The organism is Nostoc sp. (assembly GCF_036919495.1).
Taxonomy (GTDB): Bacteria; Cyanobacteriota; Cyanobacteriia; order Cyanobacteriales; family Nostocaceae; genus Nostoc.
On sequence record NZ_JBALBZ010000170.1, the window covers coordinates 1 to 115,343 of the forward strand.

Consider the following 115,343-nt stretch of genomic DNA (forward strand, 5'->3'; position numbering starts at 1 on the left):
AATCAAATCATTGAGCCATTTATGCTTAGAAAAAGATTGGTGTCCGCAGTCATGTCCGACTACAAACAAAGCCCAAAACATCGTTCCTTGCATTAGCCAAAAAATCGGGAAGAAAAGCCAAGAATCCAGGTAATGAGCAACTGCATAAAGCAGACCGATAATCAGGATGTCACGAAAAAAGTAAAAAATTGATTTTGTCACATTGGGCTGAAAGCATTCAGCAGGAATTGCAGCTTTTAAATCCCCAAGTGTGAAAGGTAATTTAGTCGTATCCTCAGACGTTTCACTGCTAAGAGGATTGTTAAAACTGATGGTATTTGATGGCACTGGATTCTTTTGTTAGATATAAATCGGAACTTTATTTGAGACAAAATTATCTCATCTCTAGAATGCCCACGAAACTAGCGATCGCTAACACACAAGAGGATAATTTCTGGCAATTTGCCTAACAATTTTAGTCAGTAAAAAACTGCCAGATTTTATTTAAACACAGCATGATAAACGCTCTCATTGGTTTAAGAGCGTGAGTGCGATCGCAGCGCTATTTATCGCTCTGTGTAATGTTCGTTGAAAGTCTTATAGCCAACATCAGTTGTATATAGTTGACATTGGTCTGTAATTTGCTTCATTAAAGGCCAAGAAAATTGACACTCATCATGCAGATAAGGTTGCCAATTTTCTTTGATACTTCTGTAAGCTAGCCGCAAATTATAAGAAGGAATCGCAGTGGAAATATGATGAGGGACATGAACATTGATATCATGGCACAGAATTTCTACCCAGCGCGGATAATCGCAATGAATAGTGCCAGCTAGCTGTGCTAAAGCTTCGTTCCACTTGTTCGCTGTCGCAAAAGGAACATCTGCGGCAGTGTGGTGAACAATAGTAAAAGTACTCATCCAGAAATGGTAAATCATCCAGGGCACTAGCCAAAACTTGACAAATCCCCAGATACCAGTTGTAGCAATGAGAAGTGGGAAAGCGATCGCTGCAAACACAACTACTACAGCCACAGAAAGCTTGATGCTCGATTGGTCTTTAGTTTTGAAGTTCCGCCAATCAAAATGCACCACAGCCCAATGTCCAACGGAACCTACCCACCAGAGGCGTTTACGCATGAACAACTCAAAAGCAGACTGCCGGGTTTTATCCCAATTTTCAAACACTTCTGGTCTGATTGGATGCCAAGCGTTATCTTCATCCAGCTTGTTGGTATGAGTATGGTGATAATTATGCTTAATGCGCCAACTGTGAAAGGGGTAAATCAACGGCATCATGAAGAAGTGCCCCACCAAATCATTTACCCAACGACGTTTGGCAAATGACCTGTGACCACAATCATGGCCAATTACAAAAAAACCTGTTAAAGCAGTGCCTGTAAAAATCCAAGCTAGGGGCAAGAGAAACCAAGGAGTGATAATCAGGCTGTAATAGCCCAAGGCAACCGCCAAGACACTGAGCAGTACTTGTATCCAAGCTTTGCGACTGTTCTGCTGAAAACATTCTCGTGGCAGGGTTTTGACAATATCTTTGAGCCTAAAGTCGGAATTACTAGGCTCGTCACTTAGTTTCTGGCTATTAATTATTGATGTAGTCATGGACACCTGAAAAACAACAAACTCCTCCACCAAGTCACTAAAAAAGTGACTGGCCGCAAAAATTCTTAATATTAGCGCTTCGGATTATAGCAATCTAACCGACACAAGCGCACCAGTAAATAGCTTTTTGAAAAATCAGGAGTTATTTTTGAAAAATGAGGAGTTAGAAGTGATGAGTTATGAGTTAAAAACGTTACGTATCATAACTCCAAACTCCAAACTCCTAACTCCTAACTAACTTTTGTTGGGGCCAACTTCACATTAGTAGCAAGACCAACTGCTTGCAACAATTGAACAGTCATCCAGGTTAAATCGATTTCCCACCATTCCAGCCCATGACGAGCCGAGTATTGAAAAGCATGATGGTTATTATGCCAGCCTTCACCGAAAACTAGTACGGCTACCCACCAGCAATTAGTCGATCTATCACCAGAATCATAGCTCTGATAGCCAAATTTATGAGTAGCGCTGTTCACTAACCAAGTGCAGTGGTAAACCCAGACAATGCGAACAAAAATTCCCCAAATAACAAAAGGCCAGCCACCCAGAAGCAGAAGCAATACGCCTAGAGCAACCTGGATCAAAATGAAATATTTTTCTAAAAACTGATAAACTGGGTCTTCGGCAATGTCTTTGGTGAAACGAGGAACATCAGCGTGAGCGGGACAATAATGAATCAGCCAATCCATGTGGCTCCACCAGAAGCCTTTATTAGAGTCATGGGGATCAGCGTCAGTATCAGAGTTTAGATGATGAATGCGATGTGTCCCGATCCACTCAATTGGGCCTCCTTGACATGAGAGTGTCCCAAAGAAAACCAAGAGATACTCTAGCCACTTGGGAGTTTGAAAACTGCGGTGGGTGACAAGGCGATGAAATCCTAGAGTAACGCCTAAGCCGCCAGTCACCCAATACAGCAAGAAACCCACGCCAACTGCCGTCCAGCTAAAGTTACCAGGAACAAAGGCAAATAAAGCGCCGATGTGCAGTGCAATGAAGAACAGGGTATTAACCCAGTTAATTTGAGGTTTAGTTGAGGTAGCAATTGTCATGCAGTAACCTGAATTTGAATTTTCTAGCCTAGTCTGCGCGATCTTAAAATCCGCATATCTATAAATTTAATTTTTTTTGAACGAGGAACTGATGAACAGCTTAGAACAGCTGCGGCAAGCAGAACAGGCACTATTAGAAATTTTTTCTGGAATTGACGCTCAGGTCAAGCATAATCTAAAACGAGTGCTGGATGCTTTTCGTAATAACCGTGTGGGCGCCCACCACTTTGCTAGTGTAAGTGGCTATGGTCACGATGATTTAGGACGAGAAACTTTAGATAAAGTTTTTGCTGAAGTTATGGGCGCTGAAGCTGCGGCCGTGCGGGTGCAGTTCGTTTCAGGAACTCATGCGATCGCTTGTGCTTTGTTTGGTGTTCTCCGTCCTGGAGATGAAATGTTAGCAGTGGTCGGTTCTCCCTACGATACACTTGAAGAAGTCATTGGTTTACGGGGTCAAGGACAAGGCTCCCTTATCGAGTTTGGCATAAATTACCGCCAATTGGAGCTAACCCCAGAAGGAACTATAGATTGGCAAGCTTTAACTACTAGTGTGGCTGAAAACACTCGTTTAGTGTTAATTCAGCGTTCTTGTGGCTATTCTTGGCGTCCTAGCTTATCAATTGCCGATATTGAAAAAATCATCCATTTGGTAAAACAGCAAAACCCGAATACCGTTTGCTTTGTAGATAACTGCTACGGTGAATTTATTGAAACCAGGGAACCTACAGCCGTAGGTGCTGATTTAATGGCGGGGTCATTGATTAAAAATCCTGGTGGTACCATTGTCAGTGCTGGCGGTTATGTTGCTGGTCGCGCCGACTTAGTAGAAGCATCTGCTTGTCGCCTCACTGCTCCCGGTATCGGTAGTTATGGCGGCGCTACTTTTGACCAAAATCGCCTGCTGTTCCAAGGCTTATTTCTGGCTCCGCAAATGGTAGGAGAGGCGATGAAAGGGACATACTTAACTGGTTATGTATTTGATAAACTCGGTTATCCAGTTAATCCCGCACCTCTGGCTCCCCGTGGAGATGTAATTCAGGCAATCAAACTCGGTTCTGCCGAAAAGCTAATTGCTTTCTGTAAAGCGATACAACAGCATTCTCCTATAGGTTCCTACTTAGACCCTGTTCCAGATGAAATGCCGGGGTATGAGAGCAAAGTAGTCATGGCTGGGGGGACATTTATTGAAGGGAGTACCTTGGAATTATCGGCAGATGGGCCTTTGCGTGAACCGTATGTGGTTTATTGCCAGGGGGGCACTCATTGGACTCATGTAGCGATCGCATTAGAGGCTGCAATTAATGCAATAGGAAATGCTGGTGCAAAGTTATAGCATATATTCCGCAGGGCATGAGGTTTGTTGAAAAATTAGTGAAAGGCGATGCCTACGGCTGGCTACGCCTACGCATTTGTTGCTTCGGCGAACGCATTGTTCTTAATGTATCAAACTACCAAATGAGTGCTAGGTAGCTGATGCGTGTTCATCTGCCAAAATTCCCCCAACCCTCCTCTGGAAGGAGAATTGGGAGAATCAAGTGTTATTAGGACAGATGTGAATGCAACTCTATGCCAATGATTAATCACCGATACCTGTTATACGGTCAATCAAAGAGGGTGCGCTCGAACCGTCGCCTTGTGCCAGTGGCATTTTTGAGGTACCATGCAGTCGTGGATCGGGCACAGGAGGTTGCGGTTCTGGGCCTAGTGGTTGGGGATTTTCTACATACTCAAATTCGCCTTTGCCATCCATTGAGGGGCCTTTTGCCCAACGACCTTCAGAACTTTCTGTACCTTCTGAGTGATTCCAGAACTGATAAGCAAACTCGCGTTTCTCCAATTCCAACGGGAAGGAACTGGGAACTGGAGTGGTTTCAAATCCAGAGCTTTCTAAATCCTCAATGGTTGCTAGCCACAAGTTTTGATGCATGGTATCACGAGCGATCATAAAGCTCAAGGTATCTTTCACCCCTGGATCGTCTGTCATCTCATACAATCGCACTGCTTGCAAACGTCCTTGACTTTCGGCGTGGAGATTAGACCGGAAATCTGCCAACAGGTTACCACTGGAGACAATAAAGCGACCGTTCCAAGGATAGCCGACGCTATCAGATGGTGTTGCACCCAAACCAGACACAATGGCGTGTTGGGGATTCATCGCCGCCGCCATAATTACATCCCGTGGGTTACTACCACCCATCACAGCACCTACTACCGCATCTTTTACACTTTCTTCTTGCATTTTGAGCGGCGCTTTATCTAGAAGATGAGCAATCATCGTTGCCAGCATCTCAATGTGACCGATTTCTTCAGTACCAACATCTAGCAGCATATCTCGGTACTTGGCAGGGCCTCGACAGTTCCAGCCCTGAAACAGATACTGCATCATCACAGTCATTTCACCAAATGTACCCCAAATTAATTAAAAATTATTATTCTTAATTTTTAACTTTTAATTTTTAATTAAAAAAAGGTCAAAGTAAATAGGGGAACAACACTCTTGTTCCCCTACGAACGCTTTATATTTCATGCACTTGAGAGTAGCTATAAGTTTTTAGCGATACCTTCTCTACGAGAGGCTACGCCAACGGTGAGCTTTCCTGCGGAACGCTGCGCGAACGCTAACGCAAAACTTCAGATAGCTGCAAATCAGTTTTCGTCTCGCCCGTGAACTTGAGCGGGTGGACTGGTTGCCTCAACAGCAGTAAATGCTTCTAGGATTTTATAAGTGTGGCTGGCTCCTTTTGGTACTACCCAAGAACTCCCAGGCTCTAGTAAAATCGTTTGCCCTTCAATATGTAATTCTGCACGACCATTGATTACATAACCAACAGTTTCATATTCCCGTGCTGTTGGCTCTTTAGGTTCGTTCGGTTCCTCATTCTCCCATAGGCGCATGGAAATGCTTTTGCCAGATGCAAGATATTTTTGACCAAGTTCACCTTTAGGCGAATGGCTAGAGTCTACTTTGATAACGGTTTTATCAGACATATTTTTTGCCTCTTTATACTTTTAACTTTGGGCATTGGGCATGGTTATTTTCCTTGTTTGCATTCCCCATTCCCTACTAAGGTTTGAGTACAACTTTGATGCAGTTATCTTTCTTGTGCTTAAAAATTTCGTAGCCGTGGGGCGCTTGTTCTAGAGGTAAAGTATGGGTGATGATAAAAGTTGGATCGATTTCACCGTTTTGAATCCGCTCTAACAAAGGTCGTAAATACTTATGGACATGGGTTTGTCCCATTTTGAAGGTTAATCCCTTGTTCATGGCAGCACCCATCGGGATTTTATCTAAAAAGCCACCGTACACACCCGCAAGTGATACGTGACCACCTTTAGCAGCAGATACTATTACTTGCCGTAATGCCGTGGGACGGTCTGTTTCAAGACGTACTGCTTGCTTTACTTGGTCGTAGAACGCCATAAAGTCTGTGCCGTGTGCCTCCATTCCTACTGCATCTATGCAAGCATCAGGGCCACGACCGCCAGTCATTTCTTTGAGTGCTTCGCCTATATTCACTTCTTCGTAGTTAAGAACTTCTGCTTTGCCGTATTCTTTAGCCATTTGCAGCCGTTCGGGAATGCGGTCAAAGGCAATTACCCGTTCCGCGCCGAGCATATATGCGCTTCTGATGGCGAATTGTCCAACTGGGCCACAACCCCAAACAGCAACAATATCACCGGGTTTGATGTTGCAGTTCTCGGCTGCCATGTAGCCAGTAGGGAAAATATCTGTTAAAAATAGCACTTGCTCATCCGTTAAACCATCAGGGATTTTGAACAAGCCGACATCGGCAAAGGGTACTCTTGCATACTCTGCTTGACCACCAGCGTAACCGCCGAATAAATGAGAGTAGCCAAATAAACCTGCTGGCGAATGGCCCATTTGCTTTTCTACTAACCAAGCATTGGGGTTAGAGTTATCGCACAATGACCATAAATCCCGATTGCAGAAAAAGCAGCTACCGCAAGATATAGTGAAGGGAACAACGACGCGATCGCCTACTTTGACATTTTTAACTGCACTTCCTAGTTCTACGACTTCCCCCATGAATTCATGACCAAGGATATCGCCCTTTTGCATGGTGGGAATGTAGCCGTCATAAATATGCAAATCAGAACCACAAATTGCGGTAGATGTAATTTTAACAATGGCATCGCGTGGGTTAATAATTTTGGGGTCGGGAACTGTATCTACCCGCACGTCGTTTGCTCCATGCCAGCAAACTGCTTTCATAATTATTTATTCCTTGGTTATGATTTATGACTTGTTTATATCAATAGGACTTAAGCACGAGTTACGGAATAAAAAACCGCAGAGGCGCAGAGAACACAGAGAAATCAATAAAGTTTGAGAGATCTTTTGCGTAAGTCCTAATCAAGATAAATACTCGATTTAGCCTGATTTTGAGACGCGAGAAATATCGCGTCTCAGTAAATACTCAAATCTGGTTAAACAATGTATGAGTCAAAAATCTAGACTCAAAAGTTGCTACGAGTCTAGACTCTATCTCTGAGTTGCTTGCTAGGAGGAGTTCGGTAATAACCTTCTTTAGTTTCAGTCAATGGCTGAACTGTTTCTTCGACTTGATTTTTTGTAGACTTCAGAAACTCTTTTGTAGCTCGAGGAGTCTCTTCATCCAAGTTTAGTTTTTCGCGGATAGTATCAGCAGCTTCTTTTAATGGATTTTGGGTTTTTGTTGTTTGGCTATCGTTTTTGATTTCACCTTGCCCGTCTGGGATTCCTTTATAATAAGTACCCTCTGGAGTTACAACATCAGCTTGTGCTACATCAACGTAGGTAAAAGCTTGACCCAGTAAAAACATAAATCCTACCAGGAAAACTACAACGATTTGGGAAATACGAATATTTCGCAGCCATGAAGTTACTCGATTCATAAAAATCCTCAATTCTATTATGTAAGGTGTACAAATCCAAACCTTAAATGACTATTTGCCATTTAGGGTTTAAGAACAACTTTGATGCAGTTATCCTTTTTTTGTTGAAAGATATGGTAGGCGTGGGGTGCTTGCTCTAGTGGCAATTGATGGGTGACAACGAAGGATGGATCAAGTTTTCCATCCAAAATCATCTGCAATAACAAATGCATATATTTTTGTCCATGCATTTGTCCCATTCTGAAGGTTAGACCCTTATTAAAGGCTGCACCAAATGGCATTTTGTCTACAAAACCACCATAAACACCCATGATTGAAAGAGTCCCGCCTTTACGACAGGCAACCATCATTTCCCGCAGAACGTGGGGACGGTCGGTTTCCAATCTGAGCTTTTGTTTGGTCTGGTCGTAGAAGTCTTCTAAACCAACGCCGTGTGCTTCTAAACCAACGGCATCGATGCAAGCATCGGGGCCACGTCCACCAGTCATCTCTTTCAACGCTTCGCCAGCATTAACTTCTTCGTAGTTAATCACTTCTGCTTTGGCAAACTTTTTCGCCATTTCCAGGCGTTCGGGAAAGCGATCTATAGCGATCACTTTTTCGGCTCCCATCATGTAGGCGCTAATCATGGCAAATTGTCCAACAGCACCGCAACCCCAAACGGCTACGGTATCACCCGGTTGAATATCGCATAATTCTGCGCCCATATAACCAGTGGGAATAGCATCGGAGATGAATAGCAACATCTCATCCGGCAAGTCTGGCGGAACTTTGACGACACCCACATCAGCAAAGGGTACACGGATATATTCTGCTTGTGCGCCTGCATAACCACCTAACATGTGGGAGTAGCCATAAATGGCTGAGGTGATATTGCCAAACAATTTTTCTTGAATCCAACCGTTGGGATTGGAGTTATCGCACAAGGACCACATATCACCTTGGCAATAATGGCAATTACCACAGCCAATTGTGGAAGGAACAACTACGCGATCGCCTATTTTTAAATTGTTGACTCCCTTACCAACTTCCACAACTTCCCCCATGAATTCGTGACCAATAATGTCACCCTGTTGCACTGTGGGAATATAGCCGCCATATATATGTAGATCGGAGCCACAAATAGCCGTGGAAGTAATTTTAATAATCGCATCACGCGGATTGAGAATCGTCGGATCTGGTACCGACTGTACCCGCACATCATTAGCACCGTTCCAGCAGACTGCTTTCATATTTATTAATCATTGGGCAAGTGGGCATTGGGCATTGAGCATTGTGCATATAACTAACTGCGTCCAGAGGGTTGACCTTCGGTTGTGGCAATTTCGCCTGCTTCCATTAGCATCTTAAAGCGGCGCAATTCATCACCAATTTGCTGTTCTGGTTCTTCACCAAAAAGTTTAGCTACGGTAGCTGCCAATGCTCCACCAGGGGGGTTATACTCCAAAACAACCTTAACTTCCGTGCCGCGATCGCCTGGTGCTTTTTTGAAGCGAACAAAACCAGAATTATCAACATCTGCACCTTCTACAGAAGCCCAAGAAATAAATTCATTTTCTCGGTCTTCAAGAATATCTGCATCCCATTCCACGCTGTTACCCAAAGGTGCATTGGCAATCCAATGAGAACGTTTTTCGTTATGCACTTTGACAGATTTGAGATGCTTCATAAATGTAGGCAGATTCTCAAAGTTGTGCCAAAAGCGATACAGTTCATCTGCTGGTTTATTGATCGTTACTGTTTTTTCAACTTTGATAGGTTGGTTTATCCCTATTGCTTCTTGCGCTTGCTGGATTGTGCTTTGCTTTGTTGCACCTTGATAGAGCAAACCACCACCAGCCAAAGCCGTCAGCGCTCCCCGCAATGAACCTTGCCTTAAACCCATCAGTACCATCGCACCGCCACCGATGAGAGATGCCCAACGCTCTACTTCACTAGCTTCAGTCTGATTGTTACTTGGTTTATCACCTGATGTTGAAGTCACTTTTTTATATCTCCATCACAGTAAATTTACCAGAGAGGCGCAAATACCCTTTTCTTTCTATCTCTGTGTTATTTGCACCTCTGCGGTAGCCGTCTACGTTCGTTCAATAAAACCTTACATTGAAACAGCAGCCCCTGTAGTCGGCTTAGGAGGCTGAATCTGACCGCCTATCCGCGCCCGATACAGTTCTACTAATCGCTGTTCGTATTTCAATAAATTGTGGTAAATTTCTTTGAAAATAGCAGTTGCTACTGGGTCAGTGAACATTGCAGACAAATTGCCAATATCGCCGATACCAGTTTGCACATCACCTAAAGCAGAACGTAACTGATATATGTCATCACTTCCTGTTAAGGCAGTTTTCACCTTGGCATACTGATTAGCAATATTTGCACCTAAAGAAGGTTTTTCGGCCAATAACTGAAGATAGTTTTCCAGTTTTTGAATGTGGCCCTGTTTATTAGCAATTATTTCTTGAAAGACTGAGTTTACTTTGCTATCTGATTCCTTTTGCAAGTAGTTTTCAAATGCTTCTAGCGAATAACGTTCACCAGCAAGGGCATTATTTAAACCTTTGGCGATCTCACCTTTTGTTGAGCCACCCCAAGCATCAGCCAGTTTCCACCATTCTGCACTTGTGTCTTTTTCATTTGGTAATGCAGCATCTTTGCCACCATAACCCAAACGGCTCAAAATAGCTGTGGTAAAAATTGGCAAGTCTCCAGGTTCACGAGATGTAATCAGATTTCCGTCAACTACCACTGGCTCATCTAGATATTTTGCGCCAGCGTTAATCATGTCCTTGGCAATAGCGATAAAACCAGTGGCTTGTTTACCTTTGAGCAAGTCGCCTTCAATCAAAACTTGTGGGCCGTGACAAACAGCAGCAACTAATTTTCCTTGTTGTATGGCTTCTTGGACAAAACGTACTGTGTTGGTGTTCCGCCGCATTCTGTCGGGAGCCATCCCACCGGGAATGATCACCGCGTCAAATTCGGCTGCGATCGCTTCTGTGGTAGTACCATCAGCTTGGATGCTAAGTTTGCCGCGTTTACCCTTATATTTTTCATTCATTCGGGAACCAAGGACTACTACCTCCATTCCCGCTTGTTTTAGTCCATTATAAGGGACTGTAAATTCTGCATCCTCTACTGCATGTTCAATGAGAATGGCAACTTTTTTCTTCCCGGAATAATTGTTATGGTCAGTCATTGATTATATTACCTGTTTATTTCTAGTATTTAACTAGGTACAATATTTATCGATTAGAACAGTTAAAAAACCAGGATTATTCCTGATAAATTTTATTTGAATTGCCTACTATGCATAAACTTCACTTGTTGGTTAAGCACCAAAAATTTCTTCGTAAAGGTTAAAGGGCTAAACTTAAATTTTATTTTTGCTCAATAAAAAATAGTTATGAGTGAGAACCTGGCTACTGAATAATTTCGGTTTTATAGCTCTTAACTTATAACTAAAAACTTCAACTACAAGTTGCTTGACCATGAATTCATACTTACAATGGTATGGCGCGATCGCTAGTTTAGCTTCGTTCCAAGGGGATAGATTATTTTATTACTAAAGCTATACATCTCTAGTTAGACAAGTTAGAGGCAGAAAAACGTTATTGTAATAATGCACAAAAAGGCTAGTATCATGGCAGAAAAAAATCATAAAGACGAAATTGAAACCAATGATTTGCCACAGGAAATTACCGAATCCTACGGTACTGGTGTGAAAGAGTTGCCGGGATACAATATTGGTGGGCGCTCAATGCGAGCAGAAAGACAGGAGTACACAGAAACTAGTCCTGAACTCACTGGTGGCGATGTTGATGCTTATTGGCAAGATGCAGATGCAGTTGGGGATGAAGCTGTTGGTGGTAGTACTTCTACTCCCGATCAAAATGTAACTGAGGAACTAGAAGCAGCCGTAGGGCTAGAAATGGATGATTCTGAGTTTCTGCATACTAACGATATTTTAGAGGAACGTGATGATTCTCGTTGGGAGTTAGATCCGAAATCCTCTGAAGATTATCAAGAGCGGCGAGAATAAGTTAAATAAAAATAAAAGTTCTATTCCTACTGGATGCAGCCGTTAATAAATAATATGGCTGAATTGGGCAGTGCTTAAAAAACACTGTCACAATAAAATTAACATCTATCTATAGAAATAGCCCCTGATAATATATCACTCAATTTGGTAGCATCCCCATTACTAACTCCTTTACTTTGGCAAAGGCTACTATTCTTTTGTATTTTGATTTTTGGGTTTTTATCTAGCTGTAATACTTCTAATGCAGGACTACAGTTTGCCCAATTTATGTTTTGTTTATAATTGTTCTTCTTTATGATTCCAATACATCTGTCTTCAGTAGGGTAAAACGCTAATTGTAAATTTGATAACCTTGCTAATGAAATTAATTAATTGCAATTGGAGTTAATAATGACATTTACACAAACTGGCGATCCAACTATTCGTGAACATGTTCAAGCTTGGCAACAGTTGGGTGTGGATCAACAACTGGCTTTGTTTTGGTTCATTTACAAAGAAATGGGTGGCTCAATTACGCCAGCTGCTCCAGGAGCTAGCACTGTTTCCCCAGAAATCGCTGAAGGTTTGTTTAATCAAGTTAAGGAATTATCTCACGAACAACAATTACAAGTTCAGCGTGACTTGATTAATAAAGTAGATACCCAAATTTCTCGTGAATATGGTTCTTTGGGTGATACCACTAAGCTACTATTTTGGTATCGATTATCTCAAGGTATGGATGATGGTACTATCATTACTGTGCCTTCTGACTATGAACTTCCCTCAGAATCTCAACAGTTGTTTGGCAGAATTCAAGGATTAGAGTTTGAGCAACAAATTACTCTTTTCCGTGATTATGTTTCGCCAATGGGCGCTGAAGCAAAACCAGGTGCTGAAATTTAGCACTTTTGAAGTTTTGAGACTGCTTGAGGCTACTTTTTTAGAGGATGTTTGAAAATGGCAAGGGTATTATATAGCCCTTTTGTTAAAGATTGCCCTGCGAGTCGCTTAATATCAAGTTAAATTTTGATGACTGGCGTTTTCATTTTTTTGATAAATGAACACAGAGTAAAAACTAAAATTCTTACTCTGTGTTCATCGTTCATCTATGTCTTTAGTCGAGTTGTACCCTACATTCGTAAGTAACACCCTTTGTTTTGTACTCAATATATTAAAAATAATTATAGCTTCATTAATCTCTCTTTTGGTTGATTAAAATACGCTTGCTTTATATTATAAGTATCTATTTATGTAGTGTTTTATTTAAAGTTAAATTGATATTTTTTTAGTTATTTAAGTAGTTAATTAATTTGAGGTGTTTATGACTTCTACGAACGTCAATTTTTTAGAACAAAGTGTATCAAAATTTCAAAGTTTAGATACAGACGATCGCCTGAGTGTGCTAGCGTTACTTTATACTGAAATTTCTGATGAAATTCCAGCGATCGCTCTCAATGATGTGTGCAACGAAAAAACTGGGAATTTACTTGCACAATTTCAAAACCTGCCACAGCAGGAACAGGTTTTTGCTTTGCGCCAGCTGCTAAACCAAGATGAAGTAGGAGAAACAGCAATTCCTACTCAAGAGTATACTTCAATGAGCGTTGATGATAAATTGGCTTTTTGGTATCACCTCGCCCAAAATTTGGGAACCACAATTATCGGCCTACCAAATGACTATATACCTTCTGAAAAAGCTACAGAAGTAATAGATTTACTTCATACACCCAACATTGAGGATTTAGTAACTTTCTTCAAGCAGGTGTTGTAACAGTTTTGAGTTAAAAATAAAGGTGGGGCTATGCCTTACCTTTATCTTTAAATTAATTATTTTAAGTTAATGATTATGGTATTTTCTCCTAAACATTGGGTTAAGGGAATTTATCAATATACTACGCTTGAATGGTGAAGTCTGAACCTATCAAAGTCGGCGCACCAGTCAGAGTTGCAAATAGACCACCGCTACCAAAATCAGCCGTGCTGCCATTTTGGTTGTAGAACAACTGTCCACTCACAGCGTCATACACAATTTTCGCTGTGCTGGTCGCTGCTGAAGAAGTAATTTTAAAATCACTGGCATTACTAAAACCTGTTCCCGTAGCAGAAGTAATAGCACTAAACGTAGTCTTATCCAGGATAATTTTGTCACATTGGGAGCGTTTAAAATCAGCGATCGCATCTACACCAACAGCAGCACTAGCAAAAGCAGCAAGCGCTGGTCTTGTTCCAGAAGCTTTCAGATTAGGGACTTCCAACAAATAAATTATCCAATCTTGTAGGGTGGACATCTTGTCCGCCCTTGACTATGGGCGGGCGAGACGCCCACCCCACAAGAAGTAGTTGAATATTTTTTGATTTGGAGTTCCCTTAAGCCTTATCAAGCTAGATTTTTAGCACTTGTGTGTACACCTTAGCCCTGACCAAGGGGAGGGTTGGGGAGGTAGGGCAAAGGCATATAAATTACTCTTAACCTTTTTGAATCACTGCTTGATAGCGACCTAGCGCAATTAAAGGAAAGTATTGTTGATAGAGATGATACTTGAGATAAAAATGACAAGGGAAGCCAGTACCTGTAAAGTCCGCCTCAAACCAAGTACCATCAGCCTTTTGAGTTGCCAGCAAATAGCCAATTCCCCGCTCGATCGCACCAAGAGCTAATTTACCAGTTGCTTCACCTGCTGCCAAGAGGCCAATTAAAGCCCAAGCAGTTTGAGATGCAGTACTATTTCCTTTTCCTTTAAGACTGGGTTCGTCGTAGCTGCGGCAAGTCTCACCCCAACCACCATCTGAATTTTGACATCCAACTAACCAAGCTGCTCCTCTTTCTATACTGAGTTTATGCTTTTGAGGAGCAATTAACGCTAAGGCTGACAAAACGCCACTGGTGCCGTAGATATAATTTACACCCCAACGACCAAACCAACAGCCTTCGGTTTCTTGTTCGCGTAGAAGATAAGTAAGCGATCGCTCTAAATTATCACTATCAATTGACAAATCACAAGCACCTAGCATTTCTACGACTCTAGCCGTAACATCTGCGGTGTTTGGATCGATCATCGCTTTCAAGTCGCCATAAGGAATGGAGTTAAGCCAATCTTGATCGTTATCCAAATCAAAAGCAGCCCACCCGCCTGGTTTACATTGCATAGATGCAATCCAGTTTAACGCCCGTGCGATCGCAGCCTGCTTAATTTCTTCATTGGGGAGTTTCGCCAAATGTAAAGCCATCACTACCACCGCCGAATCATCTACATCGGGATAAAAGCGATTGTCAAACTCAAATGCCCAAGCCCCTGGTTTTCCCTGACGATTTTTTACAGCCCAATCTCCGTAATCTAAAATTTGTTTTTGCAACAACCATTCGCCAGCTTGCACCACGGCGGGATGATCTGGTGCAAAGCCAGATTCTACTAAGGCACGCATCGCCCAAGCTGTATCCCAGACGGGTGAAACACAGGGTTGAACTCGGTAGCTATTCTCTGTTTCAATGGCAAAGTTATCAATTGCTTGCAAACCTCGTTCCACAATAGGATCGCTTCGGTCATAATTCAAACATCGCAAAGCCAGCATTGAATTCAACATCGCTGGAATAATGCCGCCCCAATCGCCTGTAGCTTCTTGGCGCTCTAAAATCCATTTTTCGGCAGCTTTGATGCCTTCTTCACGAAAAGGTACTAAATTTAGGCTTTCTGCCAACTTGAATCCTTGATCGAGGGTGAGGAATAAATCCGTCCAATCGCCAGTTTGGGGTAATTCCCACTGGACTCGATCGATACCTTCAGCGTATAGCTCATCTAGGTTGATAGTTGGATCGGTGATAAAAACAGGTTTGCGATCGCACACAATCAGCAACGGCACAGTACTAGAACGTGCCCAACTAGACATTTCGTAGATATTAACTGGAAAAGCTTTTGGCAACAGCATTATCCAAGGCGGTAGCGAGGGAATACCGCGCCAGTTGTAGCAGCCAATCAAGGCTAGGTGCAACTTGGTAAAAATCCGAGTTTTGCTGATCCCACCCCGTTGCAGAATAAACTTTCGCGCCCGAACCATTGCCGGATCGTTTGCTGGTACACCTAGCAGCCTCAGCGCCATGTAAGCTTCAACCGAAGTGCTAAGTTCTCCGCCATCACCGTAGTAAAGTTCCCAACCGCCATGCTGGCGTTGCTCTTGACGCAAGTATGTTTCAACTTTGTGTAAAGGTCTGCCTTGGTCTGTTCCCCAAATCTTATGCAGGAGGACGGTTTCAGCAGTTATGGTGACATTGGATTCTAATTCTGCCCACCAGTAACCTGCCGGATTTTGAATCGAAAGCAGATATTGTTGACTGGCTGCGATCGCTGTTGCGACTTGATTGACTTTTACCCTGTCTTGTGTTTGCATCAAATACTATTTAACCTCAACACCAACACTAGTTATGAACACGGCTATATTAGGATGAAAAAATTTTTCTTTATTTAGTAGACATAGTATTCTGTCTGAGTCACTGAGAATTTGCAATAGGTCATGGATATAATTGTATTAGGATTGATGCTCTTATCCTTGACAATTTGGTTAGGATTACTGTGTTTTTGGGGACAGTTTTGGCAAACAGACCAGCAATTAGAGGTAGAGACGTATACAACTTCTCTACAATCGTTACCTGTGGTTTGTGCCGTGGTTCCAGCCCGTAACGAAGCCCAATTGCTACCAACCACACTGCGATCGCTCCTACTCCAAGACTATCCTGGTTCTTTCAACGTGTTTTTAGTAGACGATCGCAGCACAGACCAAACAGCAAATTTTGCCGAAGGGGTTGCACACGCTGTAGCTAAACCTCAGCAATTGCATATTATCTCAGGTGAATCACTGCCGAATGGTTGGTCGGGCAAACTTTGGGCAGTTGAGCAAGGTATAAAGAGCGCTAGTAAATTTGCACCTGACTATTTTTTTCTGACTGACGCAGATATCGAACACGATCCTGGTAATCTCCGCCGACTCGTTGCTAAAGCTGTGCAGGAAGATTTAGACCTGGTTTCGGTAATGGTGCGACTCAGGTGTGAGAGCTTTTGGGAAAAACTTTTGATTCCAGCTTTCGTCTTTTTCTTCCAAAAACTCTATCCTTTTCGCTGGGTAAATAATCCCAACAATCCCACCGCCGCCGCCGCTGGGGGATCTATTCTGATCGCCCGTGAAGCTTTAGAGCGAATCGGTGGTATTCAAGTGATTCGCCAAGCTTTAATCGACGATTGTGCCCTGGCTCAATCGGTCAAAAGTATTGGGATAAAAGACTGGGAGAGTGGGAGACACACTAATTCTTCCTTCCCCTCTACTCCCTCATCCTCCCCCACAGGGCGCATCTGGCTAGGATTGAGTAGCTTGACTCGGAGTCTGCGTCCCTATGACTCGTTGGCGACGATTTGGGATATGGTTGCTCGTACTGCTTATACCCAACTGAATTATTCTCCATTACTATTATTGGGAACTTTGGTAGGAATGCCTCTGATTTATCTAGTGCCACCTGTGTGTGTAATTCTAGGTGCAGTTTGGAGTAATTGGGCGATCGCACTTACAGGTTTATTAGGATGGCTGTTAATGACCTTGGCTTACTACCCGACAATCCGCTTTTATAAATGTTCTCCCTGGTTCGCCTTTAGTTTACCTGCGATCGCTTTTCTTTATACCCTGATGACTCTAGACTCAGCACTCCGTCACTGGCAAGGACGTGGCGGCGCTTGGAAAGGAAGAGTTTATCCCAACCCAGATAATTTATAGTTAGAATAAAATTGAATTTCAAAATCGCTAGTGCTAATCTAAAATTAAAGATTAAGCCTAAAGTGGTTGATTAAAAGAGTTATGACAACCGCAACAGCAACAATTAACCCTGTTACTGTCCCCAAAAAACTGCCTTTTCTGGAGTCAATTTGTTGGCAGACTGCCGATGTCTATCGGTTCACTTCAGAACAAATGCTGAGTCGCTACGAACGTGGTTGGCAATATCGCAAGCTATTTAATAATCTTGAAGGTGAAGAACTCAATTTTCTTCAGGAACTCGCCAGACGCTATAAATCCTGGTTGCAAGTTTATTTATGACCTTCAGGTTTGAACACCATGATAAAATTCTCACAGTTCTTGAATGCTTAGATTCTGAAATACTTAGGAAGGGTTCTGCTTACTTCGGTGGCGGAACCCTCCTTGCATTTGAGTTTAAAGAATATCGCTGGAGTAAGGATATTGATTTTATTGCTTCTGTTGGTACAGAAGGCTACAAATACCTGCGGACAGTGGTATTTGAGGATGGACATGAAGCATTATTTAGTGATTTAAGCAAAATCCAAGTTGGACGTAGCACAACTGACCAATATGGAATTCGGATGATTGTTTTTGTGGATAATATTCCGATTAAAACGGAAATTATTGCCGAAACTCGTTTTCAACTAGACCCGCCAAGATATTTAAACTGGTCACCAGTTCCCTGCTTAAGCTTCAATGACTGTTTTACCTCTAAGCTGCTGTCAAATTCTGACCGTTACGCAGATGACAGCGTTGAGGCAAGAGATTTAATCGATCTAGCAATTCTCAGGCTGCAATCTCCAATCCCTCAAGCATCAATTGAGAAGGCTGAAAAAGCTTATGAGGTTATGCGCCCTTTGAAAAGAGCGATCGAACTTTTTCAGGGAAGACCAGATTACAGGGAGAAATGCTTTCTGGGTCTGCAAGTTGATCAAGCTCAGATACCCAAAATCATCGACGGTATTAATTTACTCTCTACAGATTTAGGGTTATCTCATACTCTAAGGACTTTTCGAGAACAACATGATATCTTTGCTGATTTAGAAATGCAGAAAGAAACACGAGAAGATTCTTAAACAAGTAGCGATCGCCCAATGCCCTAGATCCTTGAAGCTGTTTGTTTAGTACTCGCAGGGCTAACAGGCAATGGTTGAGCCGCTTTCAATATCGCATCCAGCAACCCTGGAAACAGCACCTCTAAATCTTCACGCCGCAGGATGTTAATGTGCTGTGTCCCTTCTTTACGTGTAAAAACTATCCCAGACTCCCGCAAAATCTTAAAATGATTAGACATAGTAGACTTAGCGATCGCAAAATCAAAACTGGCACAGCATTGTTCCCCCTCAGTGGCCAACCGCCGTACAATCTCTAACCGCACTGGATCGCCCAATGCATATAGCACTCCCGGTAAAGAAATATTTTTTCTATCTGGATGATAAAGAAATCTCATAGTTGCATTATCTCATCAAGTGGCATATATTTTTATTATTCGATATTATCGAATTATAGAATTAATTAGGAAGGCAATTTTATGTCATCCATTACAAATGTCACAGAAGCCACATTCAAGCAAGAAGTCTTGGAAAGTGAAATTCCGGTATTAGTGGACTTTTGGGCGCCGTGGTGCGGCCCTTGCCGGATGGTGGGCCCAGTCGTCGATGAAGTTGCTGCTGAATACGAAGGACAGGTGAAATTTGTGAAGCTGAACACAGATCAAAATCCTACTGTCGCCAGCCATTATGGAATTCGCAGCATTCCTACACTGATGGTTTTTAAGGGGGGTCGGCAGGTCGATACTGTCGTAGGGGCAGTTCCAAAAACCACCTTGAATAAGACCTTAGCACAGCATCTTTAATCTAGTACTCGACCAACCCAAAATTGCTGGGTGAGGGTGGGGAGTGGGGAGAGACGCGATTCATCGCGTCTGTACAAAGTGGGGAGTGGGAGATAGGGAGCAGGGGGAAAATTATTCTGCTCTGCACGCTTCCTGCTGCCCCTCTGCGTCTTCCCAATGCCCCATTCCCAATTTCTGAATTCTGTTTCAACTAACGGGGAAAGAGCGAAATGGACTTGAAATTGCATGGTAAATCCGCCTTTGTGAGTGGTTCAACCGCAGGTATTGGTTTAGCGATCGCTCTTGGGTTAGCTCAAGAGGGTGCATCAGTAATTGTCAACGGTCGGTCTGAAGAACGAGTAGCCGAAGCGATCGCTAAAATTAAGCATTCTACACCTGAGGCGAAAGTTTCTGGTGTGGTTGCTGACACAGGTACTGCATCAGGGGTAGAGAAACTCTTTCAAGAGGTTCCTCACGTTGATATCCTGATAAACAATTTAGGTATTTACGAGCCAAAAACCTTCTTTGATATTACTGATAAAGACTGGTTAAACATCTTTGAGGTTAACGTCCTGAGTGGAGTCCGTTTGAGTCGGCAATATCTGCAAAAGCAGCTAGAGCAAAACTGGGGGCGGATAATTTTTATCTCCAGCGAATCTGCCATTCAAATTCCAGTGGAAATGATTCACTACGGTACAACTAAGACAGCACAGCTAGCCATTGCACGAGGTCTAGCAGAAATGACTGTCGGGACTGGAGTCACAGTAAACTCCGTTCTTCCTGGCCCAACCCGCTCAGAAGGAGTTGAAGAGTTTATCAACAACCTGGCGCAGGAACGCGGTATTGATCGCGCCCAAGTCGAGGCTGAGTTTTTTCAAAATGTGCGTCCAAGTTCCTTAATCAAACGCTTTGCAACTAATGAAGAAGTAGCAGCGATCGTAGTTTACCTTTCTAGCCCCGTAGCTTCAGCAACTAATGGTGCAGCTTTGCGGGTAGATGGTGGCGTTATTCGGTCAATTGTTTAATTAATACGCTTTCGCTTTGCGTGGGGGTGGGGAGAGACGCGATTCATCGCGTCTGTACAAAGTGGGAAGTGGGAGATGAGGGAGATGAGGAGAATAACCAATGACCAATGACTAATGACTAAAATAATTTGGAGATAAAACCAATGACTAGTGATATCAACTTATTCTCTCCTTACCAATTAGGGAATCTGGAACTACCTAATCGGATAGTAATGGCACCCTTAACTCGAAACAGGGCAAGTGAGAGAAATGTACCACACCAACTGAATGCTACCTACTACGCCCAACGTGCTTCGGCCGGATTGATTATTTCTGAAGCAACACAGGTAACTCCTGAAGGACAGGGCTATCCTGCTACACCAGGAATTCATTCACCAGAACAGGTGGAGGGCTGGAAGTTAGTAACCGATGCCGTACATCAGGAGGGAGGAAGAATTTTTATGCAACTATGGCATGTAGGGAGGATTTCTCACCCTGACTTACAACCAAATGGAGCTTTACCTGTGGCACCTTCTGCCATTGCTCCTAAAGGTGAGGCCGCAACTTATCAGGGGCCCAAACCCTTTGTTACTCCCCGTGCTTTAGAAACTTCGGAAATACCGCAGATAGTCGAACAGTATCGTCAGGGAGCAGCAAATGCCCTGGCTGCTGGGTTTGATGGGGTAGAAATTCACTCAGCTAATGGTTATTTAATAGATCAATTTCTGCGCGATCGCACCAATCAACGTACAGATAAATATGGGGGTTCCATTGAAAATCGTACCAGATTCCTGTTGGAGGTGACAGAGGCAGTAACTAGTGTGTGGGATTCTAACCGGGTAGGGGTACGTTTCTCTCCTAGTGGGACTTTTAACGATATAGGTGACTCCAATCCCCTAGAGACATTCGGTTATGCGGCTCAAGCGTTGAACCAGTTTAATTTGGCATATCTGCATATTTATGAGGCAACAGAAGCAGATATTAGACATGGCGGAATAATTGTACCCACTAGTCATATACGCGATCGCTTTACAGGTACACTCATCGTCAATGGTGGCTATACTCGTGAAAAAGGCGATGCTATACTGGCAAACAAAGCAGCAGATTTAGTTGCCTTTGGCACATTATTTATATCAAACCCAGATTTACCCCGACGCTTGGCTTTAAATGCACCACTAAATGAAGCAAATCAAGCAACCTTTTATGGTGGCGGTGAAGAAGGATATACAGATTATCCATTTTGGTCAGCTGCTAATGAGCTGGTAGCTAAGGGGTAATTCGTAATTCGTAATTATGACTAGATGCGATTATTGCCGCTACTCATTTGGTGTTAGCAGCAGAAAGTTTGGGATTATCCACTTGTTTTATGAACAGTTGGATTGAGGATCAGGTAAAACAAGTGATTGGTGCTGGGGATAATCCAGATTTAGCGATCGCTGTTTTAGTTCCTGTTGGCTATGCCGCAGAACCACGCTTAAATCCCGGTCGTTTGCCATTCTCCTCCAACATCTCTGTGGATAGAATCGGTAATCCTTATGCAGGGTAGCTTTCCCTAAATTGAGAATCGAGCATTGGGCATGGAGAATAGGGGATGAGTCTTTAATACTCGCCAATGAGTCTTTAATACTCGCCAATGAGTCTTTTATACTCGCCAACGAGTCTTTTATACTCGTGAATGAATTTTTGAACCTGCTCCCCCTGCCCCCCCACTCTCCACTACCCACTCCCCACTCCCCACCCACTACTCATGTCCTTACCCTCCTTCCTAGCACGTCGTTCGTTCCACTATGCCTGGATCGTAGCTGGTTTAACATTCCTAGCCTTGCTCGTTGCAGCCGGAATTCGTTCTGCTCCTGGAGTTTTTATAGTGCCTCTCGAACAGGAGTTCGGCTGGAGTAGAGCAACTATATCTTTAGCAATCTCCATTAATTTAGTACTTTACGGGTTGATTGGCCCTTTTGCCGCCACAGTTATGGAGCGGATCGGCATTCGCCGAATGATGGTATTCTCACTTGCTGTCATTGCTCTCGGTGTCGGTTTAACCACTTTGATGTCAACTTCCTGGCAGCTAGTCTTGCTGTGGGGTGTAGTTGTCGGTTCTGGTAGCGGAGTTATCGCCCTGGTTTTGGGTGCTATTGTTGTCAATCGCTGGTTTTTTGAAAAGCGGGGTCTAGTTCTGGGCATCTTAACTGCCAGTACAGCTACGGGGCAACTGGTATTTCTGCCCATGCTGGCCTCAGTAGCCGATCGCTTTGGATGGCGAACTGCTGCTCTAGCTCTGACTGGTGCAGCACTTCTAATTATTCCAGCGATCGCAGCCTTTATGCGCGATCGGCCGGCGGATGTCGGTTTGCGACCCTTTGGCGACAACAGCGAAACTGTGGAAGTATCACAGCCTAGAGCAAATTCCATCGCCTCTACCCTTAACGCTCTTTGGCTGGGAATGCGTAAGCGCGACTTCTGGTTGCTATTTGGTAGCTTTTTTATCTGTGGTGCTAGCACAAATGGGTTAATTGGAACTCATCTGATTCCCGCTTGTATTGACCACGGTATCCCTGAAGTCAAGGCTGCTGGTCTTTTGGCAATCATGGGACTATTCGATTTTTTTGGAACTACTATGTCCGGTTGGCTATCTGACCGATGGAACAATCGCTACTTATTGTGTTGGTACTACGGACTACGGGGTTTGTCTTTGATTTTCTTACCCTTCAGTTTTAACTTTTCCTTCTATGGACTTTCCATTTTCGCCGTCTTCTATGGACTTGATTGGATTGCCACTGTACCACCGACAGTCCGTCTTGTTGCCAACGTCTTCGGTAAAGAAAATGTCGGCGTGATGTTCGGTTGGATTGTCGCAGGACACCAGATTGGTGCAGCCACAGCAGCATTCGGAGCCGGTGTATTGAGAACTTCGACGGGTAGTTATTTACAAGCGTTTATTTTATCAGGAGTTCTCTGTCTAATTGCCGCAGTTGGTGTACTGCAAATTGGTCAAACTCCCACTAAGGGCAATTCACAGCAATCTTCAGTCACGCTCAATCCTTAATTTATAAATAGATTAATCGAGTGACACTTTAAAGAGAGGTGTTGTAATGAACTCAATGCTTGATATGGTAATAATTCCAGAAGGATTTTTTCTTATGGGCGCTGATCCTGAAGTTGAGATTAATGCTGAGTATGAAGAACAGCCTCAAAGGGAAGTATGGCTATCAACTTATGCAATTCAACGAACCCCCGTCACAGTAGGTCAGTGGCAGGAATTTTTGAGGAATACTGGTTATGACTGGTCGTATGATAATGAAACTTCGAGCGCATCTGCCCGTGATTTTTACTCGTCATTGCCTAACCTAGCAGCTGAGTTTTCCCCAGGAGAGATGTACCCAATAGTTTTTGTTTCTTGGTTTGATGCCTGCCAGTTCACTCAATGGCTGAAAGAAACTTTAGGTGGTGCGTATGCCTTACCTACAGAGGCGCAATGGGAAAAGGCGTGTCGAGGACAAAATGGACAGTTGTATCCTTGGGGAAATCAAGAGGTGGATTGGCTTGAAGAAATAGCTTTATTATACCCAGATCGTAATATTACTAATACTAAAGGCTCATATCCTAAGACTAATCAACCTGTTGGATGTTGCCTTGAAAAACAAAGCCCCTATGGGTGTTTGGATATGTGGCAAAATGTATCAGAATGGTGCAGTGACTGGTACGATACCACAGGCCAATACTACCATGACCCGAATACAAATTGGGTTAATCCACATGGGGTTACAGTTGAAGAATTCAAAAAACATCGCCAGACATTAGGTTTAAGCCTAAGCGATGTTAATATGTATTCTAAAGTATATCGGGGAGGGCATCTGTTAAGTTCTGGCTGGCCAAGATGTACATACCGAGGTCATCAATCTCCACGCTCCTGCGGTTCGGATATAGGTTTTAGAGTTGTGCTTAATTACCAATAGGCTAACTAATTTTTTGGGAATCTTCTAACCCTCTCTATTATATTAATAATAATCAATGTATTAAATATTTCTCTAGCTATTCTGCTTCCTCTGTCCGTCTTGAGACCGCAGCCCCCATTAGGCATTTTCAGTCTCCGACTGGGAACGAGATATTTGATAAAGTGTCAAAAAAATTAATTGCAGAGGATGAGTAAAAATGAAAAACGAACACGAACGCGAACAATTAATTAAAGATATCAACGTACTGCTAAATCAAGCTTATGACAGTACTTTGGACGAGATTCACGCTCTACTAAAGCGTATAGATGATGAAGAGGAGGAAGAGGATATAAAAGCTATTAGAGAAGCTAGGGAAGATAGACGCATCAATGGTACTGTGTCTTGGAACGAATATAAAGGATATGAGAAATAAACTGCGTGATGTATGAAATTGAATTTAATAAGGGTGCAATAAAACAACTAAATAAACTTCCAAATAATATTAAAAATCGCATAGATTCAAAAATTTTAAATTTATCTACAAAAGCTCGTCCCAACGGGGTTAAAAATTAAAAGATGAGGAAAATACTTATCGGATTCGAGTAGGCGAGTACCGAGTGATTTATGAAATATATGACGATGTTTTGTTAATAAGTGTAGTTAAAGTAGGGCATCGCAGTAAGGTTTATGAAGATGAAAGTTGACATCCAATCAAAACTAAGAACTATTATCAACTGTTAATCCTAACAAGGAGAATTAAATTTATGACAACAACAGCTTTAATTGTCGGTGCAGGTAGCGGACTGAGTGCTTCTTTAGCTCGCTTATTTGCCAAAGAAGGATTCACCGTAGCTTTAGCGGCTCGCCAAATTGAAAAACTCACTCAATTGAGCAGTGAAATTGGCGCAGTTAGTTTCGCTGCTGATGCTTCAAACCCAGATGAAGTAGAACAGTTATTTATTGATATTGATAATAAAATTGGTTCCCCGAATCTTGTAGTTTACAATCCCAGTTACCGGGTGCGGGGGCCTCTTGTTGACCTAGACCTTGGTGAGGTGGCAAAAACCCTAGAGATAACTGCTTATGGTGGCTTTCTTGTAGCCCAAGCTGCTACCAAAAGGTTTTTGCAACTTGGCGGCGGTGCTATATTTTTTACTGGAGCCTCAGCCAGTGTTAAGGGTTATCCTCTGTCTGCTCCCTTTGCAATGGGGAAATTTGCACTGCGCGGTTTCGCTCAGAGTATTGCTAGAGAATTAGCACCAAAGAATATCCATGTGGCGCATTTCGTGATTGATGGTGTAATCCGTTCAGCAGTTCGGCAAGATCCGGTAGATAATCCTGATAGTACTCTTGACCCAGATGCGATCGCTCAAACTTATCTCAGTATTTTACGCCAACCCCGCAGTGCTTGGACTTATGAAGTAGAACTACGTCCGTGGGTAGAGAACTTTTAGCCAAGACAATTGTTACAAGAATAGTTTTGCAGGTATGAATATTGATTTTGGTGCAACTGCTACTGATTATGCAAAACACCGCGCTGGCTTTCCCAGTTCATTATTTAACAAACTGTCTGAATATGGTATAGGTTTACCAGGGCAAAATATTGTTGACCTTGGTACGGGAACAGGAACACTAGCGCGGGGCTTTGCTGATAGGGGTGCTTATGTAATTGGCATAGATCCATCAGTATCACTTTTAGAACAAGCGAGACTGTTAAGCGAATCTATCGAACTCAAAGTAGATTATCGAGTCGCAACTGCCGAGAATACCGAGTTAGCAGACGCAAGCGCGGATGTGGTGACAGCCGGACAGTGTTGGCATTGGTTTGATCGTCCGCGTGCTGTCCAAGAAATTACTCGGATATTGAGAAACAATGGCTCGCTCGCGATCGCTCATTTTGATTGGATACCCTTAAAAGGTAATGTCGTTGAAGCAACAGAACAACTGATTAAGGCTCATAATCCAGCGTGGAATTTGGATGGCGGTAATGGAATGTATCCTTTGTGGTTACAAGACATTGGTGAAGGAGGATTCCGAGAAATCCGCACATTTTCTTACGATGTCTTTGTGTCTTATACACACGAAGCTTGGCGAGGACGAATTCGTGCTAGTGCAGGCGTGGGAGCCAGTATGACAGCAGAAAAGGTAGAAGTATTTGACCAAGAATTGGCAACATTACTCGAAGCAAAATATCCCACACCAATTCTTCAGGTTCACCATAGAGTTTGGGCTGCGATCGCCAAATCACCTGCAAAAATGAAGGTTTCCAATAACGGACAAGACAAAATATTAAGCCAAGACTAATTAAGGCGATTGTTCGCAGAGGGATTTCTCACCCCACGCGATCGCGCCACCCACAGACGTGCGAAAACGAAAACTGAACAGCAACAGCAATGTAAAGCTAAATTATTTCGTCGTGCGATCGCTTCTTTTTAAGTTGAACTCACAAAATCATATTGCTCCAATGTCTTGTTTGCAAGCCACAGCAGCTACGCTAGCGATGGCTTATTTGCAGTAGATAGACGAATACTGAAATTGTTAAAGCTAATCGTGCTTGATAGATTTGATTCTAGCGATCGCTGGTAGTAACATTTTTGGCAGCCAAAAAAAATAACAATATAGTTGTTTTGCCTGACTATAAAGTGAGAATAACTTTCTTTCACTCAATAAAGTATATGGTCGAACTGCTTTGAGAATTTCTGCAAATTTATCTTCCGTCGCAGTTTGAACTGAACCACTTACAAAATAACCTTGTAAATGTGGAGGTAGGGCCCAGTTAATTTTAGGATCTGGCTGATGTATTACAGGCTCAACATTTCCTCGCCATGCAACTCCCATAATTTGCATAGTTTGATAGACCATTGTGTTCCATCCTTTCTCTTTTAAGTAGTCCAAGCCTTGGCCTACGTCGGGAGAAGCCAAATCATGAAATAAAATTAAAGCATCTGCTTCTGCAAGTTGTTCGCAAATAATTGTATCATTGAGCGGAGCTGGTGCTTCGTGATTACCATCTATAAATATCAATGACCATTTACGTTGAAATTTATTTGCTATTTCTTCTACTTTCTCAGGGCTACATCCTGGTATTAGATTTACAGATTCCTTAACGCCTGCCGACTTTAGTGACTCTGTGACGCTTTCATTAAATAATTGTTCAGATAGCATTGGATCAATGACATCTAGCTCTACTCCTCCTAGAGCCAAATGACAGGCTGACCAACCCATCCAGCAACCTATTTCTAAAGCTTTTTTCCCTTTAAATTTTAATGCTGTATTGTATAAAATATGAGCTTCATCTCTGCTGACAAATCCGACATTATGCTTTCGCTTATCCACGTACCAGTTATGAGTAATATCCCGCCGCAAGTAAAGCCAAAAAGAATCATATCTATTTCCTAAAATTATATTGGGAAAATAGGAATCTGGCTGGATAGTGGAAAATCCTGGCGAAACATAATCTCCTTTTGGCAATAAGTTTCCTTCAATCAGCTTTACTGTTTTTTGACTCATAAGTTACTCTCTAAGTATTTGAAATTCTAGGTTTTGGGTTTACAGTTTAACTTCACCAACTTCTCGAAAAAGCCCAGCACAATAGTCCAGCATGGGGCTGTAGCTCCATTCCTAACAGCGATTTTCCATCTTACCTCTAGGACAATAATTTTCGGTATAAAGTGCTAAAATGCCTACTATATATACATTTTCGCAGTCCTCTCCTTTTTGTTAGACTTTGTGAAAAATGCGAAAGAGGTGTCCGCACCATTGACTTAAAAAACGAGCGCACAATTTGAGGAAAATAACCATGATTGATCTTTATTATTGGACAACCCCAAACGGTCATAAAATTACGATTTTCTTAGAAGAAGTCGGTTTGCAATATAGCATAATTCCTGTGAATATTGGGGCTGGGGATCAATTTAAACCCGAATTTCTAAATATTTCTCCTAACAATCGCATACCGGCGATCGTTGATCGCGAACCAGCAGATGGAGGTGCGCCGATTTCGGTATTTGAGTCTGGTGCAATCTTGCTATATTTGGCAGAAAAAACCGGGCAATTAATTCCCCAAGATTTACGTAATCGCACTCAAGTTTTAGAATGGTTGTTCTGGCAAATGGCAGGACTGGGGCCAATGGCGGGACAAAATCATCACTTTAGCGCATACGCTCCCGAAAAAATAGACTATGCCATTAACCGCTATGTGAATGAGACAGGACGCTTATATGGAGTGCTGAATAAGCAACTAGCAGATAGAGAATTTGTGGCTGGTGATTATTCTATCGCCGATATTGCTGCCTATCCCTGGATTGTGCCCTATGAACGCCAAAGTCAGAATCTAGAAGATTTTCCTAATCTCAAGCGGTGGTTTGAGGCAATAAAAGCCCGTCCAGCAACAATTCGCGCTTATGAGAAAGCAGAAGCATTCAAAACTCAAGCGATTGATCCTGATAAGTCACGAGATTTGTTATTTAACCAGTCGGCGAAGACTATTCAACCTTGAGCTTAATGAAATTGTCTTGTCACTGTGACGATCGCTATGTTAGCTCTAAACCCAGATCATCAATCGCAACTATGAGCAAAGATTTCTCACAGGGATGGCTGCTGCTGGGATCATCCCCATCACCCTAGCTTATATTGGTGACAACTTTCCTTATGAAAAACGCCAAGCTGCGATCGGCAAGTATCTAAGTGCCCTGATGCTAGGTCAAATCCTGGGTGGTAGTTTGGGCGGTATTTTTGGGGAATATATCAGCTGGCGTGACATCTTTCTCCTATTTGGTATCGTATCTCTTGGTATTGCTGGACTTTTATGGCGAGGGACGCGCCATCTGGGTAATGCTCAAGGTCGCCAAGAGCAAAGAGGTAGGATAACATTTCGACCTTATTACCAACTATTAACCCAACCGATCGCCCGGACTGTGATTATAGGAGTGTTTGTAGAAGGGTTTTGCGTCTTTGGCGCATTTGCTTACATCGGCGCATTTCTGCGCGATCGCTATAGTCTTAGTTATGTGGCGATCGGATTTATGCTCAGTGGTTTCGGATTGGGTGGACTGATTTACAGTCGCTCAGTTAAATGGTTTGTAAGACGACTGGGTGAAATTGGTTTAATGGGGATGGGAGGGGGCTTGATGTCTATCAGCTTCTTAGCGATCGCATTATTCCAGAACTGGATGCTATTTATCCCCTTGAGTATTTTAATGGGATTGGGCTTTTATATGATGCACAGCACCCTCCAAACCCAAGCCACTGAGCTTTCCCCAGAAGCACGAGGCACAGCCGTTTCGCTGTTCGCCTTCAGCTTGTTTGTTGGCCAGGGAATCGGCGCAGGATTATTCGGTAGGATTGTGGATAGCTTCGGCTACATTTATTGCTTTATTGTCGTTGGTGTAGCGATCGCTCTGCTCTCTGTTTGGCTAGTCAATCAGAAGCAAGTCGTACCTAACTAAAACTTTTATAGATCAATCTTTGGCGCTAGTAATCAAATTTCGTTACTTCCTTTTTGATTACTGATGAGCTTTAGTATCACTTTGAAACGCCCTTGGAAAAACGTCAGCGCATTATCTTACTAGACACAGACAGAGCAAAAGACGTTTTGGTTATTAGGAAATAAAACCTATAATTTTTTTAAATTTGCATAAATAGCTAAAAATCACCAGATAAGACTATTGAGCCTAGACCAAGAGATTTTGTAAAACTTAAAAAGGAGAATCATCATGAATTCATTGAAGATGTTCATCAATCCAGCAAAGATTTTTGCATTTGCCCTATCATTTCTTATATTCTGTTTTTCTACATCAGCAATCGCAGCACCAAGCACGCTTGCTACCTTAATTATTACGGAAAAAGCTCAAATTACTGGAGGAAACTTCAGTATCGATACAACAACACCAATTTCTTTACCAGCTACAACAGTTATTCGCTCTGCTAAACTTTTTTTACCGACTGGTGAAACTGGAACAATTAATAAGATTAAAATTACTGGCCCAAATGGACTTGAATTTGGTTGCCAAGATATTAAGGTAAAGGACGGTGTTGATTTAATTAAAGCTTGTGGTGGCCCTGCTGTTTTAGAAGCAGGAGGAGTAATTACTTATGTAGCTGAAGGAAGTGGTTTTGCACCAAAACGTAACACCAAACTAACAGTTGTTTTATCGGATGATTTTTAGACACCACTTTCAACCGTAATTAAAGCGACAAATTTAGTGAATAAGTCGAGCTAGCTTTTATTCCAAGCACAAATTAGCTGAATCAGCTTCAGCCCTCAAGATTTGTGCTTGGAATATATGATTAAATAATTCATAATTCATAATTCATAATTCATAATTCATAATTCATAATTCATAATTCATAAATTTTAGAACCTGTACAGCAGCCCCTATTAAATTTTGAGTGAGTGTGGTCTTAAAGGGCGTGGATAGTTCAGCAGATTATACACTCTTGAAATTATAAATTAATAATTATGAATGAATTATGTTGACGCTATGTAAATACATTACTTATGTCAATAATTTATCCTGTAACACATTTCAGTCTTATCTTGATAGAATGGGTACTAATCGGCTGGGCAATTCGTATGTGGCAGCAATCAACTAGCCTAGCAATGATTGTGTTACCTATAGTACTAGTTAGCATTAGCTATGACAATATCATTCTTTCAATAGGAAGTCTGATTGGTGAAGGAGAGCTTTTGAAAACTCTCTCTATGCTGCGCTTTCTATTACATTATTTAGTTGTACCGCTATTTATTGTGATTGGTGTTGAACTCGCTCACCGCGCCGGAGCTAATTGGGCTAATACAGTAGTGCGAGTTTTATCTTGGGTAATCGCATTGGGACTTACAGCAATAGATATTATCACTCGCTATACAGGGCTGCAACTAGTTCCAATAGAGTTCGCAGGAATCCTACGCTATCATGTTGCCAACTTGAGCGGCCCACCAATTATCACGATTGTAGTTAATCTGTTTGTCCTACTAATTGGCATCGGTATTTGGTTTAGGCTGAAATGGCCGTGGTTATTTGTAGGAACCTTGATTTCCCTTATTGGTAATGCTATGCCCTCCTATGCAGTAGGTACGCTTGCTGGAAGCTGCTCTGAATTGGTAATGGCAATAAGTTTGTTGTTAACTGAGGAGCGCACACAATTTTTTCTTGTTACTCAAGGAGAGACAACTTTTTTATCTAGTGACTAAAAACAGATCCGATAACCCACGACTTGAGTGGAATAAATACGTTCATACTCCAAAATGTAAAAAATGTAATTCTGCTAATTAAATCATTACATACCGTTGTCATGAACTTTTTGGTGTTAACTAGGCAGGAAAAACCCAAACTATGTAAAAATAAATAGGGAAAATGCATCTACCAAGGTAACTTAAAATATGGACGCTCATTTAAGGAGATTTTTGGCTGCTGGGCAAGACCGAAGTTGGTTAAACTTTAAAAGCTCACACTTGTTTCAGAAAAGCAAAGACCAAGCAAAACTAATTAAGTTGGAATTAGCTGCTGTTAGAGAAGAAACTGATTTAAAGTCTTTAGACGAATCAGATTTTGTGCATGAAGCAAACCTGGTCATACCTAACAAAGGATTGTTTGACCTTTACCAATCCTGTTAGAATGCATCGATGTCAAAAAAGCAACATCTCATAAACAAAAAACCCGGTTGGTCTTTGGATGAGCGAGATCCAAAGTTCATAGAATCTCTGATGCCTCTGTTGGGCTTTTTCTATCACTACTATTTCCGAGTTCAAACTAGTGGCTGGGATAATATTCTACCCCAAGAAAAAGTCCTATTTGTCGGTTCGCATAATGGGGGACTCTCGGCTCCCGATATGACAATGATGATGTACGACTGGTTCCGACGATTTGGTGTAGAGCAACCTGTTTATGGTTTGATGCATCCCAAGGTTTGGCAGGTTAGCCCGCCACTAGCGCAACTGGTTGCTAAGGCTGGAGCAATCATGGCTCATCCGAAAATGGCTTACACTGCCTTGCGCTCTGGAGCAAGTGTGCTAGTTTATCCAGGTGGAGCCGAAGATATTTTCCGACCGCATTATTTACGTAACAAAATCTACTTTGCGGGGCGACAAGGATTTATCAAGTTAGCGTTGCGGGAAAATGTGCCGATTGTCCCTGTGATTTCCTGGGGCGCTCACGATACGCTGATTGTACTGGCTGACTGCTATAAAATTGTGCAGCAACTCCACGAATGGGGAATGCCTTGGCTGTTGGGGATTGATCCGGAAGTTTTTCCGATCTATCTTGGACTACCTTGGGGATTAGCAATTGGCCCGTTACCCAACATTCCATTGCCTGTGTCTATATACACGCGGGTTTGTCCACCAATTGTATTTCAACGTTACGGTACTGAAGCAGCCAGCGATCGCTACTATGTCAATCAATGTTATGAATTAGTTGTTAGTCAGATGCAGCAAGAGTTAGATCGCTTAGTGAAGCTAGTTGCTAGTTGCTAAGTCCTAAAGCTATTGAGTAGAATTGGCATGTCCAACTTCTAACCAGTTTGATTCCAGACGAGTAAGGACAGCAGGAAAATTATCTTGCCAATGGTAACATGTGCAAAAAATATTGACTGCATTTTTCAATTAATTGGATTACACCACTCCCCATTATTTTAAAAGTGATCCATAAAGCAATATCTTCGCCAAAATATAGAGATATGTAGTATATTGATTGAAAAATTACCGCTTTTGGGAGAAAATTTTTTGGTTAACTGACTGTTAGTTGGCGCTTAATAACAGGTTGAATTTTTTACACACCAGATATTTCAATCGGCATAGCGATTCTGTAGGGAAAGAGCAAAATATACCCCAACTATTTGCAACTATCATTTACCTCTTACTCAAGATAGCTGAAAATGATTTTGCATAATACCAAAATCCTTGTAGAAACTTAACAGTGCTACGTCTCTACATCCAGATTCATATTTCAATTCAGCAACGCCAAAATTCAGAATTGACACGGTTTTTCAAACTTCATTCCCACTTATGCAAGGATCTTGGCTTAATGCCAATCCCTGTTAAAGTAATTGAAGATGTTCAGTTTTACTAGTATAACTTTCTAGTACTATTGACTTAAACCACATCTACCTTGAAAACCGTAGTTTATTGGAATTAGGAAAAAGCTCAAAACTCAAACCAGGACTGAAAACATCTAGAATTCCAACAAAATAGACGAGGTTTAGACGCATTTAATTGTATAGAATTAAATGGCAAAAGAAACCTCTATTTTAATGAGACAAGTAAAAACTTTATTGAGTCAATTTTGAATGATTATGCTAAATATTAATAATTATAGCAATCAGAAAAAAAACCAAATATTGTTAGTTTTTGCGATAATATTCTCATTAATATTGTGTGTTGAATTAGCAATTAGGGCTTATTCTTTTAACCTTGAGGCTTTAGCTAATTCACCAGGTCAATATTTACCTGATTTTTCTAAAACTATTGACAAAATAAGAGTAGGTATAGAATACCGTTGTTTAATTATTATATATATTGTATGGTTAATAATAAACAAAAACAAAAAAAGAGATATAAGTTTTAGAAAAATACTAAAAAATAGTTCATTTTTTTTGTTAATTGCCTTCATAAGTTATCCAGTAACCACTGATATTAATCTATACGTGCATTATGGTTTGATGGATTTAAATGGAATTGATCCTTTTATTAATGCTGCAAGCACATTTACCTCAAAGTTGTCTCCATTCCTGGTTTGGAAACAGACTTCGACTTATGGGCCTATATCTCAACTATTTTTTATGTTTTCCGCTATTTTTGTTGCAATTACTCCAACTTTGGGAATTTATGTATTTAAATTAATATGTCTTTCATTCCATATATTAAATAGTTCCTTAATATGGCAGCATTTAAAAACATCTCCTCATAAAGTTAATGTAACAATTGCATATTTAGTTAACCCATTTTTGCTGTATGAGCAGGTTACAAATGCACATGTTGATGTATTAATCTCTACAGTTTTAATTATTTTAATAATCTGCCTCAAAAACCATAATTATATAGCTGCAATTGTGACAGCTTGGATTGGTTTTTTAATTAAAACATTACCAATTATTTGGTTACCTCTAATCTTTGTTTATTTGATTAAGCAACAACGTTGGAAAATTATATTTAGTGCTGTTTGCATCTCTTTAGGTATAGTTTTTGCTACTTCTATTATAGATTTACCTACAGTCGATGCTTGGAAAAGCCTTTTAAATCCTGGAGTTAAAGAAAAAGTAGGCGATTCATTATATGCTTTGGTAAAGAGTTTACTAAGTTTGAAAATCCTAAACTTTTCTCTAAGTTTCCAACATACTTTATACTCAATAATTAAACCTATAATATTTTCTATATTTGTAGTTTCTTATTTGATTATTCTGGTAAAACCATATTGGAAAAAGAAATATTCTGAAAATAATCTTAGTATAAATATAGGATGGGTTACTTTAATATTATTTATGTTTGCTGCTCCTTGGTATTGCTCTTGGTATTCTTCTGTGCTGCTGGGAGTCGTAGCTTTAAACATACATTCAAAAAGATTTGCAATTACTAGCATTGGATTCTGCATTATAAGTGCAATTGCTTAAACGGTAGTTTTTCACTCTCCCCCTTAAAACAAGAGTTTGCAGTGTTAAGTAAAAGTAGGGATTAATATGTATGCTAATGTAAAAATCAATCAAACTGCAATGCGAGAGTCATTAGTTATGAATTAGAAGTTTTAAATCTTTAATTCCCGACTCCTAAGTTTTTTGCTAGCCGCCGCTGACTGGTGGAATCAGTACGACTTCATCCCCGTCTTGTAGTAGAGTATCTGGTTCGACAAATATTAGATTAATTCCAAAGCGGGTGACTTCACGCCATTGGGAGAGTTCGGGGTGTTCAGCTATGAGGCGATCGCATACTGTTTTTACTGGTATACTTTTGGGAAATTCCAGCACCAGTTCCGAAACCTTAAAGGCTTCTTGATAAGCAGCGAACAATTTGACGGTAATAGTGATTGCAGATTTAGACATACAACATGCTTTGGCAGTACCAGCAAGTAGTTTAATACTTGACAAGCACCCTGAACTCTTGGGCTTAATTATACATTACTAAGTACATGATTTCATAAGTTCATAACAAAAAAATGTTTCTTAATCCAACATTTCTGGTAACCAAAGGTTTATCTGACTTTTATTGTAGTGGTGTTTCTATCCCAGAATGGTACATGAACCTTTAAAAGCGTTTTTTGATACAGTTTATAGCGGTGTGCAGTTCAGTGAGATACATAAACTTTGCTGAAATGATTTGACAGCAAGGACTTTGGTGTTCTCATAGAATCGATAACCGCTATATCATCTTATAATATGAGTAATTCCTCTTAATCTAATCTTCTGGGTCAATACCTAAAGTATTGAGTAGTTCAGGAGAGAGCTATCACTACACAGGTATTATGGAATTACTATATCAAAAGGCACTTTTATTTTGAAATTGGTATAATAAATGCTTAGTCTAAAGATTTTAATTATTGTACCCTTTACTAATTTGTAAAAAAGCCAAAAATTTATTTATTTGATATCAAATTATTACTACTTTATCTATTTTTATAAGCTCTTTTTGCATTTTCACATCAAAACTGCAAAGATGCACAATTGCATCTTTGCGCGAAAAGATACTAAATTAAGCTATTTACTCACGTTATCAAACATATTCCAATGCTCTAACGTTAAATAATATGATTTTCATGAAACACTAGGATCTTCAGCAGTTTTGATCTCTTTTAAAATTCGCTCTACTTGGTTAACTTTTTCACCTCTATTCTGTTCTTTGAAGATTTTTAAAGCTTTTTCTAAAGAAGATAGCGCCTCATCTTTTTTATTTGTTTGCCACAATGCCAGTGCAAAATTAGTCAGCCCCTCGCCATAATTAGGATTAATTTCTAAAGCTTTTTTATATTGAGTAATGGCTTCTTCCCAGCGACTTTCGCTAGCGTAAACCATACCCATCGCATTGTAAGCTAGAGCGTATTTTGGCTGGAGGCGAATCGCTTCTTGATAAGAACTAATTGCTTCTTCTGGTTTCTTTTGCCGAAAAAGCACATTTCCTAGTTGAAAGTGTCCGAAGGCATCGTCTGGAAATTGTTTAACGAATTTGCGTAAATTTTCCTCTGCACCTGTCAACTCTCCCTGATTAAATAAAGCATTGGCTTGTTGCAGCATCTGCGATCGCTGTGATGGCCCTCCTGTGTCTGAAAACTGCGCTAGTTTTTGTGGTTGTCTCTCAACCGACTGTCCAGGGGAATGCAAAAAAACTTTTGCAGGAACCGCTAACGCTAATGGTGATAAACCAATTCCAGTGATAATACTCAGCGTCATGCCACTAAAAGATTGAACAAATGCTGATTTCAGTTTGCGCTTCACCTTCATCGCCCTGAATGCCTTAATAATGTTCTAATATTTATGATAAATGAGGTGCGTTATCGCGTAATGCATCAGAAGACAGACAGTAAAGGGGCACATATATGCACCCCTACTAACCTCATTTAGAATTACTTACGCCCCTTCCCGTAATTTATCCAAGACGCTTCTATCTTCCAATGTGGAAGTATCCCCAGATATTTCTTGTCCGGCGGCTAAATTTCGCAGCAAGCGCCGCATAATCTTACCCGATCGCGTTTTGGGCAAAGCGTCTGTAAAGCGAATTTCTCCGGGACGTGCGATCGCACCTATTTCTTTGACAACATGCAGTTTGAGTTCTTTACTCAGTTCTTCACTTGCTTGATAAGTGCCTTCTAAAGTCACAAAAGCCACTACTTCTTCACCCTTCAGTTCATCTGGCTTACCCACTACCGCCGCTTCTGCAACTGCTGGGTGCGAAACTAAGGCTGATTCTACTTCCATTGTACCGAGTCGGTGTCCTGATACATTCAGTACGTCATCCACGCGACCCATTACCCAAAAGTAACCGTCTTCATCTTGTCTTGCGCCATCACCAGCAAAGTAAGTATAGTTACCATCCTTGGGTGGAATGTGTTCCCAGTAGGTGCGGCGGAAGCGTTCTGGATCGCCGTAGACTGTCCGCATCATTCCTGGCCAAGGATGACGCACAGCTAGATAACCGCCTTCGCTATTTGGTACGGTGTTTCCTTCCAAATCTACGACATCTGCAATTATTCCTGGGAAGGGAAGAGTTGCGGAACCTGGTTTAGTGGGAATCGCCCCTGGTAGCGGTGTAATCATGATACCGCCTGTTTCCGTTTGCCACCAAGTATCCACAATTGGACAGCGATCGCCACCAATTACTTTGTGATACCACATCCAAGCTTCTGGATTAATCGGTTCGCCCACGGTTCCCAACAAACGCAATGAAGATAAGTTTCGCGCATTGGGATGTTGTTCGCCCATCTTAATAAATGCCCGAATTGCCGTAGGTGCAGTATAAAAAACATTAACACCGTATTTTTCAATTACATCCCAAAAACAGCCAGGATTAGAAGCGCGAGGCGCTCCTTCATACATCACTGTAGTTGCACCGTTGGAAAGAGGGCCGTAAACAATGTAGCTGTGTCCCGTAATCCAACCTACATCGGCAGTACACCAATATACATCAGTGTCTTGGAGATCAAAAATCCACTTGGTGGTGATGTGGGTATACAAATTATAACCAGCAGTTGTATGCACAACGCCCTTCGGTTTGCCCGTGCTGCCGGAGGTGTAGAGGACAAATAGCATATCTTCGCTGTCCATTGGTTCGGCGGGACAATCTGCTGATACTCCTTTTTGCAAATCATGCCACCAATGATCGCGTCCCCCCAACTGCATATAAGTTTCTTGTCCGGTGCGCTTGACAACGAGGACATTTTCTACACTGGGAACAGCACCATCAGCTAAGGCTTTATCTACCTGTTCTTTAAGAGGAACGATCGCATCTTTGCGCCAACCACCATCAGCCGTGATTACCAGTTTAGCTTTAACATCGATTAAGCGATCGCGCAAAGCTTCGGCACTAAAACCACCAAATACTACGCTGTGGGGTGCGCCAATTCTCGCACAGGCTAACATTGCGATCGCAGCTTCGGGAATCATCGGCATATATATACCAATGCGATCGCCTTTTTGTACACCTAGTTGCTTCAACACATTGGCGAACTGGCAAACTTCCCGATGCAGTTGGGCGTATGTGAGGGTACGCGAATCCCCTGGTTCTCCTTCCCAAATCAATGCTGCTTTATTTTTGCGCCAGGTAGTGAGATGTCTGTCAAGGCAGTTGTAAGAAATATTCATCTTACCGCCAACGAACCATTTAGCAAAAGGCGGTTGCCAATCTAATACTGTATCCCATTTTTGGAACCATTCTAATTCTGTTCCAGCTAAATCTGCCCAAAATTGCTGCGGATCGGCTTTGGCTTTGTCGTAGAGACGCTGATAGTCTTCTAAACTTTTGATATGGGCATTTTGCGAGAATTCTGAGGCAGGATGAAATAGACGATTCTCTTGTAGGATTGATTCTATAGTTGGTTGAGACATGGTTAGTTATGAGTGCGATCGCTATTAATACTAAAAACTATTCTTAGCCCAGTTGTGCTAGACATTGTTTAGATTTTCGTTAAGCTAGGTAGAAATTGCCAAGTTATTTAGTTTACATTGATTTTCATCTAGCAAAAGCAAGCGATCAAGAAATGTAAAAACGTTTTACAACCTATCTACTGGGAATGTTGCAAAATGTAAGTAGTCTTGACAAGCAAAGCCTGAAACTATGCCCCTCACCGTCGAAGCCAGCAGCCTATCTCTCAACGATGTTCATCGCTTTCTCAAATTAGAAAAGCTTTAAAATGGTTCATTCACAGACTTCTTAACTCTAGAACCACTCTCTGAGTTTGAATAGCACGATTTATTACGAATCAGAAACGACTTTGATAGTTACTTAAGCGATCGTAAAATTTCTGAAGGTTTGGTTAAATTTTTAACGATCGCACCCTTGATGCGGTTAGCTGGGTTTTACGATGTGCCGATTCGGTTGACAATGGAAGATAGCATTGCGATCGCAGTTGAAGATGAAGACAAAAGAATTACTGGGCGGATGGATATTTTAGCAATTAATAATTCTCAAAGTAATATTGCACCCCCTTTTTGGGTTGTGGTGATTGAAACGAAAAATAGTGCGGTTGAAGTGGGTGAGGGTTTGCCTAAATTACTTACTTATGCTTTTAAAAGTTTAGATCAACAACCATCAGTTTTGGGTTTGGCAACTAACGGACTGCGTTATCAATTTGTTTATTTAAGAAGTGATGTGCAGCCAAATTATCAGTTAATGCCATTATTAAATCTGAATGAATCTCCAGGTGCAATAGAGTTATTACAAGTTTTCAAAGCCATCTGCAAGTTACCGAATTTTCAGTAAAATGAACCTAAATCTGCAAAGCGATCGCTGATGTCTGAACCGGCTACTGTAGAAATCATCTCTGATAATATTTCAGAAGACGAAATTATTTTTCCTCCTGGTGATATACTTAGTGACGAACCACCCTTAGAAAGCGATCTACACCGCGACCAAATTGATTTGCTGATTCGCATCCTCAAATTATGGTGGCGAGATAGGCAAGATTTTTATGCTTCTGGCAATTTGACGATTTACTACAGTCCTAACCAGAAAAAATCAGAATATTTTCGTAGTCCAGACTTTTTTGTAGTTTTGGGAACCCAGAAAAAAGACCGTAAGAGTTGGGTAGTTTGGCAAGAAGACGGCAAATATCCCAATGTGATTGTGGAAAATTTGTCAAGTTCAACAGCAGCAGTTGATAAAGGTTTAAAAAAACAAGTTTACCAAGATACCTTCCGTACACCAGATTATTTTTGGTTTGATCCTGTAACAATGGAACTTCAAGGGTTTCATCTAGTTGATGGGAAGTATCAATAAATCCAAGTAATCACTGATGGCCGTTTGTGGAGTCAGCAGTTAGAACTTTATTTGGGAGTTTATGAAGGTAAATTAAGATTCTTCACTACTGAAAATCAATTGATACTATCATCAGAAGAATTGGCTAACCAAGAACGTTTACGTGCCGAACAGGCAAAAGAACGTGCCGAACAAGCAGAGCAAGAAATTGCTCGATTTACGTACACAGGGCATCCACCTAGAGAATATTTGATGACATCAGGAAATTAATTAAAGACATTTTCAAGTTAAAATCTAGTTATCAGCGTGTAAAAAAAGCGTAATCTTCTGAAAGTAGGGCATCGTTTGCAAGCACAAGAAATTAAGGATCAGCTAAAGTCCCTTATCGAGCAAGCCTCGTCGATAGATCATAATTTAGCGAGAAGATTACATGAAATCAATCGTTGGATAAAAGACATCAAACCAGGTTCCCTGACTGCAAAACCCTTTGTCACGGCCTTTTTACTAGAGGTAATTACGGATTCGACAATTTGGCTGATAATCAAATCCTTACCTTCAGAAGAAGAACAAAAGGCAAAGTTCGAGCTGATGACGCCGATTGAAAGATATTGGTATGGTTATTTATTTCCCAGATGGTTTAATGCAAGTGACTCCAAGTTTTATATTTGGAAGCAAAAATTGATGGCAGGCGAATTTAATCAGGTAGATGATGATATCATTAAATCAATAGCCCAAGATATTGTTCAGCGAGAAGGTAGTTTTTGGCAGCGTTATATAGCCGACCTTTCAATGGCAACAGATTTAATTGTTAGTCGTAACAATAAACCACTGTGCATTCAAATTACCAGTGTTAGTGAAGAACTTAATCATCAAAAGTACGAAGCTTGGCAAAATACATTGCGATCGTGGGAAATCGAGAGGGGGCTGTTCTTAAGTTACAATCCCAAGGATGCTAATTTTGTCAACCAGTTAGTCAACGTGGCCCTGTATAACAGTGATTACCTTTCTGGTGGCAAATATTTAAAATTTTCGTGAATTTTCAGGAATTTGATATTTCAGATTTGTGTCTAGCCTATATACTTACGTGCTAATTAGAGCTTTTATGGCTAATAAAAGAGAAACTCACTGCAACAATCAAGTAGATACATTTGCTGAAGCTTTAGCAACAGCGCGACAAATGCAGCAGAACTGGTTAACTTACGGTGTTGATTTTGTCAATATTTACGTTGAAGATGTGGAGGGAGACTGGCTAGAAACGTGGGGACATGACGAGATTTTAGGTAATTTTCAATTAGATAGTATTAAGGAATTTTTGGTAAGTAATGATAGTGTAGCTGTTAGGGTAAGACAGCATTTAGGAGAGCGATCGCTGTTTGATTTTGCAGTAAACTTAGATGAATCTTGGAGAATTACTGAAACCAATGACAGGTTATCTGCTGTAAAAAATCTGTTAGCTGGTGAAGGAAATAGTTTTTATACAGATGACATCAGGTTATTGGATTTAGTAAATAGTCTGGTGGAAAAGTTGGCAGAGATTTTGTGAAATTTGGAATTGCGTAGTGGTAGAGGAAATTGCAATTAGGGGCTTTAAATTTAAAAAATCTCCAATTTTTAGGGTACGTTATTCACGCACCGTCTATCAAAGGGGAATTATGTGAGACTTCCTGGGCTAATACGCCCTAATTTTAATGCAATACAGTTCAGTTAAGCATTTCTTTTTTCTCTCTGTGTCCTCTGCATCTTCTCTACGAGACGCTATGCGTTGGTGGAAGCCTCTCGCAGAGAAAGCGGTTCAATTAAAAAATGAATTTTGATTTCTAAATAATAGCTTCACCAATTTTTTTCAAGCTTAAAGCTTCGATACAAAATAGTAATATCAAAAATATCTGTATGAAAAAGAGCAGGTTGAAAGTGATTTTCCTTACCTAATAAAAAATCAAATATATCTGCTTCTGTGTCACAAGTATCGTCGGGGAAAAGCAAATTCCATTTAATTTCTCGACAATCGTAAAAAACAAAACGATAAGGCAAACGCTCATCAGGATTATATACACAATCAATCAATACTTCCTGACTCCGCAAAACGAATTGCACGTTTGTAATCAAAGAAGTAAAATCTCTTAAGCCGAGTAAAGCGAAGTCATCCATAATGTAACTATTTAAAAGCTGATTAAGAGGTCTGCTTATAGGTTGAGAAATTTTGATTATTTTAAAATAATAAGCCGCTTGAAGGGCGATATAAAATCAATACTGCGTAGGTTTTGCCTAAAAAATCACTTCGGTGTAGGTTGGGTTGAGGAAGGAAACCCAACAAAGCCATGCAAATGTTGGGTTTCACTCCGTTCAACCCAACCTACAAATTTTCTATGAGGTCTTAGCACTTGGAGGGCGATACAAAATATATTTTTGTTTTCATATCCTATATTCTAGATGCGAACTGACAGCAGCCCATTGCGATCGCACTCACTAGATGTTAAAACTTTTGGTGTATTGACTTATACGCAAGTTACCCCACTAACACGACGATCGCATACATTCAACCGTCTTCAAAATGCACCACAACCACGTTAAGCTGAATTAGAGTGGCAATTTATTGCGGTTTTTAACACGCAAATCTCTGTTCTTGTCAAATTTTAATTTTTTCTGCTTGAGAAACCCGGAATGCTAGACCAAATTTTTAATTACCTCGACTTTCATTTCAGCGTTGAAGCCCCTATAGTTCTGTTGATCCTGGTGCTTTTAGAGGCGCTGTTATCTGCCGACAATGCCATCGCCCTGGCTGCGATCGCAAAAGGGTTGGAAGACAAGGAACTTGAGCGTAGAGCTTTGAACTTTGGTTTAGTCGTTGCTTATGTGCTGCGAATCAGCCTGATTCTCACTGCCACTTGGGTACAACAATTCTGGCAATTTGAATTATTGGGCGCTGCTTATCTGCTGTGGTTGGTATTCCAACACTTTACCTCTCAACAAAGTGAAGACGATCACCATCACGGGCCGCGTTTTAATTCATTGTTGCAAGCAATACCCGTGATTGCATTTACAGATTTGGCATTTTCTTTGGATAGCGTGACAACTGCGATCGCAGTTTCTCAAGAAAAATGGCTAGTGCTGACCGGTGCAACAATCGGTATTATTACACTGCGATTCATGGCGGGATTGTTTATCCGTTGGCTAGACGAATATGAAAACCTAGAAGACGCAGGCTATGTAACTGTAGCGTTGGTAGGCTTGCGCTTGTTGTTGAAAGTGGTGAACGATAGTTTAGTTCCACCAGAATGGATCATGATTGCTGCCATTTTCCTGATTTTAGGCTGGGGATTTTCCAAGCGTGTTGGTACTGAATTACCCCAAGTAGAACCAGAAAAGAGCGAAGTCTCTAAATAAGTGAGGGGGATGAGGGAGATGAGGAAGAATAATTGTTCACTTACTCCCCACTCCCCACTCCCCACTTCCTAATTTTTTACTCGTGCAACCAAGGCGTTAAGTGTGGTTGCCAATTAACTAATTCTTCATCCTTAAACCATAGGGCTATTTCCCGTTTCGCGGTTTCTTGAGCATCAGAACCGTGGATTAAGTTGCGACCAATATTCAGGCCAAAATCGCCCCGAATCGTTCCTGGCTCTGATGTTAAGGGGTTCGTCGCCCCAATAATCTTTCTGGCAGATGCAACAACACCATCACCTTCCCATACCATCGCCACCACTGGACTAGAAGTGATAAATTCGACTAGACCAGCAAAAAAGGGACGTTCTCGGTGAACATCATAGTGTTGTTCAGCCAATTCCCGACTGACTTTCAGGAACTTTAAACCAACTAGGGTAAAACCTTTAGTTTCAAAGCGACGGATAATTTCTCCTACTAACCCCCGTTGTACTCCATCTGGCTTAATTGCTAAGAATGTACGTTCCATTGCGATCTCCCAAAGCTTAATAAAGTTTTTATTTTGTCATTTGTCCTTTGTCATTAGTCATTTGTCCAAGGGTAAGGGTTTTGCACTCTTGACTAATAACCAATAACCAATGACTCTTGACCAATCAGAGTTTATCTCAGAAATTATCTTTGGGTGCATATACGTTCCTAAATGAATGCGTTAAATTGTTAAATTGTGGGCGAAAAACAGAGGTTAGGAAGAAATGGGTGCTGATTCGACTGCTACATCTGACGAGGTGGTACAACAACCGTCCAATGGACACAAAGAAGTGAAAAACCATAAGCAAAAAAAGCTGTTACCACCTAGTCCTACCACAGGAGATTTACCTCGCTCCTGGAAAATTGAGGATAGTGAAGCCTTATACCGCATTGAAGGTTGGGGACAACCTTATTTTTCCATTAGCGCTGCTGGTCATGTTACCGTCGCACCTAAAGGCGATCGCGGGGGATCTCTTGACTTGTTTGAATTGGTCAACGCCATGAAGCAGCGCAACTTGGGACTTCCCATGTTGATTCGCTTTTCCGATATTTTGGAAGACCGGATTGAGCGGTTAAACGCTTGTTTTGCTAAAGCGATCGCCCGCTATAATTATCCTGGTGTCTATCGTGGCGTGTTTCCCGTCAAATGCAATCAAGAACGGCATTTGATTGAGGATTTAGTAAAATTTGGCAAACCTCATCAATTTGGTTTAGAAGCCGGTTCCAAGCCAGAATTAATGATTGCTCTGGCTGTTTTGGATACACCAGGAGCATTGTTAGTTTGCAACGGCTATAAAGACCGAGAATATATCGAAACGGCGATGTTAGCCCAAAGACTAGGGCAAACACCAATCATCGTCTTAGAACAGATTGAAGAGGTTGATTTGGTGATTGATGCCAATCGCCAGTTAGGTATTAAACCGATATTAGGTGTTCGTGCTAAACTCAGTACCCAAGGCATGGGACGTTGGGGAGCCTCCAGTGGCGATCGCGCTAAATTTGGTTTGACAATGCCTGAAGTAATCGAGGCTGTTGACAAGTTACGCGAAGCTAACCTGCTTGATTCTTTGCAGTTGATGCACTTCCACATCGGCTCACAAATCTCAGCCATTAATGTGATTAAAGATGCCATCCAAGAAGCCAGCCGCATTTATGTGGAATTGTCGATGCTGGGGGCAGATATGAAATACCTTGATGTTGGTGGTGGCTTGGGTGTAGATTACGATGGCTCCCAAACCAACTTCTATGCATCGAAAAATTACAACATGCAGAACTATGCTAACGACATCGTGGCAGAGTTAAAAGATACCTGTGCAGAGCGGCAGATTGCCGTACCAACACTGATTAGTGAAAGTGGGCGAGCGATCGCATCCCATCAGTCGGTGCTGATTTTCGATGTTCTCAGTACTAGTGATGTCCCTCTCGATTCACCAGAACCTCCACAAGAGGGAGAATCCCCAATAATTAATTATCTTTGGGAAAGCTACCAATCGATTAACCAAGAGAATTACCAAGAGTTGTACCACGACGCTGCACAATTCAAAGAAGAAGCCATCAGCCGCTTTAACTTAGGAATTTTACGCCTCAGAGAACGAGCCAAAGCCGAACGCCTCTACTGGGCTTGTTGTCAGAAAATTCTTAATATCACTAGACAGCAAGAATACGTACCCGATGAACTGGAAGACCTAGAGAAAATCATGGCTTCCATCTATTACGTTAATATGTCAGTGTTTCAATCAGCACCAGATTGCTGGGCGATCGACCAACTATTCCCAATCATGCCAATCCACCGCCTGGATGAAGAACCAACACGGCGGGGAATTTTGGCAGACCTCACCTGCGATAGTGATGGTAAAATCGACCGCTTTATAGACCTGCGCGATGTCAAATCGGTTTTAGAGTTGCATACCTACAAGCCCGGAGAACCATATTATTTGGGAATGTTCTTGAATGGAGCTTACCAGGAAATCATGGGCAATTTGCACAACTTATTTGGGGATACTAACGCCGTTCACATCCAATTGACGCCCAAAGGCTACCAGATTGAACACATTGTCAAAGGTGACACCATGAGCGAAGTGGTAAGCTATGTCCAGTATGACTCCGAAGATATGGTGGAAAACATTCGCCAGCGTTGCGAAAAAGCATTAGAAGAAAAGCGCATCACTCTAGCAGAATCTCAGCGACTGCTACAAACCTACGAACAGAGTCTCAGAAGATATACGTATCTAAATAGTTAGGATTGGGGATTGGGGATTAATTGGAGATTGGTTATTCCCCCTGCCCCCCGCCCCCTGCTCCATTCCCTAACTTGCGTTTGTCCCCAACAATTCCTCTATCGCTTGTAGCTCAAGAGGCGTATGTGATGGCGGAGTCTGACGGGCATCGGTAATCAGCCAGTCTAAAGCAGCTGCTTGAACATCTATTGCAGCGCCAGTTTTATCCACACAATAACGTCCAAACACCAGCTTATCGACTAAACGGATTCCTGGTCCCAGGCGCGACCATTCAAAAATCACGCTGTTTTCTACTGTTGCGCCACTACATATCCAACAATTAGGGCCAATCATCGCTGGGCCGACAATTTTAGCTCCGTCTTCTATTCTCGTCATCCCGCCAATGTAAACTGGGCCAGTGATATCCACTTTGTCCCAATTTATGGCTACATTTAAACCAGTGTAGATGCCAGGAGCGACTTCATGACCAGGAATTTGCACATTCTTGATTTCACCTAGCAGTACACCGCGAATCGCCCGCCAATAATCTGGTACTTTACCAATATCTACCCATTCAAAGTCCATAGGGATGGCGTAGAAGGGGGCTTCGATTTCTACCAATTTGGGAAATAATTGGCCACCAATATCATATTCGACACCAGAGGGGATATAGTTAAACACCTCTGGTTCAAAGATGTAAATACCTGTGTTGATGTTGGTGCTGAGGGCTTCTTCTGTTGAAGGTTTTTCTTGGAAAGCTTTAACACGCCCCTCTTCGTCAGTCACCACCACACCGTAGCTAGAAACTTCTTCTTTAGGGACAGATTTCGTAATAATAGTAGCGATCGAGCCTTTAGCTCTATGCCATTTAACCGCCGCAGTTAAATCTAAATCAATTAAAGCATCACCGCACAACACTACAAAGGTATCATCAAAAAAGGGCGAGAAGTCTTGGATGCGGCGCATCCCTCCAGCTGAACCAATTGCTTCGCCTTCCAGTTTCCCATTGTCATCAATTTTTCCTTCAAAGGAATAGGCAATTTGCACCCCAAACCGTTGACCATCACGAAAATAGTTTTCTATTTCCTCTGCCAAATGACTAACATTGACCATAATTTGGTCAAATCCATGTAGGCGTAACAGTTCCAGCAAGAACTCCATCACTGGCTTTTGCAGGATGGGAATCATTGGTTTAGGAATTGTATAGGTAATCGGACGCACGCGAGTACCCTTGCCAGCCGCGAGAATCATCGCTTTCATAAAAATTTATTCCTCAACCACAAGCCAGTTTACTTTCATCGAGTGATACTTAATCATCAGTTTTTATTTCTGCTCTAAGCTATCCCTTAAACAGGGATAACAGGAATTTAGTGGTTATTACAACCATAGGTATACTTAGATGACAAGCGATCGCTTATCTTTTCAATTTACTCGGATTTTGGGACTGAATCAAAAATCTGTAAATTATCTGTAAAGCTATTTATCGTTTTCTTAGTTCATCGACTCCTCAAAAGGTTTGCCAGTCTTAGCTGAATCTATAAGTAGCCGAACTTTAATCTCATGGTAGAACTCCTCTTGAAATAGCTCTACTTTCGATTGAGCCGAGAGTAGTAGTAGCGCCCAGAAAACGCTAACTAGGTTACTATGTTTAGAATCATGTCCAGACCCATTTTGGTTGAGATGCTTTGTCTGAGTCCACAACTCTACAAGTTGTTCTAGATTCAACCAATTTTGTTCTAAATTTAGCTCCCTTGCCCACACATTCAACACCTGCTCCAGTTCCCTAGCTACTTCCGTCAGATTTTCCTGGTGAGCTAACTCCAGCGCCTCCCGCATACTTTGGACGCTAGGCAGCCGTCTGGGACGGATAGGTTTGCTGACTTTTTCTACCAGTTTTAGCTGGTTCGCCATAATCTGCAATTGCTTAATTAACTCTTGCAGAGTCACCCGGCGCTTTGGTGGCGGCATTGCCGATGCACGACGACGCAATTGCCGTTCTAATGGTAGACGATGACCCTGATGTGATATCCCGTCTTCATCTTCCAATAGGGAATCATCTACTACACCATCCGTAATATCTCCTACTGTTGACAATTGCATCAAGGTATTAGCTTTGAATAATACCAGCAGTGATGCTGACAAAAATGCCTGTCCAGATTGAGACAAGTCCGATTCATAACCTCTTCCTATTGCCTCCGGTGCCATCAGTTCTAAGTAACGGTCAATCACCTCAATCACTTGGACATCCCAAGGGTCAATTTCTCCCTGTTCAGCTTGGTAAATCAGGAGTGTGATTGTTTCTAATAGCTCGGAAGCTTCCATTAACGGGTTCTAAGTTAATTAATGAGAGGAATTGTCTGTTGGCAGTATTCCCAGAAATTTGTAATCAATCACCATTGTGAATTGTGAGATCAGATTGTGCAACTTTGGGCATAGGGAAGAGGCAGAGGGGCAGGGGGAAGGGTGCAGAGGAGAGGAATTTTCCCCCTGCTCCCTGCTCCCTCTTAATCAGGAGGTGGGTTATGAGGAATAGTGACAGTTGTTGACACAAAGTTACTTGGCTTACCACTCTTAATCGCATCGAAAGTGCCTTTAATAGTACCAGCAATGGGAACAGCAACAAGTGTCCCCAACAAGCCAGCAATCTCAAATCCCATTAAAATAGCTACAAAAATCCAGATGGGATTCAGCCCAATAAAATTGCCGAGTAACCTGGGAGCTAACAAGTTATCTTTAAGCTGCTGCATGAGAATTGCGGCTATGGCAACTTGAACTGCCAACCACCAATTTTGCAGCAGTACTAAAATCGTCACTAGACCAATGCCGAGAGATGCCCCGATAAAGGGAATGAGTTCCGAGATTCCGATTAATATGGCAAACAACAGGGCAAAGGGCAGCTTCATCACTAAGAAAATTGGCGTCAGGGTTAGCACCATGAACAGTCCTAGCAATAACTGGCTGAGGAAAAAGTTCTGAAAATTTAGGCGCAAGGATGTGGTAAGAGGATCTGCAATATTAGAAGGCAAAAGATTGACCAGACCATACCAGACGCGATCGCCATATAAAAGCATATAAAATGCAAGCACGATTACTAACACTACGTCAAGTAATCCTGAGAGCAGTGTTCCAGCAAATCCCACTGCACCAGAAGCTAGTTGTTGTACCAGATTCTGAATGTTGGCATTGATTTGACTGCTCACAACCCTCAAATCAATTGGCAAACGTCGTTGTTTCGCCAGCATCTCAAACTGCTTTAAGTTTTCTTGACTGGCGCCTAACCAATCAGGGATATTATTTAACAGTTGGATTGTTTGGTCAATGATCAACGGCACTAGAGTTACGCCCAAAATCACCAACAGAGTTAATGTTGCGAGTAAAACTATGATCACCGCCTGAGTGCGCGTGATCCGGGCATGTTCAAAGAACTTAACCGGGTAATTTAGTAGAAAAGCCAGAATCGCTGCAATGATCAAGACAGTAATGGGATGCTGAAAATAGCGAAAAAGCACAGACAGCAGCCAGACATTGAGAGCGATAATCGGGCCGCTTAGACCATAAATTAACAGGCGTCGAAGGGAGGTCGAACGGTGCATTTTATGCAACCTATTTTAGATATTCTTTAAGAGAATTTGTAAAATTCTTGATGGTGCTGATCATCATCATCATAGATATTTTTAACAAAGATATGTATAAGCGTATCTGATAACGAGGAAGTAAATCAAAATGGACAAAACCGTAGCTGACCTTCGCAAAGACTACACCTTGGAAGGTTTGAGCGAACTTGAAGTTGACCTCAATCCGTTTATCCAATTTAAAAAATGGTTCGATCAGGCACTAGTAGCGCAACTCCCAGAACCCAATGCCATGACCATTGCTACCGCGACACCAGACGGTAAACCCTCAGCCAGAATGGTGTTACTCAAGGATTTTGATGAACGGGGCTTTGCCTTCTTTACCAACTACAACAGTCATAAAGGACAAGAACTGGCAGAAAATCCTCAAGGAGCTTTAGTGTTCTGGTGGGCAGAACTGGAACGTCAAGTGCGGATTTCGGGGTATGTGGAGAAAGTTTCCGAAACTGAGTCTGACCAGTATTTTCATAGTCGCCCTGCCAACAGTCGTCTGGGTGCGTGGATATCTAATCAAAGTGAGGTGATAGAAAGCCGAGAAGTCCTGGAGCGACGTTTGCAGGAGTTTAAGAGCAAATATGAAAATGAGGAGATTCCCCGACCGCCTCATTGGGGAGGCTTACGAGTGATCCCCACAGAAATTGAGTTTTGGCAAGGCCGCCCCAGTCGTCTGCACGATCGCTTGCTCTATAGCCGTTTAGATAATCACACTTGGAAAATTGAGCGGTTGTCACCGTGAAGGGAGGCAGGGGAGAAATTAATTCAAAATTCAAAATTTAACGAAATCGGGCAGACACCAAGGATTAGTCGATGCTTACGACGATAGCGACCAACAACTAGAGCCTTTTTGTTCATACCCCAGAAAACATTGTAGATGTACAGTAATTGACCTTCCGAAAAAGAATGCGTCGATTTTTGGACGTTGGCAGCAACTAGAGGAATATTGTCCTTGGTCGGGTTAATGTCGAGTAATGTACTACCACAGAAGTAGCCAAGCAGAATCTCATTGATCTTCTTGATATGTTGTTCCTGCATAGAAGGCGTATTTTTACAAAAAGCTGGGGAAAGTGTAAAAAAGCCGATGCATTCTCCATCGGCTTAACTGACAATATTATATTGAACAGATGAATAGTCTTCTGTTCCTGGATAGCTGCTGCTTTGGGAGTGAACTGTATTCTGGGATCTGGCATGAAATTGTATCTCAAGTACAATCCTCCCCAGACAAACAAGATAATCAACAACGCACCAATACCAAGGGGATTGGGAAGCCAGAAAACAGCTTCTATGTGGTTTAGCTCACCAGGCTGGAGTTTCCACACTAGTTGATTGCCATATACTCTTTTTTTTGTCTTCCAAACAAACAATAGTTACGAATAAACTGTGGTAAGCTTATTGATAATTTTTTTCATTACTTTCTCAGCATCTACCAATCGCCAGCGATGACAATTATCCTAACGCCGGAACAGGAAAGAGAGCTTTGGGCAGAAGCTAGACAAAATAGCCAGCAAAACTTGTCAGAGCCATTTGAATCCTATTGTCAAATACCCAAGCAACTGGGCAAAGGATATACACGAAGCATAGAAGTCTATCCCCAAGTGTGGCTGGGGATTGGTAACTACGAATACTACGATGACATACTGGAACCAGGCTGTGAATGCGTTCACCCTTTGCAATTTGCTGTTCGTCTTTCAGGAAAAATTATAGATGAATTTGGAGGGCAATTAGGAGAAGGATACACACTCATTTCCGGTGGCGGCATTCAACGAAATATGACTTATTTGAATTCTCAAGCGCATGTGGGTATTGGCTTCAGTATGCCTCCTGAGTTGTTGGCAACCTTTTTTCCTACAGGGGACGGAGAAATTCCACCGCAACTACATTTTTTGGCAAAGGGTAACGAATCGCAGACATTGCTCTACCCAAAAACTACAACAGCAATACAGAGAGTGACACAGCAAATAGTCAACTGTCCCTTCCACGGGATGACGAAGCGTTTGTATTTACAGGCGAAGGTGCTAGAGTTAATGGCATTGCAACTTGCCCCCTTCTTAGCTGACCAAGGTAGACCACAACTACAACCGCGATTTAGAGCCGGAACTGTGGAGCGGATATATCAAGCAAGAGAAATTTTACTCTCCCGTCTAGAAAATCCACCAACATTATTAGAATTAGCACAACAGGTGGGAGTAAGCGATCGCACCCTTCAACGTGGTTTTCAGCAACTCTTTGATAACACCGTATTTGGCTACTTGACAGACAAACGCATGGAGCAAGCAAAACGCTGGCTCAGAGAAGGAAATCGTTCAGTGCTAGAAGTAGCAATTATGACTGGTTACTCCAATCCCACCCACTTTAGTGTTGCTTTTAAACGTAAGTTTGGTATCTCTCCCAGTCAGTGTCGGTTGGGAGAAAAGTCTGTTTGGCGATGATTAGTTCTGTATTGGGGTAGACGCGACTCATCAAATTCCTCTAATCTCAATTTTGAATTTATTCAGAAATCTTCTCAATAAAGAGGGTTTTAGTTAGTGGAGTATGGGGAATTATTGTGAGGATTCAAGGGTTGTCGTCTAATATTTGGCTGGGGTTGGTGATGAGTTTTCTGCCATTGTTGATGGCGCAATCTGTACAGGCAGAAGTGAAACAGAATGAGACACCAGCAATTACAAAAATTCCTCAACTGAGCGAAGTTAAACTTCCAGCCACTAATATTAATAAGTTATTTTCTCAATCGTCAACTCCTGCATCAGGAGTTGTGCAAGTGACGGCAGTGAAGGCAAATCCCACCGCCAAAGGTGTGGAGGTGATTCTACAAACCACAAAAGGGGAACAATTACAAATTACGAATCGCAGTGCTGGTAATAGTTTTATCGCTGATATTCCTAATGCCCAGCTGCGTTTACCCAATGGTGATGGGTTTACATTCCGTTCTGAAAAACCACTTGCGGGAATTACTGAAATAACAGTAACCAATTTTGATGCTAACACCATCCGAGTAACAGCGATCGGTGAGGCAAGCTCACCAACAGTGGAGTTATTTGACAGTGATGAAGGTTTGATTTTCGGGTTGACAACTGCTGCATCTACTGCACAGAAGCTATCCCAAACACAACCAACACCTCAAGTAGAGCAGCCAACAAACCAAACTCAGCCACAGCAACCACCGGCTTCTAGTGATGAGCCAATTGAACTGGTGGTGACAGGAGAACAAGATGGATACAGTGTACCAGATGCTTCAACTGCGACCAAAACTGATACACCCTTGCGCGACATCCCGCAATCAATTCAAGTTGTACCGCAACAGGTACTCCGCGACCAACAAGTTACCCGCTTGAACGATGCTTTAAGAAATGTTCCCGGTGTGATTACAACACTTGGAACACCTGGCAATAGCGAAGCAAGTTCATTTACCATTCGGGGCTTTGAGAGTGGGACTATACTCAGAAATGGTCTGGCAGATCCTGTGGGTGGACGCTCACTGGAACTCTCCAATATAGAGCGAGTGGAAGTCCTCAAGGGCCCGGCTTCAGCTCTGTTTGGTAATGGTAGTCCTGGTGGCACAGTCAACTTGATTACCAAGCAACCCCTCGCCACTCCTTACTATGCGGTTGAAGCAACGGTTGGAAGTTACAGCTATTATCGGGGCGCTGTGGATCTATCTGGGCCTTTAAATGATGACAAAACAGGGCTGTATCGACTGAATGTGTCCTATAAAGATGCAGGCAGTTTTATCGATTTTGCTCATGATAAAAATCTACTCATTGCCCCAGTTTTTAGTTTTGCAATTGGTGAGCGAACAAAGTTAACTCTGGAAGGAGAGTATATAAGTGCAGACACCAATCGATTGTGGCTACCAGCCGTCGGCACTGTACTACCGAACCCAAATGGGAAAATACCACGCAATCTGAACATTAGTGGACCTGACAGGAATGACAATTATGTTCATGAAGACATTGGTAGAATTTCTATAATCTGACTCGCTCCAATGTCTTGACTGAAGACCCAAATAATCCAGATTTTTCGATTCAAACAGGTGAGCAGCGCAGCCGTGGTATCGAATTCAACATTGGGGGTGAAATCTTACCCGGTTTGAATGTGATTGCAGGTTATGCTTACACGGATGCCACAATCACCAAAGACAATACTTACACACCAGGTAATCTCCTCAACAATGTCCCAAAAAATAGTTTCAATTTGTGGACTAAGTATGAAATTCAATCTGGTAGTCTCAAAGGACTCGGCTTTGGTTTGGGATTATTCTATGTGGGCGATCGCCAAGCAGATTTAGAGAATTCCTTTGAACTGCCAAGCTATTTCCGTACTGATGCTGCCATTTTTTATAAACAAGGACAGCTCCGCGCACAGGTCAATTTCAGAAATTTGTTTGATGTAGATTATTTTGAGTCTGCTCGTAACATTTTGCGTGTTTATCCTGGCGAGCCGTTCACGGTGCAGGGCACGATTTCGTGGGAGTTGTGATCGCAATTTCGGGGCATTTACGTCATGTTTACGATCAAGCAATTTAAATTACGCCCAATAGTATTTAGCTTACACCGCTATATTGGTTTAGCTATAGGCCTGCTATTAGTTATAGCTGGCTTAACAGGTAGCCTGTTGGTATTTGCGGATGAGATCGACCACTTCTTATTGGCTCGCCAAATCGGACATGTCATCCCTCAAGGACAACAAGTTTCCATTGAGTCAGTGCTGAATACCGTTAAGACAGCTTACAGCAACCACCCAGAACTCAAAGTTGAGCGGATCTATACACTACCAGAACCAGATGTTCCTTACCGAATCTGGCTCCTTTCTTCTGAAGGTGAACGAACAGAAATCAACGTTAATCCCTACACAGGTGCAATCATGGGTAGCCGTGTGTTGGAGAATACCCTGAAGTCACTCACACTGAAATTACACTATGAACTCTTCGCGGGCGATGTTGGAATTCAAATAATGGGGGTAGTGGCGCTGTTACTATTCATCCTTTGCATTACAGGAATTATTCTCTGGCCTGGATGGAAAAGGCTGATTTCTGGCTTCAAAATTAAATGGAATGCACATCCACGACGAGTCAACTTTGACATCCATAAAGTCTCAGGGATTATATTAGCTGTTTTTTTGGGATTAATTAGCTTCACCGGCTTCTGTTGGAATTTTTATGATTTCACACAATCTATAATTTATGCACTTACCTCTACTCCCAATCCATCTAACCTTGTTTCGCAAAACATTACTGGCAAATCGCCGCTTAATGTAACACAACTGTTGCAAAAAGCAGATGCGGCATTACCAGATGAAGTTACAACTTACGTTTTGCTACCAACAAAACCAGAAGATGCGATCGCAGTGGGCAAAAAACTACCCCAGGAAAGCTGGAAGTTCGGCTACAGCCAGATTTATCTAGATCAGTATACAGGTGAGATTTTGCGACTGAAGAATGGGTTAAAAGCACCTCTAGGTGAGAAAATTTGGGATTCCTTTGGAGCACTGCATTATGGCACTTTTGGCGGATTACCAACACGTATTCTCTATGTGTTTGTCGGACTTGCACCGCTCATTCTATTTATCACCGGTTTTGTGATGTGGCGGTATCGTTATCGAACAGAATTTAGGAGTTAGGAGTCAGAATACCCTTCTTGTCTTGTATTCTGACCGGAAAAGCGGATAGCGCCGGCGGCAAGCAACTCTACGAGCGTCTTGATTCTGACGCCTCGGCGGAGCAATCCCAAGCTTTGCTCCTGAATTCTGACTTCTGAATTCTTCTTCAACAATGACAATATTAAACAGATGAATTAGCGCTTCCGGATTGAGTCCGATAGAGACTTAACCCCCAACCCCTTCCCTTGTAGGCTATGCATTACCCGGATCTTTCTTAACATTTGCGAGAGCGATGTCTGACGACAAGCCCTTCCGGTTCGGGGGGTCGCAATCGACGGGAACCGCCAAGACTGCGACCCCCTCACCGTTTGCGTCTACACTCACCAAATCCCGAAGCCTGAAAGCTACGTTATCTATCCTCAATAAAGTTGAGTTTTTATCGAGAACACTAAGAGCTAATTTGTCAAGCCAAGAAGAAAATTAAATCCTTGTGACCCTTATAGAGCAATGGTTTCAAGAGTGTTAAGTCAGAGTGTATTGCATACAAAATCCGCGATCGCTATAGTCTACTGTTCCTGGATCGCTGCTGCTTTGGGAGAAAACTGAATTCTGGGATCTGGCATGAAATTGTATCTCAAGTACAATCCTCCCCAGACAAACAGGATAATTAACAACCCGCCAATACCAAGGGGACTGGGAAGCCAGAAAACAGCCTCTATGTGGTTTAACTCACCAGGCTGGAGTTTCCACACTAATCGATTGCCATTTTTTTCTGGCTCTATCGCAGTTTCAGTTAGTTGAATATTTTTGGCTCCCCAAGGAGTCTTCAAGCTAAATTCCAAGTCGAGAATTGAACCAGCATTAGCCAAGACGTTACCTTTGCTGGCAATTAAGGATAGCGATCGCAAATCCAAATCATAAATTAATCGATTTCGGACTAAAAGTAAAAAATTGTTCTGCTCCAAGAGGACATTTGATTCAATTTTCGGCAGTTCTGAGTCAGATTGGCTTCCCACTGAGTCAGAGGGTTGATTTGCACGGGAGTTAAAAAATTCGTTAAACTTCTCTTGTAATTCCCTACCACTACTAAAAGGAATGGTGACAATGATTTCTTCTTGGGAAACTCGCTGTGTTTTCCCGTCTAGTTGACGGGCGCGGCGCTCTATGCTGTTTAACCATTCGTACACAGAATCGCCACTAAAACTAGTTAGTCGCTCTCCCAACTTAATATGCTGTACTAGTTCCCCACTATTTGAGTTGTCAAAATTAAGCCCTACATCGTACTTAACACAGCCAGTCAGTAGCAAAGATGTTAACAGCACTAGCCAGAGAATAGGATTTCGCATGGGAAAGAGGCGGTTCATTCGATTTCGACCATTGAGTGTCAATAAAAAACTAAATGGTCTGATTAACCACAAGAAAATCTGTCTGAAAATGGAAGAATTCATAACTATAAGTCTCTCCAAAAGTCAAACTTTTTAACCAATCTTGACTTTTACCTCAACACAAGGCAATCTAGTGTTAAAGGTTTCCACCCTAGTTTCTATAATTTTGGGAAAGTTCGCAACAGACTGGTAAAGTTTATCCAATTACTACAAATTTGCAAAAGGTAGTATAATCTTTAAGGAATAATTCATTAAACGTGAAAAACTATTTTTCATAACATTACATCAATCACTTAACTAATAATATTTTACTTTGTTGTTTTTAGATTAAAAAATTTGGATAAGAACTAACGCTATGTGCAAAAATTTAGTTCTACCGCAAGAGCATCGAACTGTAATGGTTGCAAACCAAACAAACGATTACAGACACAATAAATGTACGTTCATTATAGGTTATTTCAGGGGTAGACTCTATAATGCAATCACGTAAAGATTCATCAAATTTACGACAAAAAGCTGTTAAAGGAGTGTTGTGGTCTGCTCTAGACAATTGGGGACGTCAAGTTATTGCACTTGGTGTTTTCTTCATCCTGGCACGCTTGCTAGGGCCAGAAACTTTTGGTCTAGTTGCTTTATCCACCATATTTTTGAATTTTTTGCAGATTTTTCTTGACCAAGGTTTTTCACAAGCAATTGTGCAACGTCAAGATATAGAAAAAGAACATTTAGATACTGCCTTTTGGACTAATTTAGGAGTCAGTGGACTGGTAGCAATATTAAGTATTGCTTGTGCTGGATTGATTGGTGATTTATTCAAAGAGCCACAGATTACGCCAATAATCCGCTATTTATCTCTAGGCTTTATAATCAGTGGTTTTAGTACTGTTCAAGAAGCAGTATTTCAACGAAAAATGGCTTTCAAATCCCTTGCTATACGCTCATTAGTAGCAGTAATTCTTGGCGGAATAGTCGGTTTAACTATGGCGTTTATGGGATTTGGAGTCTGGAGCCTTGTCGGTCAGCAATTAACCAATAGCTTTGCACAAGTTTTAGTACTTTGGTGGGTAAGTGACTGGCGTCCAGGATTCAGATTTTCGCCAAAACACTTCAAAGAACTATTTGCCTTTGGAGTGAATATAATGGGGATGAATTTATTTAACTTTTTAAACCGCCGTTCTGACGATTTTTTAATTGGCTATTTCCTGGGTTCTACTGCATTAGGGTATTACAGTGTTGCCTATCGTTTGCTGCTAAATTTAACGCAATTACTAACTGTCATTATTTCAAAAGTTTCTCTTTCTACCTTTTCCAGATTACAAGAAGAACCTGAAAGATTACGCAATGCACTTTATCAAGGAATTCAACTTACAAGTTTAATTACTTTTCCGGGGTTTATGGCCACGGTAATATTAGCACCTGAAATAGTATTGGTTATATTTGGAGAAAAATGGTCACCAAGTATTCCAGTAATGCAAGTTTTGAATCTTATGGGTATTATTTATGCTTATTTTTATTTCAATGCCCCTGTGATAATGGCTGTAGGAAAACCTTTTTGGAAATTGGCTTTAGATTTTGTACAAGCCGTCTGTAATGTTATTGTCTTCGCTATATCAGTTAAATGGGGAATTGTTGCTGTTGCAGCAGCTTACGTTCTCAGAAGTTATTTGATGGCACCCCTTGATATTTGGGTAGTTTGGAAGTTGATTCGCATTGATGTAGGAACTTATCTGCGCCAAGGTTTGATCCCTTTAGCAGGAACAATAATTATGCTGATTGCTATTTTTATTGTTAAATATTTTTTGAGTACATTAATCAGTTCTTTTGCGTTACTAGTTCTTTGTATATTTGTAGGTATCATAGTATACGTCTTGTCAATTTTCGTGATTGCGCCAAAATTATTTTGGCAAGTAGTAAATATTGCCCGTTAAGGCAGCAAATATAGGATTTATAAACTCCAAATAAGCTAACAGTGAACCCAAAACTGCCGCCGAAATTTTATTAGACACAGGACTAGCCCTTTCAAGGTGGCCAACGAAGATACGTTGTTTCAGTGCTACCATCTTGAATCATCCGCTCAGATTTTCGGCTTTTTGAAGGTTGAAATAACCAATTATCGGTCTAAATTTCAGCACCTTGAAAGGGCTAGACACAGGACTTACTCACTTTACAAATTGACCATCATGTGAATAGTAGCTTATTAAGCTAAAAGTCTTGCCCTGCCTCATCCCCAAGGAGAGCTAAGAATGCGATCAACAAGGCTCTACCTCCCGTTAAATCTAGGAGCTAGAGCTTCCGTTTTTTGATTTATAACCAGTCGCAAAGTTTACATCCTCTTGACACAAGATTGACAAATTATTTATGTAAACTTTAAACGACTTATAAAATGAAAAATCAAAAATGGAAAAGATAAAATCGATTTTTCTACCTAAAGCATTTGTTGAGGGTAATCCTTACATAACACAGCTAAGTGAGAATTTAGAAAAAGTAGGTATTAAATTAGCATTCCCAAGCCTTTCATCTTCAACAACCTTCTTTTTACCCTTAGTAATTTTACAGGAAAAGGCAGATTTCGTACATTTCCATTGGTTAGATACATTCTTCGCATACCCAAATCAATTTAATAATATACTCAAATTATTAATAGTTGTATTTCAACTAATTTTACTAAAGTTGTTTGGAATAAAAATTATTTGGACGGTACATAATCTTAAAAATCATGAAAACATAAACTTAACTTTCGATCGGATTTATAGCATTATCGTAGCTGAATTATCTAACGCTATCATTACTCATTGCCAAGTGGCAAAAGAAGAGGTTATACAGGAGTTTTATATTAGGAATAAAGATAAAGTATTTGTTGTTCCACATGGTAATTACATAGACTTTTACGAGAATAAGATTGAAAAAGTAACAACCAGAGAAAAATTAGGTTTAAAAGATTCTAATCTTGTTTTTCTCTTCCTTGGTTCGATTCGTCCCTATAAAGGAGTATTTGAACTTATAGATACGTTCAATCAAATACATAGTGAGAAAATCCAACTAGTCATTGCTGGCAGAGTTCACAACGATAGTCAAGAAATAACAGATATGCTTAAGCAGAAGATTGCTAATGATCAAAGAATCAAGTTTTTTCCAGGCTTCGTTCCAAATGATGAAGTTCAACTTTACATGAATGCTTGTGATGCAGTTATCTTTCCATACCGAGATATTTTGACATCGGGTGCAGTACTTTTAGCAATGTCCTTTGGTAGAGCCTGTATAGCCCCACGCAAAGGTTGCATTGGAGAAGTGCTTGACGAAGCAGGCGCATTTTTATATCAGATAGATGATGAAAATGGCTTAATGAATGCTATGAATTCTGCTGTAAAAAAGCACGATGAGCTATTTATGATGGGAGAACATAACCTCCAGCTAGCTAAAGAATATAATTGGAAAAACATTGCTGAAATGACAGCAGATGTATATTATCATTGCTGATAAAAATTAAATAATTTAGGTATATAATTATCCTCCAATTAGGCAAGAGAAAAGTAGAGTTAATGTCTTAGTGCCGCTCTGAAAGCGGTCAAAGGCAGTAATTGCTGAAGACGCCGCGCAAGCAATAGTTTCAAAGAGGGAAAAAGAAGTATTATCCAAATGGTTATTTTCGTTCGCTTGAATAATTCCATATTCATCTGAAATTACTGCTCATAGTAGGTAACCCTTTTCTGTCACTTCCCGGCAGGGCGATCGCTATAAACCTTATGAGGCAATCAATACAAGCTATACTATTAGAAAAAATGAGTCTTGTATTTGTTATTAGAAAAGAATCGCGCGATCCCTGCGGCGGCCGGAGCCATCGCTTGCTATACAAAAGCTCTAGAATTCAGAAATGGCAAATGTTTTCGGAGAGTGACAGAAGAGGGGTAACTAATCCAATGTGAGTTGTTATCAGCTTGGGTTTCCTGAAACACTCAACCAAACCAAGTACGAGATGGTTAAACCGATAGCAATTAGCGCCACCCAAATAAAGCGATTATCTCTGGTATTGACCTGACTGAGATCAACGAATTCTGGCTCCGTAGGTTTAGGCTTCTGCTGCACAGAAGATTTAGTAGACTTAGCAGCAATAGAAATTTTGAGTTCATTATCGGCTAGTGCGCCCAAGTCTGGGATTTCGGTCATCCACTCGCTAGGTCTTTTCAGCTTTGGTGCTTTTAAGATGTAAAGCATCCGTCGCGCTTGTTTGCCAATTTCAAAATGGGCATGGCGTTTAAGTCTTTCGCAAAGAGCGATCGCATCATCGGTGCGTCCAGCTGCTTCATAAGCTGTCACCAGATAGATTTCCACTTCCCCCCCAAGGCGAGAATTACGAGCTAACAGGGCGCTGGCCTTTTCTAAATTTTCTACGGCTTCGCGGTATTGCCCATTTTCAAAGGCAACTTTCCCAGCCTGGTAGCGGGTTTTAGCAATTTCTAAACTTTCTACACTCACGGTTTATACAAAAATCACCACTATTTTAATTTTGCCAATACCAGCAATCTTTTTGGAATTTTTTCAAAAGCTGGCAACCTGAAAGTAAATAAACTTCTAAAATTTTAACTAAATAGCTATGATTATTTGCTGATTAAAAATTCTGGTATCAAATGCAAGTGAGCAAAAATATGTTGAAAATCAAGCATTCGCAACTAAATTGGCTCTTAGCAGGCATGACTATAGGAGTGATGGGTGTAAGCATTGCTCCAGCTTCCGCCCAGCGTGTAATCGTAATTGATGGTGGTTATGGAGCGAGGCGTAGATGCGAAGCAGCTTGTCGTCAGACATCGCCTTCTGTTGGTTCTTTTATTTATGGTAGTCCGATTCCCACACCTATGCCTGTAGACCCAACAACAGGATTAATACCACAACGCACTCATTACTACAATTATTCCTATCCCCAGATCAGGCAGAACGTGAGAAATTCTATCCTGATTAATCCAACTTTGATTAATCCGGCAATTCGAGACTCAACCATAGTTAATCCAGTGATTATAGATAACTCATGGCATCGTAGATCATTTAGCGGTGAGCGATCGCGTGTTTTCGTTTATCCCCGGTAAGGGACTTCCAACAAATAAATTACCCAATCTTGTTAGGTGGGCTAAAAAGCCCGCCTTTAGTTACTGGGCGCTCGTATCGCCCACCCCACAAAAAGTAGTTAAGTATTTTTTTATTTGCAAGTCTCTAAAGAGAGATGAGGAAGAACTTTTTACTCCTCACTCTTAACTCCTGTACAGACGCGATTAATCGCGTCTATACTCTTAACTCCTAACTCTTACTACGTAAACTGCGAACCCAGAATCATCGTCCCAATCCCAACATCAGTAAAGATTTCTAGTAACAGAGCGTGGGGAATGCGACCATCGATAATGTGTGCTGCACGGACTCCTTGAGCAAGCGATCGCACACAACAACTGACTTTGGGAATCATCCCACCGCTAACTATACCATTGGCAATCAGTTCGCGGGCTTCACGAATATCTACTTTTGGAATCAAACTAGATGGATCTTTGTAATCTTTGAAAATTCCACTGGTGTCGGTCAGTAAAATTAACTTTTCTGCTCCTAGTGCAGCAGCGATTTCTCCAGCTACAGTATCGGCGTTAATATTATAAGCTTGTCCTGTCTCGTCTGCGGCAACGCTGGACACTACCGGAATATAGCCATTGCTAGCGAGAGTTTCTAAAATCTTGATATTTACATTGCTGACTTCTCCCACAAAACCGATGTCTTCTTGACCTTGGGGACGGGCTGTAAATAGATTACCGTCTTTACCACAAAGTCCTACAGCCAATCCACCAGCTTGGTTAATTAGCGCGACAATTTCTTTGTTCACTCGACCAACTAAAACCATTTCCACCACATCCATTGTGGCAGCATCAGTAACTCGCAGACCATTTTTAAATTGTGGTTCAATGCCTAGCTTATCTAACCAACTGTTAATTTCTGGGCCACCGCCGTGTACTACAATTGGACGCAAGCCGACGCAAGACAAGAATACAATGTCGCGGATAACTTTGTCTTTGAGTGTGCTATCTTTCATCGCTGCACCACCATATTTGACAACAACAGTGCGACCTGCGAATTGTTGAATATAAGGTAGTGCTTCGCTTAGTACACGTACACGAGTGGCTTCAGTTTGCCTGATGTATTCAGAATCGTTAACCGTCATGAGGAGCCTAACAGAGAGAGTTAAAACCTATGCAGTCAGTGTAGAAGACTTTGTAACTCGTCACAATCTCTGATGCCAAACTTGAGTATGTTTGTACTATAATGACTCTAATAATTTTCTCGACTTGCCAATGTCAATTAACTGATAGCCTCTGGTTTTGAAATCTTTATTAGTAAAAGCTTTTAGAATATTAACCAAGCAGGCTGGCGAAAAAGGCGATCGCTTATCAAAATGACCCAGATGTATCTAAGCATAAAATGGACTTAGTACAGCATTTCATTTATTCGTAGCGAATTAAATTTGGCAATACCCTGGAATGGCAACGCATCGACTAACAATTGCAACGCATTAGCTAACAATGCCAATGCGTCCCCTTGCATTAAAAACGCTACGATTTTACGCAAAGCTATACTTAGCAATGCAAATTTGTTTCTATCCCCAGGCTGAAATTACTGAAACAGGGATTCGCATATACAGATCGAGGAAATAGGTAAGTGGAATTAAAGATCGCCATAATAGATGCAGAGGTGCGAAGATTTTGGCGAGGATTGACCGAATGCTATGCAGTTGACATTGAAGAAAAATCCAAAAAAAAGGAGCCTGACTTAGGCTCCTTAATGAAAACAACTGGTAATAAAATTGTGACTACTTAACAGTCACCTTACCGCCAGCTTCTTCGATGCGCTTCTTAGCATCTTCAGCAGCATCCTTAGCAATACCTTCTTTAACAGCCTTGGGAGCAGCTTCTACCAAGTCTTTCGCTTCTTTCAGACCCAAACCGGTCAATTCCCGGACAATCTTCAGCACGGCAATCTTCTTATCAGCTGGTACTGATTCGAGAATCACTTCAAACTCGGTTTGCTCAACAGCTTCCTCAGCCGGAGCAGCAGCAGCACCAGGGCCTGCATACGCTACGCCAACAGGTGCAGCAGCACTCACGCCAAAAGCTTCTTCAATTTGCTTGACTAACTCAGAAGCTTCCAGCAAAGAAAGGGTTTTCAGTAGTTCTAAAATATTATCGGTTGCAGCAGACATTGATATAACTCCTGTAATTTTGATTATTTATTTGTCATGGGTCATTGGTCTTTAACTATAGACTTTTGACTTTTGACTGATGAACCACAAAGTCTATTCAGCAGCAGTTTCAGTGCTGCTATCAACTTCACTAGCGGTTTCGGCACTGCTATCTTGGACAGCAGCAGTTTCAGTGCTACCACCACTTTGCTCTTGGTCGGCCACAGCCTGCAAAGCACGAGCCAGTGAACCAGGAACTTCGTTGATACCCACAGCAATCTTGGTAGCCAAGGCGTTGATAGCCCTAGCAATTTGGGCGATGAGTTGTTCCTTAGATGGCAAGTCTCCTAATACCTTGACATCAGGTTCTTTGAGTAGGCGACCTTCCAGTACACCACCACGAAGTTCTGTCTTCTTACTGACTTTTTGGAATTCTTGGTATGCCTTAATTGCCGATGAAAAATCTTCTTTTACCAGCAAAAAGGCGGAAGAACCATTGAGCAATTCCGATAAAGGCTGCCATTTTTCATCATCTTTAATAGCAATGCCCATTAGAGTGTTCTTCGTTACCTTACAAACAGTGCCACTAGGACGCAGCCGCCGCCGTAAGTCTGTGATTTCAGAAACTGTTAGCCCCTGATAGTCAATTACCAGTGCCAGAGTTGACTGACTCAAAGTTTCTTTGAGGTCAGCTACTATCTCTTTTTTATTTTCTAGTGTTCTACCCATTCCAATCTCACCTCCTTAAAATAATCGGGGAAGTGCCCTATTTGTACGTTTCTTCTAAACCTGAACCCAAACAACAAACCCCAGCTAATCTAGCCGGGGTCGAGTATTAAGACTCTTGACGCCATAGTTATCACACCTTTAAGGGTGGTAATTCTGACTATTAGAGTTTTAACCTCGGCAGGATATTTAAGCTATTAGCACCTGCTGTCTCCGGCTTTGCCTATTTAACTTTGTCATTTGTCATTAGTCCTTGGTTCTTTGTCATTTGCCTTTACAAATGACTAATAACTAAGGACTAATGACTAAAAATTAACCAGCTTCGCTCAGTTTTAAATCTCGTAGGGCGGTGACATCAATTTTAATTGATGGCCCCATTGTGGCTGACACATAAAATGTGCGCCAATAACGACCTTTAGCCCCTGAAGGACGGTTACGGTCAATCGTCTCTTGTAATGCCTTCAGGTTGACTAACAAATCTTCAGGCGAGAATGTTGTCTTACCAAACATAACATGGACAATGCCAGTTCGATCAGCTCGGAATTCTAATTTACCAGCTTTGAATTCTGCGATCGCACTTCCTAAATCAAATGTTACGGTTCCACCTTTGGGTGATGGCATCAAACCACGCGGCCCAAGCAATTTACCCAGCTTTGCCACTTGTGGCATCACATCGGGTGTGGCAATCAGCTTGTCAAAATCCATTCTACCTTTCTGGATTTCGTCAATCAGTTCTTCTGAACCGACTATATCAGCACCAGCGTTGCTTGCTTCGTTGACCTTTTCGCCTCTGGCTATCACCGCCACCCGGACGATTTGTCCTGTACCTTTGGGCAGTGCTACCGTTGTCCGCAACTGTTGGTCTGTATACTTAGGGTCAATTCCCAACCGGATATGCGCTTCCGCAGCTTCGGTAAATTTAGCTGTTGCTGTATCTTTGAGAAGGGCTAAAGCCTCTAAAGGCTGATAGTCCTTATCTTCTACTTTTGCTTGCAGTCCTTGCAAACGACGCGATATTTTTGGCATTTTGTTCTCCTGGGGTAATTCCGAAGCCTCGCCTCTCCCCCGATAATTTGTTATTTGTCCTTTGTCATTTACCAATGACTAATCCGTGATTGTTACACCCATATTTTTAGCCGTTCCTGCTACAATCTTCATTGCCGCGTCTATGTCGTTGGCATTAAGATCGGGGAGTTTCGTTTGGGCTATTTCTTGCAATTGGGCTTTGCTAATTGACCCAACCTTCTTTTTGTTAGGTTCATTAGAGCCTTTTTCAACTTTCGCCGCCTTCCGAATTAGCACTGATGCTGGTGGCGTTTTGAGGACAAATGTAAAACTCCGGTCTTCAAAAACCGAGATTTCTACAGGTATCACCATTCCAGCTTGGTCTGCTGTTTTGGCGTTGTACTCTTTGCAGAACATCATGATGTTAACGCCATGTTGACCCAAGGCGGGCCCTACTGGCGGTGCTGGGTTGGCTTTTCCAGCATTCAGGGCCAGTTTAATGACCGCCACTACTTTCTTCGCCATTTGTATTTAACTCTGTTTCTCTACCTGATTAAATTCCAATTCTACTGGTGTATCCCTCCCGAAAATTGAGAGCAAGGCTTTAAGTTTACTCCGTTCTGGAGAAACTTCAATTACCTCGCCTTCAAAATCTTTAAATGGGCCAGAAAGCACCATTATCTTATCACCAGTAGCCATGTCAATTTTGAGAACCGGCTCTTGTTCGCTGGTTTGTTTGAATATACGTTCGACTTCTGAAGAACTTAGTGGTATTGGGTTCACATGACCGCGACCCTTACTGCTACCACGTTTTTGTTCTGCACCGACAAAGTTAATTACATGAGAGGTGTTTCGTACCACCTGCCAGGTATCATCATCCATCATCATCCGCACCAGCACATAGCCAGGGAAAACTTTTTCTTCTGTATGCTGGCGACTGCCATCTTTGCGGATTTTCACCGCCGGCGTTTGCGGAATTTCTACCTGAACAATTTTGTCGGCTACATCAAAAGTTTGAATGCGTTGCTCTAAGTTAGTCTTTACACGCTTTTCACAGCCTGAGGCTACTTGCACTGCATACCAGCGTGCTTCTTTTGACGCTGCTTCTGCTGTTTCTCCTGTTTCCTCCGACTGGAACGTGGAGTTGCGAGGTTCATCTGTTGCAAAAGTCATCAGAACACCTGTTGTGCTGCCCAACGAAACAATCCATCGACCAAGTATATCAAAGATGCGGAGAGTGCAACCATTAACAACACAGCGGCGGATTCGCTCACTATCTGTTTCCGACTGGGCCAAACTACTTTTTCAAGTTCTTCTTTGGTTCCCTGTATGAAGTTGTTAAAGCTAAACCCATTTGTGGTTTCTGGCAATTCTGCTTCACTTTTTTTGGCCACGACCCTTAATTCTCCCGTTTGTCATTCAATTTTGGTCATCCGGGTTTGCAGTTTCGACTCTATTTTACTTACTGAAAGCAAAACAACTACAAATACAATAAGTTTACCCGAAATTATTATCGCTAACTGCCAATATAGCAGTTGCGTAATTATTTCGGGCTTTGTTTTTTGCTCTTGAGCGCGCCCTGGAGGACTTGAACCCCCGACATCAGGTTTTGGAGACCTGCGTTCTACCAACTGAACTAAGAGCGCACAAGCTGTTTTTGATTCAGTTATTGCGCTGAACTAAGTTTCAGTTTAACGCAACACGCGACATTCATCATACCTTAATTTCGTCGAGAAGACAAGTTAGCGGCAGATGCCGCTTAAGATTTCTCTCATACTATTGAAGGACGAATCACAAAGGGCGGTCAAACCGTTGCTTGATCCGGGTTGCCTTACCTACGCGATCGCGGAGATAATACAGTTTAGCACGGCGTACCTTACCACGACGTAATACTTTGATGCTGTCAATCCGGGGAGAATGCAACAGAAACACCCGCTCAACGCCCACACCTTGAAAAACCTTACGGACTGTAATGGTTTCGTTGATGCCACCGTTGCGCTTGGCAATCACTACTCCCTCGTAGGGTTGTACACGGTACTTTTCGCCTTCCTTGATTTTCACTCCTACTTTTACGGTGTCGCCCACATAAATGTCGGGCAGATTCGATTTTATCTGTTCCGCTTCAATGGAGCGGATAATCTCTTGAGCGTTCATAGTCTTTGGTGTCTGCTTAAAAAAATCTCACGATCATCAATGATAAATCGATAATCCTATTTCAGTCTACTTATTAGGATTGATAATTTTACTGATACAACAGCCTAAAGTTCAAAGCTATATTGCAGAATGCCGTAACACAGGGGTGAAATTTATGAAATTTAGCGTCGTCATCAGTACCTATAATCGCTTAAATTTGCTACAAAGAGCAATTGAATCGGCTCGTAACCAAACAATCGAGTGTGAGGTGGTTGTTGCCGATGACTGTTCTTCTGACGATACCCAAACCTATATTAAAAGTTTAGGGGACAAGGTTGTTTACCATCGTAACGAAGTGAACCAGGGCCATGCAGCAACGGTAAATGCTGGAGTTGCCAAAGCTAGCGGCGACTGGATTAAGTTTTTAGATGATGATGACTATTTAGCAGCTAATTGCATAGAAGAGATGGCTAAGGCGATCGCACTTCGTCCCGATGCTGTAATCTGCTCTTGTGTGGCGGCTCAGGTGGATGGTAATCAAGTTGAACTCAGTCGCACCCCACAAGTAGGCCCTGGTTTAGCTTTTTATATCCCACAAGCCGATATTCACTACGGTATGCTCTTAGAGCTTGTACCTTTTGGCACACCTGTACAAGTAGCTTGCCGACGTGATGCTTTTTTGCAAACTGGTGGTTGGGACTCCACACTCGATGCTAATTGTGATGATATCGATTCCTGGATTCGGATTGCCCAGTTTGGCGATGCTATTTTCCTTAATCAGTGTCTTGCTTACCGCACTGTTTGGCCAGGTGCGTATAATCAAAAGTTTTCTTTGCCTCGACGGTTAGCTACAAATATTTTGATGAAGGAAAAAATTTACGCCTTGGTGGATGAGCAACATCGCTCAAAAATTCCTCATTTTCAGGATATAAAAAATTACTTGAAACTCCATTGGATTTTAGTAGCACTGAAGCAAAAAAATATCAAGAGTTTTCTTTCAATGATAGATGCATCTATAATTTCTCCTCAGTCTTGGAAGTTTTTGCTAACTGCTGCCTCATCACGCCGCTCTCAGGGAAACAATTCTCAAGTTCGTAAACTTGTGTTAATTGAGTCCTAATCTTTTAAGCGTTGCCGATGGTTTTTGCTGTCAAAACTTAGCATTTACAAAAGTGAATCAATAGATGATTTTGTAAATTTGTGACTAATTGAGAGTTGAAATTGAAACGTTGTCAAAGCTGAAAAGTTTTTGGGTAGGGTGTGAGATGATCGCTTCATGGGGAAGATAAAAAACGGAACAGCGTTCTTCAATCACTGTTCCGTTTTTTAAGCTCGCTATTCACCGAAGCAAAGCTGATTGCTCTTGACAGCTATCGCAACGATGGTTTTATAAAAACCGCTTCAATTCTTCTGTTAGCGTTTGGTCATCTTTCCACATAGAAACCTTTCCGTCCCCATAGATTTTAGCGATGAAGGGGGCGGGATGCTTGTGAACAAATCTTTGCATCGGTCCGATCGCTTTTAAAAAAATTTCTACCATGTCTTCCCCTGTGATATTTTGGGAAGCAAACACAAGCAACTTGACTTGAGCGCTTGCAACAGCAATTCTTTCTAAACAGTTATTAATAATTCTGCTATCTTTGGTCAGAACAACCCAGTCTCTTTTGCCAACTTCTGGCAACCAAGCTACATCTTGAGCATTATGGTCAAAGTGGTCATGATGAACTTCAATAGTAAGTCCTGCACCCTTAAGTGCCGATATAATGACTTTGGAACATAAGCATCGATCTATAAAAAAAGTGATGGACTGGGGTTGTCTCATGCAGCAACGAACTTCTCGCAACGAATAGCTTCTTCAATTGCGAGGCGATCGCAGTCGTAATCATCGGCAAGATAGTCAATTGAGTCACCTGCTTGATAGCGTTCTGCTAACACGCGGGTAGCAATCCCTGTCCCAGCAATAACAAGGCGACCGAAAGCGATTCGGGAGTCCATGACAACGAATCGAGGATTGTCTTCCTCGTGAGAGCGAGTAAAGGGATAAAGTTTAATTGCAAGCCCAGTGTCATCAGGTTCAATCCGTTCAAGATGGGCATTCAAAGCGTCTTTCATTTCCGTTTGCCCGCGTTTAGAGGCATTAACGAGAGAGCCATATCGCTCAATGAAGAGGTCAACGCCATCAGTACGAAAGCGCTCACCTGCTAAGGGGCGGGATAATTGAAACTCCTCCTCAATGAAATCAAGGGCGTCTCGTACCTTGTCCAAGTCAATTTCGTGGTGTTTGCGAATCGCTCTTAGAACATGAACTTCAATTAGGTTAGTAAATGAGAGAAGTTTTGGCTTGAGATCGCGAATTGGAATCAGGGGTTTGAAGAAGTTGGAACCCTTTGTGATTTTATAGTGCCGCCCAACTGTCCAAGAGCGAATTGTGCCTGCTGGAATGTGTAAGTAACGAGCGGCATCACTAATGGAGTAGGTCGGAATGTCTCTAGGGTCAATTCCTCCGTAAAGCTCGGTCATAAGCGTGCCTGCCAGAGATGTCTATTTTTATTATCTCAAATACTAATATATATTGAAGCAGGTAAAGCTTTAGCTTTGTGAAAAATTCTTCAATAAGTGGAGCGATCACTTTGCTTGGAAGGCTCGACTTGATTGGATAGCTAGCTATCCAATTGTAAAACAAGCCGATCGCGCTTCGATTGCTTCTGTAACAGAAATAATCAAACATCCGCTTTCGTCTAATTGCGGAAGACAGCGAGTATCTATTGTCATAGAATGAAAATGTAGGGTGTCAACACCCGGTAAGTAAAATTCTAAATACAGTTTGTAAAAGTCAGAAAGTTATTTAACTCTGTTGTTGTCCAGGAATAGCAGTAAATTGGGAGAGTGTAGCGGTGTCCACTGCGATCGTGATTTTTACTCATGAGTTTGAGCAGATTCGGCAAAGAAATGTCGCTTCATGTATGTGGTTAACGAGGCAAAGCGCGTTGTTTATCTGTTGTGGATATACACCCACGAGGAATTTCGCACAAGACCGTCTGACGACGATTTAAGAAGAGAATTTGTAGGCATTCAACAAGAGCCAGAGCAGGAAAAAGTCTAACTTCCTGAAAATTCTTCATAACCCCACCCCCGCAACCTGAGAATCATTCATTAATTTCGCCGCATCATCTTGGCAGAACTAGCCCTTTCAAGATGGGATGCTCCCGTTGCTGCTTTTGTTAAGACATCAGAATTTTGGAGTTTTACCCAGATTTATCGAGCCGTTACTGAATAAGTCTTTAAGCTAAGTAACTGGTTATAAGCGCTATTAGTGAGTAGCAAGTGGTTAATTTTACGCTCTACTGACTACTTTTAAGTTGTCGGTAAATGCCTCAGTAATTGTGTTAATTAACACTCGTTAATTGTCTTAAATTTTTATACATCTCTCAAAAATTATGCGAATCATCCATATTTTGAACCACGTTCAAGAAATAGGTAACGGGATTGTGAATGTGGCTGTGGATCTGGCTTGTTTACAGGCTAAATCTGGTCATGAGGTAGCGGTTATTTCGGCTGGTGGTGAATATGAGAAATTACTAAATATATTTGGTGTCAAACACTACCAACTAGACCAAACCAGGAAACCGATAAGTATTATTAAAGCAGCTGGGCGTTACCTGGCGATCGCAGCAGAATTTCAGCCGGATATTGTTCACGCCCACATGATGACGGGAGTTATCCTAGCCCGCATTTTTAAAGGTCATAAATATGCTTTAGTTTCCACAGTCCACAATGAATTTCAGCGTTCTAGTTTGTTGATGGGTTTAGCTGACAGGGTAATTGCCGTTAGTAAGGCTGTACGAGATTCTATGGCACAGCGCGGTATTTCCGAAAACAAGTTGCGGGTAGTATGCAATGGAACTTTGGGCAGCCCCCGCACGCGACAAATACAAGATTATCAACCTTTACCATTACAACGTCCAGCGATCGCAACTGTAGCCGGGATGTATCAACGCAAGGGAATCGCTGAGTTAATTGCTGCCTTTGAACAAATTGCCTCAGATTTTCCCCAAGCGCATCTTTATTTGGTAGGAAATGGCCCTGATAAACAGCTATTTGAGGCACAGGCAGAAGCAACTTCTGTAAAAGAACGCATTCATTTTGAAGGCTTCCAGGCGGAACCTCAACGCTATTTGATATCTTGTGACATATTTGTGCTAGCTTCCCACCGCGATCCTTGCCCATTGGTACTTTCGGAAGCTAGGGAAGCGGGAACTGCGATCGTTGGCACTCAAGTAGACGGGATTCCTGAAGCTTTGGACAATGGGGAAGCAGGACTTTTGGTGCCAGCAAAAAATAGTAATGCTTTGGCTGGAGTTTTAGTGCAATTACTGAGTAATGCTGATATGTTGCACGAATGGAAACACCGGGCAAATCACAACCTAGAGCGGCTGAGTGTTGCCCGCGTCCATCAGGAAACACTAGCGGTGTATCGTGAATTAATTACACAGTCAGAGCGTTAAGAGTGTAGCGATCGCTTTACTTTTAAAGCTACACCTAAAGCGCCAAATACTAGTACACCCAAAACATTAGTTGATTCAGGAACAGCAGTGTAATAACTAGCCACTCTGATTGGCCCATCTTTATCCAGTTGCTCTGCTGGCACTGGTGGAATGATTCCAGCACCTGGCGATACATTGGGGTTGGTAGCGAATGGATTGTAAAACAGGGTTCCCTTTGGGATTACGCCACCACTAAAAGTGATGATGTTATCTTTTATAGTAATGTCTGAAAAAATATCCTTTAGATCGGGGTTATTAGAGTAACCAATTTTCCCATCTCCATTAACATCTCCCCACTGCACCTGCTCATTATTAAATGCAGGAGTAGAATCTGGATTACTATAGGCAAGCGTTTTTAAATCAAAGACCAAGCTTTTTATATCGTATCCAGTATCATTTAGAAAGTTATTAGCTACATCTGAGACACCAAATTCTATTACTTGCCCTGGCTGATATTCTGGCCCAAGAGTTCTTGGCTTTTTCGTTTCGAGTATGTCTTCATTTTGAGTTGTCACAATAGGTTCTACCAAAATGAAGGCTCTCGCTGGTGTCAAAGACAATAAACTAATTCCTGCTGCTCCTAGAACAGATAAGGCTATTTTGGTTGCTATTGTAGTCATATTTCTGTCCTCTTTATATTGATTGAGAGAATACTATACCGCGTGGGTTAAATCAAACAGCAAAAGCTCACTTTTGAACCGCTATCTAACTGCTAGATAAATAGCGGTTAATGTATACCTACTCAGTGAGTTTATATTTACTCATAGGTTGATTTATAAAACAATTCTTGTAATGCTTTATCAAAATAACTAGTAATTTTACCTAATCTTTATAAAAAATCTAATTTATAACTTATGCGTTGACAGATTAGACAATATGTGAATTTGAAAAAAGCTGAGTTTAACGCGATCTACCAACAAGTTTTTTCGTTGGCAAATCACGTTAATTTAAATTCCAGCGTAGAACGTGTTAAAAAATTTAATCTCTATCAGGGATTCAAATCAATTTTTTCGTAAATCCACGCAACCAAATTAATACTGGCTTTGCCCAATTCCCACCTAGCAAATCGTGTAGCAGAATATAAAAACAGGGGATGATAAACAATGTCAGCATTGTTGCGATCGCCATCCCAAAGAAAACTACAATCCCTAAAGGCTGCAAAAACTCAGAACCTTCGCCAATCCCCAATGCCAAAGGAAACAGTCCCAAGATAGTGGTGACTGTGGTCATGATAATTGGGCGCAAGCGTTGAGGAGCAGCTTTCACGATCGCAATTTGGCGACTACAACCAACTTCATCCCGAATTTGGTTTGCCAGTTCTACCATTAGAATCCCTGCGTTTACCACAATTCCCACCAGCAAGACGACACCAACAATTACAGTTGCGCCAATTGCAGTTTGGGTAATGTAAAGTCCAAAAATTCCCCCAGCTAACGCCAGTGGTACGGTGAACATAATTACCAATGGATCAATCAGGGAATTGTATTGCACCGCCATGACTACAAAGATTAAGAACGTTGCCAACGCTCCCAAAGTTTTTAAAGCATCCTGAAGTTGCTGATTAGTTTCTTGGGCAGAACTAGGCACAATCGAAACGCCATCAGGTAAGTCTACATCTTGGAGTACCTCGTTGACTTCTGCGATCGCTTCACCAAGACTAGCTCCCTCGGTGAGATTACCTGCCACAATAAAAGCTTGGCGCTGATTAATCCGTTGCACCTCACCAGGAGGTTGACCTTCTTGAATATTCGCAACATCTGAAAGCCGGATTATTTGATTACTTTCTGTAAATAGCGGTAATTGTTCTAGCTGGGAAGGACGCGCAATTGCTTCCTTATTTAGCTGCACCCGCACATCAACTAAACGATTACCGCGTTGAATTTGCGTGGGAACTGAACCTTCAATTGCTGTTTGAACTGTTGCACCAATTTCTTGAGCGCTCAACCCTAAAGCTGAAACCCGTTCCCAGTCGGGGCGAATTTGTATTTCTGGTTGTCGGGGGTCGGCATCTGGTCGGAATGTCGCTAATTTTGCCCTTTCTTGCAATGCTTGCAGCACTTGTGCGCCTGCTTGCGTTAAGTTTTCTTCATTCTCACCTTGCAGAATCACGTCAACGTCTGACCCTTGCACTGGAGAATTACTCAAGATTAAACCCCGCACCTGACCAGGATTGAGGCGTAGCAGAATTCCTGCTAAGTTGAGTTTGTTAAATTCCTGAGTTACTTTTTTGACGAAAGCTTCGATATCTGTGCCTGGTTTTAGATTGATAGTGCTGCTGGCACGTAAAGGATTCTCTGTAGTATTGCTACCAAACAAAGAACCACCCACAGTTGTGAAAGCAGACTGGGTTTCTGGTTGTTTGAGCAAAATGTCATCGACAATTTGCATAACTTTCTCAGAAGTTGCTAAAGGTGTACCAGGAGGAAACTGCGCTCTCAAGTTAGCTTGACCAGTACTGATGCGGGGTAAAATTTCTTGGGGAATTTGACCAAACATAAAGAAGCTGCTACCGCCTAAAATTACCAAAGCAGCGATAACGACGAGGAGCCGATGGCGTAAAACCTTGGTTAAGAAGTTACTGTATCCCCGCGTAGCATCTTCAAATCGGTGATTAAACTGTCTAAGCAGCCAAAATTCACTAATCCGACTAGACCAGCGAATTCCCAAAAGTCGAGAAGACAGCATCGGCACTACTGTGATTGCGACGACAAGGGAGGCTGCGACTGCGAAGCTAATTGTCAGAATCAGTTCATTAAATAGCAGTGCAATAAAGCCGCCAATTAACAGGAATGGTACTACAGAAACTAAGTTAGCACCTGTAGCAGCAACTAAAGCAGATTCTACTTCTTGGGAAGCATTAATAGCACTGTCAATAAAGAATTTTGAATTTTTCTTCTCCCCCTCTGCCTCCATCTCTTTTTGATTGGGAGTCATCCCCGCTTTTTCAGAAATGTTCTCCAAAATCACAACGGATGTATCAATTGCTTGACCGACTCCTAATGTCAGACCTGCCAAACTGAATACATTCAAAGTCAAGCCAAAGATTTTCATCAGAGCGATCGCTGCTAGAGTACACAACGGAATCGTTAAACTGATAATCAATGTTTGCCTGAATGATCCCAAAAATAACAACACTGCTGCTGCTGCTAACAATGCTCCAGAAATCCCTGAAAAGATGACATCATTTAAAGAATTGCGAATAAAAACAGATTCATCTGTGGTGGGACTCAAAGTCATGTCTGCTGGAATTAAACCCGATTGCCGTAATTGTTCAATTCGCCGCTTCACAGCATCTACAACTGTGATTGTGTTGGCTTCAGGCTGCTTTTGAATTGAAAATTTCACCGCCGGCTGACGGTTGAGGTAAACAAATACTCGCTGGTCTTCTGTATCATCAATTACCTCAGCAAAGTCTCGCAAGTAGACGCGGCGGGGAAGGGGTGAGGAGGATGAGGGGGAGGAAACTTCTACAGAGAGGTTTTCAATTTCCCTGGCATTTTGGAAACGTCCTACAGTCCGAGTCAATGGCTCGGAAGTTTGCCCTAGAATCCGACCACCAGAAGTATCTTGGTTACGGGCTGTTAATTCAGCTAAGACATCATTTAACCCCACGCCTAAAGCTTGCAATCGGTTCAAGTCAACAAGTACTCGTACTTCTTCCTCAGCAGCACCAGATACATCGACTGAAGCGACTCCCGGCACAACACTGAGTTCACGGGTTAACTCTTCATCAGCAAATACGCGTAAATCTTTACCTGGCAACGAGGCAGATGTCAGTGCCAATTCATAAACCGGCAATTGAGAAGGATCGACTTTAAATAAGCGCGGCTCCTCTATCGTATCTGGCAGTTGTCCTCGGCCTCGGTTAAAAGCAGCAGTAGCATCGTTTAGGGCTTGATCAATATCGCCCCCTGGTTGGAAGTATAAATCCAGGTTCACCTGTCCCTCACGGGTGCGGGAAAAAATTTGGACTACATTCTCGGTTGCAGCTAAAGTTTCTTCTAAGGGTCTGGTGATTTCATCTACTGCTACTTCTGGTGAAATACCAGGGGCTTCTAGCCGGACACTAACTCGTGGATAGGTAATTGAGGGTAGCAGATCGACTTGAATCGTTGTGAGAAAAAATACCCCAATGACAATTACTGCCACGGTGAGCATGAGTGTGCCAATGTGTTGGCGGATAGCGATCGCACTAAGACTAAATCCGCCATTGCCATTATTATTGTTTGCTTGTTGCATGATACTAAGTGATAAGTGCTAAGTGCTGACTACTGAGTACTTTTTTCATTGGTATGGTGGTTATTGCTCACCCTACTATTGCTTTTCTGAAAGAATTGAAAGACTCACAGTGTCACCTTCTTTTAACGGCTTACCACTACGAACAACATAGCGCTCTCCTGCTTGTAAGCCGGATAAAATTTCCACTTTGCCATCAGCCTTTTGTCCTAATGTGACAGCACGCGTCGCTACTTTCGTATTACCATCTGTGTCTTTGACCACAAATAGTGTCCCCGATGATTTTTCTTGCTCTTTCTGTGCTGCCTTTGCTGCCCCTGCTTGTTTTTGAATAGCTGTTTGCAGTACTACTACCCGTTGTTGAGTCTGGTTTTGAAAGTTGACTCGCGCCAGTAGTCCGCTGCCAATCTTACCTTGAGTGTTGGGAATCACTACTTCTACAGGTATCAAGCGAGCTGTGGCGTCGGCAGCGGGGGAAATGCGCGTAACTCTGCCAATTAATGCTTCTTTGGGGAAGGCATCTAAACGGACTTGTACAGACTGCCCAACTTGAATTTGTGCCAGTTCTAATTCGGAAATTTGGACGACGACTTTGACACGGTTAAAGTCGCCAATTTTCAAAACTTCGCTACCTGCTTGCAGAAGATTTCCCGGTTCTGTCACCTTTTCTGTGACTATGCCAGCGATGGGGGATGTCAGTTGAGCGTAAGAACTGCGCTCTTTGGTTTGAGCAACCAATGCCTGCTGGGCCAATACTCTACCTTGGGCGGCAGCGACGGCTTGCTGTTCTGTACGAACTTGTTCTTGAGCTGCCCGGAGTGCTTGGGCGGCTGTTTTTGCCTGGGTACGCGCCTGCTGGGCAGTTTGTTCTGCGATCGCTCCAGCTTTAAACAACCTCTGCTGCCGTTCTGAGTCTGCCTGGGCTTGTACCACTTCTAACCGCGCCCGTTCAACGTCTGCACGGGCATTGCTTACTTGATTGGTTGCTCTAGCTACTTCTGATTTGAGGGCTGCTAATTCTGCTTCTGCTTGCTTTAATTGGGTCGAAAGTATGGCATCATCTAACTGCCCGACGTTTTGCCCAAGCTTAACCGTATCTCCCACATCAAGGTTCAAAGCCAACAACCGGGCTTCCACTTGCGATCGCACTGATACAATCCGAAAAGGTGTTGTATTACCTGTATATTCTGGTTGTGTTTGCAGCGAATCAGTTCGAGCGATCGCCACATCTACAGGCGTTGCACCACCGCGTTCTTTACTAGCAGGACTCTGAGATTGTGCATCTGCTGATTCTTTGGGCGACGAGCCGCAACTTGCTGTCAGCAGTCCTATACCTAGCAAACAAGAAATTAATAAACTTCTTACAGAGATGGAGGAAAGTAAATAATTTTTTCCTTTAGCTTTTCTACCTGTTGCACTAGTGCTGTTTGCAAGAAGTCTACTCTTTAAATCTGCGTAGGCGTAGCCCGCCCCAGGCATAGCTACCTCAGTCTTCACAACTGAATTTAACTGGATATTAATGAGCTGGTTGGCGGCTACCGGATCTGTCATTTTCACCTGTTTGTGCGGCTTATTCATATCCAAAATCATTTATTTTTCTCTTATTGGGGAGCTTTTGGGGTTAAACAGCCGTGTTTTACCAAGTAATTAATTTTGAGAGATTTCATTAACGAAAAACGGCGAGAATTTGTAAGCTGTCTTACAGTAACTTTCTGTATCAGAAATTACTGTTTTCCCATAAAAATCCAAAACTTCTCACCGCTCTACTTCTTACGCAGAGGTAGAAAATCTTCTTGCAGCTAATAAATTATAAACAAAGTATAAATATTTGTTAGTTTTCTGAAATCTACCTATAGGAGAAACCTGGGTTTTTTCTAAAGATATGAAACTTTTTGCCCCACATCTTAACATGGGCAGTATTAAAATAATTACCCTTGTTTTTCCATATTCATCACTTTTATTTTGCCTTAATTAAGTATAATTACTTATAATAATTTATTTTATTAAGAATATTAAACATTTATTGCTTTTTTAGGTTTATAATGTAATGGAAAACACTATTTTTCTTACCCCCTTGCTTAATATGGCAAGAACAGGGCGATAAATACCATAACAACAACAGCAAAAATGAAGTTTTTTGCCAGAAATATATTTGCATTAGGTGAGGAAGGTAAGGCGTGACATCATTGCTCAGAATCGTACAAACCACTGATGAATCCCAGATTTCCGAATTTTTCCAGGAATCAGCAGGTAAGTGGCGATCGCAACGACGCTACTACACCCTACCGACGGGAGAAACTAAGGAGATTGAGAGTATAGTTACGATCAATTTTCTAGAGCAGGGCTGTGATGAATTGCAAAAGCTAGCTCATATGCATGATTTGTCTGATGCAGGTAGTTTAATCTGTGGTGCAGCAGTTGTATGGGAAAGTACAGATGTCCTAAAGACAAAGAAAGAATCGCAAGGTTCAACAATATTTGGGGTGATGGGAAACATTTTGTATCGCGATCGCGGTTTTGCCATATCCAAACCAGTCACCGCCCAGTATTATTTCTCCAACCCAAAAACACTGTGTTTGCGAACTGAATACAACGGTTCAGTGTTTGAGGAAGAGTTAAAGCTAATTGGCAGCAAATACCGCACCAGACAGACGATCATCTCTCGTGCTGGTGAGCAGTTGATGATTGGGCAATATTTAGAAAAGAGAATAGATTAGCTTTCTCCCTACTCCCCACTCCCTGTCTATAGCGCTTGCGCTGCGCTTATCTGCGAAACGCTTCTCCTGTCGGAGACGCTTTGCGAACGCGCACCACACAAATACTTTCAAAAATCAAAGCGGACTGCTATATAACTTTTTATAACAGTTTTGAAAATTTCCCCCAGAAAGTTAGTTGCTATGTCATCATGGGAAGTGAAATGAGAATTAATTCGGCGACAGTGTTTGTTTTTAGTATTGACAGGCTTTTCCCTTTTGGTATTACAGACTTCTCTCCGAAATCTAAATCTCTACAAACTTATGATTTTGGAGACATTTAATGTCAATTTACGTTGGTAACCTCTCCTATGAAGTTACACAAGATGCGCTGAGTGCTGTATTTGCAGAATATGGTGCTGTAAAGCGTGTTCAGTTACCTACTGACCGTGAAACAGGTCGTTTACGCGGCTTTGCTTTCGTGGAAATGAGTTCAGAAGATGAAGAAACCAAAGCCATTGAAGCCCTTGATGGTGCTGAATGGTTGGGTCGTGACCTTAAAGTGAATAAGGCCAAGCCCAGAGAAGACCGAGGTGGTTCCTTCGGTGGTGGTGGTGGTAATCGTGGCGGTGGTGGCGGCGGCTACAACCGTGGCGGTGGCGGTGGTCGCTACTAAACTGAGTAGGCGAAAGTCATTTAGTTGAATCTAGAAAAGGCTCAGGCAGTAATGCTTGAGCCTTTTTTATGCAAAACTTTATTTGTGAATAGTACTCAATAGAATGACAAGTAAGGATTTTGGTGAATTTGCTTGCATTTGGATGCTCCCTCACTTCTGCGATTCTCCAATCAGAATGCCCTGATGAAAGATCATCTTCCATTGAGCATGTGCAAACAAATAATGCATATCCGTAACCGTTGTTGTCCACATAAATCCTTCAACTTGCCCCGATTCAATCGTCTCCAGCAATAAAAGCAGCATCTGCCACAAAAGGTTCACGCGCTAGCAAAGCATCCAGCAGAACGTTCGTATAAAATAAAACTCGCATTACAGATACTTTTGCACCAATCGCTCATCTAGCATGGCTTTCACTTCTTGATCTGTAGGTGACAGCGTATCAGTCTTCGCAATTCTGATTAAACTTGCAGCTAAACCCTTCGGCTTTGACGTTGGCTGAAGTTTCGGTTGGAGCGATCGCATTAATGTATTAATTAACTGCCGAGGAGCGTTGGCAGATAATCTCAGTGCTTGATCTTCAAGTTCACGTAACGTCATGGCAATAATTTCTAACAGAGAGCATTAAATTATTCAGAATAAATAGAAAATACCTCTATCTCAAATTTTAGCCGTTTGTGCTTCCCAATATCGTGACAATTTTATCCAAGCAGCATCATGCGATCGCCTCATAGAAGACCGCCCAGCGCAGTGGCTTCCTTTATGTATTCGCAATTAATAATGAGTTGCCGATTTGCGATGATGCACGGCTGTAACGCCATCAGTATCTAACAATTTGCCATTCTCGACAGTGGCATAAACTAGCCAATGGTCGCCAGATTCCATCCGGTTCTGTACGGAACATTCAAGATATGCTAGGGCATTTGTAAGTATAGGAGAACCGTTTTCAGCTTCTTGGGCGGCGACATCAGCAAATCGGTCTTGTCCTGGGCCGAAGGGTTTGAGGAAGTGTTTCATTAATCCCAAATGATTGCCTTCTTTAAGAATATTCAGGACAAATTTGTTTCCTGTATGCGTCAGTGTTTCTACTGCGCGGTCTTTAGCGACGGCTATGGTTAAGCCAGGGGGACTAAAGCTAGCTTGAGATACCCAAGAAGCTAACATGGCACTAGAGCGATCGCCTTCTTTTGCTGTGAGAACACAAAGAGAACCGACAATCCGACCAACTGCTTGTTCTACAGTTGTTGCAGGTTGGCTTGGCGATAGCGAAGCGCTGCTGCGAAGCGCAGGACGCACTTTTCTAGCTTTCTTCAAAGCTTGGGCAAAGTCGGTTCCAGCTTCTTCACACAATTGTAAGGTGGCATCGTCGGGTTTGAATTTTACGCGGATGGTGTCAAAACCAAACCGATAGCCAGCATCTTTCAACTTACCCTCGATTAAATCAACCGCTTCCCCACTCCAGCCAAAAGAACCAAAAACACCAGCGAGTTTATTGTTAGTAGCGGTGGAGAGGACAATTCCTAAAGCTGTTTGCACGGGTGTGGGTGCATGACCGCCAAGGGTAGGAGAACCGATGATGAAACCACCGGCTTTCTCTACAGCCGCCCGGATTTCTTCTGGTTCAGTAAATTCGCAGTTAATCGATTCTACAGCGACACCAGCTTTTGTAATCCCGCGAGCGATCGCTTGGGCTAATGTGGCTGTATTCCCATAAGCTGATGCATAAATCAACGCTACTGTCAAGTCAGCAGAAGTTTGCTGTTGACTCCATTCTCGATAAGCTTTAGTCAGGTCGATTAAGCCATAGCGTACCAAAGGCCCGTGTCCGGTGGCATACATTCTCACGGGAAAATCAGCTAATTTCTCCAGCGCTGTTTCAACTTGACGGGCGTGGGGAGCCATGAGGCAATCAAAATAATAGCGCCGATCTTCGTTATATATTTCCCACCCTTCATCAAAAACCTGATCTCCACAAACATGCGCCCCAAATAACTTATCTGAGTACAGAATTTCCGTTTGCGGATCGTAGGTGCAAAGTTGATCTGCATACCGGGGATTGGGGGTGGGAATAAATTGTAAATTATGCCCATTGCCTAAATCTAGGGTTTCTTCTCCCCGCATCACAAGAATTTGCAAATCTGGATTTTCCAGCGCCCCACGTAAATTTATCGCCCCTGGATTAGAACAAACAAAAGTGATTTGCGGGGCAATTTTCAACAAAGCTTTTAAAGTTGCAGCGCGGTTGGGGTTGATGTGTCCCAAAATTATATAATCTAAGTCTTCGAGATGGAAACGCTGCTGCAACGCTTTTAAATAAATTTCCGTAAACGTTTCCCCTGGAGGGTCAATTATGGCAGTTTTCTCGCTTTCGATTAAATAAGAATTAGCAGTTGTACCCTTAGCAAGAGCGTATTCAATTTCAAACCTGAGCCTAGACCAACTGCGCGATCGCAGTATTCTTGTATCTGTAGCTATTGGATAAACTTGAACATCACGGGGTTTATTTTTTGACATCGCTTTATTGGGGAATAGGGGATTGGGAATTGGAGATTGGGGACTGGGGGCTGGGAAAGTTATTCTCAATACTTAATATTCAATCTCCAATATCTAATTCCTGATACCTAATCCCCATCCCTAGTCCCCAGTACCTTCTTTAATAATGATTACCAACTTTGCGGTGATGCACAGCAGTTAAAGCATCTGGCTTAGATACTCGTCCGGCGTAGACGGTGCTGTATACTGCCCAATGGTCGCCACAATCCATTCTACTGATAACTTCGCACTCCATGTAGGCGAGGGCATCGTTGAGAATGGGGGCACCATTTTCGGCTGGCTGGGTTCTCACTCCTTCAAAGCGATCGGCACCAGGGGCGAACCGTTTCAAGAAATGCTTCATTAGTGGTTGGAAATTGCCTTCTTCTAAGATGTTGAGAACAAAGCGATCGCCTACTTGCATGAGTGATTCAATTGCCCGATCTTTGGCTACTGCAATGGAAAATCCCAATGGTTTGAAGCTAGCTTGAGCAACCCAGGAGGCTAACATGGCACTGGATACATCGCCTTTTTTAGCAGTAATGATGTACAATCCGCCGCTAATTCTACCTAATGCTTTATCTAAGTCAGCACCAAGGGATTTCATGGCTTTGATACTGCGATCGCGTGTTACCCATTGAGCTAAGTCAGTTCCCGCTTCTTCACACAGCTTGTAGGTATTTTCTGTAGGTGTTTGTTTAATCCGAATTGCTGGAAAAACCGTTGTCAAACCTAAATTTCGGAATTTACTCACCAAGGGATCTATCGGCTCATCATCGCCACCGCCGGTTTCAAATACGCCGATAGCTTGCTTTTCTTTGGCAGATCCTAAAACTGTGCTGAGTGCAGCTTGGATGCTCCTAGCGCCAGAAGCCGGAGGTAAACCAACGATTAGCCCAGCACAACGGCTAACTAGTTCCCGCAGCTCTTGTAAATCGACTTCAGATCCCAAATCGACAATTTCCACAGCGACACCAGTTTTGCCGATACCGTTGGCAATTGCTTGCACGAGGCGATCGCTATAACCGTATTCGGAAACGTAAAATATCCCAATCACTGTTTCTGGCTTGGCTTGCGTTTGGCTCCAACTGCGGTAACGTCCAACTAGCTCCTCAACATTATGGGATAATAATGGCCCGTGTCCTGTGGCAATCATATCGATGGTTTTCAGTTCACCCATACGTTTCAGGGCAGATAAAACTGACCGAGCATTCGGCCCCATCAAGCAATCGTAGTAGTAATGAAAGTCTTCTTCGATAGCCGCCAAGTCTTCATCAAAGGTGCTATCTGAGCAATAGTGCAGCCCAAAGGCATCGCAGGTATAGAGAGTTTTGGTTTTGTGGTCGAAGCTGAAAATGGTATCCGGCCAGTGTAAATTTGGAGCAATCACGAATTCAAATTCATGACCATTGCCCAAATCTAAGCGATCGCCATTTTTCACAATCCGCCGTTTAAATGGCTGATGTACGAAATCTTCAAGAAACTGAATCGCCACTTTAGAACCAACAACGGTTATTTCTGGAGCCATTTGCAGCAAATCTTTAACTAAACCGCTATGGTCTGGCTCGGTGTGGCTGATAATCAAATAATCAATATCTGTTGGCTTGATTAGTCCGGTGAGCGTATCGAAGTATAGTTGACGAAACTTTTCGTGAGAGGTATCAACTAAGGCAGTCTGCTCCCCACGGATGAGAAACGAGTTATAGGTGGTACCATTTTGCAGACCAAACTCAATATCGAAGCGATCGCGATCCCAATCCAAAGAGCGAATAGCCGTCGTCTCTTGAGCGATTTCCACAGTCTGTATGGTGAGCCGTTTTTCAGTTTTTTCGGTGAGCGCTACCATAACTCCCCTCCTTAACACAATGAGTATTTGTTCCTCTAGGTTTATTGTGACACGGGATGAATGTTAATTTTTATTAAAAAACCTATAACTGACTTAAAAAAGTTAAAAGTGTGAAACCGCATAAGCACCCAGAACACACAGATAATATTTGGCTAGCTTTGGAAATTGGCAACTCTCGGCTACATTGGGCATTGTTTGTTGGCGAGACGCTTTCCTCAGCTTGGGATAGTGACTATCTTCCTGAGTCTGTTATACAACAACTGACTGAATGTCAAACCCTGAATGATTTACTAGAGAAAATTTTTCCACAAGGTGAATTTCTAACAAACACTCTGCCCGTCTGCCCTCTCCTCGTCGCCTCTGTAGTTCCCAGTCAAACTGCTATTTGGCAAACTTACCCAAATACTCACGTTATTACATTAGACCAAATACCGCTAAGAGGTGTGTATCCCACATTAGGAATTGACCGCGCTTTAGCTTTATGGGGTGCGGGAAAAACGTGGGGTTTTCCAATGTTGGTGATTGATGCTGGGACAGCGCTAACTTTTACGGCTGCGGATGCTAATCAGTATCTAGTTGGAGGTGCAATTTTGCCGGGATTAGGTTTGCAATTTGCAACTCTCGGTCAAAAAACAGGACAATTACCATTAGTAGAAATGCAAAATTTTTCGTCTCTACCAGCACGCTTTGCTCTGAATACTACAGAAGCTATTCAAAGTGGAGTTATTTATACAATATTAGCTGGAATTAAAGATTTTATTGAAGCGTGGTTAGAATTATTTCCTAATGGGAAGATTGCGATTAAAGGGGGCGATCGCACTTTATTAATAACCTATCTAAAAGCTTTATATCCTAAAATTGCAGTATCTTTAATTGTGGAAAAAAATTTAATTTTTTTGGGAATGCGGGAAATAGTAATGGGTGATTAAGGCAACTGACCCAATTAAGTATTTCGCAGCACCAAAGAATCAAAACTAAGCTTTTATTAAACAACACCGAAAACCGAATATTAAGTTAATTGTCGCATCTTGCATAGTAATGGTTTTTTGCTCCAAAAGTTATAGAAACAACATTTATTAGCTTTTTCTTTAGATTAGTTTTATAAAGTTTCGTTAGCTAATTCAGTAAACACTTATTTTTAATTATTAAGTAAATATACGCTTATCAGGATACTCAAAAGGAGTAGAAATTTAGTTTGATATTAGGGCTTAGAAGCCTTATACCAATTCTGTATGAAGATGCACATAACCAGTCCCCCCTTCACAAGGGGGGACGGCGTAGCCGGGGGGTAAATGCAGCTTCACAAAGAAGCAGCATTAACACTGAGATAATGACCCTGACGTTTATTTAATTAATATAAATAAACGTTTTTTTATAGATATAGAACTTACGCATTGACAGAAAATAGCAAATATGTGTTATAAAAAAAACAACATATGTCGTAGGGGTTTAGCAGTGCTAAACCCCTACAGTGCGCGTCTGTTTGACCACTAAACAATGATTAATAAAAGCCTGAAACAACCTATTTTAGTAAATACATACCATGATTCATTTGTACAGTGCGTAAGTCCTAGATATAAGTTTTATGAACCCACTTTCCTAATAATTACTAATTTCCTTTAATAAAATCCCGAATCTCCATCGCCACTACCCCACCACAAGATTCTGGTAAGTCATTTCCGGCATGGGCAATCATTTTCAACTCGACTTTCGGTATCAGTTGAGCATAAACCCGACTTTTAGCCAAAGCATCTGGTGTATCTTGGCCACCTTGTAAAATAAAAACCGGCACATCTATCATATAAAGCCGCTTTTGCACTAATTCCGCTTCAATTTCTGCTTGTCGCCGTTTGAAAAGTAACTGACAAGCTAGGGGGTAACGCAACAATTCCTGATGTAATTGCAAATCCTGGGCAATTTTTTCATACCAAGCCAAGATTTTAGTGAAAGGAGTTAGCGATCGCAAAAATTTAACTACTAGTGGTGGATAATTCAATAATCGCCGCATCTTGTGGTAATACTCTTCTTGTCCTGCTATCTCTACGCCCTCTGGTGCTAGTAGTACCACACCATCAACTTTCTGTGGATACTTTAAAGCATAGCTAGCAGCAATCCAACCCCCAAGAGAATGCCCTACTAAATAGACTTTTTCTAGCTTGACAGCTTGCAAAAACTCAGCCAAACACTCTACTTGTAAATCTATCGAATGGTGGATATTCGGATTTTCTGATTCACCAAACCCTAACAAATCAAGTGCAAAGCAATGGAAATCTTGTGCAAGGGACTCCATCACAGATAACCATTGACTGCTCTCATTCCAAGCACCATGTAAAAAAATTATAGGAGTTTTTTCACCGACTTCACGCCAAAATATTAGCCCTTGAGAGAGCTTTATCCGCGAGTTACGGAATAGTGTATTCATTTTAATTTAGTAGTTAACTTTTAGCACCATAATAAATAGTCATTAGTCATTAGTCATTGGTCATTGGTCATTAGTAATTAGTTTTAGATAAATTACAAACACAGAAGTGTGAGCCGAACGCGAATTTATCTCTTAGAGAAGCTTCCTTAGATCATATACTTAGGCGGCAAATGACAAATGACTAATGAAAAAAATATTGTTATGCCAGTGTTGTCAAGCCATTCAAGTAGTCTTGCAACTGTCGAGTATGGTCGTGAGACATCTGTCCTGAAGGTAGCAAATTGGGAGAGAAAGCTTGAATTTCCATGACTTCCAAAGTATCTTGAATTTCCATTGTCCCATGTACCTCGGCTTCAACCACAACACAAATTGAATGGATTCTGGGATCGCGGTCTGGTGCAGAGTAAACTCCTACTAAACGATTAATTTTCACCAATTCTAGCCCAGTTTCCTCCATCAATTCCCGGCGGACTGTATTGGGAATATCTTCTCCCCAATCCACAATCCCTCCAGGCAATGACCAAAGACCATCATCACGCCGCCGGATCAGTACAATCCTACCATCGGGTAAAATTGGGATGATACTAGTGCTAGTAATGGGATGACGAAATATAATACCCAATACTGTTTGTCCAATACGCCATAAGCTACGTGTGGACTGGACAGCTGCCGGAAAAAAAGCAATAACGTTCAATCTTCAAAATTTTTGTATTGTATTATATAGCTCTCTACCACTTACATAAACTCAACTAATTAAATTTTTATTGAGTTTTGTTTTATACAAAAATGTTTGCGGGTTGAGATTTCATTCTCACGATTTACGTAGAATATTATTGATTCTAACATCAAGTTTCCAGAGAAGCACTGTATTCATATATACATAAGGTTTGTTTAATCAGAAAGTTTTCAGTTTAAAACTAACATTAGCCTTGCCCAAACTAACTATCACCAATATTTTTCTGCACACGTTAAAAAAATAATCTGAATGATAAGTTTGAATCCAAAATTTAGAAGAGACAATTAAGCGCGGTTTTAGATCGTCACCTAATTCTTAATAATTAATAATATTGATTAGTTTCTTCTAAGAACAACAACTAATACTGTAAAGCGGAAGTTAAAAGGAGCCAGTGGGTTGTGCGGGTTAAGAACGTTGTACCCCTGCGGGGAAGTAAGCTACGCGCAGCGTCTCCCCTTCTCCCAAAAGTCAGGCATAATTGTATTCCGGGCTTTTCGTCTAACTGGTGGGGATAATTCTAAATTATTATTGACAGAGCTAGGTTGAATGCGGTAGACTAGTATACTGTTTAAAGCGTATTTATTGCTGCACTAGGCTACAAGTATATCAATAACATTGGTAACTGATATTGCCTACGTGATGCCTAGTTGCTACTTTTTTGTTGTTTATTAATGAGGTGAACATGGCCAAGCGCCGTAACCCGAAAAAAGAAAAGGCGCTACGGAACCAGGCGTATGCCAGAAAGTTCCGTAAACGGACTACTACAGGAAGAATGCAGAGAAGGTTCCAACAAAGACCACCAAAGAGTGAAGAAGAAGAAGGAGCAGCAGCAGCTGACACTGAATAAGCTGTCTGCTTAGATCCTTGTTATTTAGATTATTTATCTTTAAGGGCGCACACTTGTACGCCCTTATTTATTTTTAGGAATTGGGAAAGAGGAGGCAGGAGGGAGAAGTTCTTTAATTTTGAATTTTGTTAGCGCAGCGTTAGCGAGTCCGCGTTCGCGCAGCGTCTCGTAGAGAGCGTCATTTTGAATTTTGAATTGACTTCTCCCTCACTCCCTCTATTGAGCTAGTTGAGCGCGGGCAGCGATGAGTGCTTTGCGAACCTGTACAAAGCCAGTACCACCGTAACTGTTTCGGGCTGCCACAACTTGACGGGGGGATATCGCCTCATAAATATCTGCTGCAAATGCCGGATGTAGTTCTTGCCACTCTTCCAATTTCAAATCTTTTAGGAGTTTGCCTGCGGCAATACTAGTTTTTACCACCTTACCCACGAGATTGTAAGCTTCCCGGAAAGGAACGCCCCGTGCTGCCAGATAATCTGCTACATCGGTAGCGTTAGAAAAATCTTCCGCCACAGCTTCTGCTAACCGTTGGGTACGAAATTCCAAACCTTCTCTGAGCAAAATCGTCATTGCTTCGAGAGAGGCTTTGATTGTATTGACGCTATCAAATAAACCTTCTTTATCTTCTTGCAGGTCTTTGTTATACGCCAGAGGTAACCCTTTCATAATCACCAACATCGCCTGGAGATGACCAAATACACGTCCTGTTTTCCCTCGCACGAGTTCTGGTACATCAGGGTTTTTCTTTTGGGGCATGATACTGGAACCAGTGGCACAGCTATCTTTGAGGGTAACAAAGCGGAATTCTTCTGATGACCAAAGAATGACTTCTTCTGCAAGGCGGCTGAGGTGAACCATAATCAAGCTAGCAGCACACAAGAATTCGATCGCAAAATCGCGATCGCTCACTCCATCGAGGCTATTAGCATAAATATCGTCAAAATTCAAGAGTTTAGCTGTGTAGTGGCGGTCAATGGGGAAAGTTGTTCCCGCTAAAGCACCGCATCCTAAAGGTGAGATATTCACCCGGCGAGAAACGTCTCCTAAACGTTCCCAGTCGCGTTGCGCCATTTGAAAGTATGCCAAGAGGTGATGAGCCAAACTCAGGGGTTGGGCGCGTTGTAGGTGGGTATAGCCAGGAATCAGAGTTTCAACGTGCTTTTCAGCTATATCCAGTAAAACCCCTTGAAATTCTCGCAATTCCCCTTTAATTTGTTGGATTTGGTCGCGCAGGTAAAGTCTAGTATCTGTACCAACTTGGTCATTACGCGATCGCGCTGTATGCACCTTTTTACCGACATCGCCAACAATTTCTGTTAGTCGCCGTTCAACTGCAAAATGTACATCTTCAGCATCAACACCAGGCTGAAATTGACCCTGGCGGTACTCTTGGCGAATTTGTTCTAAACCTGCAACCAGTTGCTCTCCTTCTTCTGGGGAGATAATGCCCGTGTGAGCAAGCATTTTGACATGGGCTTGAGAACCAGTCAGGTCATATTCGATTAATTCAATATCAAAACCTATACTGGCATTAAAACGAGCGATCGCTGGATGCAACGCTGATTCAAACCTCTGGCTCCAAGTTTCTTCTTTGGTCATAAATATTATGAGGGGAGGGGCATCAATTTTGGATTTTAGATTAATCTAAAATCTAAAATCCAAAATCTAAAATTTCTTTAACCGTAGCTAGTTAGATTCCGAATCATATAGCCAATGACTAAACCAATCAACAATGCCCATACTTGACCTGTTTGTATAAAGTGACGCCAAGATTTTTCAACCTGACCCATCAAGTCTGGATCGGTAATTGTTTGTGCTAGTAGGGCTGTCAAATTTACAGGCAAATGCCAATATAACCGAGATATCAAATCGCTGTAATAGCTCATATTTGCTGATTAAGAGGTTGGAGGTGGCAAATTTCAGCATCAGTTTATTTTTTAGATAAATTCCTAATATTTACTGAAATATTGCATATAACCTCAATGTCTTAACTCAAGATCCAGCCGATGCCAACCGCAATTTCTCGGCAGTCCGCAAAATTTGCCCCGCCAAAACTGCTGCACCAAAACCATTATCGATATTTACTACGCCTACTCCCGCTGCACAAGAGTTAAGCATTGTCAATAAAGGTGCTAATCCACCAAAACTTGCACCATAACCGATGCTGGTGGGTACGGCAATCACAGGACAACTAGCTAAACCAGCAACAACGCTGGGTAAAGCGCCTTCCATCCCCGCTACAACAATCAACACTGATGCCGACTCAATCAGGTGGCGGTTACTTAATAAGCGGTGAATCCCCGCAACGCCAACATCCCAGAGGCGCTGTACCCGGAAACCAGAAAGTTCAGCAGTGACAGCAGCTTCTTCAGCAATGGGTAAATCGGCAGTACCAGCAGAAAGAATGCCAATTTCACCTGCAAATTGTGGTTCGATGGTAGGGGGAGCGATCGCACAAATTCGCGCCGATTCGTAATATCGCAAACCGCTAACTTTTGCTTGTAGTGTGGTATAAACTGCTGGTTCAATACGGGTTGCCATCACTACCGGGTTGCGGAGGCGCATCACCTCGATAATTTGAGCAATTTGGTCGGGAGTCTTACCAGGGCCCCAAATCACCTCTGGGAAACCAGTTCTTAGCTGGCGATGATGGTCGATTTTGGCAAACTCACCCACAGATTCATAAGTTAAGTCTTTGAGTGAGTCTAATGCGGTATCTGGCGTAACTTTACCATTGGCAACCGCTTCGAGGAGCGATCGCAAAGTTTTTTCATTGGTCATGGGTCATTTGTCCTTTGTCATTTGTCATTTGTCCTTTGCGAATACCCCATGCCTAATCGGTTACTTTCAACTCGTAAAGATTCCAAAATGGGCCACCAAGAGCAGTATATTGAATTCCTTGGAAGCGATCGCGCACTGCTTGCAGATTCAATCTTTCCACTAAATGAATAAACGGCAACTGTTCTGAGGCGATGCGCTGATATTCATAATAAATTTCCTTGCGCTTGTTTTCATCCAATACCTGTGCGCCTTTAATGTAAAGGCTATCTATTTGCTTTTCCCAGTCGGAAACTTCCCAGCCAGTTATAGGTGGATCTCCCGGTTGTGGCCCCAAATTAAATGCGTGGGATGCACCGGCAGTTCTCCAGATATTGCTAGCCCCGTGGGGTTCAATACCGCCTCCAGCAAATCCTCCCAGGTAACAATCCCAATTATGCGTAACTTTGAGTTTTTCTAGATAAGAATTGAAGCTGAGAATTTGCAAATCTACTTGAATCCCAATATTAGCAAGCTCCCGTTTGATTTGAGATGCCATATCTCCTCTAACTTTTCTTTCAGAATTAGTTAAGATTGTAAATCTGACTCTGTTACCATCAGCATCTAATAGCTGATTTTGAGCATTATATTTAAACCCAGCTTGTAACAGCAATTTCTTCGATTTATCTGGTTCGTAATTATATACCTTTAACCCTTTTTCTGGAGGCAGAAAATAGGGGCTTTTGACATAAACAAATGAATTTTGCAGTTCACCCAGTCCCCGATAAGCATTTGTTTTCATAGTTTCGCGATCGAGCGCGTAGGCTATAGCCTGCCTGAATTCCTTTTTATTAAACCAGCTAGATTTAATTGGGTCTACAAAAGGGTTACCCTGAGAATTCTTGGCTTTACTCAGATTGAAAGCAATAAAACTCGTACTTGTATCTGGGCCACCATTATAAATTTCAAACTTCGCCCGTTTTTCTTCTCGCTTCAGCAAACTGAAACCTTCAGGAGGAACTTCTAAATCATCCAACTGCCCAGAACGAAAACTAATCAACTGATTTTCAGTAGATTCAATAATTTGCCAAACAATACGCTCAATGTAGGGCTGAGAATTGCCCTGAGCATCTCTGCGCCAGTAATATGGATTACGCCGAAATATAACTCGCTGACTGGAAACGTAACTTTCCATAATATATGGGCCATTACCAACAATTTGTTTCGGATCAGTGCCTGTTCCCCACATTGAGAGAAACTTAGAATTTCCATCAGTTCCAAGTGTGCGAATTGTTTTCTGTAGAGCATGGGCTGGCATAATTGGGATGCCACCTACATATCTTAAAAAAGGAGCAAAGGGTTCTAGTATACTGAATTCAACTCGGCGCTCATCAATTTTTCTGACCTTTGGAAAAGTGCCCTTGTCACCAATTCTTAAAGAATCTTTAATGGAGGTAGGAATTTTGGGATTGAGGTAGATTTCGTTATAAGTAAAGACAACATCATCAGCAGTCATGGGCTGACCATCTGACCACTTAATTCCTTCTCGTAGGGTGATTACAATCCTCTGACCATCTTCAGAAACTTCCCAGGCTTCTGCTAAAGCAGGCTCTAGTTTTGTGGTTAGGGGATTCTCATTAATCAATGAGTCATAGATGAAGCCAAAAACGCTATATGCTGACTCATTTAGAGCATAGTTAAAAGTTGAAGGCTCACTCAAAACTGCGGTGACAAGTTGCGGTACTTGAGCAGCTGCGCTTTTAAAGTTCGCTGGGTTGCAGGCAGTAAGTGTAAGTGCTGTTGCTGAAGCCAGAATTATTGGCAACCAAAAACGTTGAATTGCCAGAAATATTTTTCTAAAAAATTTCATATTTTTAATATACAAATAGTTCCTCAACCCAACTACAGGTCTTATAACTGTTTAAGCGAACCTGATATGATAAAGTTTAGCCTTGATAATACATAAAAATTAAGTAGCTTTTTTATCTTCTACTACTTTTAGTTCATAAATATTCCAATTGTAACTTCCTATCGCCGAGTATTTTATGTTCTCAATTGTATTACGCACGGCTACTAAAGCTAGAGAATTGAATAGGTGAATAAAAGGCAGATACTCTTGTGAGAGTTGTTGTGTTTCTGCATAGATAGCTTTACGTTTTGTTTCATCGAACTCTCTTGCCCCTTGGATGTAGAGGTCTTCAATTTTCTGCTCCCAATCAGTAGCTTTCCAACCGACTGTTGGGGATTGTCCGGCTTGAGCTTTCTGATTAAATACATGAAAGTTACCATCTACAGACCAGACATTAAAACCATCTTGCGGCTCAATACCACCAGTGATAGCTCCATACCAACATTCCCAATCTAAGGTGTTAGAAATTTTTTCTCCAATAATACTAAAGTCAAGAAATTGTAAATCAACTTTAATACCTATCTTACCGAGATCCTGTTGAATTTTTGGTGTGATTGTCGGTCTATTACCAGCAACACCCATCATTGTGAAGCGGACTCTATTGCCATCGGCGTCCAACAGCTGACCTTTCTCATCGTATTTGAATCCTGCTCCTAGTAAAAGTTGTTTAGCTTTTTCTGGATTGTAGTTATATGTTTTTAAACCTTCTTTTGGAGACAAATAGTAGGGACTGGGAACAGAAATTGGAGAGTCTTGTGGTTCACCCAATCCCCGCAAAGTGTTGTTGATCATTGTTTGGCGATCGATAGCGTAGGCGACAGCTTGTCTAAAAGCAACGTTGTTAAAAATGCGGGACTTAATAGGATCTACAACAGGCTTGCCATTACGACTACCTTTGTTGAGATTGAAAGTTATAAAACTTGTCCCAGTGTCAGGTCCAGCATTTTTAATAGTAAAGTTACCCTGCTTTTCTTGACGCTTGAGCAATTGAAAATTTCCAGGGCCAATTTCTAGTAAATCTAACCCTCCAGAACGAAATTGCAGCAAAGCTGTATCAGGCGATTCCACAATTTGCCAAATTATACGCTCAATATATGGCAGTTGTTTTCCTTGTGCATCTTTTTGACGCCAGTAGTAAGGGTTGCGCCGAAATGTTACGCGTTGATTGGTTGAATAACTCTCGATTGTGTAAGGGCCATTAACAATAATTTTTTTGGGGTCTGTGTCGGTTCCCCAAGTGGACATAAACACAGGCTTACCATCAGAGTTTTTGGTTTCTACTGCTGCACGCAAAGCGTGTTCTGGTAGTATTCCTACCCCTGCTGCAATCGATCGCAAGAAAGGAGAAAACGGTTCTGGCAGAATAAATTCTACCCGGCGTTCATCGATTTTGCGGACTTTGAGAAAAGCTTTACTAATACCAATGCGGAGAGCATCTTGGGTATAAGTGGGAATGTGCTTGTTCATGTAGATGTCATTGAAAGAGAAAACGACATCATTGGCTGTTAATGGCTGACCATCCGACCATTTTAATCCTTCTCGCAAGGTAAAGACAAACCGTAGTTTGTCTGGGGAAAGTTCCCAAGATTCAGCCAAAGCTGGCTCAATTTCCTTAGTTATTCCGTTTTGAATAGCTAATGCTTCATAAGTGAAACCAGAAATATTGGGAGATTCTTGGATGAGGGCTAAGTTAAAGGTTTTAGGGTCATTAGTAGTAGAAAGAACCAACTGGGGAACTTGTGCAGCTGCGGTTTTAAAGTTAGATGGATTGCACGCAGTCATTGTAATTGCTGTTGCCAAAACCAGAATTATTGGTAAGCAAAAACGCTTAACTATGTGAAAGATTGTAGAATATTTCATAATTTTATTCTTTCAAAAGCAAGACGACAGCATAAGCACAAATGCCTTCTTCACGTCCTACGGGGCCTAATTTTTCGTTGGTGGTAGCTTTGATGCCAATTTGATTCGGTTCTAATTCTAAAACTGCCGCTAATTTGTCGCGCATATTGTGAATATGCGGTTTTAATTTCGGGCGTTCTGCTACTACCACTGAGTCAATATTTCCCACCTGCCAACCTTGATATCGAATTAGTTTATGTACTTGACTTAATAGTACTAAACTATCTGCTCCCGCCCATTTGGCATCGCTAGGTGGAAAATAATGACCAATATCCCCCAAAGATAATGCCCCAAGCATGGCATCCATAATTGCATGTGTTAACACATCAGCGTCACTGTGACCTAATAAACCCAGTTCATGAGAAATTTCAATTCCACCTAAAATCAAAGCGCGATCGCTCACCAGTTGATGAATATCGTAGCCGTTACCAATACGAATTTTAGTCATTAGGCATTTGTCATTTGTCATTGATTATTAGTTAGGAATTAGGAGTTAGGAATTATTATTTTCCTCTGCTCCCCCTGCTCCCCCTGCCTCCATCTCTCCAGAAGATCAGGGCGGCGATCGCGGGTTCTTTGAATTTGTTGCTCATAACGCCACCGAGCGATCGCGGCGTGATTCCCACTGAGCAAGACATCAGGCACTTTTAAACCGCGAAAATTGGCAGGACGAGTATATTGGGGATAGTCCAATAAGCCCTCTTCAAAACTTTCTGCCGTGAGGGACTCCGTTTTGGCTACGGTTCCTGGGATCAGGCGCACTACGCCATTAATCAAAGCCATTGCTGGAATTTCTCCGCCAGTCAGAATAAAATCGCCTAAAGATACTTCACGAGTTACCAAATGTAGCACCCTCTCATCGACTCCTTCGTAATGCCCGCAAATAACTACTAACTGGTCGTAATTTGTCACCAATTCTTTTAAAAGAGGTTGATTGATTGTTTGACCCTGTGGACTCATCAAAATTATTTCTCTTCGGGGCAGAGTTGGCAGCGACTCCACAGCGTTAAAAATAGGTTCTGGCTTCATTAGCATCCCCACGCCGCCGCCGTAGGGTTCATCATCCACCTTCCGGTGCTTGTCAGTCGTAAAGTCCCGTGGGTTAACCAGATGCACTTCGGCAATCTGTTTGGCTAAGGCTTTACCTAGCAAACCAGAGTTGAGAACAGAGTTAAAACAGTCAGGAAAAAGCGTAACTATATCAAAGCGCACAGTTATTCGTATTCAAGGACACTAATCTTAAATTTGAATGTCTAGCAAACATCAACAAGCCAAAGTCGGGTTAAACTCCAGTTAAACTTTATCAATAGTATCTAAAACTACCAGACCTCTTGGATTTTAGATGGGATTAAAAGTTTTTCTAATTACTTAATTTATGTTTAAATGTTGTCACAAGTACATTTAAATTAATAATCTTATCAAGTTAACAACTTCCAGGATGCATCGAGCCAGTCTCAGAAAAAAGCGTAGTCTTAACTGCTCATCCTCAACCCCAAAGCGGGAATTTAGCCCCATAAAGACTATTTTGCCCTGCTGCAAGTGGACAGGTGAAAAACAAGGCGCTGGCTTTGAGGAATGGGAACGAACACGTTTAGACTGAGGCAACGCGAGCGTTAAGCGAAAATTTGGAGAGTGGCTTACCCAGTTGCAAATTTCCAAAAAGTGTCCTCTCGAAAGTTGCAAAGCGCAAAAATCATCTGGCTTCTGAACCTTGTTAAATTCACCTGAAGTTGTTGACAGGAGAAACACAATGCCGCAATTACAAGCTAAATCGCTAGAAATGAGGACACCCCAAGCAACTAAAACCGCCGTTCTGGTTATCGGAGGTGCAGAAGATAAAGTTCACGGGCGCGAAATCCTACGAACTTTTTTTGGACGCGCCGGTGCTAGTAAGGCTTATATTACAATTATTCCATCTGCCTCTCGCGAACCTGCCATCATCGGTGGTAGGTATATTCGCATTTTTGAAGAAATGGGTGCTCAGAAGGTAGAGATTTTAGATATCCGCGAACGGGAACAGTGTGAATCTTCCCAGATCAAAGCATCCTTAGAAGCCTGTAGTGGGGTATTTTTGACAGGAGGCGACCAGCTGCGTCTCTGTGGTGTATTGGCAGATACACCAGCAATGGAAATTATTCGGCAACGGGTGAGGGCGGGGCAACTAACCTTAGCAGGCACGAGTGCAGGAGCAGCAGTGATGGGGCATCACATGATTGCTGGCGGCGGTAGTGGAGAATCGCCAAATCGTTCCCTAGTTGATATGGCAACGGGTTTAGGGTTTATTCCCGAAGTAATCGTTGACCAACACTTTCACAACCGTAATCGCATGGGGCGGCTGATAAGTGCGATCGCAGCTCATCCCGATCGCTTAGGTATTGGCATTGACGAAGATACTTGTGCAGTATTTGAACGTGATGGTTGGTTACAAGTTATGGGTAAAGGCAGTGTCACCATTGTTGATCCCACTGAAGCCACTCACACCAACGAACCCCATGTCGGTGCTAATGAACCGTTAACAGTACATAATTTACGTCTCCATATCCTCAGCTACGGAGATCGCTTCCACTTATACCAGCGCACTGTATTGCCTGCTGTACACCGAATCTCCAGCTGACGGGATAAAGTATCTGAGGTTACACTGAGTTGGCCACAAATTTTAGATTTTGGATTTTGCAAAAAGTTGTAAGGAAGAGCCACTGCGTTGCGCGGGTTCCCCGCGTTGTAGCAAGTGGCGTTGGTTTACCGACCTAGCAAGCTTTTCAAGACGGATTTTAGATTAGAAGAGCTTTTTGGCAGATGCCGCCAAGTGGGCGAAACCAATCTAAAAAACTATCAAGAACTCGTTAAGCCTTTGCGATCGGAAATCTAAATAAGAGAGCTAAGTACCCTAATTGTCTCTTTTAATCCAAAATCATAAATCTAAAATCCTGTTAGAGGTTGATCGCACATTTATTTCTTGTTGTAAAAAAATGATGAGAATAGTATGTAAAAAGAAAAAACTGTTTCCAACGAACAGTTTAGCGGTCAATTCCAGTAAGAAACTAGAATTTTGGTTCCGAATCTCCATCTACCTATTCCCATGAGAATCCTCAAGATCCAGACCTTACGCGGCCCAAACTATTGGAGCATTCGACGCCACAAGCTGATCGTCATGCGCCTCGATTTAGAAAACCTTGCCGAGACGCCCTCGAATGAAATCCCTGGCTTTTATGAAGGACTAGTTGAGGCGCTGCCGAGTCTGGAGGGTCATTATTGTTCTCCTGGCTGTCGTGGTGGTTTTCTGATGCGAGTCAAAGAAGGCACTATGATTGGTCATATCGTAGAACACGTAGCCCTAGAACTCCAGGAATTAGCTGGTATGCATGTTGGCTTTGGTCGCACCCGCGAAACTGCCACACCCGGAATTTATCAAGTAGTGATCGAATATCAGAATGAGGAAGCGGGACGCTACGCTGGACGAGCCGCAGTACGGTTGTGCCAGAGTATCATTGATCGAGGCCGTTATCCCAAGGCAGAACTAGAGCAAGATATCCAAGACCTGAAAGACTTCACCCGTGATGCTTCCTTAGGCCCCTCCACTGAAGCGATTATCAAAGAAGCAGAAAAAAGAGGTATTCCCTGGATGTCTCTGGAAGCCCGCTTTTTAATTCAGCTGGGCTACGGCGTGAATCAGAAGCGGATGCAGGCCACAATGACGGACAACACCAGCATTCTGGGTGTAGAACTAGCTTGCGATAAAGAAGCTACTAAACGCATCCTCGGTGCTGCTGGTGCGCCAGTACCTAGAGGTACAGTGATCAACTTCTTAGACGATTTGGAACAAGCCATTGAATTCGTTGGCGGCTATCCCATCGTCACCAAGCCAGTGGATGGCAATCATGGACGAGGGATCACCATTGATATCAGAACTTGGGAAGAAGCTGAAGCCGGATACGAAGCTGCCAGACAGGTTTCCCGCTCAATTATTATCGAACGGTATTATGTTGGACGCGACCACAGGGTACTAGTGGTAAATGGCAAAGTAGTCGCAGTAGCCGAACGCGTCCCCGCTCATGTCATTGGCAATGGCAGATCAACTATCTCCGAACTGATTGAGGAAACAAACCTTGACCCAAATCGCGGTGAAGGACATGATAACGTCCTAACCAAGATTGAACTAGACCGCACCAGCTACCAACTCTTAGAAAGACAAGGCTATACCCTAAATAGTGTGCCACCCAAAGGAACCCTTTGTTATCTCAGAGCAACGGCAAACTTGAGTACAGGTGGTAGCGCCGTAGACCGTACCGATGAAATTCACCCAGAAAATCTCTGGTTGGCACAACGGGTAGTCAAAATTATCGGTTTGGATATCGCCGGACTCGATATCGTCACCACGGATATTAGCCGTCCTCTGCGAGAAGTTGATGGCGTGATTGTCGAAGTTAACGCCGCTCCCGGCTTCCGAATGCACGTTGCCCCAAGCGTGGGTATCCCCCGTAACGTCGCTGGCGCAGTGATGGATATGCTGTTTCCCAACGAGCAATCTGGACAAATCCCCATCCTTAGTATTACTGGTACTAACGGTAAAACCACCACTACTCGACTACTAGCACATATTTATAAGCAGACGGGCAAAGTAGTAGGATATACTACTACCGATGGAACATATATCGGTGATTACTTAGTAGAAGCTGGGGATAACACAGGCCCCCAAAGTGCCCACGTCATCCTCCAAGATCCCACAGTAGAAGTAGCAGTACTGGAAACGGCTCGCGGTGGCATTCTCCGCTCTGGATTGGGCTTTGAAGCCGCAAATGTGGGAGTAGTATTAAATGTAGCTTCCGACCACTTAGGAATCGGCGATATAGATACCATTGAGCAGTTAGCTAACCTCAAGAGTGTAGTAGCAGAAGCCGTATTCCCTGATGGCTATGCGGTACTTAATGCCGACGATCGCAGAGTCGCCGCCATGTCAGAAAAAACTAAGGCTAATATTGCTTACTTCACAATGAACCCCGACTCGGAATTGGTGCGAAAGCATATCCAAAAGGGGGGAGTAGCAGCAGTATATGAAAATGGCTATTTGTCAATTGTTAAAGGTGATTGGACACACCGCATAGAAAGAGCAGAAAATATACCTTTAACAATGGGCGGTCGGGCGCCGTTTATGATTGCAAATGCTTTAGCAGCAAGTTTGGCAGCATTCGTGCAAAACGTCACTATTGAGCAGATCCGTGCTGGTTTGAAAACCTTCCGGGCTTCAGTTAGTCAAACGCCAGGACGGATGAATTTATTTAATTTAGGTAACTACCACGCTTTAGTAGATTATGCCCACAATGCAGCCAGTTACGAAGCTGTAGGTTCCTTTGTTCGGAATTGGACTACAGGGCAACGGATTGGCGTAATTGGTGGCCCAGGCGATCGCCGCGACGAAGACTTTGTTACATTGGGCAAATTAGCAGCACAAATTTTTGACTACATCATCGTCAAAGAAGACGATGACACACGGGGACGCTTACGGGGTTCAGCCGCCCAGTTGATTATTCAAGGGATCACCGAAGTTAAGCCTGATAGCCGCTATGAATCGATTTTGGATGAAACCCAAGCGATAAATAAAGGCTTAGATATGGCTCCTGATAACAGTCTGGTGGTAATTTTACCAGAAAGTGTTACACGAGCTATTAAGTTAATTAAGCTGCGTGGTTTAGCCAAAGAAGAGACACACCAACAAAATACTGGCACACCTGTCATCGATTCTCAAAATGGAATAGCACCTTCTTCTGTTGTTAATACCTTGCTGTAGTCAGGAGGAGTCAGTGTGCTGACTCCTGTATTCTGATTACTTTTATTATTGTTTTTCTTCTTCCTGATTGGTTTCGTCACTGGGAGTTTTCATCTCCTCCTTAAATCCTCGTAGGGTTTTGCCCAGGGCGGTTCCCAGTTCGGGAATTTTTTTTGGGCCAAAAATTAGAACAGCGACTATGGTAATTACAGCTATTTCTGGCCATCCCAGTCCAAACATATAAATTTCCTCTAAGGCTTCTGTAATTAAATATAGACATTGATGGCTTAAATCTGATGAGTTCGCCATTGATAAGCGTTCAACTGGGTTGCATAAGCAAGGTATAAATAAAAATAAGTGTTTTTTTCCTCAAAAACTTTTGGCAAAGCAACTTGGCATAATCGCTAATAACCCAAGTTGTGAGTTATGGATTCAAGCGATCGCTCCAGCAGACAACTGACAATGATTAGCTCAACTAACTTCCCATTGGATTGGTAATTGGCAAACCTAACCACTCACTTAATTCATGAGCTAACCATTCAAGTTCTACTTCGGATTTAATACCGACATCGTTGCCACTAATTTGATATTTTTGTAATCCTGAGCATATATATAATTGTGCTGGAACGGCAACTCTAGTGCCTTCAGAGTCTTTAGTGAAATGTTTTGGAATGTAAACCAACTTATTAACACTTTGCCTTGGGGATGGCCGGGGACGCTCAAAGTTCCAACTAAACAACTCCCTGCTTAGGGAAATTTGTTCTGCATTCAGACGTAAGCAAATGCGTCCAAACAAATTAAAGATAAATTTATACACCATCAGAAAGCCAGCACTCCAAAAAGGAAGTGAGAACAAGGCAAAGGGGATGTTAATAGGAAAAGGGGCTGAGAGAACTCCAATTGTCCAAAATAGGATAAATGAATTCCAGGCGATCGCAAATACACCTGTGAATACTATTGATGGATGGAAACCAGCTGGGGGAATGATAATTTCTAGAGAATCCCAATTTTTGGTCAGTTGAATCTTGCTCCCGTCTGGTTTGCTGGTAACTAAAGCAGGTAAGTTAGTCGCTTGTGGTTTCTCTAAGGCTGCGTAGGCGGAGCCCGTCGTAGACATCGCACCAGCAGCAGAACTAAAACGCTTTTCTAAACTAGGTTCAATCATCCACTTTAGCCAATTGCTAAAGCTGGGACTCACATTAGCCACTTGTTCAAACTGAATGCGAAAATCCTTTTGCGGTAAATCGGCTGGGTGATTACCCGTCATTAAATAAATTAAGGTTGCGCCTAAACTATAAAGGTCAGATGCTGCAACAGTACGTCCGCCAAATTGCTCTGGTGGCATATAGCCATAAGTTCCTACCACAGTTCTTGTCCCGGTTTCGGTGGCGAGGACTGTCTGAACTGAGCCAAAATCTACCAAATAAACTTGACCGACACTATTACCAGAACGCTCCCCTAATAAAATATTGCTAGGCTTAATATCACGGTGAATTACAGGCGGATACAGCCCATGTAGGTAAATAAGAATCTCTAAAAGTGCTTTGGCTATCTGTTTGACTTCAGCTTCTGTAAAAGTTCGCCCACTTTGTAAATATTCCTCTAAAGTTTTTGCTCTTATATAAGTTTGTACTAAGGCAAATCCTTTGATAGTTGGTAAATTTACCTCAAAATAGTTTAAATACTGAGGAATTAAGGGATGTGACAAAGATTTTAAAGTTTCAGCTTCTCGCTCAAACAGCTTGAGTGAATCCCATTCAAAGTCATCACCAAAAGAGAGTAACTTAATGACAACTAATTCCTGAGTGTGCAAATCACGAGCTAATAAAGTCCGCCGCCCTGCTTTTTTTCCTAATAGCTGCTGAACTTCGTAGCGTTCGCCTAATATTTCGCCGATCATTATGGTTTCTTCTAATGCTACGGTTGAAAAGTTTTTAGAGCTTATAGCTTTTCAATTTGGCAAATCTATATCTTTAGTATAATTGCGTAGTTCTATGCCCTCCCAACTTTGGCCTTATATTACCCCTGGTATTCCCGATGAATTGTTTGAAAATTTGCCAGGAATTCCCCTGAGTCAGCGAGAAGTCCGACTACTGTTAATTGCCCAACTGCGACTAAAATCAGATTCTGTGTTGTGGGATATTGGCGCAGGGACGGGTACAATTCCGGTAGAGGTGGGGCTATTGTGTCCAGGTGGAAAGATTATTGCTATAGAAAGGGATGAAGAAGTAGCTAATCTAATCAAGCGTAACTGCGATCGCTTTGATGTTAAAAACGTCGAAGTAATTGAAGGTAGCGCCCCAGAGTGTTTACACGATCTTAAAGTTACACCTCACCGCGTTTGTATTGAGGGAGGACGCCCCATTCAAGAGATTCTGCAAGCAGCATGGAATTATTTGCCCCCATCCGGTCGGGTTGTAGCTACAGCTGCTAATCTAGAAAGTCTGTATGCTATTTCTCAGAGCTTTTCTCTGTTAAGGGCAAGAAATATCGAAGTCGTCCAGTCTGCCGTTAACCGCTTAGAGACGCGTGGCTTTTCTCAAACCTTTACCGCCGTTGATCCCATTTTTATCCTTAGTGGTGAGAAACTAGACTAAATCCAAAATACTTCTATGCCTTGGTCTCGGATTATTAGTGGAATTGTTGCGATCGCTCTTGCTCTTTCTGCAACCCTTTTGGGGGGTTGGTACTTTACCATCATCTTTGCGGTTATCATCTTTTTGGGTCAACAGGAATATTTTAATTTGGTGCGAGCCAGAGGCATCGCTCCTGCTGCTAAAACCACTATGGCTGTCAGCCAAGTTTTGCTGGTAATTTGTACCCTTGATGGCAGTTTAGCTGACGCTGTAATGCCAATTGCTGGCACACTTATTTGTTTTTACCTGCTGTTTCAGCCCAAATTTGCCACGATCGCTGATGTTTCCGCTTCTATTATGGGGCTATTTTACGTAGGTTATTTGCCGAGTTACTGGGTGCGATTACGAGCAATTGATACTGCTGCTTTTAGCAATCTTCCTTTCGGGGGTTATTGGCCCACAACCTGGACAGATTTCTGGGAAAAGGCAAATTCTGCTTCTTTACCACAAGGTTTTACAGCAACACTGCTGACTTTTTTGTGTATTTGGGCAGCCGATATCGGCGCTTACACTATTGGCAAATTTTTTGGGAAAACCCGTCTGTCTGATATTAGCCCGAAAAAAACTGTAGAAGGTGCTGTCTTTGGCATTACTTCAAGTATTGCTGTAGCCATAGCAGGAGCCTATTATTTGCACTTGCCCAGATCCCCCTTCACTGGTTTAGCATTGGGTTTGCTGATTGGCATTGCTAGTCTTTTGGGGGATCTTACTGAGTCTATGCTCAAGCGAGATGCTGGAGTCAAAGATTCTGGGCAGTTAATCCCTGGCCACGGTGGTATTCTAGACCGTACTGATAGTTATATTTTCACTGCTCCTTTGGTTTATTATTTTGTGACATTGCTGTTGCCGCTACTGTAGCGGTTTTCAGTAACAGTTAAAGTATTGCACTGACCGGCATCCCGCCCGGAACTTAAGTTCCGGGCTGATAGCTCAAGTCCACTTAAGTGGACTAAAATTCTTGTTTAGTCCTCTTGAGAGGACTTAAGCTATTAGCCTTGGAATTCTATTCCGAGGCGCGATCGCAACCAAGCGCAGGATTGTCCCCCTGAGAGCCTCTACATCATTTAAAATAATGTAAGCTGTTACATATATAACTTGCATTATCAGGGCGGGCAGGATGCCCACCCCACAATCATCTTGAAAAAATATTAGTGCAAATTAAAGGCGCAACAGCTTATTAGCATTTATTTAATTTCTAATCTTCAAGGGTTAACGTTAATCCGCCCACGACACACTAGCTTGCCTGGGATCAGCGTTAGTTCTTGGATATCGACATCTGAGCCAAGATCGAGATTGTACTCATGATTGTCCTCTAATATATCTCCCTGGTCGGGCTTGATTTTTATATGTGCGAGTTGCAACTCATGCCCACTGAGTAACTGTGAGCTTAGACAAATCTCTAGAGGAGTTGTTTTACTATTGGTTACTCTTATGCCTCGCAGTATAATTTGGTTATTATCAAGGATAATTTCTTGCCAATTTATTGATTGTGACTTTGAGCAATATGTTGGTAAAACCTTAACCAGCAAATCGCTCAAAGCATTAGATAATAAGTTAGATGAGAGAGAAGCATTGAGATCCTTCTCGTCTACGATCAAATCGCCAACTACTGGTACTGTTTCTAACAGTCGTAGCGGTTTTCCCTTGAGTACCGAGCCGATATTTATCCGAATATTTTCCGCTATTAATTGAATTTGTGTAATTAGGAGACCTTGATAAATTGCATCAGTAGCAAAAATAGATACCGACGGGATACGCCCAGAGAGAATTTGGCGATCGCTCGCTTTAATCTCTACTTCTAATGCCGATATTTGGCTCACTTGCGCTCTCAACCAGAGCTTTAGGGCTGTTGTGAGTACCTGCGTAATTATGCGGATTTTGTTAGCATCTGTTGTCTTGGAATTTTGCTCTGGCATCTAAGGAATCTATTTATGAATATTTGCTTAACAACCGAACAGAAATTAAATAAGTCTTAAATGTAACATTTATGTCTACTGGCTACAAAATGCAAATATCATTTAATTGTTAACAGGAAATAAGCAATTCCACATGGAGGCACGGTTACAAAAAATTCTCGCTCAATGGGGTATCGCCTCACGTCGTGAAGCCGAAGAAATGATTAGGCACTCACGAGTGCGGATAAATGGGGTATTGGCACATTTAGGTCAAAAAGTTGATCCCGAAAAAGATGCGATCGCTATTGATGATAAGCCTGTATCTAAAAAGCAGCGTCCGGCTTTAATATATTTATTGCTGCACAAAGGAGCAGGTGTGGTTTCGACTTGCTACGACCCTCACCGCCGACCAACAGTCCTGGATCTACTACCGAAAGAATTACGGGAGGGTACAGGTATTCACCCAGTTGGGCGTTTAGATGCAGATTCTACAGGAGCATTAATCCTGACCAATGACGGAAATCTGACATTTGGACTAACCCATCCCCGGCACAGCATTTCCAAAACATATCGTGTTTTGGTAGAAGGACACCCTCCTGAAGCAGTACTGAAAATGTGGCGTCAGGGTGTGATGTTGGAGGGTAGAAAAACCAGGGCCGCTAAGGTACAGCTAATAGAACATCGTGGCGAGCAAAGCTTTTTAGAAATAGTCTTGCAGGAGGGAAGAAATCGCCAAATTCGCCGGATAGCTCAACAGTTAGGATACCCAGTAATCAAACTGCATCGGACTGCTATCGGCCCAATTCAATTACAAACTCCAAAAGAACCTTTTTTGGCAGAGGGTAAATATCGTTCCCTCAAAAATCATGAAATTTACTTTTTGCAAGATCAGATTACACAACCTAATTATTGATTCTGTGGAGTTAAGGAGTGTCAGTAGGCATGAAATGGCTAAAAAAGAAGAATAATAATAACCAGCCATCAATTTCATTAGAGCAACAACGAGCCGAAAAGTTGGCAGAAATGGGCGCTCAACTTTGGGCATTGCGTCAAGAACAGGGATTATCTCTAGAACAAATGGTTGCATTAACTAGGATTCCCCGGCGATTATTGCAGGCGATCGAAGAAGGTAATTTAAACGATCTGCCAGAACCAGTCTATATCCAGGGTTTAATCAGGCAATTTGCCGATGCACTAGGCTTGAATGGAGTAGAATTTTCTGGCACTTTTCCGATTAGTTCTGCACAAGTGAACCCTCAAGGTATGGGGAATAATTCACCCTTCGATCAACTACGTCCGATTCATCTTTACTTTCTTTACATATTGCTAATTGTATGCTCTGTAAATGGCTTATCTCAGTTATTAAATAACGCAGTACTACAAGCAAGTACAAGTAATAATCAAAATCAGCCATCCCCAAAACAAAAGTCCATTGTTAAACCAGAAATAGCCCAAGTAAAAGAGTCAGTGGAGGTTCAATCAGTTAACGATACCCTTAGCGCCGTCCAACAGGGAAAGGCTGTACAGATTGGTGTCACTTTGAAAGCGTCATCTTGGATTCGCGTAGTAGCCGATGGCAAAACCGAGTTTGAGGGTACTCTCCCAGAGGGAAGTCACCGGATTTGGAAAGCCCAACAGCAACTCACAGTGAAAACTGATAATGCTGGTGGCGTGTTAATGAGCGTCAATCAAGAGAAAGCCAAGGAAATGGGAGAACCGGGGAAAGAGGAAGAAGTTAGAATTGCTGCAAAACCTAAGTTTTGAGATGAGGGGGATGAGGGAGATGAGGGAGATGAGGAGGATGAGGGAGATGAGTGGGACAAGGAGACAAGGGGGCATTTACTCCCCCATCTCCCCCTGCTTCCCTCATCTCCTCCTCCCTCATCTCCCCCTGATCCCCTGCCTTATTGTGCTTCCGGGGCGCGTCCATTGAGTCTGGTGAGAACTTTCAAGCGATCGCCTAATTCCTCTCTCAGCGCTCCTTCTTGATAGCGCCACTCCCAGTTACCCTCAGCAATACTAGGAAAATTCATCCGCGCTTCGTTTCCTAATCCCAAAACATCTTGCAAGGGAATAATCGCTTGGTTGGCTATGGAACTCAAAGCTAGGCGAATTAAATCCCAGTGGATGCCTTCAGGACTAATACAACCTAAATAAAGCAATAGGTTTTGCTTTTCGTTGTCGTCGGCTGAATTGAACCAGCCTATAGTTGTATCATTATCGTGAGTTCCGGTATAAACTACAGCATTGTGCCGATAATTGAATGGTAAAAATGGATTAGCGGAATCAGCACCAAAGGCAAATTGCAAAATTTTCATCCCCGGAAATTCATACTTGTCTCGTAGCGCTTCTACCCCTGGTGTAATTACTCCCAAATCTTCTGCTAAGACGGGTAGCTTGCCTAACTTTTCCCTAATCACTTCAAAAAAAGCATCTCCAGGCGCTTCCACCCATTTACCATTGATGGCAGTTTGTTCACCTTGCGGCACAGCCCAATAAGCCTCGAAGCCCCGGAAGTGGTCAATGCGAATTATATCTACATAATCCAGCATTGCCTCAAAGCGCTGTACCCACCACTTAAAGTCTTGTTTTTGCAATTCCTCCCAGTTATAAACTGGGTTGCCCCACAATTGACCGGTGGCGCTAAAGTAATCTGGTGGGACTCCTGCCATTTGGGCGGCAGCTCCTGTCTGTTCATCTAGACAAAAGATGTTGGGATGCGCCCACACATCAGCACTATCATGAGCTACGTAGATGGGGATATCGCCGATAATGTCAATGCCGCGCATATTGGCGTAGCTTTTCAGGTCTGACCACTGCCGGAAAAACTCAAATTGGACGAACTTGTAATAAAAAATCTCTCCGTTAAGCCGACTTTCTACCTGAGCTAATGCTTCGGGTTCGCGCTTGACAAATTCTGGCTCCCATGTATTCCAGCTTGCATTTTTGTGGTCATCTTTCAACGCCATAAATAAAGCGTAATTATCTAGCCAATAGGCTTTACTGTCGCAAAAACCTGCAAACTCATTTTTTTGGATGTCCGTAGCATTCACTTTAAAGTTTTCACAGGCTTTTTTGAGTAACCCAATCTTAATTGGCACAACCTGGTCGAAGTTTACCTTTTCTACCGGAAATCCTGGCAAGTTAGCAAAGTCTTCTTCAGTTAGCAAACCCTCATCTCGCAGTTTTTCTGGGCTAACCAGCAGGGGGTTTCCCGCCATTGCCGAGTAGCACATATAAGGGGAATTACCGTATCCAGTGGGCCCCAAGGGTAGAACTTGCCAATATTGTTGATGGGTATCTTTAAGAAAATCGATGAAGCGATAGGCTTCTAAGCCTAAATCTCCAACGCCAAATCGGCTGGGAAAGGAGGTAGGATGCAGCAAAATACCACTGGATCTAGGAAAGGGCATATTTAACCTGAATTATGAGAGGGAGCAATTATCTGATGGACACGCTATGCGATCGCATCGAATTTATCACGGAACAGCATTTGCAGGGTAAATCAAGTAAACTCATCTTGATTGTCCTTTGTCTTTAGTTGTAACTAATGACAAATGACTAATGACCAATGACTAATTAACTATGACTTACCGAAATCCTGCACCGACAGTTGATATCATCATTGAACTAGTAGATCGACCTCATCGGCCAATAGTGTTAATTGAAAGACATAATCTACCCTTAGGTTGGGCTATTCCTGGTGGTTTTGTGGATTATGGCGAAGCCGTGGAAGTGGCGGCGCAGCGAGAAGCTGAGGAAGAAACGGGTTTGCAGGTGGAGTTAGTTGAACAATTACTAGTGTATTCTGACCCACATCGCGATCCGCGTCAGCATACCATTAGCATTGTGTTTTTGGCGACAGCTACGGGGGAACCGATCGCTGGGGATGATGCTAAGGGTGTAGGAGTTTTTGAGTATTGGCGTGTGCCTGGTAATTTATGTTTTGACCACGATCGCATTCTGCGTGATTATTGGCGATATCGGCATTATGGGATACGTCCAAGGTTGGGGTAAGAGGAACGAACCACGAAGGCGCGAAGGGCGCGAAGGAAGAAAAGAGAAGAATACCTGTGACACAAAATTTTTGTGATTATACTGTGTCAGTGGTATTTAAAGGTGCATTATGGACGCTGAGGAACTTTTAGAGAAATACGCCGCAGGACAACGGAACTTTCAAGGAGCAGATTTGAGAAAGGCAAATTTGAAGAAAACAAATTTGACAAGAGCTGACTTGACTGATGCTACTACTTACGGATGGCTAATTGAGGATGCTGACTTCAGTCGTGCAATAATGCCAGATGGAGAAGTCTACAAACCGATCGCTTCTCAGGTAGAAATCGGTAAACAGGAAACATCTTAGAGAAAGTAATATCTATGACCCGTAAAGTAATTAATACTGATAACGCACCCGCACCAGTGGGCCCTTATAATCAAGCGATCGCAGCTTCTGGTAAATTTGTATTCGTCGCTGGACAAATTGCCATCGATCCCCGCCTTGGTGATGTCGTCTATACTGATGATGTCAAAAAGCAAACTGAGCAGGTATTAGCTAACCTTGAAGCCATCCTCACAGCATCTGGTGCGACTTTCCAAGACGTGGTGAAGACCACTGTCTTTTTGGCTGATATGAACGATTTCGCGGCGGTGAATGCTGTATATGCTAAATATTTCCCGGAAGATACAGCCCCAGCGCGGGCTTGTGTGCAGGTATCGCGCTTACCTAAAGATGTGTTGGTAGAAATTGATGCGATCGCTGTAATTAACGGTTAGTGGCAATGTATTCACAAAATAAGTCTATAACTCTACAAACAAACTAGGCTTTGTTATCGGTAATTACAGCAAAGCCTTGCAAGCATCAGTGCCAGCCTATCCCCAGCAGATAAAGAAGCAGTCATGCAGGCGATCGTCGCGGTCAAACTCACCTGATGCTTAAGCTATATAATGAAGCTCTTGCAGATTTCAACCGCGTTATTAACTTAGATTCTGACAGTAATTGGAAACTGTATAATCGCGCTTTAACCTACCTGGCTCTTAACCAACCAGACAAAGCACGGGCTGACTTAGCACTTGCCATCAAGCTTGCTAAAGAGCATTACAAAAAAGATCCCCCCAAAACTGGCGTAATGCCTTTAACTTAGCTCTTTACTATTTAGCTGCTCAATATAATCAACCAGCAGAGCAGTCATATCGCTATGTTTTATCTCAAGGTGCTTCCTTAAAGCGTGTCCATGCAGCTATCCAAGACCTAAATGACTTTTTAACCGTATTCCCTAACCATGTGCAGGCTACATCCATACGACAGTTGTTGCAGTCTTCTTTAACTTAGGTCATGTAATTTCCAACCTACCCGCCAGAAAATCCACAAGTCCCAACAACCACCTGGGAATCAATTTCCTCTCTTACACCTAAAATCTTCTAAACAAAACTATAAAAGGGTTTCAGTCCACTTGAGTGGACTTGCGCTATGAGCCTGAGATTTCAATCTCTGGCGGACGCACGGGTAAGCGCAAAATCTTAGCTAATACCATTTTGAATTTTAGATTTTAGATTTTGGATTGGAAACCGCTTACTCTATCTGGGTTTTCTCTGTCCATCTGTCGCAATCATTTTTCAAATTGGTATAACTTGCCTTCGGGAGACTGGCGGCTAAACCTAATTGCGTCTAAATATTAAGCGATTTTAGCCAACTCATGACAAACTACTTTGCGTAGCCCAACCCAGGCATAGCTAAACCCAATTGCATACAAAAATTAAGCGATCGCTACTACTACTTTGCCTTGCTCATGACAAATCGTAGGCGATCGCTTAATTTGAAACTTTTGAAAATACTGGGCTAAAGCCGAATGCCGAGTATTAATGGAACACACTTGATGAAGATATTATTAAACTTTCTCATTCAAATGTCAAGATTTCGCTAAGTTGTTCAGCAAAACTTAGAATTAAATATCGTCGCTTCCTTTAAATTCTCAGGCTGCGTTTCTAAACTCTTGTCACCAAAATGCTTATCCATCAAGGCCGGGACTTGTGTAGCTTGAATTCGGCTATGGCGAGTTTTATCTGGCATAACTAGGTTAGGCCCAGCTTTACAATTCTTCATACAACCAGTGCCCTTGATTGTAACTTGGTCTTCTAAACCGCGATCGCTTAAAGCCGCCTCCAACGCCTGACAAACTGCTTTACCACCGCGTTTCATGCAATCAGACTTTTGACACACCAAAATCGTGGCTTTAGTTTTAGCTGGTTTTACCTTGGTATTATCAATAGATGGGGGTTCTTGCACTGGGGTAGCCGTCTGAATCACCATCTGAGAACGCGCCGCCATCACCCGTTCAGCCTTCAGAGTAACAGTGCCATCCTTCAAATCATGTTTTTTGTAACCAACAACTTGCAGCCAAGTCCCTGGTGGTAAGCGCAAGTCAAAAGCAGCCCGTAAATTTTTAGCGAGTTTAATATAAGACTCACCTTCATGAGTCCCCAGAATTAAACCTTTAAGCTTATAGCCATCTTTAATAACAAAATCTATAAATCTGCCCTCAAGGCAAAATTCCGATACTTCCATACTGTGAGATGCACCCATTTTTTAACCTCCTTTTAATTAATCCAAGCTGTCAAGCGAGATATTCTCAGTAGCTAAAGATTAGAACTGTTGGTAGCGACTTTTCCAGCAGTCCTCAAGAGTCCAAATCTGGTCTTGGCGAGAGGCTGTTAATCGCCGTATCACACTCCAAAGTTGAAGAGCTGTCATAGGAGAGCCAATTTCAACTTGCAATGGCTGGTTAGCCTGACAACTACAGGGAATGTCTAACTCCTTTAGGCGTTGATAGACTTGCCAGCGATCTGCCCAATTCACCTCTACAAGGTGGCTGCTTTGTATTTCTGAACTAAACGATTTCAAGAGAATTGCCCTCAAAGTGCAACAAACTTGCAGTAACTACCGCCATTGAACTCTCTGTTTTTTGAAAGTCTCGAAGAGTTTAACCTCTTAAAACCAGCATACCTTAAGTGCAAAGAATTCTCAGTAATTTTGGAAAAAAAATCAAATTTTTGCATCCATCCCATATTGAAAGGGGAAGAGGTAGAGGGACAGGGAGCAGGGAGCAGAGGAGAGAGAGGTAATTTTTATTTTTTATTCTCTCCCTTGCGCCCTTCCCCCTGCTGTTTTGCTTCTTCACCACTCCCTGCTCTTATTAGGAAAGATGCACATTTAGTTTGGCATGTCAATGATAATGAGAAAATTATGCAACTTGATGAGCGTAGCATTATCCAGCCGACAATAAATTTGAGATTTTTAGTAAGCAAAAATACAAAATATTGACATGGCGAATTGGTTTGCTCTTATTATTAAAATGTTAATATGTTAAGAATAAGCAGTTAAAATCTATAACTGTTAAAAAGAGAGGAATGCAATGTCTGAAACACAAACTTTGTTACGGAATTTTGGTAATGTATATGACAACCCTGTATTGTTGGATCACAGCGTAACTGCTCCAGTTACAGAAGGATTCAACGTTGTATTAGCTAGTTTCCAGGCACTATACTTGCAGTACCAAAAGCATCATTTTGTAGTTGAAGGCTCAGAATTTTACTCTCTGCATGAGTTTTTTAACGAAAGCTACAACCAAGTACAAGACCACGTTCATGAAATTGGAGAACGTTTGGATGGACTAGGTGGTGTGCCAGTAGCGACCTTCAGCAAATTAGCAGAATTAACCTGTTTTGAACAAGAATCTGAAGGTGTATATTCCTCTCGCCAAATGGTGGAAAATGACCTAGCTGCCGAACAAGCAATCCTTGGCGTAATTCGTCGTCAAGCTGCTCAGGCAGAGAGTTTAGGCGATAGGGGTACACGCTATCTGTACGAAAAGATTTTGTTGAAAACTGAGGAACGTGCATATCATTTATCTCACTTCCTCGCTAAAGACAGCTTAACTTTAGGGTTTGTCCAAGCTGCTCAAAGCTAAAACTCTCATAATCTAGATTTGTCTACCTAGACTGAAAGAAAAAGTTAGCAGCACTAACTCTTAAAATATTATAAAAAATGGCAGAGGATGGTATTTGTATTTCTCTGCCATTTTTAATTTAAGTAAACATATTTTCATAATATTTAACGTTGCAAATATTTAGCAATTAGATAGTTAATAAATATTTTCAGTTAAGAAATTTATTTATATTTAATAAATTAGATAGGTATATGCCAGAATAAATAACCATCTTTTGACAGATATCACTAAATTAAATAATAAAGATTCGCAAAAACTTTAAAAATTTTAGCATCGCAATTAAATAAAATTAGAAATACAAAATAATTGTTAGGCATGGAAAAGAGGCAGAGGGGCAGGGAGCAGGGAGCAGAGGGGAAAGAGATAATTTTTTATTCTCCCCCCTTCCCCTACTCCCACTCGCCACTCCCCACTCCTTTTTGTCATCAAACTTAGAAAACTTAATAATAAAAAGCACGAGAGGGGGTAAAGACCCTTAAAATAATCAGGATTTGTATTCTCGTATTCCAAGGCAACTACTATGCCCCGCCGTGATGACCTCCGGAAGATTCTACTGTTAGGCTCTGGCCCAATTGTGATTGGACAAGCCTGTGAGTTTGACTACTCTGGCACTCAAGCCTGCAAAGCGCTGCGAGAAGAAGGCTATGAAGTGGTTTTGGTCAACTCCAACCCTGCAACAATTATGACCGACCCGGAAACGGCCGATCGCACTTACATTGAGCCGTTGACACCGGAATTGGTCGAAAAAGTTATTGAGAAAGAACGCCCTGATGCTCTCCTACCAACGATGGGAGGACAAACCGCCCTCAACATCGCTGTTGCTTTAGCTAAAAATGGGGTGTTGGAAAAGTACGGCGTTGAGTTAATCGGCGCTAAACTACCGGCGATCGAAAAAGCCGAAGATCGAAAACTTTTTGGTCAAGCAATGGCAAGGATCGGAGTAGCTGTGTGTCCCAGTGGCACAGCCGAATCTTTAGAAGAAGCCAAAGCTGTGGCCCGTCAAATTGGTACTTATCCCCTAATTATTCGTCCAGCTTTCACAATGGGTGGAAGTGGTGGCGGTATTGCTTATAACCAAGAAGAATTTGAAGAAATGGCACAGGTAGGTATAGATGCCAGCCCCGTTTCGCAAATTCTCATTGACCAGTCTTTACTCGGCTGGAAAGAATATGAACTCGAAGTGATGCGTGATTTGGCAGATAACGTGGTGATTATCTGCTCCATCGAAAACCTTGACCCTATGGGCATCCACACCGGAGACTCAATTACTGTCGCTCCCGCGCAAACCCTCACTGATAAAGAATATCAAAGGCTGCGGGATATGGCAATTAAAATCATCCGCGAGATTGGTGTGGAAACTGGCGGTTCTAATATCCAGTTTGCTGTCAATCCGGTTAATGGGGATGTGGTTGTAATTGAGATGAACCCCCGCGTTTCCCGCAGTTCGGCTTTATCTTCCAAAGCTACAGGTTTTCCCATCGCCAAAATGGCCGCTAAATTGGCTGTGGGCTACACCTTGGATGAAATTAAAAATGACATCACCAAGAAAACTCCCGCGTCCTTTGAGCCGACAATTGACTATGTGGTGACAAAAATTCCCCGCTTCGCCTTTGAAAAGTTCCCAGGTTCCGAAGCAGTACTGACAACCCAAATGAAGTCTGTCGGGGAAGCAATGGCAATTGGGCGCACATTTAACGAATCCTTCCAGAAGGCGCTGCGATCGCTCGAAACCGGACGCGCTGGTTGGGGTTGCGACAAAGCCGAAAAATTACCCAGTGGTGAACAAATCCGCGCCCAACTGCGGACACCTAACCCCGATCGCATTTTCTCTGTGCGCCATGCTTTACAACTAGGCATTAGTGCTGAGGAAATCTACGAACTGACTGGTATTGACCCGTGGTTCCTAGATAAATTTCAGCAACTACTAGATGTTGAGAAATTTCTCAAGCGGACACCCTTGCAGCAATTGACAAAAGAGCAACTTTATGAAGTGAAACGGGACGGATATAGCGATCGCCAAATTGCTTATGCCACCAAAACCACCGAAGATGAAGTTCGCGCTTACCGCAAATCATTAGGGATAATCCCGGTTTATAAAACCGTAGATACCTGCGCTGCTGAGTTTGAAGCGTTTACTCCCTACTA

The 115,343-nt window shown here is 42.2% G+C and carries 108 protein-coding genes, 1 tRNA gene, 7 pseudogenes and 1 other annotated feature (1 of these 117 running past the window's edge); of the genes and pseudogenes, 58 read left to right on the forward strand and 58 right to left on the reverse strand.

The features are described from left to right. The 3 genes and pseudogenes from V7K25_RS23775 to V7K25_RS23785 all read right to left on the reverse strand — a co-directional run. Positions 1–327, reverse strand: a pseudogene (locus tag V7K25_RS23775) (fatty acid desaturase); the annotation flags it as partial. 218 nt (positions 328–545) lie between these two features. Next, positions 546–1,598 (reverse strand): fatty acid desaturase, encoded by a 1,053-nt coding sequence (locus tag V7K25_RS23780; protein ID WP_335161179.1) that lies wholly within the window; start codon positions 1,596–1,598, stop codon positions 546–548. 230 nt (positions 1,599–1,828) lie between these two features. Further along, positions 1,829–2,650 carry an acyl-CoA desaturase gene (locus V7K25_RS23785; protein WP_335161181.1) on the reverse strand — a complete coding sequence of 274 codons (822 nt, stop codon included), beginning with the start codon at positions 2,648–2,650 and terminating at the stop codon, positions 1,829–1,831. A gap of 91 nt (positions 2,651–2,741) precedes the next feature. Here V7K25_RS23785 and V7K25_RS23790 point away from each other — a divergent pair, with 91 nt between their 5' ends. Continuing rightward, entirely contained in the window at positions 2,742–3,983 is a 1,242-nt protein-coding gene (locus tag V7K25_RS23790) for a methionine gamma-lyase family protein (protein WP_335161183.1), read from the forward strand. Positions 3,984–4,226: 243 nt separating this feature from the next. Here V7K25_RS23790 and V7K25_RS23795 read toward each other — a convergent pair. The 7 genes and pseudogenes from V7K25_RS23795 to V7K25_RS23825 form a co-directional block, all read right to left on the reverse strand. Next, positions 4,227–5,069 (reverse strand): annotated as a pseudogene (locus tag V7K25_RS23795) (manganese catalase family protein); the annotation flags it as partial. 227 nt (positions 5,070–5,296) lie between these two features. After that, complete coding sequence (locus V7K25_RS23800; protein ID WP_100901713.1) at positions 5,297–5,638, reverse strand: cupin domain-containing protein; 342 nt, start codon at positions 5,636–5,638, stop codon at positions 5,297–5,299. Between the two features lie 76 nt (positions 5,639–5,714). Continuing rightward, positions 5,715–6,884, reverse strand: coding sequence for a zinc-dependent alcohol dehydrogenase (locus V7K25_RS23805; protein ID WP_335161187.1), 1,170 nt, complete (start codon positions 6,882–6,884; stop codon positions 5,715–5,717). A gap of 263 nt (positions 6,885–7,147) precedes the next feature. Continuing rightward, the gene (locus tag V7K25_RS23810) at positions 7,148–7,546 is read right to left on the reverse strand and encodes a hypothetical protein (RefSeq protein WP_335161189.1); all 399 of its coding nucleotides are present in this window, start codon (positions 7,544–7,546) and stop codon (positions 7,148–7,150) included. A gap of 62 nt (positions 7,547–7,608) precedes the next feature. Next, positions 7,609–8,778, reverse strand: coding sequence for a zinc-dependent alcohol dehydrogenase (locus V7K25_RS23815; RefSeq protein ID WP_335161191.1), 1,170 nt, complete (start codon positions 8,776–8,778; stop codon positions 7,609–7,611). A gap of 53 nt (positions 8,779–8,831) precedes the next feature. After that, positions 8,832–9,530 carry an SRPBCC family protein gene (locus V7K25_RS23820; protein WP_335161193.1) on the reverse strand — a complete coding sequence of 233 codons (699 nt, stop codon included), beginning with the start codon at positions 9,528–9,530 and terminating at the stop codon, positions 8,832–8,834. A 114-nt stretch (positions 9,531–9,644) separates the two neighbouring features. Then, on the reverse strand, positions 9,645–10,742 hold the full coding sequence (locus V7K25_RS23825) for a DJ-1/PfpI/YhbO family deglycase/protease (protein ID WP_335161195.1): 1,098 nt from the start codon (positions 10,740–10,742) through the stop codon (positions 9,645–9,647). Positions 10,743–11,186: 444 nt separating this feature from the next. Here V7K25_RS23825 and V7K25_RS23830 point away from each other — a divergent pair, with 444 nt between their 5' ends. From V7K25_RS23830 to V7K25_RS23840, 3 genes are all read left to right on the forward strand, one after another. Beyond that, positions 11,187–11,585, forward strand: a complete 399-nt coding sequence (locus V7K25_RS23830; protein WP_335161197.1) for a DUF6335 family protein — start codon at positions 11,187–11,189, stop codon at positions 11,583–11,585. 390 nt (positions 11,586–11,975) lie between these two features. Beyond that, positions 11,976–12,467, forward strand: coding sequence for an orange carotenoid protein N-terminal domain-containing protein (locus tag V7K25_RS23835; protein ID WP_335161198.1), 492 nt, complete (start codon positions 11,976–11,978; stop codon positions 12,465–12,467). Between the two features lie 418 nt (positions 12,468–12,885). Continuing rightward, positions 12,886–13,335: an orange carotenoid protein N-terminal domain-containing protein gene (locus V7K25_RS23840; protein ID WP_335161200.1), complete on the forward strand. Its 450-nt coding sequence runs from the start codon at positions 12,886–12,888 to the stop codon at positions 13,333–13,335. A gap of 121 nt (positions 13,336–13,456) precedes the next feature. On the opposite strand, the gene V7K25_RS23845 is transcribed toward V7K25_RS23840, so the two are convergent. Both V7K25_RS23845 and shc read right to left on the reverse strand, forming a co-directional pair. Continuing rightward, complete coding sequence (locus tag V7K25_RS23845; RefSeq protein ID WP_335161202.1) at positions 13,457–13,852, reverse strand: hypothetical protein; 396 nt, start codon at positions 13,850–13,852, stop codon at positions 13,457–13,459. A gap of 178 nt (positions 13,853–14,030) precedes the next feature. Then, entirely contained in the window at positions 14,031–15,947 is a 1,917-nt protein-coding gene (shc, locus tag V7K25_RS23850; RefSeq protein WP_335161203.1) for a squalene--hopene cyclase, read from the reverse strand. 123 nt (positions 15,948–16,070) lie between these two features. Between shc and V7K25_RS23855 the strand changes: the two genes are divergently transcribed. The 3 genes from V7K25_RS23855 (at position 16,071) to V7K25_RS23865 (ending at position 18,412) form a co-directional block, all read left to right on the forward strand. Then, complete coding sequence (locus V7K25_RS23855) at positions 16,071–17,318, forward strand: glycosyltransferase (protein ID WP_335161205.1); 1,248 nt, start codon at positions 16,071–16,073, stop codon at positions 17,316–17,318. A gap of 81 nt (positions 17,319–17,399) precedes the next feature. After that, positions 17,400–17,636 (forward strand): hypothetical protein, encoded by a 237-nt coding sequence (locus V7K25_RS23860; protein WP_335161207.1) that lies wholly within the window; start codon positions 17,400–17,402, stop codon positions 17,634–17,636. Continuing rightward, positions 17,633–18,412 carry a nucleotidyl transferase AbiEii/AbiGii toxin family protein gene (locus V7K25_RS23865; protein ID WP_335161209.1) on the forward strand — a complete coding sequence of 260 codons (780 nt, stop codon included), beginning with the start codon at positions 17,633–17,635 and terminating at the stop codon, positions 18,410–18,412. Before V7K25_RS23860 ends, V7K25_RS23865 begins: the two co-directional genes overlap by 4 nt. A gap of 23 nt (positions 18,413–18,435) precedes the next feature. Here the strand turns inward: V7K25_RS23865 and V7K25_RS23870 are convergent, their stop codons facing one another. Then, positions 18,436–18,786, reverse strand: coding sequence for an ArsR/SmtB family transcription factor (locus V7K25_RS23870; RefSeq protein ID WP_335161211.1), 351 nt, complete (start codon positions 18,784–18,786; stop codon positions 18,436–18,438). An 81-nt stretch (positions 18,787–18,867) separates the two neighbouring features. On the opposite strand from V7K25_RS23870, the gene trxA reads away from it, so the two are divergent. From trxA to V7K25_RS23925, 11 genes and pseudogenes are all read left to right on the forward strand, one after another. Beyond that, positions 18,868–19,191, forward strand: coding sequence for a thioredoxin (gene trxA, locus V7K25_RS23875; RefSeq protein WP_012412473.1), 324 nt, complete (start codon positions 18,868–18,870; stop codon positions 19,189–19,191). 209 nt (positions 19,192–19,400) lie between these two features. After that, complete coding sequence (locus tag V7K25_RS23880; protein ID WP_335161212.1) at positions 19,401–20,195, forward strand: SDR family NAD(P)-dependent oxidoreductase; 795 nt, start codon at positions 19,401–19,403, stop codon at positions 20,193–20,195. Positions 20,196–20,338: 143 nt separating this feature from the next. Next, on the forward strand, positions 20,339–21,451 hold the full coding sequence (locus tag V7K25_RS23885) for an alkene reductase (RefSeq protein WP_335161214.1): 1,113 nt from the start codon (positions 20,339–20,341) through the stop codon (positions 21,449–21,451). A 23-nt stretch (positions 21,452–21,474) separates the two neighbouring features. Beyond that, positions 21,475–21,720 (forward strand): annotated as a pseudogene (locus V7K25_RS23890) (nitroreductase family protein); the annotation flags it as partial. Positions 21,721–21,921: 201 nt separating this feature from the next. After that, positions 21,922–23,220: an MFS transporter gene (locus V7K25_RS23895; protein WP_335161216.1), complete on the forward strand. Its 1,299-nt coding sequence runs from the start codon at positions 21,922–21,924 to the stop codon at positions 23,218–23,220. A gap of 46 nt (positions 23,221–23,266) precedes the next feature. After that, positions 23,267–24,130 (forward strand): formylglycine-generating enzyme family protein, encoded by an 864-nt coding sequence (locus V7K25_RS23900; protein WP_335161218.1) that lies wholly within the window; start codon positions 23,267–23,269, stop codon positions 24,128–24,130. Between the two features lie 196 nt (positions 24,131–24,326). Continuing rightward, complete coding sequence (locus V7K25_RS23905) at positions 24,327–24,542, forward strand: hypothetical protein (RefSeq protein WP_335161220.1); 216 nt, start codon at positions 24,327–24,329, stop codon at positions 24,540–24,542. Positions 24,543–24,726: 184 nt separating this feature from the next. Then, entirely contained in the window at positions 24,727–24,813 is an 87-nt protein-coding gene (locus V7K25_RS23910; RefSeq protein WP_335161603.1) for a type II toxin-antitoxin system RelE family toxin, read from the forward strand. 60 nt (positions 24,814–24,873) lie between these two features. After that, positions 24,874–25,563 (forward strand): SDR family NAD(P)-dependent oxidoreductase, encoded by a 690-nt coding sequence (locus V7K25_RS23915; RefSeq protein WP_335161222.1) that lies wholly within the window; start codon positions 24,874–24,876, stop codon positions 25,561–25,563. A 34-nt stretch (positions 25,564–25,597) separates the two neighbouring features. Beyond that, positions 25,598–26,413 carry a class I SAM-dependent methyltransferase gene (locus V7K25_RS23920; protein ID WP_335161224.1) on the forward strand — a complete coding sequence of 272 codons (816 nt, stop codon included), beginning with the start codon at positions 25,598–25,600 and terminating at the stop codon, positions 26,411–26,413. Positions 26,414–26,422: 9 nt separating this feature from the next. Further along, positions 26,423–26,545 (forward strand): hypothetical protein, encoded by a 123-nt coding sequence (locus tag V7K25_RS23925; protein WP_335161226.1) that lies wholly within the window; start codon positions 26,423–26,425, stop codon positions 26,543–26,545. 108 nt (positions 26,546–26,653) lie between these two features. Here the strand turns inward: V7K25_RS23925 and V7K25_RS23930 are convergent, their stop codons facing one another. Beyond that, positions 26,654–27,619 carry a class I SAM-dependent methyltransferase gene (locus V7K25_RS23930; RefSeq protein ID WP_335161228.1) on the reverse strand — a complete coding sequence of 322 codons (966 nt, stop codon included), beginning with the start codon at positions 27,617–27,619 and terminating at the stop codon, positions 26,654–26,656. 289 nt (positions 27,620–27,908) lie between these two features. On the opposite strand from V7K25_RS23930, the gene V7K25_RS23935 reads away from it, so the two are divergent. The 7 genes from V7K25_RS23935 to V7K25_RS23965 all read left to right on the forward strand — a co-directional run bounded on the left by V7K25_RS23935 (position 27,909) and on the right by V7K25_RS23965 (position 34,714). Then, positions 27,909–28,607: a glutathione binding-like protein gene (locus V7K25_RS23935; protein ID WP_335161230.1), complete on the forward strand. Its 699-nt coding sequence runs from the start codon at positions 27,909–27,911 to the stop codon at positions 28,605–28,607. A gap of 58 nt (positions 28,608–28,665) precedes the next feature. Further along, positions 28,666–29,556 (forward strand): MFS transporter, encoded by an 891-nt coding sequence (locus V7K25_RS23940; protein ID WP_335161605.1) that lies wholly within the window; start codon positions 28,666–28,668, stop codon positions 29,554–29,556. Positions 29,557–29,823: 267 nt separating this feature from the next. After that, positions 29,824–30,276 (forward strand): hypothetical protein, encoded by a 453-nt coding sequence (locus V7K25_RS23945; RefSeq protein ID WP_335161232.1) that lies wholly within the window; start codon positions 29,824–29,826, stop codon positions 30,274–30,276. A gap of 332 nt (positions 30,277–30,608) precedes the next feature. Further along, positions 30,609–31,301 carry a hypothetical protein gene (locus tag V7K25_RS23950; RefSeq protein ID WP_335161234.1) on the forward strand — a complete coding sequence of 231 codons (693 nt, stop codon included), beginning with the start codon at positions 30,609–30,611 and terminating at the stop codon, positions 31,299–31,301. Between the two features lie 189 nt (positions 31,302–31,490). Next, positions 31,491–31,724, forward strand: a complete 234-nt coding sequence (locus tag V7K25_RS23955; RefSeq protein ID WP_335161236.1) for a hypothetical protein — start codon at positions 31,491–31,493, stop codon at positions 31,722–31,724. Between the two features lie 9 nt (positions 31,725–31,733). Beyond that, the gene (locus tag V7K25_RS23960) at positions 31,734–32,582 is read left to right on the forward strand and encodes a lysophospholipid acyltransferase family protein (protein WP_335161238.1); all 849 of its coding nucleotides are present in this window, start codon (positions 31,734–31,736) and stop codon (positions 32,580–32,582) included. Positions 32,583–33,400: 818 nt separating this feature from the next. After that, positions 33,401–34,714, forward strand: coding sequence for a hypothetical protein (locus tag V7K25_RS23965; protein WP_335161240.1), 1,314 nt, complete (start codon positions 33,401–33,403; stop codon positions 34,712–34,714). A gap of 165 nt (positions 34,715–34,879) precedes the next feature. On the opposite strand, the gene V7K25_RS23970 is transcribed toward V7K25_RS23965, so the two are convergent. The 3 genes from V7K25_RS23970 to acs form a co-directional block, all read right to left on the reverse strand. After that, positions 34,880–35,140: a MoaD/ThiS family protein gene (locus V7K25_RS23970; RefSeq protein ID WP_335161242.1), complete on the reverse strand. Its 261-nt coding sequence runs from the start codon at positions 35,138–35,140 to the stop codon at positions 34,880–34,882. A gap of 708 nt (positions 35,141–35,848) precedes the next feature. Further along, positions 35,849–36,532 carry a tetratricopeptide repeat protein gene (locus V7K25_RS23975; protein ID WP_335161244.1) on the reverse strand — a complete coding sequence of 228 codons (684 nt, stop codon included), beginning with the start codon at positions 36,530–36,532 and terminating at the stop codon, positions 35,849–35,851. A gap of 126 nt (positions 36,533–36,658) precedes the next feature. Then, positions 36,659–38,632, reverse strand: a complete 1,974-nt coding sequence (acs, locus tag V7K25_RS23980; RefSeq protein ID WP_335161245.1) for an acetate--CoA ligase — start codon at positions 38,630–38,632, stop codon at positions 36,659–36,661. Positions 38,633–39,056: 424 nt separating this feature from the next. Between acs and V7K25_RS23985 the strand changes: the two genes are divergently transcribed. From V7K25_RS23985 to V7K25_RS24000, 4 genes and pseudogenes are all read left to right on the forward strand, one after another. Next, positions 39,057–39,506, forward strand: a complete 450-nt coding sequence (locus V7K25_RS23985; RefSeq protein WP_335161247.1) for a hypothetical protein — start codon at positions 39,057–39,059, stop codon at positions 39,504–39,506. 30 nt (positions 39,507–39,536) lie between these two features. After that, a pseudogene (locus tag V7K25_RS23990) lies at positions 39,537–40,271 on the forward strand (Uma2 family endonuclease). A 75-nt stretch (positions 40,272–40,346) separates the two neighbouring features. Continuing rightward, positions 40,347–41,036 (forward strand): hypothetical protein, encoded by a 690-nt coding sequence (locus tag V7K25_RS23995; protein ID WP_335161249.1) that lies wholly within the window; start codon positions 40,347–40,349, stop codon positions 41,034–41,036. A gap of 67 nt (positions 41,037–41,103) precedes the next feature. After that, positions 41,104–41,544 carry a hypothetical protein gene (locus tag V7K25_RS24000; protein ID WP_335161251.1) on the forward strand — a complete coding sequence of 147 codons (441 nt, stop codon included), beginning with the start codon at positions 41,104–41,106 and terminating at the stop codon, positions 41,542–41,544. A 287-nt stretch (positions 41,545–41,831) separates the two neighbouring features. Here V7K25_RS24000 and V7K25_RS24005 read toward each other — a convergent pair whose 3' ends face one another. After that, the gene (locus V7K25_RS24005; protein ID WP_335161253.1) at positions 41,832–42,149 is read right to left on the reverse strand and encodes a hypothetical protein; all 318 of its coding nucleotides are present in this window, start codon (positions 42,147–42,149) and stop codon (positions 41,832–41,834) included. 282 nt (positions 42,150–42,431) lie between these two features. On the opposite strand from V7K25_RS24005, the gene V7K25_RS24010 reads away from it, so the two are divergent. Next, a complete protein-coding gene (locus V7K25_RS24010) occupies positions 42,432–42,572 on the forward strand; it encodes a hypothetical protein (RefSeq protein WP_335161255.1) in 141 nt (46 codons plus the stop codon). A gap of 90 nt (positions 42,573–42,662) precedes the next feature. Continuing rightward, positions 42,663–43,385 carry a TerC family protein gene (locus V7K25_RS24015; protein WP_335161257.1) on the forward strand — a complete coding sequence of 241 codons (723 nt, stop codon included), beginning with the start codon at positions 42,663–42,665 and terminating at the stop codon, positions 43,383–43,385. A gap of 76 nt (positions 43,386–43,461) precedes the next feature. Here V7K25_RS24015 and ndk read toward each other — a convergent pair whose 3' ends face one another. Then, complete coding sequence (ndk, locus tag V7K25_RS24020; protein ID WP_335161258.1) at positions 43,462–43,911, reverse strand: nucleoside-diphosphate kinase; 450 nt, start codon at positions 43,909–43,911, stop codon at positions 43,462–43,464. A 223-nt stretch (positions 43,912–44,134) separates the two neighbouring features. Here ndk and speA point away from each other — a divergent pair, with 223 nt between their 5' ends. Beyond that, positions 44,135–46,150 carry a biosynthetic arginine decarboxylase gene (gene speA / locus V7K25_RS24025; protein ID WP_335161260.1) on the forward strand — a complete coding sequence of 672 codons (2,016 nt, stop codon included), beginning with the start codon at positions 44,135–44,137 and terminating at the stop codon, positions 46,148–46,150. Positions 46,151–46,216: 66 nt separating this feature from the next. On the opposite strand, the gene V7K25_RS24030 is transcribed toward speA, so the two are convergent. The 3 genes from V7K25_RS24030 to V7K25_RS24040 all read right to left on the reverse strand — a co-directional run bounded on the left by V7K25_RS24030 (position 46,217) and on the right by V7K25_RS24040 (position 49,719). Next, positions 46,217–47,386, reverse strand: coding sequence for an NDP-sugar synthase (locus V7K25_RS24030; protein ID WP_335161262.1), 1,170 nt, complete (start codon positions 47,384–47,386; stop codon positions 46,217–46,219). A 231-nt stretch (positions 47,387–47,617) separates the two neighbouring features. Further along, positions 47,618–48,448, reverse strand: coding sequence for a ScpA family protein (locus tag V7K25_RS24035; RefSeq protein ID WP_335161264.1), 831 nt, complete (start codon positions 48,446–48,448; stop codon positions 47,618–47,620). Between the two features lie 182 nt (positions 48,449–48,630). Then, positions 48,631–49,719: an AI-2E family transporter gene (locus V7K25_RS24040; protein WP_335161266.1), complete on the reverse strand. Its 1,089-nt coding sequence runs from the start codon at positions 49,717–49,719 to the stop codon at positions 48,631–48,633. Between the two features lie 130 nt (positions 49,720–49,849). Between V7K25_RS24040 and pdxH the strand changes: the two genes are divergently transcribed. Next, positions 49,850–50,494 (forward strand): pyridoxamine 5'-phosphate oxidase, encoded by a 645-nt coding sequence (pdxH, locus tag V7K25_RS24045; protein ID WP_335161268.1) that lies wholly within the window; start codon positions 49,850–49,852, stop codon positions 50,492–50,494. A 23-nt stretch (positions 50,495–50,517) separates the two neighbouring features. Here the strand turns inward: pdxH and V7K25_RS24050 are convergent, their stop codons facing one another. Both V7K25_RS24050 and V7K25_RS24055 read right to left on the reverse strand, forming a co-directional pair. Beyond that, complete coding sequence (locus V7K25_RS24050) at positions 50,518–50,790, reverse strand: hypothetical protein (protein WP_335161621.1); 273 nt, start codon at positions 50,788–50,790, stop codon at positions 50,518–50,520. A 107-nt stretch (positions 50,791–50,897) separates the two neighbouring features. Then, positions 50,898–51,086: pseudogene (locus V7K25_RS24055) on the reverse strand (DUF3153 domain-containing protein); the annotation flags it as partial. 108 nt (positions 51,087–51,194) lie between these two features. Between V7K25_RS24055 and V7K25_RS24060 the strand changes: the two are divergent. From V7K25_RS24060 to V7K25_RS24070, 3 genes and pseudogenes are all read left to right on the forward strand, one after another. Next, positions 51,195–52,184, forward strand: coding sequence for an AraC family transcriptional regulator (locus V7K25_RS24060; protein WP_335161270.1), 990 nt, complete (start codon positions 51,195–51,197; stop codon positions 52,182–52,184). Between the two features lie 182 nt (positions 52,185–52,366). Next, positions 52,367–54,150 (forward strand): annotated as a pseudogene (locus V7K25_RS24065) (TonB-dependent receptor domain-containing protein); the annotation flags it as partial. 105 nt (positions 54,151–54,255) lie between these two features. Next, on the forward strand, positions 54,256–55,371 hold the full coding sequence (locus V7K25_RS24070; RefSeq protein ID WP_335161272.1) for a PepSY-associated TM helix domain-containing protein: 1,116 nt from the start codon (positions 54,256–54,258) through the stop codon (positions 55,369–55,371). A gap of 545 nt (positions 55,372–55,916) precedes the next feature. On the opposite strand, the gene V7K25_RS24075 is transcribed toward V7K25_RS24070, so the two are convergent. Beyond that, entirely contained in the window at positions 55,917–56,798 is an 882-nt protein-coding gene (locus tag V7K25_RS24075; protein ID WP_335161274.1) for a DUF3153 domain-containing protein, read from the reverse strand. 413 nt (positions 56,799–57,211) lie between these two features. On the opposite strand from V7K25_RS24075, the gene V7K25_RS24080 reads away from it, so the two are divergent. Continuing rightward, the gene (locus V7K25_RS24080) at positions 57,212–58,663 is read left to right on the forward strand and encodes a lipopolysaccharide biosynthesis protein (RefSeq protein WP_335161276.1); all 1,452 of its coding nucleotides are present in this window, start codon (positions 57,212–57,214) and stop codon (positions 58,661–58,663) included. A gap of 469 nt (positions 58,664–59,132) precedes the next feature. Next, a complete protein-coding gene (locus tag V7K25_RS24085) occupies positions 59,133–60,212 on the forward strand; it encodes a glycosyltransferase family 4 protein (protein ID WP_335161278.1) in 1,080 nt (359 codons plus the stop codon). 453 nt (positions 60,213–60,665) lie between these two features. Here the strand turns inward: V7K25_RS24085 and V7K25_RS24090 are convergent, their stop codons facing one another. Beyond that, positions 60,666–61,208: a tetratricopeptide repeat protein gene (locus V7K25_RS24090; protein ID WP_335161280.1), complete on the reverse strand. Its 543-nt coding sequence runs from the start codon at positions 61,206–61,208 to the stop codon at positions 60,666–60,668. A gap of 170 nt (positions 61,209–61,378) precedes the next feature. On the opposite strand from V7K25_RS24090, the gene V7K25_RS24095 reads away from it, so the two are divergent. Then, positions 61,379–61,813 carry a hypothetical protein gene (locus V7K25_RS24095; protein ID WP_335161282.1) on the forward strand — a complete coding sequence of 145 codons (435 nt, stop codon included), beginning with the start codon at positions 61,379–61,381 and terminating at the stop codon, positions 61,811–61,813. 218 nt (positions 61,814–62,031) lie between these two features. On the opposite strand, the gene argB is transcribed toward V7K25_RS24095, so the two are convergent. From argB to rplS, 9 genes are all read right to left on the reverse strand, one after another. Continuing rightward, the gene (gene argB, locus V7K25_RS24100) at positions 62,032–62,925 is read right to left on the reverse strand and encodes an acetylglutamate kinase (protein ID WP_335161284.1); all 894 of its coding nucleotides are present in this window, start codon (positions 62,923–62,925) and stop codon (positions 62,032–62,034) included. A gap of 645 nt (positions 62,926–63,570) precedes the next feature. Beyond that, entirely contained in the window at positions 63,571–63,960 is a 390-nt protein-coding gene (gene rplL / locus V7K25_RS24105) for a 50S ribosomal protein L7/L12 (RefSeq protein ID WP_335161286.1), read from the reverse strand. 93 nt (positions 63,961–64,053) lie between these two features. Beyond that, positions 64,054–64,668, reverse strand: coding sequence for a 50S ribosomal protein L10 (gene rplJ / locus V7K25_RS24110; RefSeq protein ID WP_335161288.1), 615 nt, complete (start codon positions 64,666–64,668; stop codon positions 64,054–64,056). A 63-nt stretch (positions 64,669–64,731) separates the two neighbouring features. Beyond that, positions 64,732–64,900, reverse strand: a sequence feature (ribosomal protein L10 leader region). 77 nt (positions 64,901–64,977) lie between these two features. Continuing rightward, on the reverse strand, positions 64,978–65,691 hold the full coding sequence (gene rplA, locus V7K25_RS24115) for a 50S ribosomal protein L1 (RefSeq protein ID WP_324985536.1): 714 nt from the start codon (positions 65,689–65,691) through the stop codon (positions 64,978–64,980). 78 nt (positions 65,692–65,769) lie between these two features. Next, on the reverse strand, positions 65,770–66,195 hold the full coding sequence (gene rplK / locus V7K25_RS24120) for a 50S ribosomal protein L11 (protein WP_100898684.1): 426 nt from the start codon (positions 66,193–66,195) through the stop codon (positions 65,770–65,772). Between the two features lie 6 nt (positions 66,196–66,201). Then, positions 66,202–66,843 carry a transcription termination/antitermination protein NusG gene (nusG, locus tag V7K25_RS24125; protein WP_322650322.1) on the reverse strand — a complete coding sequence of 214 codons (642 nt, stop codon included), beginning with the start codon at positions 66,841–66,843 and terminating at the stop codon, positions 66,202–66,204. Continuing rightward, entirely contained in the window at positions 66,843–67,064 is a 222-nt protein-coding gene (gene secE / locus V7K25_RS24130) for a preprotein translocase subunit SecE (RefSeq protein ID WP_104904953.1), read from the reverse strand. The genes nusG and secE overlap by 1 nt, the downstream gene beginning before the upstream one ends. A gap of 179 nt (positions 67,065–67,243) precedes the next feature. After that, positions 67,244–67,316 (reverse strand) — tRNA-Trp (locus V7K25_RS24135). A gap of 145 nt (positions 67,317–67,461) precedes the next feature. Further along, on the reverse strand, positions 67,462–67,824 hold the full coding sequence (gene rplS / locus V7K25_RS24140) for a 50S ribosomal protein L19 (RefSeq protein ID WP_094348921.1): 363 nt from the start codon (positions 67,822–67,824) through the stop codon (positions 67,462–67,464). Positions 67,825–67,978: 154 nt separating this feature from the next. On the opposite strand from rplS, the gene V7K25_RS24145 reads away from it, so the two are divergent. Continuing rightward, positions 67,979–68,923 (forward strand): glycosyltransferase family 2 protein, encoded by a 945-nt coding sequence (locus tag V7K25_RS24145; protein ID WP_335161294.1) that lies wholly within the window; start codon positions 67,979–67,981, stop codon positions 68,921–68,923. A 267-nt stretch (positions 68,924–69,190) separates the two neighbouring features. On the opposite strand, the gene V7K25_RS24150 is transcribed toward V7K25_RS24145, so the two are convergent. Further along, on the reverse strand, positions 69,191–69,625 hold the full coding sequence (locus tag V7K25_RS24150) for a hypothetical protein (RefSeq protein WP_335161296.1): 435 nt from the start codon (positions 69,623–69,625) through the stop codon (positions 69,191–69,193). Continuing rightward, on the reverse strand, positions 69,622–70,323 hold the full coding sequence (locus V7K25_RS24155) for a DUF433 domain-containing protein (protein ID WP_335161298.1): 702 nt from the start codon (positions 70,321–70,323) through the stop codon (positions 69,622–69,624). Before V7K25_RS24155 ends, V7K25_RS24150 begins: the two co-directional genes overlap by 4 nt. Before the next feature lie 439 nt (positions 70,324–70,762). Here V7K25_RS24155 and V7K25_RS24160 point away from each other — a divergent pair, with 439 nt between their 5' ends. Together V7K25_RS24160 and V7K25_RS24165 are read left to right on the forward strand one after the other, a co-directional pair. Next, positions 70,763–70,906 (forward strand): hypothetical protein, encoded by a 144-nt coding sequence (locus V7K25_RS24160; protein WP_335161300.1) that lies wholly within the window; start codon positions 70,763–70,765, stop codon positions 70,904–70,906. Between the two features lie 334 nt (positions 70,907–71,240). After that, positions 71,241–72,308 carry a glycosyltransferase family 4 protein gene (locus V7K25_RS24165; RefSeq protein ID WP_335161302.1) on the forward strand — a complete coding sequence of 356 codons (1,068 nt, stop codon included), beginning with the start codon at positions 71,241–71,243 and terminating at the stop codon, positions 72,306–72,308. Here the strand turns inward: V7K25_RS24165 and V7K25_RS24170 are convergent. The 3 genes from V7K25_RS24170 to V7K25_RS24180 form a co-directional block, all read right to left on the reverse strand. Then, on the reverse strand, positions 72,305–72,967 hold the full coding sequence (locus V7K25_RS24170; protein ID WP_335161304.1) for a hypothetical protein: 663 nt from the start codon (positions 72,965–72,967) through the stop codon (positions 72,305–72,307). The two genes, V7K25_RS24165 and V7K25_RS24170, sit on opposite strands and share 4 nt — an antisense overlap. A 376-nt stretch (positions 72,968–73,343) precedes the next feature. After that, a complete protein-coding gene (locus tag V7K25_RS24175; protein WP_335161306.1) occupies positions 73,344–76,586 on the reverse strand; it encodes an efflux RND transporter permease subunit in 3,243 nt (1,080 codons plus the stop codon). A gap of 75 nt (positions 76,587–76,661) precedes the next feature. Beyond that, on the reverse strand, positions 76,662–78,173 hold the full coding sequence (locus V7K25_RS24180; protein WP_335161308.1) for an efflux RND transporter periplasmic adaptor subunit: 1,512 nt from the start codon (positions 78,171–78,173) through the stop codon (positions 76,662–76,664). Positions 78,174–78,760: 587 nt separating this feature from the next. Between V7K25_RS24180 and V7K25_RS24185 the strand changes: the two genes are divergently transcribed. Both V7K25_RS24185 and V7K25_RS24190 read left to right on the forward strand, forming a co-directional pair. Then, a complete protein-coding gene (locus V7K25_RS24185) occupies positions 78,761–79,300 on the forward strand; it encodes a phycobiliprotein lyase (RefSeq protein ID WP_335161309.1) in 540 nt (179 codons plus the stop codon). Positions 79,301–79,619: 319 nt separating this feature from the next. After that, positions 79,620–79,952: an RNA recognition motif domain-containing protein gene (locus V7K25_RS24190; RefSeq protein ID WP_335161311.1), complete on the forward strand. Its 333-nt coding sequence runs from the start codon at positions 79,620–79,622 to the stop codon at positions 79,950–79,952. Between the two features lie 369 nt (positions 79,953–80,321). On the opposite strand, the gene V7K25_RS24195 is transcribed toward V7K25_RS24190, so the two are convergent. The 3 genes from V7K25_RS24195 to V7K25_RS24205 all read right to left on the reverse strand — a co-directional run bounded on the left by V7K25_RS24195 (position 80,322) and on the right by V7K25_RS24205 (position 84,327). Next, positions 80,322–80,549, reverse strand: coding sequence for a hypothetical protein (locus tag V7K25_RS24195; protein WP_335161313.1), 228 nt, complete (start codon positions 80,547–80,549; stop codon positions 80,322–80,324). 174 nt (positions 80,550–80,723) lie between these two features. Next, positions 80,724–82,463, reverse strand: a complete 1,740-nt coding sequence (locus V7K25_RS24200) for a diflavin flavoprotein (protein WP_335161315.1) — start codon at positions 82,461–82,463, stop codon at positions 80,724–80,726. A gap of 139 nt (positions 82,464–82,602) precedes the next feature. Then, positions 82,603–84,327, reverse strand: coding sequence for a diflavin flavoprotein (locus tag V7K25_RS24205; protein WP_335161317.1), 1,725 nt, complete (start codon positions 84,325–84,327; stop codon positions 82,603–82,605). 110 nt (positions 84,328–84,437) lie between these two features. Between V7K25_RS24205 and V7K25_RS24210 the strand changes: the two genes are divergently transcribed. Further along, complete coding sequence (locus tag V7K25_RS24210; protein ID WP_335161319.1) at positions 84,438–85,256, forward strand: pantothenate kinase; 819 nt, start codon at positions 84,438–84,440, stop codon at positions 85,254–85,256. 680 nt (positions 85,257–85,936) lie between these two features. On the opposite strand, the gene V7K25_RS24215 is transcribed toward V7K25_RS24210, so the two are convergent. After that, positions 85,937–86,749: an alpha/beta fold hydrolase gene (locus tag V7K25_RS24215; protein ID WP_335161321.1), complete on the reverse strand. Its 813-nt coding sequence runs from the start codon at positions 86,747–86,749 to the stop codon at positions 85,937–85,939. A 199-nt stretch (positions 86,750–86,948) separates the two neighbouring features. Next, the gene (locus tag V7K25_RS24220) at positions 86,949–87,443 is read right to left on the reverse strand and encodes an NUDIX hydrolase (protein WP_335161323.1); all 495 of its coding nucleotides are present in this window, start codon (positions 87,441–87,443) and stop codon (positions 86,949–86,951) included. A 724-nt stretch (positions 87,444–88,167) separates the two neighbouring features. Here V7K25_RS24220 and V7K25_RS24225 point away from each other — a divergent pair. Further along, complete coding sequence (locus V7K25_RS24225) at positions 88,168–88,332, forward strand: hypothetical protein (RefSeq protein ID WP_167407613.1); 165 nt, start codon at positions 88,168–88,170, stop codon at positions 88,330–88,332. A 216-nt stretch (positions 88,333–88,548) separates the two neighbouring features. Here V7K25_RS24225 and argH read toward each other — a convergent pair whose 3' ends face one another. The 7 genes from argH to trmD form a co-directional block, all read right to left on the reverse strand. Continuing rightward, on the reverse strand, positions 88,549–89,934 hold the full coding sequence (gene argH, locus V7K25_RS24230; protein ID WP_335161325.1) for an argininosuccinate lyase: 1,386 nt from the start codon (positions 89,932–89,934) through the stop codon (positions 88,549–88,551). Positions 89,935–90,011: 77 nt separating this feature from the next. After that, positions 90,012–90,221: a hypothetical protein gene (locus V7K25_RS24235; protein ID WP_100898669.1), complete on the reverse strand. Its 210-nt coding sequence runs from the start codon at positions 90,219–90,221 to the stop codon at positions 90,012–90,014. 106 nt (positions 90,222–90,327) lie between these two features. Beyond that, a complete protein-coding gene (gene larB / locus V7K25_RS24240) occupies positions 90,328–91,116 on the reverse strand; it encodes a nickel pincer cofactor biosynthesis protein LarB (protein WP_335161329.1) in 789 nt (262 codons plus the stop codon). A gap of 52 nt (positions 91,117–91,168) precedes the next feature. Beyond that, on the reverse strand, positions 91,169–92,962 hold the full coding sequence (locus V7K25_RS24245) for an ABC transporter substrate-binding protein (protein ID WP_335161331.1): 1,794 nt from the start codon (positions 92,960–92,962) through the stop codon (positions 91,169–91,171). A 99-nt stretch (positions 92,963–93,061) separates the two neighbouring features. Further along, on the reverse strand, positions 93,062–94,861 hold the full coding sequence (locus V7K25_RS24250; protein ID WP_335161333.1) for an ABC transporter substrate-binding protein: 1,800 nt from the start codon (positions 94,859–94,861) through the stop codon (positions 93,062–93,064). Positions 94,862–94,865: 4 nt separating this feature from the next. After that, complete coding sequence (gene ispF / locus V7K25_RS24255) at positions 94,866–95,348, reverse strand: 2-C-methyl-D-erythritol 2,4-cyclodiphosphate synthase (protein ID WP_335161335.1); 483 nt, start codon at positions 95,346–95,348, stop codon at positions 94,866–94,868. Positions 95,349–95,386: 38 nt separating this feature from the next. Continuing rightward, positions 95,387–96,112 (reverse strand): tRNA (guanosine(37)-N1)-methyltransferase TrmD, encoded by a 726-nt coding sequence (gene trmD, locus V7K25_RS24260; RefSeq protein WP_335161337.1) that lies wholly within the window; start codon positions 96,110–96,112, stop codon positions 95,387–95,389. 538 nt (positions 96,113–96,650) lie between these two features. On the opposite strand from trmD, the gene V7K25_RS24265 reads away from it, so the two are divergent. Then, the gene (locus tag V7K25_RS24265) at positions 96,651–97,514 is read left to right on the forward strand and encodes a cyanophycinase (RefSeq protein ID WP_100898664.1); all 864 of its coding nucleotides are present in this window, start codon (positions 96,651–96,653) and stop codon (positions 97,512–97,514) included. 465 nt (positions 97,515–97,979) lie between these two features. Beyond that, positions 97,980–100,685 carry a cyanophycin synthetase gene (gene cphA / locus V7K25_RS24270; protein ID WP_335161341.1) on the forward strand — a complete coding sequence of 902 codons (2,706 nt, stop codon included), beginning with the start codon at positions 97,980–97,982 and terminating at the stop codon, positions 100,683–100,685. 45 nt (positions 100,686–100,730) lie between these two features. Here the strand turns inward: cphA and tatA are convergent, their stop codons facing one another. Next, a complete protein-coding gene (tatA, locus tag V7K25_RS24275; RefSeq protein WP_100902930.1) occupies positions 100,731–100,904 on the reverse strand; it encodes a twin-arginine translocase TatA/TatE family subunit in 174 nt (57 codons plus the stop codon). Between the two features lie 235 nt (positions 100,905–101,139). Continuing rightward, positions 101,140–102,564 carry a serine/threonine protein kinase gene (locus tag V7K25_RS24280; protein ID WP_335161343.1) on the reverse strand — a complete coding sequence of 475 codons (1,425 nt, stop codon included), beginning with the start codon at positions 102,562–102,564 and terminating at the stop codon, positions 101,140–101,142. Positions 102,565–102,658: 94 nt separating this feature from the next. Here V7K25_RS24280 and cbiT point away from each other — a divergent pair, with 94 nt between their 5' ends. After that, complete coding sequence (gene cbiT / locus V7K25_RS24285; RefSeq protein WP_335161345.1) at positions 102,659–103,261, forward strand: precorrin-6Y C5,15-methyltransferase subunit CbiT; 603 nt, start codon at positions 102,659–102,661, stop codon at positions 103,259–103,261. Positions 103,262–103,276: 15 nt separating this feature from the next. Beyond that, the gene (locus V7K25_RS24290) at positions 103,277–104,158 is read left to right on the forward strand and encodes a phosphatidate cytidylyltransferase (RefSeq protein ID WP_322650399.1); all 882 of its coding nucleotides are present in this window, start codon (positions 103,277–103,279) and stop codon (positions 104,156–104,158) included. A gap of 344 nt (positions 104,159–104,502) precedes the next feature. Here the strand turns inward: V7K25_RS24290 and V7K25_RS24295 are convergent, their stop codons facing one another. Further along, positions 104,503–105,216 (reverse strand): LmeA family phospholipid-binding protein, encoded by a 714-nt coding sequence (locus tag V7K25_RS24295; RefSeq protein WP_335161348.1) that lies wholly within the window; start codon positions 105,214–105,216, stop codon positions 104,503–104,505. Positions 105,217–105,349: 133 nt separating this feature from the next. On the opposite strand from V7K25_RS24295, the gene V7K25_RS24300 reads away from it, so the two are divergent. Together V7K25_RS24300 and V7K25_RS24305 are read left to right on the forward strand one after the other, a co-directional pair. Then, a complete protein-coding gene (locus V7K25_RS24300; protein ID WP_335161350.1) occupies positions 105,350–106,108 on the forward strand; it encodes a pseudouridine synthase in 759 nt (252 codons plus the stop codon). 29 nt (positions 106,109–106,137) lie between these two features. Beyond that, positions 106,138–106,959, forward strand: a complete 822-nt coding sequence (locus tag V7K25_RS24305) for a helix-turn-helix domain-containing protein (RefSeq protein WP_335161352.1) — start codon at positions 106,138–106,140, stop codon at positions 106,957–106,959. A 140-nt stretch (positions 106,960–107,099) separates the two neighbouring features. Here V7K25_RS24305 and malQ read toward each other — a convergent pair whose 3' ends face one another. Beyond that, positions 107,100–108,608, reverse strand: a complete 1,509-nt coding sequence (gene malQ / locus V7K25_RS24310) for a 4-alpha-glucanotransferase (protein WP_335161354.1) — start codon at positions 108,606–108,608, stop codon at positions 107,100–107,102. A gap of 172 nt (positions 108,609–108,780) precedes the next feature. Here malQ and V7K25_RS24315 point away from each other — a divergent pair, with 172 nt between their 5' ends. The 3 genes and pseudogenes from V7K25_RS24315 to V7K25_RS24325 all read left to right on the forward strand — a co-directional run bounded on the left by V7K25_RS24315 (position 108,781) and on the right by V7K25_RS24325 (position 110,336). Next, a complete protein-coding gene (locus V7K25_RS24315) occupies positions 108,781–109,212 on the forward strand; it encodes an NUDIX hydrolase (RefSeq protein WP_335161356.1) in 432 nt (143 codons plus the stop codon). A gap of 157 nt (positions 109,213–109,369) precedes the next feature. Continuing rightward, positions 109,370–109,968: pseudogene (locus V7K25_RS24320) on the forward strand (Rid family detoxifying hydrolase); the annotation flags it as partial. 155 nt (positions 109,969–110,123) lie between these two features. Next, positions 110,124–110,336 carry a hypothetical protein gene (locus V7K25_RS24325; protein ID WP_335161358.1) on the forward strand — a complete coding sequence of 71 codons (213 nt, stop codon included), beginning with the start codon at positions 110,124–110,126 and terminating at the stop codon, positions 110,334–110,336. A gap of 785 nt (positions 110,337–111,121) precedes the next feature. Here the strand turns inward: V7K25_RS24325 and V7K25_RS24330 are convergent. Both V7K25_RS24330 and V7K25_RS24335 read right to left on the reverse strand, forming a co-directional pair. After that, on the reverse strand, positions 111,122–111,775 hold the full coding sequence (locus V7K25_RS24330; protein ID WP_335161360.1) for a (2Fe-2S) ferredoxin domain-containing protein: 654 nt from the start codon (positions 111,773–111,775) through the stop codon (positions 111,122–111,124). 60 nt (positions 111,776–111,835) lie between these two features. Then, a complete protein-coding gene (locus V7K25_RS24335) occupies positions 111,836–112,093 on the reverse strand; it encodes an Asr1405/Asl0597 family protein (protein ID WP_335161362.1) in 258 nt (85 codons plus the stop codon). Positions 112,094–112,222: 129 nt separating this feature from the next. Between V7K25_RS24335 and V7K25_RS24340 the strand changes: the two genes are divergently transcribed. The 3 genes from V7K25_RS24340 to carB all read left to right on the forward strand — a co-directional run. Then, complete coding sequence (locus V7K25_RS24340) at positions 112,223–112,513, forward strand: hypothetical protein (RefSeq protein WP_335161364.1); 291 nt, start codon at positions 112,223–112,225, stop codon at positions 112,511–112,513. A gap of 91 nt (positions 112,514–112,604) precedes the next feature. After that, positions 112,605–113,159 carry a Dps family protein gene (locus V7K25_RS24345; RefSeq protein ID WP_292708326.1) on the forward strand — a complete coding sequence of 185 codons (555 nt, stop codon included), beginning with the start codon at positions 112,605–112,607 and terminating at the stop codon, positions 113,157–113,159. A gap of 559 nt (positions 113,160–113,718) precedes the next feature. After that, a protein-coding gene (carB, locus tag V7K25_RS24350) for a carbamoyl-phosphate synthase large subunit (RefSeq protein ID WP_335161366.1) crosses the window boundary here: on the forward strand, positions 113,719–115,343 show its start. The gene runs 1,642 nt beyond the window's last position; only the first 1,625 of its 3,267 coding nucleotides appear in the window; it begins with the start codon at positions 113,719–113,721; the stop codon falls past the right edge of the window.

Bases quoted from the DNA above. Each gene is read 5' to 3' on its own strand.
- V7K25_RS24190 (WP_335161311.1), top strand. From the start codon at position 79,620: ATGTCAATTTACGTTGGTAACCTCTCCTATGAAGTTACACAAGATGCG.
- V7K25_RS24170 (WP_335161304.1), bottom strand. From the start codon at position 72,967: ATGACTACAATAGCAACCAAAATAGCCTTATCTGTTCTAGGAGCAGCA.
- pdxH (WP_335161268.1), top strand. From the start codon at position 49,850: ATGGACAAAACCGTAGCTGACCTTCGCAAAGACTACACCTTGGAAGGT.
- V7K25_RS24265 (WP_100898664.1), top strand. From the start codon at position 96,651: ATGCCGCAATTACAAGCTAAATCGCTAGAAATGAGGACACCCCAAGCA.
- V7K25_RS23845 (WP_335161202.1), bottom strand. From the start codon at position 13,852: ATGTCCACCCTACAAGATTGGATAATTTATTTGTTGGAAGTCCCTAAT.
- V7K25_RS24035 (WP_335161264.1), bottom strand. From the start codon at position 48,448: ATGGAAGCTTCCGAGCTATTAGAAACAATCACACTCCTGATTTACCAA.
- V7K25_RS23920 (WP_335161224.1), top strand. From the start codon at position 25,598: ATGAATATTGATTTTGGTGCAACTGCTACTGATTATGCAAAACACCGC.
- V7K25_RS24295 (WP_335161348.1), bottom strand. From the start codon at position 105,216: ATGCCAGAGCAAAATTCCAAGACAACAGATGCTAACAAAATCCGCATA.
- acs (WP_335161245.1), bottom strand. From the start codon at position 38,632: ATGTCTCAACCAACTATAGAATCAATCCTACAAGAGAATCGTCTATTT.
- V7K25_RS24175 (WP_335161306.1), bottom strand. From the start codon at position 76,586: ATGCAACAAGCAAACAATAATAATGGCAATGGCGGATTTAGTCTTAGT.
- V7K25_RS24330 (WP_335161360.1), bottom strand. From the start codon at position 111,775: ATGGGTGCATCTCACAGTATGGAAGTATCGGAATTTTGCCTTGAGGGC.
- V7K25_RS24225 (WP_167407613.1), top strand. From the start codon at position 88,168: ATGGCCAAGCGCCGTAACCCGAAAAAAGAAAAGGCGCTACGGAACCAG.
- V7K25_RS24075 (WP_335161274.1), bottom strand. From the start codon at position 56,798: ATGAATTCTTCCATTTTCAGACAGATTTTCTTGTGGTTAATCAGACCA.
- V7K25_RS23905 (WP_335161220.1), top strand. From the start codon at position 24,327: ATGAAAAACGAACACGAACGCGAACAATTAATTAAAGATATCAACGTA.
- V7K25_RS23885 (WP_335161214.1), top strand. From the start codon at position 20,339: ATGACTAGTGATATCAACTTATTCTCTCCTTACCAATTAGGGAATCTG.
- V7K25_RS23805 (WP_335161187.1), bottom strand. From the start codon at position 6,884: ATGAAAGCAGTTTGCTGGCATGGAGCAAACGACGTGCGGGTAGATACA.
- V7K25_RS24315 (WP_335161356.1), top strand. From the start codon at position 108,781: ATGACTTACCGAAATCCTGCACCGACAGTTGATATCATCATTGAACTA.
- V7K25_RS24095 (WP_335161282.1), top strand. From the start codon at position 61,379: ATGTTGAAAATCAAGCATTCGCAACTAAATTGGCTCTTAGCAGGCATG.
- V7K25_RS24000 (WP_335161251.1), top strand. From the start codon at position 41,104: ATGGCTAATAAAAGAGAAACTCACTGCAACAATCAAGTAGATACATTT.
- argB (WP_335161284.1), bottom strand. From the start codon at position 62,925: ATGACGGTTAACGATTCTGAATACATCAGGCAAACTGAAGCCACTCGT.
- V7K25_RS23840 (WP_335161200.1), top strand. From the start codon at position 12,886: ATGACTTCTACGAACGTCAATTTTTTAGAACAAAGTGTATCAAAATTT.
- V7K25_RS24280 (WP_335161343.1), bottom strand. From the start codon at position 102,564: ATGATCGGCGAAATATTAGGCGAACGCTACGAAGTTCAGCAGCTATTA.
- V7K25_RS23790 (WP_335161183.1), top strand. From the start codon at position 2,742: ATGAACAGCTTAGAACAGCTGCGGCAAGCAGAACAGGCACTATTAGAA.
- V7K25_RS24205 (WP_335161317.1), bottom strand. From the start codon at position 84,327: ATGGTAGCGCTCACCGAAAAAACTGAAAAACGGCTCACCATACAGACT.
- V7K25_RS24030 (WP_335161262.1), bottom strand. From the start codon at position 47,386: ATGAAAGCGATGATTCTCGCGGCTGGCAAGGGTACTCGCGTGCGTCCG.
- V7K25_RS24235 (WP_100898669.1), bottom strand. From the start codon at position 90,221: ATGAGCTATTACAGCGATTTGATATCTCGGTTATATTGGCATTTGCCT.
- V7K25_RS24150 (WP_335161296.1), bottom strand. From the start codon at position 69,625: ATGAGACAACCCCAGTCCATCACTTTTTTTATAGATCGATGCTTATGT.
- trxA (WP_012412473.1), top strand. From the start codon at position 18,868: ATGTCATCCATTACAAATGTCACAGAAGCCACATTCAAGCAAGAAGTC.
- V7K25_RS23815 (WP_335161191.1), bottom strand. From the start codon at position 8,778: ATGAAAGCAGTCTGCTGGAACGGTGCTAATGATGTGCGGGTACAGTCG.
- V7K25_RS23935 (WP_335161230.1), top strand. From the start codon at position 27,909: ATGATTGATCTTTATTATTGGACAACCCCAAACGGTCATAAAATTACG.
- V7K25_RS23825 (WP_335161195.1), bottom strand. From the start codon at position 10,742: ATGACTGACCATAACAATTATTCCGGGAAGAAAAAAGTTGCCATTCTC.
- V7K25_RS23785 (WP_335161181.1), bottom strand. From the start codon at position 2,650: ATGACAATTGCTACCTCAACTAAACCTCAAATTAACTGGGTTAATACC.
- V7K25_RS24010 (WP_335161255.1), top strand. From the start codon at position 42,432: ATGCGAACTGACAGCAGCCCATTGCGATCGCACTCACTAGATGTTAAA.
- V7K25_RS23780 (WP_335161179.1), bottom strand. From the start codon at position 1,598: ATGACTACATCAATAATTAATAGCCAGAAACTAAGTGACGAGCCTAGT.
- V7K25_RS23900 (WP_335161218.1), top strand. From the start codon at position 23,267: ATGAACTCAATGCTTGATATGGTAATAATTCCAGAAGGATTTTTTCTT.
- V7K25_RS24160 (WP_335161300.1), top strand. From the start codon at position 70,763: ATGTATGTGGTTAACGAGGCAAAGCGCGTTGTTTATCTGTTGTGGATA.
- V7K25_RS23930 (WP_335161228.1), bottom strand. From the start codon at position 27,619: ATGAGTCAAAAAACAGTAAAGCTGATTGAAGGAAACTTATTGCCAAAA.
- V7K25_RS23870 (WP_335161211.1), bottom strand. From the start codon at position 18,786: ATGAGATTTCTTTATCATCCAGATAGAAAAAATATTTCTTTACCGGGA.
- V7K25_RS23800 (WP_100901713.1), bottom strand. From the start codon at position 5,638: ATGTCTGATAAAACCGTTATCAAAGTAGACTCTAGCCATTCGCCTAAA.
- V7K25_RS23970 (WP_335161242.1), bottom strand. From the start codon at position 35,140: ATGTCTAAATCTGCAATCACTATTACCGTCAAATTGTTCGCTGCTTAT.
- V7K25_RS23960 (WP_335161238.1), top strand. From the start codon at position 31,734: ATGTCAAAAAAGCAACATCTCATAAACAAAAAACCCGGTTGGTCTTTG.
- ispF (WP_335161335.1), bottom strand. From the start codon at position 95,348: ATGACTAAAATTCGTATTGGTAACGGCTACGATATTCATCAACTGGTG.
- V7K25_RS24300 (WP_335161350.1), top strand. From the start codon at position 105,350: ATGGAGGCACGGTTACAAAAAATTCTCGCTCAATGGGGTATCGCCTCA.
- V7K25_RS24155 (WP_335161298.1), bottom strand. From the start codon at position 70,323: ATGACCGAGCTTTACGGAGGAATTGACCCTAGAGACATTCCGACCTAC.
- V7K25_RS24215 (WP_335161321.1), bottom strand. From the start codon at position 86,749: ATGAATACACTATTCCGTAACTCGCGGATAAAGCTCTCTCAAGGGCTA.
- V7K25_RS24060 (WP_335161270.1), top strand. From the start codon at position 51,195: ATGACAATTATCCTAACGCCGGAACAGGAAAGAGAGCTTTGGGCAGAA.
- V7K25_RS23835 (WP_335161198.1), top strand. From the start codon at position 11,976: ATGACATTTACACAAACTGGCGATCCAACTATTCGTGAACATGTTCAA.
- V7K25_RS24070 (WP_335161272.1), top strand. From the start codon at position 54,256: ATGTTTACGATCAAGCAATTTAAATTACGCCCAATAGTATTTAGCTTA.
- V7K25_RS24325 (WP_335161358.1), top strand. From the start codon at position 110,124: ATGCTTAAGCTATATAATGAAGCTCTTGCAGATTTCAACCGCGTTATT.
- rplS (WP_094348921.1), bottom strand. From the start codon at position 67,824: ATGAACGCTCAAGAGATTATCCGCTCCATTGAAGCGGAACAGATAAAA.
- V7K25_RS24290 (WP_322650399.1), top strand. From the start codon at position 103,277: ATGCCTTGGTCTCGGATTATTAGTGGAATTGTTGCGATCGCTCTTGCT.
- V7K25_RS23880 (WP_335161212.1), top strand. From the start codon at position 19,401: ATGGACTTGAAATTGCATGGTAAATCCGCCTTTGTGAGTGGTTCAACC.
- V7K25_RS24145 (WP_335161294.1), top strand. From the start codon at position 67,979: ATGAAATTTAGCGTCGTCATCAGTACCTATAATCGCTTAAATTTGCTA.
- V7K25_RS24200 (WP_335161315.1), bottom strand. From the start codon at position 82,463: ATGTCAAAAAATAAACCCCGTGATGTTCAAGTTTATCCAATAGCTACA.
- V7K25_RS23955 (WP_335161236.1), top strand. From the start codon at position 31,491: ATGGACGCTCATTTAAGGAGATTTTTGGCTGCTGGGCAAGACCGAAGT.
- V7K25_RS23895 (WP_335161216.1), top strand. From the start codon at position 21,922: ATGTCCTTACCCTCCTTCCTAGCACGTCGTTCGTTCCACTATGCCTGG.
- tatA (WP_100902930.1), bottom strand. From the start codon at position 100,904: ATGTTTGGACTGGGATGGCCAGAAATAGCTGTAATTACCATAGTCGCT.
- V7K25_RS23965 (WP_335161240.1), top strand. From the start codon at position 33,401: ATGCTAAATATTAATAATTATAGCAATCAGAAAAAAAACCAAATATTG.
- V7K25_RS24005 (WP_335161253.1), bottom strand. From the start codon at position 42,149: ATGGATGACTTCGCTTTACTCGGCTTAAGAGATTTTACTTCTTTGATT.
- V7K25_RS23950 (WP_335161234.1), top strand. From the start codon at position 30,609: ATGTCAATAATTTATCCTGTAACACATTTCAGTCTTATCTTGATAGAA.
- V7K25_RS24345 (WP_292708326.1), top strand. From the start codon at position 112,605: ATGTCTGAAACACAAACTTTGTTACGGAATTTTGGTAATGTATATGAC.
- ndk (WP_335161258.1), bottom strand. From the start codon at position 43,911: ATGGAACGTACATTCTTAGCAATTAAGCCAGATGGAGTACAACGGGGG.
- cphA (WP_335161341.1), top strand. From the start codon at position 97,980: ATGAGAATCCTCAAGATCCAGACCTTACGCGGCCCAAACTATTGGAGC.
- V7K25_RS24050 (WP_335161621.1), bottom strand. From the start codon at position 50,790: ATGCAGGAACAACATATCAAGAAGATCAATGAGATTCTGCTTGGCTAC.
- malQ (WP_335161354.1), bottom strand. From the start codon at position 108,608: ATGCCCTTTCCTAGATCCAGTGGTATTTTGCTGCATCCTACCTCCTTT.
- V7K25_RS24015 (WP_335161257.1), top strand. From the start codon at position 42,663: ATGCTAGACCAAATTTTTAATTACCTCGACTTTCATTTCAGCGTTGAA.
- V7K25_RS23975 (WP_335161244.1), bottom strand. From the start codon at position 36,532: ATGAAGGTGAAGCGCAAACTGAAATCAGCATTTGTTCAATCTTTTAGT.
- V7K25_RS23865 (WP_335161209.1), top strand. From the start codon at position 17,633: ATGACCTTCAGGTTTGAACACCATGATAAAATTCTCACAGTTCTTGAA.
- shc (WP_335161203.1), bottom strand. From the start codon at position 15,947: ATGCAAACACAAGACAGGGTAAAAGTCAATCAAGTCGCAACAGCGATC.
- V7K25_RS23855 (WP_335161205.1), top strand. From the start codon at position 16,071: ATGGATATAATTGTATTAGGATTGATGCTCTTATCCTTGACAATTTGG.
- V7K25_RS24305 (WP_335161352.1), top strand. From the start codon at position 106,138: ATGAAATGGCTAAAAAAGAAGAATAATAATAACCAGCCATCAATTTCA.
- V7K25_RS24040 (WP_335161266.1), bottom strand. From the start codon at position 49,719: ATGCACCGTTCGACCTCCCTTCGACGCCTGTTAATTTATGGTCTAAGC.
- argH (WP_335161325.1), bottom strand. From the start codon at position 89,934: ATGACCAAAGAAGAAACTTGGAGCCAGAGGTTTGAATCAGCGTTGCAT.
- V7K25_RS24250 (WP_335161333.1), bottom strand. From the start codon at position 94,861: ATGAAATATTCTACAATCTTTCACATAGTTAAGCGTTTTTGCTTACCA.
- V7K25_RS24245 (WP_335161331.1), bottom strand. From the start codon at position 92,962: ATGAAATTTTTTAGAAAAATATTTCTGGCAATTCAACGTTTTTGGTTG.
- V7K25_RS23860 (WP_335161207.1), top strand. From the start codon at position 17,400: ATGACAACCGCAACAGCAACAATTAACCCTGTTACTGTCCCCAAAAAA.
- V7K25_RS24165 (WP_335161302.1), top strand. From the start codon at position 71,241: ATGCGAATCATCCATATTTTGAACCACGTTCAAGAAATAGGTAACGGG.
- V7K25_RS23915 (WP_335161222.1), top strand. From the start codon at position 24,874: ATGACAACAACAGCTTTAATTGTCGGTGCAGGTAGCGGACTGAGTGCT.
- V7K25_RS24080 (WP_335161276.1), top strand. From the start codon at position 57,212: ATGCAATCACGTAAAGATTCATCAAATTTACGACAAAAAGCTGTTAAA.
- V7K25_RS24180 (WP_335161308.1), bottom strand. From the start codon at position 78,173: ATGATTTTGGATATGAATAAGCCGCACAAACAGGTGAAAATGACAGAT.
- V7K25_RS24195 (WP_335161313.1), bottom strand. From the start codon at position 80,549: ATGACGTTACGTGAACTTGAAGATCAAGCACTGAGATTATCTGCCAAC.
- V7K25_RS23945 (WP_335161232.1), top strand. From the start codon at position 29,824: ATGAATTCATTGAAGATGTTCATCAATCCAGCAAAGATTTTTGCATTT.
- V7K25_RS23810 (WP_335161189.1), bottom strand. From the start codon at position 7,546: ATGAATCGAGTAACTTCATGGCTGCGAAATATTCGTATTTCCCAAATC.
- rplK (WP_100898684.1), bottom strand. From the start codon at position 66,195: ATGGCGAAGAAAGTAGTGGCGGTCATTAAACTGGCCCTGAATGCTGGA.
- nusG (WP_322650322.1), bottom strand. From the start codon at position 66,843: ATGACTTTTGCAACAGATGAACCTCGCAACTCCACGTTCCAGTCGGAG.
- rplJ (WP_335161288.1), bottom strand. From the start codon at position 64,668: ATGGGTAGAACACTAGAAAATAAAAAAGAGATAGTAGCTGACCTCAAA.
- speA (WP_335161260.1), top strand. From the start codon at position 44,135: ATGGGTGCTGATTCGACTGCTACATCTGACGAGGTGGTACAACAACCG.
- V7K25_RS23830 (WP_335161197.1), top strand. From the start codon at position 11,187: ATGGCAGAAAAAAATCATAAAGACGAAATTGAAACCAATGATTTGCCA.
- rplL (WP_335161286.1), bottom strand. From the start codon at position 63,960: ATGTCTGCTGCAACCGATAATATTTTAGAACTACTGAAAACCCTTTCT.
- cbiT (WP_335161345.1), top strand. From the start codon at position 102,659: ATGCCCTCCCAACTTTGGCCTTATATTACCCCTGGTATTCCCGATGAA.
- V7K25_RS24085 (WP_335161278.1), top strand. From the start codon at position 59,133: ATGGAAAAGATAAAATCGATTTTTCTACCTAAAGCATTTGTTGAGGGT.
- larB (WP_335161329.1), bottom strand. From the start codon at position 91,116: ATGACCAATGAAAAAACTTTGCGATCGCTCCTCGAAGCGGTTGCCAAT.
- rplA (WP_324985536.1), bottom strand. From the start codon at position 65,691: ATGCCAAAAATATCGCGTCGTTTGCAAGGACTGCAAGCAAAAGTAGAA.